Source organism: Flammeovirga agarivorans (assembly GCF_012641475.1).
Classification (GTDB): domain Bacteria; phylum Bacteroidota; class Bacteroidia; order Cytophagales; family Flammeovirgaceae; genus Flammeovirga; species Flammeovirga agarivorans.
This window is the reverse complement of record NZ_JABAIL010000002.1, coordinates 115,344-197,411: the sequence shown is the minus strand read 5'-3', so window position 1 is coordinate 197,411 and position 82,068 is coordinate 115,344. Positions and strand designations below refer to the sequence as shown.

General features: G+C 34.9%; 54 protein-coding genes and 2 tRNA genes (1 of these 56 cut by a window edge). 30 read left to right on the top strand and 26 right to left on the bottom strand.

Going from position 1 to position 82,068, the window contains the following annotated elements; genetic code table 11:
• Positions 1-20 precede the first annotated feature (20 nt).
• The 14 genes from HGP29_RS05570 to HGP29_RS05505 all read left to right on the top strand — a co-directional run bounded on the left by HGP29_RS05570 (position 21) and on the right by HGP29_RS05505 (position 28,315).
• A tRNA-Val gene (locus HGP29_RS05570) sits at positions 21-98 on the top strand.
• 21 nt (positions 99-119) lie between these two features.
• Positions 120-194 (top strand) — tRNA-Val (locus HGP29_RS05565).
• A gap of 175 nt (positions 195-369) precedes the next feature.
• Positions 370-1,845, top strand: a complete 1,476-nt coding sequence (gene guaB / locus HGP29_RS05560; protein WP_168881385.1) for an IMP dehydrogenase — start codon at positions 370-372, stop codon at positions 1,843-1,845.
• A gap of 204 nt (positions 1,846-2,049) precedes the next feature.
• Complete coding sequence (locus HGP29_RS05555) at positions 2,050-3,327, top strand: replication-associated recombination protein A (RefSeq protein ID WP_168881384.1); 1,278 nt, start codon at positions 2,050-2,052, stop codon at positions 3,325-3,327.
• 102 nt (positions 3,328-3,429) lie between these two features.
• Entirely contained in the window at positions 3,430-4,266 is an 837-nt protein-coding gene (locus tag HGP29_RS05550) for an aldo/keto reductase family protein (RefSeq protein ID WP_168881383.1), read from the top strand.
• A 159-nt stretch (positions 4,267-4,425) separates the two neighbouring features.
• On the top strand, positions 4,426-5,778 hold the full coding sequence (locus HGP29_RS05545; RefSeq protein WP_168881382.1) for a hypothetical protein: 1,353 nt from the start codon (positions 4,426-4,428) through the stop codon (positions 5,776-5,778).
• A 45-nt stretch (positions 5,779-5,823) separates the two neighbouring features.
• A complete protein-coding gene (locus HGP29_RS05540; RefSeq protein WP_168881381.1) occupies positions 5,824-8,976 on the top strand; it encodes an nSTAND1 domain-containing NTPase in 3,153 nt (1,050 codons plus the stop codon).
• 23 nt (positions 8,977-8,999) lie between these two features.
• Complete coding sequence (locus tag HGP29_RS05535) at positions 9,000-10,064, top strand: outer membrane beta-barrel protein (RefSeq protein ID WP_168881380.1); 1,065 nt, start codon at positions 9,000-9,002, stop codon at positions 10,062-10,064.
• A 1-nt stretch (position 10,065) separates the two neighbouring features.
• Positions 10,066-11,307 carry a hypothetical protein gene (locus HGP29_RS05530; protein WP_168881379.1) on the top strand — a complete coding sequence of 414 codons (1,242 nt, stop codon included), beginning with the start codon at positions 10,066-10,068 and terminating at the stop codon, positions 11,305-11,307.
• A gap of 270 nt (positions 11,308-11,577) precedes the next feature.
• Positions 11,578-20,295 (top strand): Ig-like domain-containing protein, encoded by an 8,718-nt coding sequence (locus tag HGP29_RS05525; RefSeq protein ID WP_168881378.1) that lies wholly within the window; start codon positions 11,578-11,580, stop codon positions 20,293-20,295.
• Between the two features lie 145 nt (positions 20,296-20,440).
• Positions 20,441-21,247 carry a tRNA 2-thiocytidine(32) synthetase TtcA gene (ttcA, locus tag HGP29_RS05520; RefSeq protein WP_168881377.1) on the top strand — a complete coding sequence of 269 codons (807 nt, stop codon included), beginning with the start codon at positions 20,441-20,443 and terminating at the stop codon, positions 21,245-21,247.
• A 109-nt stretch (positions 21,248-21,356) separates the two neighbouring features.
• A complete protein-coding gene (locus HGP29_RS05515; protein ID WP_168881376.1) occupies positions 21,357-22,034 on the top strand; it encodes a Crp/Fnr family transcriptional regulator in 678 nt (225 codons plus the stop codon).
• 350 nt (positions 22,035-22,384) lie between these two features.
• A complete protein-coding gene (gltB, locus tag HGP29_RS05510; RefSeq protein ID WP_168881375.1) occupies positions 22,385-26,818 on the top strand; it encodes a glutamate synthase large subunit in 4,434 nt (1,477 codons plus the stop codon).
• 78 nt (positions 26,819-26,896) lie between these two features.
• Complete coding sequence (locus tag HGP29_RS05505; RefSeq protein WP_168881374.1) at positions 26,897-28,315, top strand: glutamate synthase subunit beta; 1,419 nt, start codon at positions 26,897-26,899, stop codon at positions 28,313-28,315.
• 62 nt (positions 28,316-28,377) lie between these two features.
• Here the strand turns inward: HGP29_RS05505 and HGP29_RS05500 are convergent, their stop codons facing one another.
• The 18 genes from HGP29_RS05500 to HGP29_RS05415 all read right to left on the bottom strand — a co-directional run bounded on the left by HGP29_RS05500 (position 28,378) and on the right by HGP29_RS05415 (position 47,313).
• Positions 28,378-29,400 (bottom strand): DUF3667 domain-containing protein, encoded by a 1,023-nt coding sequence (locus tag HGP29_RS05500; RefSeq protein WP_168881373.1) that lies wholly within the window; start codon positions 29,398-29,400, stop codon positions 28,378-28,380.
• Positions 29,401-29,452: 52 nt separating this feature from the next.
• Complete coding sequence (locus HGP29_RS05495; RefSeq protein WP_168881372.1) at positions 29,453-30,691, bottom strand: sensor histidine kinase; 1,239 nt, start codon at positions 30,689-30,691, stop codon at positions 29,453-29,455.
• Positions 30,692-30,808: 117 nt separating this feature from the next.
• Positions 30,809-31,888: an iron-containing alcohol dehydrogenase family protein gene (locus HGP29_RS05490; RefSeq protein ID WP_211093208.1), complete on the bottom strand. Its 1,080-nt coding sequence runs from the start codon at positions 31,886-31,888 to the stop codon at positions 30,809-30,811.
• Between the two features lie 4 nt (positions 31,889-31,892).
• Positions 31,893-33,095: a DegT/DnrJ/EryC1/StrS family aminotransferase gene (locus HGP29_RS05485; protein ID WP_168881371.1), complete on the bottom strand. Its 1,203-nt coding sequence runs from the start codon at positions 33,093-33,095 to the stop codon at positions 31,893-31,895.
• Between the two features lie 224 nt (positions 33,096-33,319).
• Positions 33,320-35,293: a LysM peptidoglycan-binding domain-containing protein gene (locus HGP29_RS05480; RefSeq protein ID WP_168881370.1), complete on the bottom strand. Its 1,974-nt coding sequence runs from the start codon at positions 35,291-35,293 to the stop codon at positions 33,320-33,322.
• An 87-nt stretch (positions 35,294-35,380) separates the two neighbouring features.
• On the bottom strand, positions 35,381-36,022 hold the full coding sequence (locus HGP29_RS05475; RefSeq protein ID WP_168881369.1) for an O-methyltransferase: 642 nt from the start codon (positions 36,020-36,022) through the stop codon (positions 35,381-35,383).
• A gap of 3 nt (positions 36,023-36,025) precedes the next feature.
• Entirely contained in the window at positions 36,026-36,511 is a 486-nt protein-coding gene (locus HGP29_RS05470) for a PaaI family thioesterase (RefSeq protein ID WP_168881368.1), read from the bottom strand.
• A gap of 4 nt (positions 36,512-36,515) precedes the next feature.
• On the bottom strand, positions 36,516-37,232 hold the full coding sequence (locus tag HGP29_RS05465) for an RluA family pseudouridine synthase (protein ID WP_168881367.1): 717 nt from the start codon (positions 37,230-37,232) through the stop codon (positions 36,516-36,518).
• Positions 37,213-38,280: a sensor histidine kinase gene (locus HGP29_RS05460; RefSeq protein ID WP_168881366.1), complete on the bottom strand. Its 1,068-nt coding sequence runs from the start codon at positions 38,278-38,280 to the stop codon at positions 37,213-37,215. The genes HGP29_RS05465 and HGP29_RS05460 overlap by 20 nt, the downstream gene beginning before the upstream one ends.
• Positions 38,281-38,358: 78 nt before the next feature.
• On the bottom strand, positions 38,359-39,048 hold the full coding sequence (locus HGP29_RS05455; protein WP_168881365.1) for a response regulator transcription factor: 690 nt from the start codon (positions 39,046-39,048) through the stop codon (positions 38,359-38,361).
• Between the two features lie 150 nt (positions 39,049-39,198).
• Positions 39,199-41,496 (bottom strand): peptidylprolyl isomerase, encoded by a 2,298-nt coding sequence (locus tag HGP29_RS05450; protein WP_168881364.1) that lies wholly within the window; start codon positions 41,494-41,496, stop codon positions 39,199-39,201.
• 118 nt (positions 41,497-41,614) lie between these two features.
• Positions 41,615-42,616, bottom strand: a complete 1,002-nt coding sequence (locus tag HGP29_RS05445) for an outer membrane protein assembly factor BamD (RefSeq protein WP_168881363.1) — start codon at positions 42,614-42,616, stop codon at positions 41,615-41,617.
• A 235-nt stretch (positions 42,617-42,851) separates the two neighbouring features.
• A complete protein-coding gene (locus tag HGP29_RS05440) occupies positions 42,852-43,862 on the bottom strand; it encodes a DUF4097 family beta strand repeat-containing protein (RefSeq protein ID WP_168881362.1) in 1,011 nt (336 codons plus the stop codon).
• The gene (locus tag HGP29_RS05435; protein ID WP_168881361.1) at positions 43,834-44,610 is read right to left on the bottom strand and encodes a hypothetical protein; all 777 of its coding nucleotides are present in this window, start codon (positions 44,608-44,610) and stop codon (positions 43,834-43,836) included. The genes HGP29_RS05440 and HGP29_RS05435 overlap by 29 nt, the downstream gene beginning before the upstream one ends.
• 11 nt (positions 44,611-44,621) lie before the next feature.
• A complete protein-coding gene (locus HGP29_RS05430; protein WP_168881360.1) occupies positions 44,622-45,146 on the bottom strand; it encodes an RNA polymerase sigma factor in 525 nt (174 codons plus the stop codon).
• Positions 45,147-45,214: 68 nt separating this feature from the next.
• Positions 45,215-45,637 carry a Fur family transcriptional regulator gene (locus HGP29_RS05425; protein WP_168881359.1) on the bottom strand — a complete coding sequence of 141 codons (423 nt, stop codon included), beginning with the start codon at positions 45,635-45,637 and terminating at the stop codon, positions 45,215-45,217.
• A gap of 70 nt (positions 45,638-45,707) precedes the next feature.
• Complete coding sequence (locus HGP29_RS05420; RefSeq protein WP_168881358.1) at positions 45,708-46,337, bottom strand: hypothetical protein; 630 nt, start codon at positions 46,335-46,337, stop codon at positions 45,708-45,710.
• Positions 46,338-46,356: 19 nt separating this feature from the next.
• On the bottom strand, positions 46,357-47,313 hold the full coding sequence (locus HGP29_RS05415; protein ID WP_168881357.1) for an MlaD family protein: 957 nt from the start codon (positions 47,311-47,313) through the stop codon (positions 46,357-46,359).
• Positions 47,314-47,536: 223 nt separating this feature from the next.
• Here HGP29_RS05415 and HGP29_RS05410 point away from each other — a divergent pair, with 223 nt between their 5' ends.
• The 3 genes from HGP29_RS05410 (at position 47,537) to HGP29_RS05400 (ending at position 53,607) form a co-directional block, all read left to right on the top strand.
• Positions 47,537-50,578, top strand: a complete 3,042-nt coding sequence (locus HGP29_RS05410) for a putative LPS assembly protein LptD (protein ID WP_168881356.1) — start codon at positions 47,537-47,539, stop codon at positions 50,576-50,578.
• A 9-nt stretch (positions 50,579-50,587) separates the two neighbouring features.
• Positions 50,588-51,100 carry an acyl-CoA thioesterase gene (locus tag HGP29_RS05405; protein ID WP_168881355.1) on the top strand — a complete coding sequence of 171 codons (513 nt, stop codon included), beginning with the start codon at positions 50,588-50,590 and terminating at the stop codon, positions 51,098-51,100.
• A gap of 176 nt (positions 51,101-51,276) precedes the next feature.
• On the top strand, positions 51,277-53,607 hold the full coding sequence (locus HGP29_RS05400) for an arylsulfatase (RefSeq protein WP_168881354.1): 2,331 nt from the start codon (positions 51,277-51,279) through the stop codon (positions 53,605-53,607).
• Between the two features lie 44 nt (positions 53,608-53,651).
• Here the strand turns inward: HGP29_RS05400 and HGP29_RS05395 are convergent, their stop codons facing one another.
• Entirely contained in the window at positions 53,652-56,066 is a 2,415-nt protein-coding gene (locus HGP29_RS05395; protein ID WP_168881353.1) for an ATP-binding protein, read from the bottom strand.
• A 189-nt stretch (positions 56,067-56,255) separates the two neighbouring features.
• Between HGP29_RS05395 and HGP29_RS05390 the strand changes: the two genes are divergently transcribed.
• From HGP29_RS05390 to HGP29_RS05365, 6 genes are all read left to right on the top strand, one after another.
• On the top strand, positions 56,256-56,849 hold the full coding sequence (locus HGP29_RS05390; protein ID WP_168881352.1) for a HupE/UreJ family protein: 594 nt from the start codon (positions 56,256-56,258) through the stop codon (positions 56,847-56,849).
• Position 56,850: 1 nt separating this feature from the next.
• Entirely contained in the window at positions 56,851-57,342 is a 492-nt protein-coding gene (locus tag HGP29_RS05385; RefSeq protein ID WP_168881351.1) for a hypothetical protein, read from the top strand.
• A 50-nt stretch (positions 57,343-57,392) separates the two neighbouring features.
• The gene (locus HGP29_RS05380) at positions 57,393-59,060 is read left to right on the top strand and encodes a sensor histidine kinase (protein WP_168881350.1); all 1,668 of its coding nucleotides are present in this window, start codon (positions 57,393-57,395) and stop codon (positions 59,058-59,060) included.
• A 108-nt stretch (positions 59,061-59,168) separates the two neighbouring features.
• Positions 59,169-60,530 carry an MATE family efflux transporter gene (locus tag HGP29_RS05375; protein ID WP_168881349.1) on the top strand — a complete coding sequence of 454 codons (1,362 nt, stop codon included), beginning with the start codon at positions 59,169-59,171 and terminating at the stop codon, positions 60,528-60,530.
• A complete protein-coding gene (locus HGP29_RS05370; RefSeq protein WP_168881348.1) occupies positions 60,527-61,441 on the top strand; it encodes a hypothetical protein in 915 nt (304 codons plus the stop codon). The genes HGP29_RS05375 and HGP29_RS05370 overlap by 4 nt, the downstream gene beginning before the upstream one ends.
• Positions 61,442-61,567: 126 nt before the next feature.
• Entirely contained in the window at positions 61,568-63,571 is a 2,004-nt protein-coding gene (locus HGP29_RS05365; RefSeq protein WP_168881347.1) for an LruC domain-containing protein, read from the top strand.
• 50 nt (positions 63,572-63,621) lie between these two features.
• On the opposite strand, the gene HGP29_RS05360 is transcribed toward HGP29_RS05365, so the two are convergent.
• Positions 63,622-64,524, bottom strand: coding sequence for a cation diffusion facilitator family transporter (locus HGP29_RS05360; protein ID WP_168881346.1), 903 nt, complete (start codon positions 64,522-64,524; stop codon positions 63,622-63,624).
• 434 nt (positions 64,525-64,958) lie between these two features.
• On the opposite strand from HGP29_RS05360, the gene HGP29_RS05355 reads away from it, so the two are divergent.
• Complete coding sequence (locus HGP29_RS05355; RefSeq protein WP_168881345.1) at positions 64,959-65,789, top strand: formate/nitrite transporter family protein; 831 nt, start codon at positions 64,959-64,961, stop codon at positions 65,787-65,789.
• A gap of 122 nt (positions 65,790-65,911) precedes the next feature.
• A complete protein-coding gene (gene pflB, locus HGP29_RS05350) occupies positions 65,912-68,179 on the top strand; it encodes a formate C-acetyltransferase (protein WP_168881344.1) in 2,268 nt (755 codons plus the stop codon).
• A gap of 149 nt (positions 68,180-68,328) precedes the next feature.
• Here pflB and HGP29_RS05345 read toward each other — a convergent pair whose 3' ends face one another.
• Positions 68,329-68,652: a hypothetical protein gene (locus tag HGP29_RS05345; protein WP_168881343.1), complete on the bottom strand. Its 324-nt coding sequence runs from the start codon at positions 68,650-68,652 to the stop codon at positions 68,329-68,331.
• A 257-nt stretch (positions 68,653-68,909) separates the two neighbouring features.
• Between HGP29_RS05345 and HGP29_RS05340 the strand changes: the two genes are divergently transcribed.
• Together HGP29_RS05340 and HGP29_RS05335 are read left to right on the top strand one after the other, a co-directional pair.
• Positions 68,910-69,965: an FUSC family protein gene (locus tag HGP29_RS05340; protein WP_168881342.1), complete on the top strand. Its 1,056-nt coding sequence runs from the start codon at positions 68,910-68,912 to the stop codon at positions 69,963-69,965.
• Positions 69,966-70,077: 112 nt separating this feature from the next.
• Positions 70,078-71,256 (top strand): acetyl-CoA C-acyltransferase, encoded by a 1,179-nt coding sequence (locus HGP29_RS05335; protein WP_168881341.1) that lies wholly within the window; start codon positions 70,078-70,080, stop codon positions 71,254-71,256.
• A 37-nt stretch (positions 71,257-71,293) separates the two neighbouring features.
• Here the strand turns inward: HGP29_RS05335 and HGP29_RS05330 are convergent, their stop codons facing one another.
• The gene (locus tag HGP29_RS05330) at positions 71,294-71,575 is read right to left on the bottom strand and encodes a hypothetical protein (RefSeq protein ID WP_168881340.1); all 282 of its coding nucleotides are present in this window, start codon (positions 71,573-71,575) and stop codon (positions 71,294-71,296) included.
• A 196-nt stretch (positions 71,576-71,771) separates the two neighbouring features.
• Between HGP29_RS05330 and HGP29_RS05325 the strand changes: the two genes are divergently transcribed.
• The gene (locus HGP29_RS05325) at positions 71,772-73,151 is read left to right on the top strand and encodes an efflux RND transporter periplasmic adaptor subunit (protein ID WP_168881339.1); all 1,380 of its coding nucleotides are present in this window, start codon (positions 71,772-71,774) and stop codon (positions 73,149-73,151) included.
• An 11-nt stretch (positions 73,152-73,162) separates the two neighbouring features.
• Complete coding sequence (locus HGP29_RS05320; protein ID WP_168881338.1) at positions 73,163-73,870, top strand: lysoplasmalogenase; 708 nt, start codon at positions 73,163-73,165, stop codon at positions 73,868-73,870.
• A gap of 36 nt (positions 73,871-73,906) precedes the next feature.
• Here HGP29_RS05320 and HGP29_RS05315 read toward each other — a convergent pair whose 3' ends face one another.
• Positions 73,907-76,096: a glutamine synthetase III family protein gene (locus HGP29_RS05315; protein WP_168881337.1), complete on the bottom strand. Its 2,190-nt coding sequence runs from the start codon at positions 76,094-76,096 to the stop codon at positions 73,907-73,909.
• Positions 76,097-76,380: 284 nt separating this feature from the next.
• Here HGP29_RS05315 and HGP29_RS05310 point away from each other — a divergent pair, with 284 nt between their 5' ends.
• Positions 76,381-79,524, top strand: coding sequence for a hypothetical protein (locus HGP29_RS05310; RefSeq protein WP_168881336.1), 3,144 nt, complete (start codon positions 76,381-76,383; stop codon positions 79,522-79,524).
• 97 nt (positions 79,525-79,621) lie between these two features.
• On the opposite strand, the gene rocF is transcribed toward HGP29_RS05310, so the two are convergent.
• The 3 genes from rocF to HGP29_RS05295 all read right to left on the bottom strand — a co-directional run.
• Positions 79,622-80,581, bottom strand: a complete 960-nt coding sequence (gene rocF, locus HGP29_RS05305) for an arginase (RefSeq protein WP_168881335.1) — start codon at positions 80,579-80,581, stop codon at positions 79,622-79,624.
• 308 nt (positions 80,582-80,889) lie between these two features.
• Positions 80,890-81,798, bottom strand: a complete 909-nt coding sequence (locus HGP29_RS05300) for an N-acetylmuramoyl-L-alanine amidase (RefSeq protein ID WP_168881334.1) — start codon at positions 81,796-81,798, stop codon at positions 80,890-80,892.
• 1 nt (position 81,799) lies between these two features.
• Positions 81,800-82,068 carry the 3' portion of a low molecular weight protein-tyrosine-phosphatase gene (locus HGP29_RS05295; RefSeq protein ID WP_168881333.1) on the bottom strand. The gene runs 232 nt beyond the window's last position, so the window shows 269 of its 501 coding nt (coding positions 233-501); its start codon lies off the right edge, out of view; the stop codon is at positions 81,800-81,802.

Genomic DNA, 82,068 nt, shown 5'->3' with positions numbered 1-82,068 from the left:
CATAAAGACATAATGAAAATGGGATGTTAGCTCAGTTGGTTTAGAGCACCTGCCTTACAAGCAGGGGGTCATTGGTTCGAATCCAATACGTCCCACCATATTACACAGAAGGTGTAAATGGGATGTTAGCTCAGTTGGTTTAGAGCACCTGCCTTACAAGCAGGGGGTCACTGGTTCGAATCCAGTACGTCCCACAAAAAGAGATAAAGGGCATACCTAAAATATAGGTGTGCCCTTTTTTTATTGCCTGAAAATCAATTTTTTGTGTATTAAAGTTAATGTGAAAAAATTTATGTATATTTTAATTGATTTATCAATTTATGTTCTAACTTTGCTCGGCAAATAATCACAGTTAAATTATTTGCTTCAATGGCTATCGATCCAAGTAAAGTTTTGTACGAGGCACTCACATATGATGATGTGCTTTTAAGACCAGGTTTCTCACAAATCCTTCCTAGAGAAACTACTACAAAAACCATGTTAACAAAAAACATTGCGTTGAATATTCCTTTAGTTTCAGCAGCAATGGATACTGTAACAGAAGCTGATTTAGCAATTGCAATGGCATTAGAAGGAGGCTTAGGCTTCATTCATAAAAACATGACAATTCAGCAACAGGCTTCCCAAGTACGAAAAGTCAAGCGTTCGCAATCAGGTATGATTTTGGACCCAGTTACCTTAACTGCGAACAAAACATTGTTTGAAGCAAACGAGTTAATGAGGGAATACAGAATCGGGGGTATTCCTGTAGTTGACGAAGAAGGACTTCTAATTGGTATTCTAACAAACAGAGATCTTCGCTTTCAAAAAGACTTAAACATCGCTGTTAAAGATGTAATGACAAAAGAAAATCTTATAACAGCTGATGATGGTATCACACTAGATGAGGCTCAAGATATTCTTCAAGAGCATAAAATCGAAAAACTTCCAATCGTAAGTAAATCAAACAAACTTGTAGGTTTGGTAACTTACCGCGATATCTTAAAAAACAAGAACAGACCAAATGCTTGTAAAGACCAATATGGTCGTTTAAGAGTGGGTGCAGCTGTAGGTGTTACAGCGGACTTAATGGAAAGAGTTTCTGAATTAAAAGCAGCTGGTGTAGATGTTGTCGGTTTAGATACTGCACATGGTCACTCTAAAGGTGTGATTGATGCTTTAAAGAAAATCAAAAAAGAATTTCCTGACTTAGATGTTATCGTTGGTAATATCGCAACAGCGGAAGCAGCAGAAGCTTTAGCAGATGCTGGTGCTGATGGTATCAAAGTAGGTGTTGGTCCAGGTTCTATCTGTACAACACGTGTTATTGCAGGTGTAGGTGTACCTCAGTTATCAGCTGTTTTTGAAGCTGCATCTGTTTTAAGAGAAAGAGGAATTCCATTTATCGCTGATGGAGGTGTTCGATTCTCTGGAGATTTAGTAAAAGCGGTTGCTGGTGGTGCTGATGTTGTAATGATCGGTTCATTATTAGCGGGTACTGATGAAGCTCCAGGTGATATGATCATCTTTGAAGGTCGTAAATTTAAAGCCTACAGAGGTATGGGATCTGTAGAAGCGATGAATAAAGGTTCTAAGGATCGTTACTTCCAAGATGCAGAAGATGACGTGAAGAAGCTAGTTCCGGAAGGAATCGCAGGTCGTGTTCCTTACAAAGGACGCGTTGAGGAAGTATTATATCAATTAGTTGGTGGATTAAAGGCAGGTATGGGTTACTGTGGTGCCGGATCTATTGAACAACTAAAAGATGCGAAATTTGTAAAAATTACTGGTGCTGGTGTTAAAGAATCTCACCCTCACGATGTAACAATTACAAGAGAAGCTCCTAACTACTCTTCTAAGGGGTAGTTGTAAAGATACATCACAAAACATGGGTTGAATACTATAATGGTATTCAACCCTTTTTTATTTCAAAGGAAAAATATTTTCTATTAAGCTTAATTAATGAGAATTAAATCAACTTTTATAGTCAATTGATGTACATTTGTTGTATATTTAAACAATTCAGTGTTTAAAAAATATACTTTTCTGTTTTGTGATTAATTTAAAAGAATGAAAACAATAGCAACTCCTTTAGCAGAAAGAATGCGTCCACAGACAATTAATCAAGTGGCAGGTCAGAAACACTTATTAGGTGTGGATGGTGTGTTTACGAGAATGGTAGAGAGTAAAACAATACCTTCTATGATTTTATGGGGACCTCCAGGTGTTGGTAAAACAACTTTAGCCAGACTTTTGGCTGAAGCAACTACTAGACCTTTTAAAACTTTAAGTGCTATTAGTGCTGGAGTAAAGGATGTGAGAGAAGTAATTAAGGAAGCAAGCTATGCTTATGGTACCATCTTGTTTATTGATGAGATACATAGGTTCAGTAAATCACAACAAGATGCTTTACTGAATGCTGTTGAGAAAGGTATCATTACATTAATCGGGGCAACTACGGAAAATCCTTCTTTCGAGGTGAATTCTGCTTTAATATCAAGAAGTCAAGTATACGTGCTTGAGCCATTGAAGAAAGAAGATTTAGTATGGTTAATCAATAGAGCATTAAAGGAAGATGTAGTGCTAAAGAAGAAAAACATTGTCATCGATGAAAATGTCGCATTATTAAGATATTCTGGGGGTGATGCTCGCCGATTAATGAACCTTCTGGAGCTTTCAATAGATGCAGCTAAGGAAGATGATAATAGTGAAATACATATCAATGATGAGTTAGTAGCCTTGGTAGCTCAGCAGAAAGCTGTTCATTATGATAAGAAAGGGGATTCACACTATGACATTATTTCAGCATTTATAAAATCGATTCGAGGTTCTGATCCAAATGCAGCTGTTTATTGGTTAGCAAGAATGATTGAAGGGGGTGAAGATCCTAAGTTTATTGCTAGGAGATTAATAATTTCTGCTTCTGAGGATATTGGTAACGCAAATCCAACGGCATTGATTATGGCTAATAATTGTATGCAAGCTATCAATTTTGTCGGCATGCCAGAAGGGCGAATTATTCTATCTCAATGTACAACATATCTTGCATGTTCTCCAAAAAGTAATGCTTCGTATACTGCCATTAAAGATGCTCAGAAAATAGTGCAAAAAACAGGTGACTTACCAGTTCCATTGCATTTGCGAAATGCATCTACATCATTAATGAAAGAACTTGGATATGCTGATGCTTATTTATATCCACACAATGATCCACAAGGTTTTATTCCTCAAGAATACATGCCAGAAAGTATGGAAGGGAATACGATATATCAACCTAAGCAAAATGCAAGAGAACAGGAGATGTTGAAGCGTCTTCAATTAATGTGGAATAAAAAGTATAATTACTGATTAAAGGCTCTATTTTGTGCTGATGTTTATCAATGTTTATTAACAGGGGTTTTATGATATTGTCTTAAAGCACAACTAAACAACCATTAAACACCTGTAATTATGATAAACTCTATAAAAAGAAAGTTTCCTATCTATGATATGCGAGGAACTTTCGCATTAAGAAACACAGTTCGTATTCCATTTCTAGGAATGAATGTATCACAAATTCATGAAGGTAAGCCAATTTTTAACGCAACTAAAAGAGCTTTACAAATTGGGTATAGACATTTTGACTGTGCTACGAAGTATAACAACATAAATGGTGTAGGACAAGCAATCAAAGAATCTCAGATTGATCGTAATGATGTCTTTATCTCACTTAAAATTGGAGATGAATTTCATGGTTTTGAAAATACAATAGAAGTGTATCATCAGCTAATAGCTGAATCAGGTTTAAGGTATATTGACTTATTATTGATCGAACATCCTCTAGAAAATGTAGTAGGAGAAACCTGGAGAGCTTTGGAACAACTTTATGTTGAAAGAAGAGTGAGAGCCATTGGGGTTTGTAATTATACAAAACCTCAGTTACAGGAGTTAGTGATGCAAGCTGATGTATTTCCTGTAGTAAATCAAGTAGAGTTTAATGTTTTAAAGGCGGATCATGAATTGATGGAGTATTGTGTGGATAATGGCATACAACTAGTCTCAATTGGAGCCTTAAAACATGGTGAAATCTTAGATCTTCCGGAAATACAGGAATTGGCCATAAAATATAAAGTAGAACCACCTCAGATTGCATTAAGATGGATTCTGCAAAATGGTGTAGTTTCTATTCCTCAAGCTGAATTAAGAGAACACTTATTAATCAATTCAGCTCTATTTAATTTTGAACTTAGTGATGAAGATATGCTGCTTTTAGATCAGCTATCTCAAAAAGAATTAGTACAATTCTAATATTAATATTGTACTTATAACATTAAACGGTCTGATATTTAGTCAGACCGTTTTTTTTACTTAACTTCTCATTTGTTAATAAACGTAATTGGAATAAAGGTTGCTTGTATTAAACACAATCAACAAACTAGACTTAATAAGACATAATCTATCAACCATATGCGTATACAAGTAATTTGTGTTGCGTCTGATGCTATCGAAGCCGAAAACCACAGAGAGTTAGGGTATTTGATTGCAGATGCTCTTCAGGTTTCTTTTAGAGAAATGAAAAGAACCGATGTAGAAGTATCTGTGACTGTTGATCCCGTACCCAATGCCGAATTTGATATTGTAATTTGGTTACTATTGGGTGAGGTGGAAGAAGATGTGGCATTAAATTATTCGCAAAGAAATTATAAAGTTTTATTGCATGATATTCACCCTGAACAGCAGCCAGCGTCTCTAGTTGGGGTAAGAAGTTATCATCTGTCAAAATTTGAGACTAGAATCGGAAAAACCGTTACGTTAACAGTTCCTTTAATTGAGGGGTACCGTGTTTATTTTTGGTTAGTAATATCGGACATCGCTCATGATATATATGACGACCTGAACCCTTCTGAAGTACCTAAAAGAATGATTTTTCTTGGAGATACTTCAGATGATTTAAGAATGGAGCGTTTACTTCTCAAAAGAGATTTAAAGGCTTTTGGCTTCGACTCACTGCCTAAAAAAGATTATACCTCAGATACAGAACGTATTTCTTTGGAGCAATGGCAAGACCTTGAACGTTCTGAAATTGCAATTCATTTAGCAGGAGGAAGAGAAGGAATAGCGTCAGATAATGAAGTTTATTCCATTCAAGAATGGCAAGAGAAGGTGTCAGAAACCTATATTAAACAAAAAGAAGGAAGCTTGAAAAAGCTGGTTTGGCTTCCTCCGACCATAAGATTTACATCAGATAAACGTAAGTTTTATGTAGAAAAACTATTGAAAAACATTGATGAGCATGAACTAACTTTGACTTTTAAGACAGACTTAGAGAAATTTAAGTCTATACTTCACAATGAATTAAGTGCTAATGAACAAGAAAATTCAATCAGCGACGTTGATGAAGTATATAAAAAGAAGGTTTATGTAATGAGTGATATAATGGATTCCGATAAAGTCAATGGCCTAGTTACTAAACTGGATGCTATGGGTTTTGGAGTACTTACATTGGCTCAAGGACAAGGTGCAAAGTTAATGCGCCGTCAACATCAAAGACATTTGCAGTTGTGTAATAGCACAATTGTTTATGTGGATCAGGCCCCAACGGAATGGATTATGGCCAAATTGCAAGATAATTTAAGAGCCTCTGGGCTTGGAAGGAAGGAGCCTTTAAATATCAAAGCAATTGTTGTATCCAGTTTTACAATGGCTAATGAGTTGACAAAAATGCTGGATGAAAATCATTTATATAAATCAGTTGGAGTTTTTACGGATGATGATGTAATGATTTCAGATGATTTACTTAGTTTTTTATCTGCACTTTAGTAATATTGTTGTAATTTTAAATGTTCTAATTCGCTGACTTTCTCTATGAATTCTTTTTCATCGACAAATACTGATGCACAGAAGTTGATGCTGACAGGGCAATTCAATCCATTCCCAGGATTGAGACCTTTCCGCACGGATGAGACTTTCTTGTTTTTTGGTAGGGATGGTCAAACCGAAGAGGTATTATGGCGATTAGAAAAAAATAGATTTGTTGCCGCACTTGGTGCTTCAGGTTCAGGTAAATCATCTTTGATTTATTGTGGTTTGATTCCAGCGCTTCAAGGTGGTTTTATGGAGAAGCAAGGCTCCAAATGGAATGTGTCAAGTTCTCGCCCGGGAACTGATCCGATAAAAAACCTTGCACTAGCTGTATTACAGTCCACTAAAAATTTCCATACAAAATCAGTAGAAGATCAGGAGTTACTCTTAAACGTAGCTGTCACTATGTTATTAAGTTCATCAAGAGGACTTGTGACATTAGTTGAAAGGCTACGAGAAGATGAAGGAGACAACTTCTTGATTTTAATTGACCAGTTTGAAGAGTTATTCCGATTCTCGAGATTAGAATCTGAAGACCTTTCAATGGGTATGGCTTCTGCCTTTGTGAAATTATTAGTTGAAGCAACTAAGCAAAGTAAAGTGCCAATTTATGTAGTAATGACCATGCGTTCTGACTACATAGGTGACTGTGCTCGCTTTCCTGAATTAACCTATTTGATTAATGAGAGTCATTATTTGATTCCTCAGATGACAAGAGATCAAAAACAGGAGGCGATTTTGGGACCAGCGGCTGTAGGTGGTGCTAATATTAGTTCTAGGTTACTTCAGAGATTACTTAATGATTTAGGCGATACACAAGATCAACTTCCAATTATGCAACACGCTCTAATGCGTACGTGGGAATATTGGAGTGTACATTCAGATTTAAATGAGGAGCTAGATGTTCATCATTATGAAGCAATCGGTGGTATGGCTGAAGCCTTATCACAACATGCTGATGAAGCATTTAGAGAACTTTCTGAAGAGGAAAAGTTGATTTGTGAGAAGATTTTTAAAGCACTTACCGAAAAAGGGGAAGACGGTCGTGGAATCCGCCGTCCAACAAAAGTGAAAAATCTTGCTGAGATTTCAGAATCAGAAGTGGCTGTAGTTATTTCTATTGTTGATAGATTTAGAACATCAGGTAGAACATTATTGACACCTGATCAAAGTATAGATATTGATTTTGATTCCGTAATTGATATTTCCCATGAATCATTGATGCGTGTTTGGATACGTTGTCGTGATTGGGTAGATGAGGAATTTGAAGCAGTAAAAATATATAAACGTCTTTCGGAAGCAGCAACCTTATATCAACAAGGAAAAGCGTCTTTGTGGAGACCACCAGATTTATATATTGCCATACAATGGCGAGAGCGTTTTAAACCCAACTTATCTTGGGCGGTTCAATATGAACCTTCTTATGAGAGAGCAATTACATTCTTAAAAAGCTCTCAAGAGGAATACGAAGAAGAGCAAAGAGTAAAAGAGCGTCTTCAGAAACGTATTGTTAAGCGTACGAAGGTAATTGCATTAATTCTTGCAGCAGCAACTATTGGAGCAATTATGTTGGTGATTTTTGCACAATTGAAGGCAAGAGATGCAGAATTGGCTGCAATTGAAGCAAAAGAGTTTGGTGAAAAAGCAAATAAAAGTGCAAAAGCAGCAGCAGAAGCCTTAGCTAGAGCCGAAGAAGAGCAACGCAAAGCCGAATTAGCGGCAGAAGAAGCTCAGAAGCAAACGGCAATTGCTCAAGCTGCCTTAGATTCTGCAGAGTACCAAAAGAATTTGGCAATAGAACAGACACGTATTGCCTTGCAGGCACAACAAGATGCAGAGCAACAACGTCAAACGGCAGAAAAAGCAAAAGAAAATGCCATTGCCAGTGCTCAGATTGCGGATGATAGATCGAAAGAAGCAGAGATTTCCCGTCAGAATGCTGATAGAGCAAAAGCATCTGCGGATACATTAAGGTTCCTTTCAATTGCTCAAGCTTTAGCCGTTAAGTCTTTACAAATTAAGGACCCAGAGCAGAAAGCATTATTAGCATCACAAGCTTATGCTTTTAATCAACAATACAAAGGATTAAATCCTAACCCCGACGTTTACCAAGGTCTTTATCAATCTGTAAAAAGTTTTAAAGGCGAAGATTTCAATTTGATGAAAGGACATGATGATTATGTGAGAACACTATATTATGATGCTGATCAAAATACATTATTATCTGCAGGCTCAGATGGAAGTATCCGTAAGTGGGATGAAAATTCATTAGAATCTGAAGTTTTATCAGGAGACAATGGCGTCATTAGAGGCTTGATTATCTCTAAGGATAAGGGAAGAGCTGCAATCTATTCTGAAAATGGAATGGTGAAAATCTTTACATATCCTGATTTTAAAACATTGAAGAAAATTAAAGTTACTAAAGGTCAATTGTGGGCAGGAGTTTTTGATCAATATGGCGATCGAATTTTCTTAACAGGACAAAGTAAAAAAATATATACCGTAGATACTGAAACATATTCAACATCTGTTTTGGCAGAATCAGATAAGAGAATCACAAATCTTAAAGTATCTAATTTAGATGGTAGTATATGGGCAATGAAAGAATCGGGAGCGGTAGTGAAATACTGTCCTGATGATAAATGTGCCGAAACAACCATCTATGCTGATAAAGGTATTGCAGGTACTGCAATTGCATTTTCTAAAGATGGGAAAACGGTTGCTCTTGGCTTCGAAGATGGGAAGCTAATTCTATGGGATAGAGTAAAAGGAGCAGAGATCGATAATCTTCAAGGACATGATACTAAGGTGACAAGTTTGAAATTCGATAATGAGACTAAGAGACTAGTAAGTACTAGTTTAGATGGGTCTGCTCGTATTTGGAATGTTATTCCTGGTAGAACTAATGAATCTCCTATCATCTTAAATGACTTAGGTTCATGGGCTTCTGAAGCATCTTTTGCAAATCAAGGAAGTGTATTATATGTAGGTACCTCAGGACACGACTTGAGAAGGTATGAATTAGATATTCCTACACTTTCAAACTCAGTATGTTCATTAATGCCTAGAAAAGAAATGACCGATAAAGAATGGGGACGTTACGTTGGTGAAGGTATTGAAAACCGTAATGTTTGTGATGGAGGAGATGTAGAATAAATTCGCTTTTTATTCAATTATTTATGTTGACAAAACTGATAGACCAAAAATTACTTTTTAGCATCACTCTTATTTTTTTATTATGTAATTCAGTGTTTGCTCAAGAATGTGAAGAGGCTTATAACAGAGCCAACACTCTATACGCGGAAGGTAAGTTATTACAAGTCCCATATGAACTTAATAATTGTATTGAAAGAGGGTTTGAATCTTCTGCAAAACAATTAAATGCTAGGAGACTAGTAATTCTTTCGTATTTATATTCTGATAGAGTAGTCGAAGCAGAAGATGCTATGCTTCAACTTTTAAAAGAAAATGCAGAGTATAAGCCAACTTCATCAGATCCTGCTGAATTAAGAAACCTTTATGAAAAGTTTAGAACTCGTCCAATAATGTCTTTAGGATTAGTTGGAGGGGCAACTTATAATCAGGCAACGGTTTCAAATACTTTTGGTGTAGGAGCCAAAGAGAACTATTCCAATGTAGAATACCAACCTCAAGTAAGCTTCAAAGCAGGTGTTTCCTTCTCTTTCTATTTAAGTCAGGTGATCCAGATTAATATATCACCTACCTATGAGAGTATAGTGTTTGAGACTGTCGAAAGACCTTTAGATTTCTCTACGACTACCATGAGAGAGAATCAAAATTGGTTGCATTTCCCTTTAACAATGAGGTTTGTAATTCTTCCTAAACAAAAAGTAAAACCTTTTATTGGGTTGGGAGGAAGTGCAAGAATGCAGATGAATGCGAGCATAGAAGGTACTCAGGCGTATGATAGTGAAGAAATTGCAGATATAGAAGCCACTACTATTGATATTTCTAAACAACGTCAAGAAATGCTTTATGATGCAATTGTACAATTGGGAATTCAGTTTAAAACACGTTTTTCTCACTGGTCAATTATTGGTTCATACAGTTATGCATTTCAAGATTTTAATAAACCTAATGCTCGATATGATAATAGTGAGCTAATTTTTAGTTACGGTTATATTGATAATGATGTAAAGATGGATGTTATATCATTGACTGTTGGTATAGCATACGACTTTTACAAACCTAAGAAATATAGAAAATACAAAACACTGGACTAACATGATCAAACGATTAGCATATTTTCTGATAATTTTATTGATGGGTTGTGAAACGGTAGATTCATATACATCAGAAGAAACATATATCAAGTTTTATGGAACGGAAGGTGAAGAAATTGGTCGTGATTTACTCGTTCAAGACGATGGTATGTTACTGTTGGGGACTACATCGTCTTCATCGTATTTAACTTCGATTTTATTGATCAAAACAGACCTAGCAGGAAATGAAATGTGGTCCTTGGAATTAGTAGAGGATTCGACACAAACATTTATTATTGATGATGCTGTAGGTTTACTTCAGACATCAGATAACGAAATTGTTGTGCTTGGTAATAGGGCTGTAGATGGAGAAAGATATGGAGTTCTTTTCACTATCAATTTAGAAACACCTTCAATTACTCTTTTCCAAGAAGTAAGAGCAGAAACTAAAGATGTTAACCAAGCTGTATTTAATGATATTGAAAAAATCACAGAAGGTGGATTTATAATAATAGGAGAGGTGAGAAACTTTGAAAACCCTAGTGTTCCGAACTCTGATTGGGATGTGATTAGTATTAAATATGATGAATCTGCAGGTAGACAATTGGAAAGGATCAATGGTTTTCAAGATAACCTAGATGATTACGGAGCTTCTGTAGTAGAAGGAGAAGATGGTAATTTTTATTTATTTGGATCAGTTACCATCAATAAAGTGAATGATCAAGGGGCAACTGTACCTGTTTCTGATATTAGAACAGTTCGAGTGAACTCTTTTTTAGTACCTGTTTGGGATAAATATTACGGGACAGCTAAAAATGAAATAGGTAATGAAATTACAACTTATAACAGTGATAGATATGTAATGGGTTCTCAAGAAAACTCTGAGAATAATATGGATATCATTATTTCGAAATTAGATCAGGATGGAGATCCAACCCTTTTTCAAACGATAGGAGAGGAAGGTATTGATCAAGGTTATCATATGGAAATTCATCCTTCTGGGATATATATTACAGGTAAAACAAACTCAGGTAGAGCAGATTTTAACATTTTCATCATGAAAATTTCTTTCCAAGGCGAATTGATTTGGACAAAGAAATTTGGATTTGAAGGAGATGATGAAGGTAGAAAAATTAATATTTTAGATGATGGTTCAATATTAGTTGTAGGTTCAGCTGTTTTTGGTAATTCAAGAAAGATATGTCTGTTAAAGACTGATTCTGATGGAAATTTATCGAAGATACCTACTAATACTGAGAATTAACTGATATCAGAATAATACAAATACTTACATCTAATTTTGTTAAAATGATAAACATATATCCTGAAACTTACGTAAATTATTAAAAGTTAATAAAGTTTAATAAGTTTAAGGGTTATAGGTAATCATCTATTTGTTCTATCGAATACTTATCATCATTTAAACTAAACACATATTAGGCTTTAACGAATTTCAAAAGTCGCTGATACTATTACTATGAATAAATACTACTCCCAAATATTTAAATTTTCGCTTGTTTTTATTTTTTATTTTTTGAGTGGTTCACTATATGCTCAATCAGTTTCAAGCTTTGATAGAATCATTTCTGGACCTAAAAAAACAAGTTCAGCAGTTCTTGCTTATGAACTTCATGGATCAGGACTTAATCCTACTACATCAGATTTTACTGTAGAAAAAGATGATGGTGGATGGACTGCTATTTCAAATACCAATATTGAAATTTTTCTTGTTCAAGAAACGGTAAATACGGACTATGATGTTTATATCTTCTTAGCAGGAGAATATGAAGATGGTTTAGATTATAGAGTAAATTATTCTGGAGATGGCCTAGATGAGGATTCAGAGGAATATGAAATTGACATTACAGAAGGTGATGAGTCTCCAGTTGTTTCGAACGCATTAAGTCCAACAGCAGATTTAGGTTCATCAAATACAGATAAAATTACAAGCTTAGATCGCTTGGTATTTACTGCAACGGCGACATCAGGAGAAACAATTTATATAAAAAATGGGACTACAACGATTGGTAGTACAGTTGCAACAGGAGGAGTGGATTTAATTGTGACAACCTCTTTAGCAGAAGGGGATCATGATATCTTTGCCTATAGTATTGATACTGATGGAAGATTGTCTTACACATCAACACCAATTGCAGTAACTATCGATCTAACTGACCCTGCTATGCCAGATGAGCCTACCTTTTTAGCAAACTCGACAAATGATACAGGTCCATTATCTAATGATAAGGTAACAAATAATACAACACCAACTATTAATGTAGATAATATAGATCATGTATCAGGTAGTCAAATTGTGATCACGAGTAATATTGATGGTGAAGTTGCAAGAGTATCGACTTCAGGTACTGATCAAGATATTACTTTAAGCGCTCTTAGTGATGGAGAACATGAATTAACAGCACATATCGAAGACTTAGCAGGTAATGAAGGAGATGCGTCAGATCCATTAACCAGAGTAATTATTGATACGGATGCTCCGGAGAAACCAAGCTTGAGTTTAACAACAGACACAGGGTCTAGTGATTCTGATTTAAGAACAAGAGAATCTTCTCCATCATTCTCAACGGATGCCGAGATCAATTCACTAATCACTTTATTGGAAGGGAGTTCAAATGTTGGGACTATTAAAAGTACAGGAACTACAAGTATTACTACAAATACAGCCTTAACATCGGCTAATACATATAATTATACAGTTACCGCAACAGATTCAGCAGGTAATGTTTCTACAGCATCAGATATTGTAGCAGTTGATTTTAATAATTCAGCTTTATCAAATATCACAAGTGTTGCATTAGATGGTGCCTCTGATTCGGGGTTAGGAGGGGATTTTATTACAAATATCAACACCCCTACATTCAATTGTGTGTTCCCAAGTGCAGCAAATACACTTGTCGTGACAAGTAATTTGGATGGAAATGTTGGTGGAGGAAGTATTTCTTCAGCTAACCAATCCTTTATGTTGTCAACCCTTCAAGAAGGCAACCATAGATTAACTTTCTATTTAGAAGATGTTTACGGTAATGTGAGTGGAAACACAACAGTTGATCTTGAAATAGATAGAACAGCTCCTTCTGTACCTACACTTGCTTTTGATCATAGTAGCTCGGACTTGGGAAGGAATAATATGGATTCTAGAACCAGTGATAACACACCAACATTTATAGTTACCGGAGATGTAGGGTCAACAATTAGAATATATGTTTCAGGTTCTCCAGTTGGCAATGTTTTCTGTACAGGAACAAATAGTATAACAACATCAGTAATTGCAAATGGTAATACTTCCTTTACTGCAAAAGCAATTGATGATGCTGGAAATGAATCATCTTCTCCAGCTGCAGTTCTTGTGGATATTAAGAACAACACCTCTATTTCTGCTCCAGCTACTTTTACATTAAAAAGTACTTCAGACAGCGGATCTTCTAATTCAGATAAAATAACTAATAATACAACACCTGAATTTGAATTAACAGGTGTTCCAAATGGTGATACCCCAGAAGTCATTATTTCTAGTAATATTGATGGGGAAGTAGCAAGAGTAGCGACTTCACTGGCAAGTTTAGACATTACATTACTTTCAGCATTAAGTGATAATACACATACACTTTCTGCTTATGTAGAGGATATTTATGGTAACCAAGGTGCAGTAGAAACGGAAAGTATCACTATCGATACTACACCACCTTCATTGTCAGCGGTGTCGATAAGCTCTGATAATGGTATTTCAACGTCATTAGCTGAGAATAATGATGATGTTACTCTTTCATTTACCTCAGATGAAACATTAGTAAGCCCTTTTTCAGCAACCCTAGATGGATCATCGATAGCTGCTTCTGTTTCAGGTCTGAATTATTCAGTGGTAAAAACAATGTCCGTTACTGGAGGTTCATCTTATTCTCCAATCTCGTTCTCAATTGCAGCTCAAGATATTGCCGGTAACACAGCTTCTGCGGTTACGTCAACTAATGATGCTAGTAGCGTGACAGTATTTCCAAACTTATCAAGCACTATTACAGCACCAGCAACTACTAATTATTGTGATGGTGAAAATACAGGGTATACGATTACAGGTACTGCTGTGGGTGGTGGATCTGGATCCTATTCATATGATTGGGAAAGAAGTAAAAATTCTGGTCCATATGCATCATTGACAAGCTCAGGTATTAATTTCACCGAGAATGAAGTGCTAACATCAGGGACATATAATTATAGAAGAAAAGTAACAAGTGAGGGTATCTCAGGTTATTCTAATGTTATTTCAATCACTGTTAATGATGATATAGCCAATAATATTGTTGATACTCCTTCGGATGATGAGTATTGTAACTCGGTGGCTGCGAATGCAATTTCACTTACTGCTCAAACTCCAACTGGAGGTACAGGAACATATTCTTATCAATGGGAAATAAGTTTAAATAATGGATCATCTTGGTCGAACGCAGGTACTTCAGCAGATTTGACGTATGGTTCGGCAATCAATACTTTAGGTACGATTCTTTTTAGAAGAACTGTAACAAGTAGTGGTTGTACATCTGTTTCTAATGAAATTGAAATAAATATTATTCCAAGCATCACCGATAATACATTAACTAATTTGTCTGGTGGAGCAACGATTTGTATCAACGAACCTATAGTTATTATTGGTTCTGCTCCAAATGGAGGTACAGGAGGGTATTCTTATCAGTGGCAGCAAAGAATTGGAATGGGGTCTTTTACCGATATTTCTGGTGAAACGTCTCAGAGTTATTATAATGCTTCTGTTTCAACTTCAGGTAATTACCAAATAAGAAGAGTAGTTACTTCTGGAGAGTGTAGTCATACTTCATCTCCAATTATGATTTCAGTTCCTAGTGAACCATCAGGTTATGCATTAACTCCATCGACAACCAATTATTCCGATCAAACTTCAACTGCAATTGCGTTGAGTGTGACAGGTTTAGTTTCAGGGGAAGGTTTTTACTGTTCTGGACCAGGTGTTATTACTTTAGGAGAAGGTGCGGGTAATAATTCATTTTATCCAAATATTGCAGGAGTGGGTAGCCATACTATTGATTATCATATTACATATGGTGATTGTGAAAAGGTTGTACCTGTATCTTTTACAGTATATGATGGATCAACAGTGATGAACTTAGATCAATTGTATTGTGAGGATGAGTCTGCAATCACATTGGATATTCCTGATGAGTCTTCATTTCCTGGTACATCACCATATACTTTAGTAGATTTTACAGGTCCAGGCGTAGCTCCAAGTGGAGGTGATTATGTCTTTACTCCCGAAGATGCATTAAGTATGGGGGCCGCAGACGGTGTAACAGAAACAGTTACTGTTACTGCAAATTACACAGATGCATTAAGTGTACCTTTCTCTATTACTCAAGATGTATCTATTACCAAAACACATGTAGCTTCAATTAATTTAAGTGATCCTTCATTTTGTGTTACAGATGCTGATGTTACCATTAATGCAAATGTTGACGGAGCGTTACAGACAACAAATGGAGAATTTCAACTTGGAAGCGGGCCTGTTGTAAATAATGAGATTACAATATCGCCATCGTCAATGACTCCCGGGAGTCATGTTTTAACATATACTTATCGTGATGTGAATGGTTGTACTGCAACTGATGATATCACAATCGAAATTAACGAATTACCCGATGTCAGCTTCAGGTATTTAGATCCAACCGATGATGGTAATTTCTGTTTCGACGAAGGATTGATCACTTTGGTGGGTGAGGTAGATGATATGGATGTGACCTCAGGAACTTTCTCAGGGAACCCAGGTATTACAAATATTGGAAATGGTCGAGCAACATTTGATCCTTCTTTAGCAGGAGGTGAATTATATGATGAAGATGAAGATTTTACAATCACTTTTACATATACAGATGGTACAACAAACTGTCAAAATAGTGTTGACTCTACTGTAAATGTATTTGGTTATGATGAAGTATTTATCGCATCAAACAATGCAGATTCTGTATGTTTTTCTGTTGAGGAAGTGATTTTCACTCCAATGGAAGGTTTCTCTCAATATTCAGGATCTGGCTCATTTACGATTGATACGGGTGGATTAACGAGTAATCCAGATGGTACGGCATCATTTGATCCAGAAACTGCTGCTATTGCTGCAGGAGAGACAAGTACTGGAGATTATTCTCGTCACATTCTTACATATACTTATAGCAACTCAAGAGGTTGTGATTTAAGTATAAAGGATACTATTTATGTGAGACCATTACCAGAAAAACCAACATTAGTATCTACAATCCCTTCTTACTGTTCTGATGATACAGACTTAGCCGATATTCAAGTAACAGGGGAGTCAGGTGCACAGTTTACTTGGTATTCTGATTCTGATCTAACTTTAGTTTCTAGTACAAGTAATATCCTTGAACCTAGTGATGCTCCTTCGATCACTTCAGATTCTGTTGTTACATACTATGTGAGACAAACAAATGTGGAGACATGTACCAGTGATACTTTGCAAGTGCATATTATGATTTATGCTAAACCACTTGCACCATCGTTATCAATAGCCAACGATACGGAGTATTGTTCAGGTGAAACAGTAACAGCACTATCTGTTGCTTCAGCAGGACAAAATATTAAATGGTATACTTCAAGTGCATTAGGAACACCTGTAGGTTTAGGAGATACATTTACTCCTGTATTGAATACAAACGTTTCAAATGATTCTACGGTAAGTTATTATGTTACAGAAACTATAAATGGTTGCGAAGGCCCTTATTCAGTTTTAACGATAGATATCAATAAAACACCGGATGCTCCAACTGCTAACTCGGTACCTCAGGTATGTTCAGGAGGGGCTTTACCTCAATTAAGTGTATCCACAGGTAGTGATGTAAATTGGTATGCAAGTGCAGACAAATCAGGTGGAGCATTAGTTACAGGTACTACAACCTATACGCCATCTTTTGATACCAATGTAGTGAATGATTCCACAGTGAGTTTTTATGCTACAAGTACTTCATTAGATGGGTGTGAAAGTGATGTAACTCAAATTGATGTTGTTATTACCGCATTGCCTGCATCTCCAAGTATTAGTGCAATAACTCCTTATTGTGAAGGAGATCCATTGCAATCTATCACAGCAACTGGTGAGGTAGGAGCTACATATACTTGGTATTCAGATGAAAGTTTAGATCCATTATATGTGGAGTCGACATCGCAGGTGTTTGATCCGATGAGAGACGCACCAAGTTTTGCAACTTACGATACATTAAACTTCTGGGTGGTTCAAACTTCAGGAGGTTGTACTTCTTTAGCCACTAAAGTTGATATTCCTGTTTATCCTACTCCAGCAAAACCAACAGTGGATAATATCAATCCGATCTATTGTTCTGGAGAAACGATAAATGCTATTAATGTTACATCTGGATCGAATATTAGATGGTATAACGATCCTTCTTTAACGACGGTCATATCATCTAGCACATCATATACACCAATTGATCCCAATGCATCCAATGATTACACTCAAAAGTATTATGTAACACAAATACAGAATGGTTGTGAGAGTGATACAACTGAGATTACTTTGGTCATTAATAAAAAGCCAGATGAACCTACGGTAATTGGAGATATGAGCTATTGTTCAGGCGAAACCGTTTCGGCTTTAGCAGTTACAGGGTCGGTTGATAATGATGTAAGATGGTATACTGCTGATGATAGAGTGAATCCTGTATCCACAGCGCTAACATATACTCCTTCAATTTCTACAGTAGTTACTACAGAGGAAACACACCTATTTTATGTGACCGATTCACACCTAGGTTGTGAGGGACCTGCAAGAGAAGTGACAATTGTAGTGCATCCACTACCTACCTTAAGTATTGTAGGTTCATTAACTGAAGAAACTACATATTGTAAGAGTGTTGGTAATGTAGGTATGACAGGTACGCCAGCTGGAGGTAACTTTATTTCTCCTACTGGTGCAGTTGTTAACCAATCTGGTAGTACGTTTAATATCGATATGGAAGACTCACCACTAGGTAGTCATACGGTTAGATATATTTATACAAACGATAATAATTGTCAGGATTCAATTGATTATACATTCAATATTGTGGATGTGCCAGAAGTTGATTTCTCATCACAAGTGTTCTGTAATACACAACAAGTAGAGTTTACAGATTTAACAACGATTGGTGATACAACTACTATTGTATCTTGGACTTATAATTTTGGAGTAGATGGGGTAGTAGTTCTTACTGATCCTGATCAGGCAAGTGTTTATACTCATGACTTTGCGACTCCTGGAGATAAAACGGTTACATTAACAGTAGAAACCAGTCAAGGATGTACCAATATTTCTACTACTAAAAATATATTTATAGGTTCACCTCCAACTGTTGAATATGAATGGTTAGTTTCTGAATTTGATGCCAACATGTTGTTTACCGATATGTCAGCACCTGCAGAAAGAGATACTATTGATTCATGGGATTGGGATTTCGGTGATGGTAATTCTGAAATCATAACTTCAGCGAGTGGAGCAACGGATGGTAGTACATCTTATAGATATTCTTCTCCAGGTGTTTACGATGTTACATTAACAGTAAATACAACAAGAGGTTGTTCTAGAGTATTAACTGAAAGCGTATATGTTCTTCCAAGAGTTTTCTTAACATCTGAAGATGATGAATATATCCAAAATTTCAATTTAGATGATGGTGATTGGGTGCCTCGTGGAGATGATTATAGTTGGGAATATGGTATGGCAACAGGTGAAAACCTAACATCAACTTCTAATGCTTGGGTGACAGATTTGACATCAAATTACAATATCAATGAGGAGTCGTATTTACATACACCTTCTTTTGATCTTAGCGGTTTAAGTAGACCAATGATGACATTTGATATGCAATTAGATGCTGAAACAGGAGCCGATGGTGTTGTACTTCAGTATTCATTGGACTCAGGACAAACATGGTTAGTTCTTGGAGCTGTTTCAGATCCTATCAATTGGTATAATAGTAGTAACATTCGATCAAACCCTGGTAACCAATCTTCAACTTCTGAAGCTCCAGATCCAATTGGTTGGACGGGTTCAGCCACTGAAGATGGCGGTATATTTAATAATTCTTTATCTATTCGACATAGTTTAGACCAATTTATTGGTGAGGAACACCTAAGGTTTAGATTTGCCTTTAGATCTAACTCAGATTTGGAAGATGAAGGTGTTATGATCGACAACTTCTATATTGGAAATCGTCATAAATCTGTTGTTATAGAGACCATGACGAATGCAGGAGAAGCATCAATTAATAGTAATATGGTCACATTAGATTCGTTAATGAATCCATTAGCACTTGATGTAATCTCTATTAATTATCATGTGAAACAAGATGGATTGTCTGATTCATTGAACTTGGATAATCCAGAACCGCCATCTGGACGTACTTTCCAATATGGTATTTCAGATGCTCCAACTACTATTGTTGATGGTAACGCATTCTTAGGTTATACTTTTGATTTTGTACAGAACAATAATCATATCAATCCGATCATGTCTAGAATATTATTGGATCCTGAATTCGATATTTCTATCCAATTGCCGGATGTAGGTGGTGAAGATGAGATTGAAGTAAGTGTTACGGCTAACAAGGCCTTCTCTTCTGATGAAGTTGAGATTGTAGTACATTTAATCACTGTTGAAAGAGAGATTAATGGTATCGAAACTTCAGAGGGCTTCTTAACTCATAAAGATGTTATGAAATCTATGAGTCCAGCTCCTGGTTCTGAAGGGACAAGTTTTGTAGGTAGAAGTTGGGAAAATGGAAGTACCGAAACATTTACTGTAGCATGGGATAATCCACAAGTTTATAGTACTGATCAGGCAGAAGTAATCGCACTAGTTCAGGATAATATCTCAAGAGAAATTTATCAGGCTATAAGAGTAAGTGTTTCTGATCTAGTATCAACTGATCCAAAAAATGTTACCTCAATATCAGATGATTTAGAAGGTTGGTCACTGTATCCAAACCCAGCAAGTCAGTCTGTTAAAGTTTCTGCCCCATCATTGTTGCAAAATTGTGAGTGGATTTTATCAGATATAAATGGTAAAAAAGTAGCCGAAGGTGCTTTCTCTGGAAACAATTATTCTATTGATCTAGATCGTTTCCCTACAGGTATATATGTGATTCGACATATTCACGATGGAGATAAAATTGGAAATGCTTTAAAATTGGTAATTACAAAATAGAATTTCCTTTTTACATAAATTCAAAAACACACACTCTTACAGCAGTGTGTGTTTTTTTTATTTGTATGGAAATGTTAGAAGTATAGATTGAAATTATGTTTAATCTCTCAGTGATTCATTCTATCTTTGCACAAATTTTAAATCTATGATAGAGACATTAACAGCAGAACAGGTTAAGCTTCAAAAGCGATTACATAAAAATGTTTGGAAAGCAATTGATGATTATAAGCTTATTGAGGATGGAGATAAGGTGATGGTTTGCTTATCTGGAGGAAAAGATAGTTATACTATGTTGGATATATTATTACATGTTCAGCATACAAAAAAGTATGATTTCGAGATTATTGCTGTTAATCTTGATCAGAAACAGCCGGGTTTTCCAGAGCATATTTTACCCGAGTACTTAGATAAATTAGGTGTTGATTATAAGATTTTGAATAAAGACACGTACTCGATTGTAACTGAAAAGTTGGGTGAAGGGAAGACGATGTGTTCTTTATGCTCTAGATTGAGAAGAGGTACTTTATATACTGCCGCAGAAGAATTAGGTGTGACAAAAATCGCATTAGGTCACCATAGAGATGATATCATTGAGACATTTCTGTTGAATATGTTTTTTAGTGGTAAGTTGGAAGCAATGCCACCAATCTATAAAACAGACGACCAAAAACATGTTGTTATAAGACCTTTGGCATATTGTAAAGAGAAAGATATTGAGGTGTTTTCTGAATTAAAGGAATTCCCTATTATTCCATGTAATTTATGTGGTTCTCAACCAAAACTTCAACGTCAAATGGTTAAAAATATGTTGAAAGAATGGGAGAAAGATTATCCAGATAGATCAGAAGTTATTTTTAATTCATTGAAAAACACTTCTCCATCTCACCTATTAGATAGAGATCTTTATGATTATCAAAACTTCAAAATGATAGAACCACCTATCAAGAGTTAATTGATATTGTATATAAATATGAAAAGAGGCATTTTAAATATTAAAGTGTCTCTTTTTTTGTTTGCTTTTATTCAACTATCTTAATACTAGAATTAGAAGGTAAGGAAATATGGACTCACTCTGGCACATGCATAACTTTGATTTATATTCAATTTTATGCCCAACGAAAATTAACAACTACTTTAAAAATAATGGCTTAATGTTCAAAAAAGGAGAAGTGATCTACTTCCCTGAAGACGAAGAACAGAAAATCTATTTAGTGAGTAAAGGAAAGGTCAAATTATGTAAATACAATCAAGATGGGGAAGAAATAGTAAAACTGATTTTATCTAAAGGTGAAATATTTGGAGAGAAAATTCTTCTAGGTCAGCAGAAAAGAGATGAATATGCAATTGCTGAGGGAGATAATACTGCCCTATGTCTTTTATCTATTGAAAAAATGAGAAACTTAATGAGGGATAACGAACAGTTTGGTTTGTATATCTATAAGCTTATAGGTTTGAGAATAAAAAAAATAGAGAGAAGATTAGAAATTCTTGTATGTAAAGATGCTGATGAACGCTTAATTGAATTTATTAAAGATATTTTTGATGATGAGTTTAGCGATGGAAATACTGTAAAACACCATTATTCACAGAATGATATCTCGAAGTTAATCGGTACATCAAGAGAAACCGTTTCTAAATTAATGAGCAAGTACAAGAAGTTAGATATACTAGATTATACACGATCTTCTATCACTTTAAAAAACAAAACGAATTTGTTACAGATGCTTGACACCGAATAACCTAATATTTTCCATAAAAAGTGATGATTTTACACTAATCAAAAATGTAAAAAATACAATTTATAGTATCTAGATTCTTTGTGTTATAAATAAAACATGCTTTTGATATTTTGTCATAATTCATCTTATAAATACGAAATATTCATTATAATGTGGTATTTATTAATGATTTATTAAAAAATACTCTTATATTTGAAAGTGTTGTGAACGTAAAAGCTTTGTGAGGAAAGAACAAAATACAAATAGATAGTAATTATTATTCTTAGATTCTTAAAAATTAGGATTGCTATATAGCTAACAACAGACCTCCAAAGTCCAACAATTATCGAAAATCGGAAGACGCTTTATTTATGGAACACAGATTAACGGCCTTTAAGGACAATTGTGGTTTTGGTATGATTGCCAACTACAAGAATCAGCCCTCAAGGCAAATGACTTTAGACGCTATAGAAGCCTTATCAAGAATGATTCACCGTGGTGCAATTGCAGCAGATGGTGTGAGTGGTGATGGTAGTGGTTTCTTATTCTCAATGCCAGATAAATTCATGCGAAAAGAAGCTGAACTTAATGGTATTGACCTTCCGCAACGTTATGCTGTTGCAATGATGTTCTTGACAGATGCGGATAAACAAAAAGAATTATTTTCTGAATACTGTGAAAGAAACGATTTAAAGGTATTATTCACTAGAAATGTACCTTTAAATACAGAAGTATTAGGTAAGCAAGCTTTTGAATTGCTACCAGATATCGTTCAAGCATTTGTAGTACCAAATGCTTTGATGTCTACGAAACGTTTCTCAGCTCTCTTATATCTTACAAGAAAAGAAGTAGAGCATGCTTTAAGAGAAGACGAAGGATTCTATATTCCTTCATTCTCAGAAAAAGTAGTTTCGTACAAAGGATTAGTAATGCCAACTCATATCAAAGAGCTTTTTGTTGATTTACAACAAGAAGAATTTGAGGTGTCATTTGCTGTATTCCACCAACGTTTCTCAACGAATACATTGCCTCAGTGGAGATTAGCTCAACCATTTAGAACATTAGCTCATAATGGTGAGATTAACTCAATCCAAGCTAACCGCTTTAATTTCTCAATTAAGCAAGAGGTATTAAAATCAGAGGTATTTACTGAAGAAGAATTAGAAAGAATCTTCCCGATTTTAGTACCGGGTGGATCAGATTCAGCTTCATTAGATAATGCTTTTGAATTCCTAGTAACGGCTGGTATGGATTTCTTCCAAGCAGCTCGTTCAGTAGTGCCTGCACCATGGCAAAACGTACCAAACTTAGATGCTAAACTTAGATCATTCTATGAATATGCAGCAAGTAACTTTGAGGCATGGGATGGTCCAGCAGCATTAAACCTATGTGATGGTCGTCACTTAGGCTGTGTACTAGATAGAAATGGTTTAAGACCTGCAAAATATATCATCACCAACGATAACAGAATTGTTATTAGTTCTGAGTATGGTGTAATTGATCTTGAGGAAGATAATATCAGAGAGCAAGGTAAATTGCAATCTGGCCAAATGATTGGTATTGATCTTCGTTATGGAACAATTTTAAAGCATGATGAAATTAATACATACCTGAAAGAGGCTAGACCTTGGGGTAAATGGATTCATGAAAATAGTGCATATCTAATGGAACATGTGGATAAGAACTTCTTAACCATGGACGATTATAGATATGACGATATTGTAGACAAGCAACGTTACCATAACTACACAAACGAAGTGTTAGAAGGTGTTGTTCGTCCGATGATTGAAACTGGTAAAGAAGATACAGGTTCTATGGGTGATGATACACCATTAGCTTGTTTCTCAAATGTTCAAAGAAACTTTACTGATTTCTTCCGTCAGAAATTCGCTCAAGTAACCAACCCACCGATTGACCCATTACGTGAGAAAATGGTAATGTCAACGGCAGTTACTTTTGGTAGAAATAATAACGTATTAATTGATGGACCAAACAATGCACATCGTTTGAAATCAATGTCTCCAATTCTTTCTTATGAGCACTTTGATGTGTTAAGAAGATTTGGCTTGAATAACGATTCGTTGTATGATCCACATTACACAAATAAAACCTTCAGTACTGCTTTTACTACAGATTTAGAAAAAGCATTACATGATTTAGGTGAAACAGTAGAAAACTCTGTAAGAGACGAGGATACTTCTATTGTGATGTTAGATGATAGATATTTATCTAAATCACAAAAGCTGATCCCAATGCCAATGGCTGTTGGTTATGTAAGTAACCACCTTGCTAAAAAAGGCTTAAGATCTCAAGTGTCTATCGTTGCAATTACAGGTGAGGTGTATGACTCCCACTCAGCAGCCGTTCTATTAGCAACCGGAGCAACAGGTATTTACCCATACCTATTGTTTGGTACAGCACTTCAAGTAGCAGAAAACTTAGGTGCAGACTCGTACATGACTCGTAAGAAATCATTAATTAAAGTTCAAAAAGCTTTAAATGCTGGTTTATTAAAGATCATGTCGAAAATGGGTATTGCAACAATTGAATCTTACCAAAACTCATCTCTATTTGATGTGATTGGTCTTAGCAATTCAATCGTTGATCAGTGTTTCCAAAGAAGTGAAGCTCTAATCCCAGGTCTTGACTTCTCTGATATTGAAGAAAGAATTGAAGCTTATCACAAAGCAGCTTACAAAACAAGATTCATCAAAAAGATGTATCCTCTTGAAGTAGGTTCTTTCTACAAGTACGCTGAAAATGGAGAATATCATGATTTCGCTCCTAAAGTAGCACAAAGTATCAGAAAATTTGCTGTAACAGGTAAATCTGAAGACTATGCTGAATTAAGAGATCAGATTAATAACAGAGGTTTACGTATGATTCGTGACTTCTTTGTATTCAAATCTGATAGAAAGCCGATTGATATTTCTAAGGTTGAACCAATTGAGGCAATTACAAAGAGATTTACATCTGCAGCGATGTCTCTAGGTTCAATTTCACCAGAAGCTCACGAAGCTTTAGCAGAAGCAATGAATACAATTGGTGGTCAATCTAACTCTGGTGAGGGTGGAGAAGATCCTAAGCGTTTCAATACAATCAAAAACTCTAAGATTAAGCAAGTTGCTTCTGGTAGATTCGGTGTAACACCACACTACTTAAGAAATGCTGAAGAAATTCAAATTAAAGTAGCACAAGGTGCCAAACCAGGTGAAGGTGGACAGTTACCAGGTTCAAAAGTAACATCTTTAATTGCAGAATTAAGATGTACAATTCCAGGTGTAACACTAATTTCTCCTCCTCCACACCACGATATCTACTCAATTGAGGACCTTGCTCAATTAATCTATGATTTAAAGCAAGTGAACCCTAAGGCCCGTATCTGTGTTAAGTTGGTATCAACTGCAGGTGTAGGTACTATTGCAGTAGGTGTAGCAAAAGCATATGCAGATAAAATTATTATCTCAGGTGCTGATGGTGGTACTGGTGCAGCTCAATTAGGTTCAATTAAGTTTGCAGGTAACCCTTGGGAACTTGGATTGGCTGAAGCACACAATGCACTAAAAGTGAACTCACTTCGTCACTTTGTAGAAGTACAAACTGATGGTGGCTTGAAAACGGGTCTTGACCTAGTAAAAGCTTCAATCATTGGTGCAGAAAGCTTTGCATTCGGTACATCATTATTGACAACTATTGGTTGTAAGATCTTAAGAGTTTGTCACCTTAATAAGTGTTCAGTAGGTATTGCAACTCAATCAGAGCAATTGAGAGCTTACTACATGGGTACTGTGAAAGGTGTAGTGAACTACTTACAAGCAATGGCTGAAGAGGTTAGAGAAATCTTAGCAGAATTAGGATATACTTCATTAGATGAGATCATTGGTAAAACTCATTTATTAGATGTAATTGACAATGACTTTGCGAAGAAATTTAACTTCAAGGATGTTCTTTACTATGCAGAAGGTAAAGACATTAGAGAAAAAGCTTCTAATGAGCCATTTGATCCAAACGAATTCGAACAAGAGATCTTGTCAGAATTGATGCCAGTGATCAAAGGACCACATTATAGAACAGTTCTTGATAAAGAAATTGTAAACACTAATCGTAGTTTTGGTGCAAGAATTTCAGGTCAAATCGCAGAATTCCACGGAAAGAAAGGTTTACCAAAAGAACTAATTACAATTAATCTTACAGGTACAGCAGGACAATCATTTGGTTGTTTACTAAGCCATGGTATGTTATTATCCTTGAAAGGTACTGGTAACGATTATGTTGGTAAAGGTATGAGTGGTGGACATATTATCATCACTCCAAAAGATGGTATTACTGAAGGACGTAACTTAGCAGGTAACACTTGTTTATATGGTGCAACTGGAGGTAAACTATTTGTTAGAGGTGAAGTAGGTGAACGTTTTGCCGTAAGAAACTCAGGAGCTTTAGCTGTTGTAGAAGGAACGGGTGATCACCCATGTGAATACATGACTGGTGGTACTGTAGTTATCCTTGGAAAAACAGGTAACAACTTCGGAGCAGGTATGACTGGTGGTGTTGCTTTTGTCTATGACAAAACAAACTCATTCATCGACAAGATGAACCAGGAACTTATCAAGGCAAGACGTATTGATACAGATGAAGGAGATGAAGGACGTTTCTACTTACAGAGAATCTTACGTAGCTACTTGTTCCGTACTGGTTCTACAAAGGCGAAACATATCCTTGATCATTTCCGTGAGGAAGTAAGATACTTCTACATGGTAACATCTAAAGATATGAAGTCTCCATTAAACCCAATGGAAGGCAATTAGATTTAAAGATGTGGGTATTTAATTACCCACATTCTTAAAAATTTAAATCCATTCACCTCAACAAAAGAATTTAGAATTATGTATGAATTCACTAAAATAGAACGTATTACACCAACTCTTCGTCCTGCAGATGAAAGAGTAGGGAACTTTGATGAGATCAACGAAGTATATACTACTTCTGAAACGGCCTCACAAGCTTCACGATGCGTACAATGTGGTAACCCTTATTGTTCATCAGTAGGTTGTCCATTAAGTAATTATATTCCTCAATGGTTACGCTTTATTGCTGAAAAAGATTTAGAACAAGCATTTAAAATTTCTAACGAGAGTTCTCCTTTCCCAGAAATTTTAGGTAGAATCTGTCCACAAGACCGTTTGTGTGAAGGAGCTTGTACTCTAAATGATGGTAATGAAGAAGAAACAATTGGAGCCATTACTATCGGTTCAATTGAGGTAGCAATTAGTGAAAAAGGCTTTAAAAAAGGTTTTAAACCTGAATTTGCTGAGAAATTAACGAACAAAAAGGTAGCTATCGTAGGTTCTGGTCCTGCAGGTTTATCTTGTGCTACTTTCTTATTAAGAGCTGGTGTTAAGCCAGTTGTTTTTGAAAAAGCAGATAAAGCTGGTGGATTACTTACTTATGGTATTCCTGGTTTTAAACTTGAAAAACATGCTGTAGAAAGAAGAATCGAATTACTTCTTGAAGCAGGTATGGAACTACATACAGGTGTAGATATCGGAAATGATGTAACATTAGAATCATTAAATAAAGATTACGATGCAGTGTTCTTAGGAGTAGGAGCAATGGCAGGTAGAGCTTTAGGTAATGAAGCTTACAATTCTGATAACATCTACATGGCTGTTCCTTTCTTGACGAATATCCAAAAGAAAATTGAGGAAAAGCAGTATGATAAAAAATATAGTGTTGAAGGAAAACGTGTAGTTGTAATTGGTGGAGGTGATACCGCTATGGACTGTGTAAGAACTTCAATTAGAGAGAAAGCAGCAAAAGTAACATGTTTCTATCGTCGTGACGAAGAGAACATGCCTGGTAGCCGCAAAGAAGTGAGGGCAGCGAAAGACGAAGGTGTAGAATTTAAGTTCTTAACATCTCCAAAAAACTTTGTTGCTGATGATGAAGGTAATGTTTACGGAGCAAAATTCGTAGATATGAAACTTTCTGAACCAGATGCTTCAGGTAGACAGGCTGTTTCTGAGGTTGAAGGATCAGAGGCAATTGTTGAAGCTGATGTATTTATTCTAGCTCTTGGTTTTAGTAATGAAAAATTAAAATGGATTACTGATGCAGGAGTAGAAACAAACGAGTGGGGAGCGATCAAAACTAACGACAAAGGTGAAACATCATTAAAGAATGTATTCGCTGGTGGCGATAGTGTAAGAGGGGCTGATTTAGTTGTTACTGCAGCTCTTGATGGAAGAGAGGCTGCAATGTCCATTTTAGAATCGATTTTCGATGAAGAACCTGTAACTGTTTAATAACGGTAATAGGTTTATATTTTAACCCACTGAGAAAAGCGTCTCTCAGTGGGTTTCTTTTTTTAGAATATATATAGAGAGATGAAAATCTCTAATGAAGCAACTAGGGCAATCACAAAACAGTGAATGTTGATAGCAACAAAAACTTTCAATAATGTCTTTTTCCAACTTTGTTTATAGAATTTCCTGAACATTAGAGTAGATATAATCATCCAATAAATAAGTAATGGAGTGATTAAAACGTTGATACTAGCAAAATGAATTTGACCTAAAATTATACACAAAGTGAAAATGAATAAGGCAAAGGCATGCAAGTGTATTGAGAATATAAAATGTTGTATATACCTGTTCTGAACTTTCTTTTTTCTCACATACAGAACTTTAAGATATAGAGCGAAAATAGGTACTAACAACATGATAGCTATTGATATATTGCTCAGAACGGTTTGAAGAAATAACACGGCATTATCTTCATAGATGTATTTAGCTTGCTTAATTAATTTTACCTTATACCAATCATGTACATGTAGCGTATCTTGAATAAAAGATTCTTCTAAAGTTTCCCTTTCCCGAATAGCATCAAAAATCAAATTGAGCTCCTTTGTGAGTTGGTCACTCAATGAATCATTATCTACATTGACATTAATATACTCTTTAGCGTATTCCGTAGAATCTATATCATAATAATCCTTGTATGAGTCGTTAGTTTCTGTTTTAAACTGCTCCTTAACCGTATCACCTGTTTTAGCTAATAACTCTTTAAAGTCGATTTTGAAACCATGCTTATCAATAAGTAGGTTGTTAAAAGTGAAAATAAAGAGTAACGAACAAAACAAATACAACCTTAATGGAAGAACATAAGTAACCCTTTTACCACTTAAAAATTCTTTTGAGAGGTAAGACGGATTAGTAAGAAATGGAAGAATGGTGTGTTTAATTCTTGAGTCATAACCAAACGCCTCTTCAAGAAAATCTTCTAAAAGAATGCGAAAGTTGATGTTGTAGTTTTTAGTATTCTGACCACATTTATGACAAAATTGATCATCCTCATTTATTGGAGTATTACAGTTTTTGCAGTTTAGCATAAAATAGTAGTTATTCTTTGAATAGAGTGAATTGGAAGAATAACAATATTAGCTATAATTTTTCAGATAGAGGTAGAGTTATTGTAAACTTTGTGCCTTTATTTACCTCAGATTCTAAATCTACTTTCCCATTGAGAGTCATCAGAGTTTCTTTAACAATGTAAAGCCCTAAACCAGTGCCTTGGTTATTATCTGTTGCTCTATAGAACATATCAAAAATTGATTCTTGATCTGTTTTTTTGATGCCAACTCCATTATCCTGAATCACTACAGTTCCAATATTGTCCTTTGAAGTGAATTTAAGGCGGACATAGGACTCTTCTTGGTATACATTGGCATACTTAATACTATTTGATATTAAGTTCGATAGAATCAATTTTAGACGGTATTCATCAGAGTACCATTCAAAGTCTTCATTTACCCATTGAATATCAACTTTATTGAAGTTGGGTAAAAATTGTAATGCATTGACAACTTCAGACATTAATTTATTCAGATTGATTTTATTACTGTTTAAAGCAATATTTTGAATCTTTAATGTATCAATGATTTTTGAAATAAAATGTTCAAGCGTATGAAGGCTTTTACTAATTAATTCAAGGTAATTTTTTTGTTCCTTCTTGTTTTCATTTTCACTAATGAGTTCAAGTAAGCCTAAAGCAGAAACAACAGGTGATTTTAGGTCATGAGAAGCACTATACATAAACCTGTTAATTTCCTCATTAACTCTATGTAATTCTTTGTTCTTCTGATTCAGTTTTACCTTTTCTTTTTTGATTTTCTTGAGTTCTTTTGAATCAGAAATATCTACATGATAGCCGATTAACTTCTGTGGTTGTCCCTCATCAGTCCATGAAATGATCTGCCCTTTACAATATACCCAGATAGTTTTATCATTTTTTCCTTTCCATCTAGCGATATTATGAAAACTACTTTTTCCTTTAGTAGCTACATGTTGTTCAAAGGACCTCATCAGTTCTTCAAGGTCATCAGGATGTATCATTTCTTTCCAAGCTGATTGAATATTTGGAAATTCATGATGTTCAAAGCCAAGCATTTTAGTATAAGAAGGAGTAAGGAACTCTGTATTAGTAGCAAAATCCCATTCCCAATATCCTTGAGCACTTTGATCAAATAGAGATTTAAAGTTATTGGTGTTGTCTTGGGCTTGTGATAGTTCTTCGTACTTTTCCTTCCATAACAATTCTCTCTGATAAGTAGTGTTCAATTCCTCTATAAGTTCGTCTTTGCTTAACCCTCTAATATCTTTCTTATTGATAGTATTCTCCAAAGTAGTTATAGGTCATAATTATTAAGAAATAAACAGTATGCTTTTAATTTAATAAAAAAAGAAAAGCCCTCTAAGTAAATAAAGGGCTTTTCTTCTTTAGATGTATGATTTTAAGGATTATAGACGTCTATAAAGCTTCTTAATATCTTCTTTAGTCCATTTTTCTTTCCAATCAAGGCCAATTGCATGATTCCACATGTGAGGAAGATTGTAAGCTACCTCAGCCATTGCATCAATTGTTTCTTCAGACCACTCTTTAGAAAGTCCTTGAGGAAGATCAATATTGTGCTTTTCAATCATCGATTTGAATTCGTTGACTGCATCGCCATAGAATTCTTCTAAATGATAGAAAGCTAAACAGTTAGCATATCCATGTCTAGTACCTAAGATCTTAGATAAACCATATGATAAAGCATGGCAAGCACCTACTTCAGAATACGTTAAACTTAAGCCACCAAATAATGAGGCAATCATAAGTTTTTCGTCGTTTTCTAAGTTCTGGCCTGCATTATCGCCTAAGTAAATTTCTCTACAAAGTGATAAAGCTTGGTCACCATAAGCTTTAGAGTAAGCATTAAAGTATAGACCACTCTCTGCTTCAATACAGTGAATGTAGCAGTCCATACCAGTGTAGAACCATTGGTTACGTTCTACAGTTGATAATAATTCAGGATCTAATACAGCTTGGTTAAATACTGTCCAATCACATTTTAAACCTAATTTCTTAACAGGTCCAGTTAATACTGCAGTCATTGAACATTCAGCACCTGTACCAGCTACTGTAGGTACACCCATATGGTAAACACCAGCTTTCTTCACAAGGTTAAGACCTTGATATAACTGTGAAGAACCTTCGTTTGTTACCATTAATGATAATGCTTTAGCGATATCCATAATAGAACCACCACCAATACCAATGATACCTGCAGGAATACCTTTTTCTGCTAAGATTTTATCACGAAGGTTGTCAACTTGATCAGTAGTTGGCTCATATTGATCGATATCTTCGAAGAATACTAAATCCTCAGCATGAGCTGGAATACGATCAGCTAATTCTTTACCTTCGAAATATTTATCAACGATAAATACCATGAATTTATCGTTTTCAACACGTTTAGGAGCTAAGATGTCATCAATTTGATTGAAAGACCCTTTACCGTAAACGATTTTGTCTATGTTTTTGAAGTTCTTATGCATAGTCTTAGTTATTAACAGCCACAACAGAGTTTAATGATGCAATTAATTTATCAGCAAATGCATGGATTTCTTCCTCTGTCCATGTAGCTCTAATACCAATTGATAATAATCTACCAATGATATTTTGAGATTTTGGTAACTCAAGGTTATTCCAGTCTTGACGGTGCTCATAATCATGAATAGCCAATTTATATGGAGAATTCAATGATTTTAAGTGGTCCCATTGATTAATGAAGTGGTACATGTTAGTATACCAATAAGCGACACCAACACCATCTTTACCACACTGATCAGCCGCAGCTTTGGCTAATTCAGGAGTTTCCATAAAGAAGTTTAAGAAAGTTGCTGAATCACCTTCTTCGTCTGGTAGACAACGGAAAGTAATGAAAGGCACTTCTTTTAATCTATCTTTAAGAATAGCTTTATTCTTTTTGTTTTGCTCACGGATCATTTCCAATTTACGCATCTGAGCAACAGCTACAGCAGCATTCAACTCACCTAAACGGTAGTTGAAACCTAAAATTGGATGTGGTTCCATACCTCTGTTATCGCCAACGTGAGAGTGGCCATGATCAGAGAATTGAGCCATAATTTCATATTTTTCAGTGTCGTTTGTGAAACAAACACCACCTTCACCAGCTGTAGTAATTTTGAAGAAATCAAAAGATACAGCACCAGCATCACCAAACAAACCTACGTGTTTTCCTTTGTAGAAAGCACCTAAGGCTTGACCTGCATCTTCTAATAATTTAATGTTATGCTTATCACAAACCGCTCTGATACCATCAAGGTCGGCTGCAGCACCACACATATGAATTAATAAAACAGCTTTTGTTCTTGGTGTAATTGCAGCTTCGATAGATGCAGCACTTAAGTTAAGTGTTTCATCAACTTCTGCAAAAACAGGAATACCACCTGCGAATAAAACGGCTTCGATAGGAGCAATGAAAGTAAAAGGAGTACAAATCACCTCATCATTGTGACCGATTCCAGCAGCAGCCATCATACAAGCTACGGCAGCAGAACCACTAGAAACAGCGTGAGCATGTTTTGCACCAGTATAGTTTTGGAATAACTCTTCAAATTCTCTTGCTTTCCAATGACCATTTCTTTGGTCATCATGATTGTATCTAAAAAGCATACCGGACTCTAACACGTCCATTACTTCTTTTCTTTCTTCAGCACCAAAATATTCCGTTCCTGGCATAATTATCTATAATTAATTTTGAATATACTTTGTCAGTTAATTTTGTGTCGCAAATGTACAAAATTATAATGAGTAAATGTTTTTATAAATACATTTCTCAATCAAACACCCGCTTAATAACAATTGAAGAGCGGTTTTTGTCAATTATTCATTGATAATATTTCTTTATAACAAAAAAAGGAGCCCTAAGGCTCCTAGTATTTTTATGATTAGTGATTCAAAAGTTATTTAACTCTTAACTTTTGTCCAACTTTTATCTCGTTGTTACTCATGTTGTTGAGTGATTTTATTTGCGACACATTGACACCATACTTTCTTGAGATGGAATATAATGTATCACCTGAACCAACTACATGAAACTCTTCAATCTGTTGAGGAGAAGCAGAAGCACTCTCTTCAACAATAGCACTTTCGGGAGCAGTTAATTTTAATACCTGACCAGCGTTTAAGGCACCATTTGAAGGAAGGTTATTCCATTCAATTAAGTCTTTATGATATACCCCATATTGTCTAGAGATAGCAAAAAGAGTTTCACCCTGTTGTACTGTATGTGTTGTTGCGTTTGCTGTTGAAGAAGTACTTGCAACTGCAGGTGCCGTAACTGCCGCTTGTTGAGTTACTGTTGCAGGAACTGACTCTTTTTTCGGCTCTGCTTTAACTTGTGCAGGTTGGTTGTATATATCATTTGCTGGCTTTGTGGAGGCATAAGCAACAGGCTCAGCAACAGTATTTGACTGAGTTTGTCGTTGAGGAATCTGTAATAACATTGGAAGACGGTGATAGTCTCCTTGATTCTTCAATACAGCATTATGCTGAATAATCTCCTCTGTAGTTACATCATATTGAGCAGCGATTGATTCTAATGTTTCCCCTTTTTGCACTGGATGTTGAAGAGTATGCGTTGAATAATTTCCAGTACTGTTAATAGAAGGATTAGAAGCTACAGAATTAACTGTATTTGATGCATTTGGGTTTGAAACATAAATTTCATCCCCTGGGTGTAATTCTTTGTTATTGTTCCAAGCCATAAGATCTGTTGCTGCTACACCATGCTTTCTAGCAATGGCATAATAGAACTCGCCTTTTCCTACAGTATATTTCTCAGGAGCAGTTGGCATGGCTTCAGCAGGAGCATCATTGGCAACTGCTAGAATTGTAGTGGTTGCTGCTACAGTAGCTGCTGTATTTGCAGCTGCTGGAGAAGCTTCACCAACGGTAATCGTTTTACCTCTTGCATTTATTTGCGAATTAGGAGCAATATCATAAGCAGCATTGTCAATAGCTGGTTGCTCAGTAATTTCTTCAATAACTGCCGTTTCTTCAGCTACTGGGACTGATACAGCTGCTGCGGTAGTGGCTACACTTGAGCCTTCTTTTCCGACAATTAAAACTTGTCCTTCTTCTAAAGAAAGATTGTCGCCAATGTTATTCCATTCTTTTAGTTCTAACATAGTGACATCATACATATGTGAGATAGTGAAAAGACTTTCTCCATCTTGTACAGTATGTGTTTTAGAAGAAGGGTCTACAGCGTTAGCAGTAGAATCAGCTGGAATTGAAATGACAGCAACACCAGTGGTAATGGCAGCAGCAGAATCAATTTGTGCTAATTCTTCTTCAACAACAGGTTCTTCTGCTGGTGGAAGGTCAATTACTTTAGGAGGAACAGATTTCGGTCTAGTTTTTTGTAAGAATAAAACTCTACCTCTAGCCAAAGGCTCATCAGATTTCATGCGGTTTTTCTTAGCAAGTTTAGATAACTTGATACCATACCTTTGTGAAACCTCCCATAAGTTCTTTTCTTCATCAACTGTATGATTAGCTACAGTTGCTTTACCTTTTTTAGCTTTTAAATAATATACATGCCCTTCTTGAAGATCATCATAGGCATCCATATCATTGTATTTGTATATTTTCTTTACATCTATTCCTAATGCTGTTGCGATAAGCATTAAGTTTTGATTTGGCCCAGCGATAAATGCAGGGATAGCGTTTGCATCAACTAATGTAATTTCTTCACCATTAACTTTTTTAGTATGAACGTTAGTGATGATAGGGTAAGGATTGTCAGTTTGGTGAGGCTGTTGAACAACCATAACATCCTTATTTGGGTTTGAAAGTTTTAATTCAGAACTATTGAAAGAACTAAACAGTGTACCAGCGCTTAAGAGTAGACTTATGGAATATATTTTTTTCATAATAGGCTAAAATCGACCTTGAAAATATGAGAGATGTACAATAAAACTGAGCTCTCACAAAAATAAATTAGTGATTATGCCACTAAATTACAATTTTTGGGCCATTAAAATACCATCTCGTAATGGTAAAATGAAACTTTGTACTCTTTTATCAGAAGTTACTTTTTTATTGAAGTCTTTTATGGCTATCGTCATTTTATCTTTTGCTTCAGGATTAACGACTTTACCTTTCCATAAAACATTGTCAATCAGAATGAAACCTCCCTTTCTTATTTTGGGAAGGCATGCTTCATAGTAAGCATCATTATTCATCTTGTCGGCATCAATAAATACGATGTCGAAAATATCATCTAATTCATCGATAATGTTAAGCGCCTTACCAATGTGTAGTTTGATGACATGATCCAAATTTGCTTTAGTGATATATTCAGAGATGATCTTTTCTTTCTCGTCATCTACTTCGATAGTATGAAGTGTTCCGTTTTCTTGCATTCCTTGAGCAAGTGCTATTGCCGCATAACCTGTAAAAGTACCAATTTCAAGAACTTTAGAAGCGTTCATGCTTTTTGCTAGCATAGTAAGAAATAACCCCTGAGGGTGTCCCGAAACCATGTGAGGCATATTTTCCTGAAGGTGTGTATCTCGATCTAATTCTTTTAGAATAGGGTGTTCTTCAGTAGCTACTTCCTCAATATATTTATCAATCTCTGGATTGGTAATATGCATCATGATTTAATCAATAAAAGGATTTTTATCTTGTTTTTCTTCACTGCTGAATACTCGGATAGCGACCACATCAGCTTCTGCTGTTTTTACATCACCTGACCAGGACTCACATTTCATGACTACTTTTTTACCTTTTCTTTCAGTAACAGTAGCGATGAGTTTAATAGGAATATTGATAGGGGTAGGCTTTAAAAACTTTACGTTTAATGTTCCAGTAGCATAACGATAATGAGGGGCAGTGTCTAATGCTCTACCTTCTTCTCTATACGCATCAGCCATGGCTGTACCCATACAGTGACAATCAATAATTGTAGATAAAATACCACCGCTGAGTAAGTTGGCCCAACCGTGGTATTTCTCTTCTGCATTCCAAATACAAATGGCTTCTTCTCCTTCCCAGTAACTTTTAATATGAAGACCATCATCGTTCTTCATTCCGCAGCCAAAACAAACGTTGCCATGCATATGGTCTTGAAAATAGGGAGAAAGCATAAGTTTATTTGAATTTTCTTAATTGAGTAATCAAAGCTCTCATATCTTTTGGATAATCAGCTTCTATTTTAATTTCAGTACCGTCAACATCCTTGAAAGTAAGCGATCTTGCATGAAGGGCAACCCTAGACATTAATGGTTGTTCTTCAGTTCCGCCTTTCAAGTTGAATTTTCTTCCTTTAATCTCAGATAAGTAAGGAGACTTACCTCCATAAACTTCGTCAGAAATAATAGGAGAGCCCAAATAAGCCATATGAATACGTATTTGGTGCATTCTACCTGTTAATGGCTTACATGCTACTAAAGAGTGAAACTTATATATTTCTTCAGTCTTGACTAAAGTTTGAGAGGGTTTACCTTCAATGTCAATTCTAACGTTTCCTCTTCCTGAAACTAAAATGTTGCGATCAACCATTAAACCATCGAAGTTTTCTACCCCATCAACAACAGCATGATATACCTTTTCAACCTGACGTTTCTCAAATTGGATGGCTAGGTTTCTATAAGCTTCTGGGTTTTTAGCAATAGCCATTACTCCAGAAGTTTCTTTATCCAATCTATGACATAATTGAGTATCACCTGCATATTTCTTTGCTTCCTGATATACCGTTGGTAAGGTCTTATCACGATCTTCTAAAGATGAAATATAAGGTGGTTTATTAACTAGAATGTAATTGTCGTTTTCAAAAATGATCCACTTTTTAAAGTTCGGAATCTTCATATTCTTCTTCTTTCACTAATGTTAAATCAAATGAGAATGTAGAACCTTCCTCTGGTACACTTTCTAGCTGAATTACAGCGTCATGTCTTTCGAGAATGTGTTTGCAAATGGCTAGTCCTAAACCAGAACCGCCCTGCTTCTTAGTTCTACTTTTCTCAACACGGTAAAACCTTTCGAAGATTCTATTTTGATCTTCATGAGGAATACCCATGCCATTATCTTTTACTGCAATAGTAACAGTATCTTCATGAACATCCAAAATTACTTTAACCCATCCATTTTTGTGATTATACTTAATACCATTAACAACTAAATTAATAACTACCTGTTTTAATCGGTTATAATCGGCATTTATGTAAATAGGGTCATCAGATGGAGCCTCTAAACTGACAGTTATATTTTTCTTTTCTGCTTTTTGTTCAATCTGCTCTAAAACATCAACAATCATAATTTGTAGATCAAACTCTTCAAATTCCATGTTGATTTCTCCAGCTTCTATTTTGGATACTGTTAATAGGTCTTCTACTAAAATATTTAAAGCATTTAAAGACTTTGCAGCTTTCTTTAGGAAACGGTCTCTCACACTTTTGTCATCAACGGCGCCATCTAATAGTGTTAGAATAAATCCTTGAGTGGCAAAAATTGGTGTTTTTAACTCGTGAGAAATGTTTGCAAGGAATTCTTTTCTGTATTGCTCCATTTGTTTTAACTGAGCAATCTCGTCTTCCTTCATTTTAGCATAGTTCTTAATCTGAGACTTAATGCCAACAATTGGATTTTTCTCTTTTTTCGAAAGTTCAGGGTGAACATCTTTAGCCGTTTGATTACTTCTTAGCTCATGAATTTGTCTATGAATATTACCAATTTCTTTGAAAAAGATAAACTCTAAAACAAAGTATGTGAGAAGGAAAGTAGAAGAAAACGAGATCATTAAGCCTACTAATGTTCCTGTTTTTGAGACATCAGGAATAATAGAAAGGAAAGCTGCTGTAACACCTCCAACACACAATGCAAGTAGCAATGAAACTGACTTTGCGTTAAAAAACATATGTATAAAATGTTGTTAGAAAGAAAAACCTCATTAACCATTATGGAAATGAGGTTCGTAAATATCGTCAAAAGCTAATTAAGCTTCAAATTTATATCCTACACCTTTTACAGTTTTGATATAGCCATCACCGATTTTTTCTCTTACTCTTCGGATATGTACATCAACTGTTCTGGCTAAGACATAAACATCAGCACCCCAAATATTTCTCAACAGATCATCTCTATTGAAAACTTTATTTGGACTTTCTGCTAGGAAATAAAGAAGTTCAAACTCTTTCTTCGGAAGTGTCTTCGCTTCTCCATCCACATATAGTGTATAGCTTGATTTATCAATTGAAAATTTACCAATATTGATAATATCTTTTTTGGTAGATGATGATTTGCTCTTACGTTTAAAGATAGAACCAATACGCTTCATTAATGCTCTTGGCTTAACAGGCTTAACGATATAATCGTCTGCACCTACATCAAAAGCAGCAACTTCTGAGTATTCTTCAGCTCTTGCTGTTAGGAAAATAATATGTGCTTCAGAAAGCTCAGGATTTTCTTTTATCTGGCGACAAGCTTCTACACCATCCATAACAGGCATCATAATGTCCAGAATAATTAATTCTGGATGGAAATCTTTAGCAATATCTACTGCCTGTTTTCCATCATTTGCTGTTTTTACATTATAGCCTTCTTTTTGGAGGTTATAACTAAGGATCTCTACAATATCTGGCTCGTCGTCTACTACGAGAATTTTACGATCTGCTTCTGTAGCCATTTTGCTGTTAACTTAATTGAAATATTTATGATTACAATTTACACCAATTTATAGATATGATATTACTCTTCAAAGAAATATTAGTATCTGTAATGATATACTTGCAATGAGTTTACAATTAATTAATCTATCTTATTAAATGTTTTGAAATTATAAACTTTCTTGACTTCTGTACAGCGATTGAAGGATTGTACTATCTACAGAAACCTGATGTTTTTGATGTAAAGACTCTAACCAAGTTTTTTCCAAATGTTCTTGATAATCGGCAATGACACTACCTTTAGCCTCTTCAAATAACTTAGGACCTTTTGGTAGGAATTCATTTACGATACAAATGATATATCTTTCTTGATCCTCGAAAATATATCTACCTTCTTTCATCTGAATATGATTGGCAAAAGGAAGTGTTGCTTTAGTATATACACCTTCTTCGAAATTGACAGATAAATTACTTAGCTGATTCTTGGTGTGAACATAATTTGACAAGTCTTTAGAGTAGAAGGAAACTTTTACATGTTGTTTCTTTCCTTCTGTAAACTTGATGTTAAATTGACTCGGGTCTACTTTAGAATCTAACAGATTCTTTGTCATCTTTTCTTTTCTATTGTTTCTTAACTTAGTGCCACTTTTTGGAGGCATTTGTATCTCAATAGAAGCAATAAGGTTATTGTCACTGACTAAGGCATCACTTATTGTCTGTAAATCTTTTAGTGTGCTTTTGTATAGATATGAACTGCCGTCTTTGAAATATAAAGATTGAATCTCAGTAGGGTAAACCATATAACGACCAGAATCTAGCATAAATAGAGTTTCATCTTGAAGTTCTTTGCTGCCAGTATTATAAACACTCATCGAAACTCGATCTTCCCACTGGTACTTATTAATGTTATTATTAAAGTATGCTTTTAATCCTTCTTTATCAGTTGAAGCCTTATTCCATACACAGTCTTCCATTACTCTGAATAGTAACAAACCATCTTCATATTCTTTAGCTAAATGCTTGTATTCAGGATATTTTGAAGGAAGCAATTCTTTTTCGGTAGCGATTAATGTTTCATCAACAAACTTCTCATAATAGTTGTTGGTAACTTCAAGAAGACTGTCGTTTTTTGTCTTCTTTTGATTATCAATGATGTAGTTGTAGAAATCATTGGCAATGACCTTTTTTGAGGTCAGAGTGAATAATACTTTCTTTTGATCTTTTGTAGAAAGCTCCGTTGGAATTGTCCATTTACCTTCTAATAAAGTGGTGTCTATTAGAGAAAAAGCATGTTCTTTATTTTCATCATTCTCAATAAAAGAATTATCCGTTTTTAGTTTATTGATAAACTGCGCTCTACTTGTTGATGATCTGCTGTCTTTTTTCACTTTACGAACTAAACTCGGATACATTTGTTCATATGGTAAAACAGGCTCTTTTTTATATAGCCTAATAATATGCCAACCAAAATCTGTTTGAACAGGTGCAGAGATATCTCCAATTTTGTCTAACTCATTTACACCTTTCATGAATGAAGGGGGGAAGCGAACTTCACTAACCGGTGGTAAAATACCTTTGTTATTAGATGATCTTTTATCGTCAGAAAAATTGAGACATAAAATATCCCAATCTCCACCATTTTGTAAGCTATCATAAATGGCCTTAGCTTTTAATTTACTTTCTTCTTGTTGCTGTTTCGGTTCTCTAGATGAACTTTTGATCATAATATGTTGCACTTGTAAAGTACCGAAACGAGGTCTTTTTTCTTTAACCAACAATAAGTGGTAACCAAAACGAGTGCGAATTGGACCTGCAATATCTCCTGGAGTAGTTGTAAATGCAGCTTCCTCAAAAGGATAAACCATTTGTAGAGAAGTGAAAAAACCTAAATCTCCTTTGTTTTGTTTTGCAGAAGGGTCTTCCGAATATTGAAAAGCTAACTTTCCAAAGTCTTCACCCTGATTAACTTTCTCAAGAAGTTCTAATGTTCTATTGTAAGCTTTTAAAGTATCTTCAGGAGTAGCATTATCTTTGACTTTGATTAAAATATGTGCTGCACTTACTTCTTCTTTTTGACGTTCATAAGCCTGTTTTACAAGGCTATCATTAAATACAGATTCAGTAAGGTAAGGTTCTTCCAATTGTGTCATATACATATTGTATTCGTTTTGGAAGGCCTTTAGAGAATCATAGCCTAAAGCATGTGCTTCAGCAACTTTTAATTTGAAATTGATAAACAGATCAAGATACTCGTCTACATTTTCTTTTTGATAAAAAGCACTATCATTATTGTAGTTTTTCTCATATAAATAAACGAAGTTTTCTTTCGAAATAGGCTCATTATCGATTGATAATAGAGTTTCTTCTTTTTCTATTTTTTGTGAACCACTCATTGGCATTGTACATGAGAATGCTAAGGAAATGGCTGTTAAGCTGATCAGTTGTCGTTTAATATATTTAAAAAGCATGTCTGTCTAAAAAATATTCAAAAAAATAATGCTCGAACAATAAATATGAGTCATTCAAATAAAAAAACAAAAAAAAGACCGATTATCTAAATATAATCGGTCTTTCAAGAGTGAAATTTTATTCTTTCAAGGTTTCTGGTTCTTCATCTTCCCTTTCAGATTCCTGAATCTGTTCTAGGTTTTTAGAACGTTTTCTACGCTCTTTACGAGTCGCCTTAGGTCCTTGTTCAATTTCTTTTTCAGCTTGTTCCTTAGTGATCTTACCAGCAGCAGCTTCAGCTTCAATCTTAGCTCTTTCTTTTTCCCAAGATGCTTTCTTCTGCATGTGCTTCTTTAGATCCTTATCTACACTGCTCTTTAGTTTAGTTGCATCAGTGTAGGCACTGGATTCTGAATATCTTTCTCCAAACTTTTTATAAGTTTCAAGCGATGCTTCATAGCGTTCTTGTTGCTTATTAAAAATCGACATCTTACCTAACTCGTACTCTGCCTCCATTTTTTTATACATGGCTTCAGGTTTGAAATCTGAATCAGGATAATCCTTCATGAAGTTTTCATAAGCAATTGCTGCAGCTTTGTAATATCTTAAATGAGAATACTGTTTTGAGATTTCGAACGCTTTAAGTTCTAATCTTGCTCGTAACTCATTAATTAAATCATCACATTGTTGAGCATATTGACTAGTAGGGTATCTGTTGATGAAGTTTTGAAGTTCTTCAATCGCTTTGTCAGTACCAGACTGGTCAAGATTGTAATCAGGAGTATCTTTATATAAAGAATATCCGTTCATAAATAATGCTTCTTCGGCAAAAGGTGAACGGTTATATGTTTCAAAGAAACTTTTGAAATGGTGTGAAGCAATAAGGTATTGCTTTTGTTCAAATTGACTGTAGGCATAATAGAACTGAATTTTTTCGTATTCAGCTGCACCTACAAATGCTCCCATAATGTCTTCGAAAAGAACTGAAGCTTTGTAATAGTCTTTATTATCGTAATAATTAAGAGCGGCATCATATTTCTCATTGATGTCACGGCTCTTAGATATTCTAGAAAACTTACTACAAGAAAAGGAGAAAGTGCCTAAAATTGCACAAATAAATATAATTCTCTTACTCAACATAACTGCAAATCTAGATTTGAGGAACCGGATAAAAAAAAGTTTTATGATTGATTACTGTTAAAAGTTGATAATAATCTAACAGTAAGCAATTTAAATTTAGCGGAGATTCCTCATTTTTTGCTTCGTCAATAAAATTCTCACAAATATAATAGGATAAAAATACGCTCTAATAAGAAAGACCCCCATTTTTTAGAAAAGGAGGTCTTTGATTGATTTTTTTTTGAACTAATTCAAGTTAGTTGAATTTAATGCTTCCATACGAGGACTTTACACTTACGTTTTTACCCGTATTTTTCTTCAAATGATAACCAGAAAACTCCGATGAAGTATTTTTTTCGATCTGAGTTGTGATGGTGAGTCCATCTATATTAGACTTAAAGCTTCCGTATCTTGTATTGGCATCAAAATTAAAAGGAGCATCATCTTCGAAGGCGATTTTTATTGATCCATAAGATGAAGAAGCGCTAATGTCAGTAAATTCCTTTGTAACACCTTCTACTTTTAGAGTACCATAATCTATATCATAAGATAAGGCATCTTTTAGCTGCCCAATAGATAGGGTAGAGTAATCAGATTCGCCTACGATAGTACCTGCAGTTCCAATTTGGATATTACCATACTTATCATCGATTTCAACATCGTTCGCTTGTCCAATTTGTAAACTTCCTAAATAACGAGTTCTGATTGAACCTTTCTCAATAAAATCGATTTCACCACTTCCGTAAGAGATTTCAATGTGATTATTCTGACTACTTAAATCTTTTGCTGTCAGATTTCCATAGGCCACCTTTAGATGCGAATCTCCTTTTAAATCATCTGTGATAATTCCGCCGTACTTATTGTATAATTCAGTTCTAATGTCTGAAGGAGCCACAACATTATAAGTAATCTTAAATCCTTTCTTACTGTTGTTATTACTAGAAGAAGGTGTAATTGTACTTAAGTTAATATGTCCATCTGAAGAGTTGTCTTCAATACTGATAGACTCTAATGTGGATTGTGCCTTATTTGCAGATGTATTCCATGCCTCCATGGTAACTTTTACATCCACTTGGGAAATACCATCTCTAGTTTCAATGACTACATTTCCGAAAGCATTGCTAATTTCTAATAATGTATTACTATTAACGTTGCTATAACTTCTTTCGAATGTTTTTGATACTAAATTAGGGTGTTGAGCACCAGCGACCTGATGCACCACCATTAAAAAGATCAGATTAAATATTATATTTCTTAACGTCTTCATGATTTTCTTCTTTCTTATTGTGATCAATAATGATCTCCATTTGTTTATTCAGCAATTCAATCTGTAACTCAAGAACAATGACCATTTGCTTTCTGATGAGTTCGGGTTGTTGAGATGAATCGAGCTCTTTTTTCAACCCTTTGTAATTGCGTTGTAATCCTTTTAACTGATTATTGAAATCATTTAGAAGTTTAATGTCTTCAAAATTTAACTGTTTGATCTGCAGTTGTTTTGTTTGTATTACATTCATGTAGTACCCTTCTGCAGTATTCCACTCTTTGTCAGCTTTCGAAGCTTTTACTACATTTTCAGAGCCAGTTTGAAACTTACCAAACCAACCAATTCCTACACCAATGATAATTGCTGCAGCCAATGAAGTAATCCACTGATAATTGATTTTGAACTTTACCTCTTTTGCTGAAGATGTATTATTTTCTTCTTTCTGAGTGTCTTTATCTAGATCATTTGATATTTTATCCCATAAATTGTTTGACGGAGTATATTTATCAAATTCTGTATTTCCTTTTATATTCTCTAGTGATAACTCTTGATCACTTAATTCTTTTTCGATTCTATCCCACACATCACTTGAGGGAGAATGATGATCTAATGATGACTTATTTACAATAATATCACCTTCAAATTGATCATTGAGTAAAGATCTAAACCTTTCATTACATTTATCTGAAGGAGATAAAATGTCTAATGAGGATTTATTTTCTATGATATATCTTTCTAATTTATCCATAAGTCAAAGTTTTAAAGTGAAGCACTTAGGATGTCTTTTAGCTTTTTCTTTGCTCTACTGTATTGTGATTTTGAGGCAGACACACTGATATCTAGAATTTCTGAGATTTCATTATGATCATAACCTTCCAATAGATACAAGGAAAATATAGTACGGTAGCCATTCGGGAGTAATTGGATTGCCTCGCGAATCTTGTCAATATTGTAGATTAACTCATTATCAACAGGAGACTCGTCTTTTACTTGGTCAATTGGGTGAGACTCTGTATCCACAAAATCAAGACGTCTCTTTTTTAAGTGGTTGATTGAGTGATTAACGACAATTCTTTTTAGCCAAGCTCCAAAAGTGGAGGATCCATTAAATTTTTCAATATTTCGAAAGGCATTTAGAAAAGCTTCTTGCAATATATCTTCAGCTTCTTCTAAGCTGTTTACAATTCTCACTGCAACATTGAACATTGCTTTAGAGTATTGTTGATATATTTCAAACTGTGCTTGTCTATCGCCTTGTTTACATCTTTCTAGCGTAGCGGTCATTGTTCTGACGATTGATTCACTTTAAAGACATAATTCATAGTAGAAGGTTGCATGCTTTTCAAAAAAAATTAAGCATTGCAATTTTTACACACACCTAAAATGAGGAAATTTGTTTCAGAAGCAGTATAGCCATCGGGTAATTGAACAGATTGAATCGGTAAATCATCCATACATTCTGTATCACCACATTTCTGACATTTGAAATGAACATGTTCATGACTGTGTTCATGTCCTGAACAGTGTTCAGCGTTACACATAGCAAATTTCACAACGCTATTTTCATCAATTACACGGTGTAAAATCCCTTTGTCAATAAAGGTTTTGAGAGTTCTATAAATTGTTGCACGGTCACAAATACCAGCCAAGCGTTCTTCGAGAATATTTTCACTCAAAGCTACATTGGTATCCATAAATATTTTTAGAATACTAATTCTACTGGCAGTCCTTCTTAAGTCTGCACCGTTTAAAATATTGATTTCGTTTGTGCTCATAATGCAAAAATACAAAAAGCGAGTAATTGTTATTTACTCGCTTTTAAAAATATTCTTAATTCTTGTAATCTTATTCAACTACATCACCAGATCTGATGACAAATGAATCGCAGAACTCCTGGAAAATTGGCACATTGTCGATTTCTAATTCAACACCAATTTGTCTAATCTTAGCAAGTTCTACTTCAGTGATAGCTCTTTCATTTAACAAATCATCGTCTTCTTCCATAAATAAGAAAGAAAGGAATTTTACAAAAATGAACGGAGCGTTTAGGATATCTCTTTTTAAATCACCTGTTAAAGCCTGAGGGTTCTTTAGTGTATCAAGTACTACATTGTTGGCTTTAAGAGAAGAGTGCATCGTAATTTTGATTAACTCATAAAAACGATTTTCCCACTCTGAAAAATTGTAGGCTAAATATCTTAATGCAGGAGCAAGAGGATCATTTTTTTGGAAGAAACTTCTTCTTGATAGTTTTCTTGCTTTTCTTCTTAATGTAATCTCTTCGTAGTGGCTTACGCTACCATTTGCAAGAGCAATACCAATTGAAGGAGAAATTAAAGTGATTGAAATAAAATCGTCATCACTTAAATCCATAAAAGCGGGATCAACTTTTAAGAAGTCTTTCTTCAATGCAGTCATTGCATTATAAAGGTCAACATCACGTACTAAAGTGATTAATTCGCTACCTGTGATCATATTTATTTATTAGTTATTACTATTTCTTGTCTTTCTTTTTTTCTTCTTTCGGAGCCTTGTCCTTCTTACCAAATACGGAAAAATGAACATAACGTTTAGGATGCGCCTTAAAATCAATGAATAATGAATCAAGATCACTCATTGTGCGTACCATTTGGTCATGCATTTCTCTCTCAGTTAATAAAGCACCAACCGTTCCTTCTGGGTTGTTGATTTGCTCAAGAGTTTTATTTGTATTCGCTAATAACATTTCTGCCTCTTTCACTGTCTGAGTAAGTGGAGCGTTGTTTATAGAGTCAGCAATATGACTCATTTTAGCTAACAGTGGTTGTAATTCTTGAGATGCACTTTTAAACTCTTCAGATATGTCTCTGAAGTTATGTAATGTTTGGTCTAGTCCGCTAGAATTGACAGTATGAACCGTTTCTGTAGTTTCAGCGAGTAAGCCATCTAATTTAGCACCAGTACCTTTAAAGCCATTTAATACGATTCTTGCCGTATCTAACGTTGCTTCTAGTGACGCTAACAAAGGGTCAACTTTTTCGGATAATTGGGCAAACATTCCATTCTCAACATCTCCATCTAAGATACTACCGGACTTGGCAAGAGCATTATTTTTTTGATAGATGAGTTTTACCTGTTTATCACCCAACATACCTTTATCGGCAATAACAGCTTTTGTGTCTCTATATAATGAAACGCCTTCCTGAATATCTAAAGTAACTCTAACCTTGTTATTTTGGTCTTGTAAAAGCTCCATATTTGAAACTCTTCCAACGATATATCCATTTACTGTGACATTATTAGAGACTTGTAGGTCTGGAGTTTTATCATAAATAACGTAATAAGTATTTTGGTTAGAAAAAACATCTATTCCTTTTAAGAATTTATAGCCTACATAAAGGGTTAAACCACAGATGATTGCAAATAATCCGACCTTTACTTCGTTAGATAACTCAACTTTTATAGTGGACACGATATTAAATTTTGATTTGAAATCTAAAAGTTCTAATTGTAGCTTGCAGTCTTGTTACGACTTCTCAAATTTATCAAAGAATATCATTTATTCTACATTTCTTTCAAAATTTGATCTTGAAGACTCAAAATATTACTGTAAATTTGTGAGAAGTCGATAGAAAAAAAGATCTACTGACTTTATGTTTAAGATTTTTAGTTGTCATTCATATATACTTAATTTTTTGCAAAACCTATTGTATGGACTTGCCTGTTTCATCTGTTTTATAACTCTAACTACAAATGAAGCTAAGGCCAGTGATAAGATGGAGGAAATGCCCGCTTTTTATCGAGTAGAAAGCGATACAGCAAAAAGTAGACAAGCTGTTAGAGAATTGTCTCGTACGATCAACTCGTTGAACGCTACTTCTAATAATGAAACTATGAGGAAGTACGCTCAGGTTTTGCATGCCTTTTCGGATTCTGTGCTTTTCCGTGGAGATAGAGAGCTTCAGCAAGTAAGAAAGGATATGAGTGATCCTGATATTGTAGAACAAATCATAAAATTAAATAATGCATTGATCTCAGAAGATGATGCAGAATGGGAAGAAGCTTCAGATTCTGGTGTCTTTGATGAGTTGGATAACATTATGTTGGAGTTTAGTAGTGACGAAAACTATGTTGGTCCTGAAGAAATTTATGATGTATTAAATCTCTTTAAAACAGAAGGAGCTGACGCCATTACTACTCCAGATGAAGCTTTTGATTCGCCCGTTGAATATACTTCGGAATGGTCCAATTTTGAGATGAGGACGCAAACCATGTATATGAAAGATCAAGCAGAAGTGACATTTGGTGAGCAGAAATTAAATGCGGGTGATATTCAGATGAACTTCGTAACCCACATTGTAAAAGCACAAGGTATTCCTGATTCTACTGGTAAGATAGTTCAAAAACCTATATTCAAGGACGGTCAGTCTACCTTTAATGCCAACCAGATGATCTATAACTATGAAACTGGTAAAGGTTTAATTAAAGGTATTGTTACTGAAGAAAGTGATGGTATTATTACTTCTCAAGTAGTGAAAAAAACGGCAGGGCCTGAAATGTATATGTCGGACAACGTTTATACAACTTGTCGATTAGAACACCCTCACTTTGGATTTAGAACAAAAAAATTAAAGGTAGTTCCTGAAAAAAATATCGTATCAGGACCCTTCTTGGTGGAGCTAAATGAGAGCCCGTTACCATTAGGATTTTTCTTTGGATTATTTCCTGCCACTTCTGATAATACATCAGGATTTATTATGCCTTCTTATGGTGAGTCTACCGATAGAGGTTTCTTCTTGAGAGATGGTGGTGTATTCTTAGCATTAACAGATTACTTCAACTTAACAGTGTTAGGTACTGCTTATACATTGGGTGGTTGGGGTGTAAATGTATCATCACAATACCGAAAAAGGTACTCATTCAGTGGTAATACAAGGTTCTCATATGTCAACAACCTTTTTCAGGAAAACGATGGTTCTGTTTCAAGTAGAACAGATTATCAAATCCAATGGTCACACTCACAAGAAAGTAAGAAAAGTTCAAGGTTCTCGGCCAATGTAAATATTGCCAACTCTGACTATAATAGAAATAACTCGCAAGATGCCAATGATTACTTACAATCATCAATGAACTCATCAGTTAGTTATTCTAATAGTTTTGCTATTGGTAATGTAAACCTCTCAACAACAGCTCAAACGCGTTATCAACAAAACGTTCAAACGGGTGAGGCTACTTTAGCACCAGAAGCCAGTTTAAACATGGCGAGAGCGAGACCATTTAAAAGTCTATTCAAAAAGTCTAATCCAATTTCAGAAATTGGTATTACATATAATATGAGTGCAAGAGGTGAGATGACGAACAAGCCTGGTGTTGGTAGTCTTCCTTTTGACGTAGTTGGTGCAGAAGAGTCTACAGGTGATGGTACCGGAGAAGACGGTAAATATCCTGACCTTCTATCTAACTTCGGAGATTATACAGACAGCTTTCGTTGGGGTGTTACTCATGATATCCCGATGAGTACTCAGATGAAAGTATTAAAATACTTTACATTATCTCCAAGTTTCAATTATAAAGAATATTGGCATCCAGTATCATACGATTATACCTATATCGAATCAGAAAATGCGGTACAGGTAGATACAACACAAGGATTAACAAGATATAATGAATATAGTACTGCAGTAGGTTTTAACACCAACATGTTTATGTTCTATAACATGAAAGGTGGTTCTATTATTAGACATACTATTCAGCCTTCAGTTTCAATGAGCTTTAGACCTGATTTTGGCGATCCTAATTATGATTATTACCAATGGGTTCAAACATCTTCTACAGATTCAAAAGGTAGACAAGTTTTTAGATCAGAAGGTGGTTTAGTAGGAAAACCTTCAACAGGTAGAAGTAATAACTTAAGTTTCTCTGTGAATAATATCTTGGAACTCAAATCGGGTAGAAAAGATGAAGATGGAAAAGCGAAAAAGACCATGCTCTTGAATAACTTTAATATATCTTCGGGTTATGACTTTGAACGGGATTCATTGAACTGGTCAGATATTAATGCCGGTTTCCGTACTACATTACTGAAAAAAGTAGATGTTAGTGTCAATTCTCGTTGGGATCCATATCAATATATTGTCACAGATACAAAGTACGATGAGACACTAGGTAAAGAAGTTGTTACTTCTCAATACAAATCACAATATACTTTAGCTAGTACTGGTAACGGACTTGCAGCATTGAGTAATATGACAATTGCTGTGGGTACTCGTTTATCACCAAAAGGAGCCAAGGAGAAAAAAGAAAAGAAACTTGATGCCATGGAGCCAAGGAATGAGATGGAGAGACAGATGCTTGAAGAAATGCGTCGTAATCCAGATCTTTATATGGACTTTGACGTCCCTTGGTCATTAAGTGTTAACTATAGTTTGAACTACAGTAAAACAGGTTATGCTGAGCCAACTGTGACCCAAACACTGACATTTAGTGGAGATGTGTCATTAACTCCTAAGTGGAAATTTGCATTCCGTTCAGGGTATGACTTTAAAGAAGGATCATTCTCTTACACATCTTTTGATATTACTAGAGACTTACACTGTTGGCAACTTACAGCTAATTGGATTCCATTTGGCCCAAGACAATCATATAACATTACTATCGCAGTAAAAGCAGCAATGCTTCAGGACTTGAAATGGGAGAGACGTAACTCATGGATTGACCGTAACGATAGATTCCAATAGAATAAATAAATGCCTTTTTATCACGATAATAATAAAAGCTATCCTAAGGAAACTGAATCAAGAGTAATCATTCGTTTTCAGGATTGTGACCCATTTCGTCACCTAAATAATGCAAAGTATTTTGATTACTTCTTTAATGCTAGGGAGGATAGAGTTCCTCAATTGTATGGATATAATATAGCCGATGTCTTTAAAGAATTTGGTACTGGCTGGGTAATTTATAATCATCAGATTTCATATTTACGACCTGCGGCAGTAGGTGAGTGGGTAAGAATCAAATCAAGTATTATCCATGTTGATGTCAACACTATTGTAGTAGAGTATTATATGATGGACGATGCAAAATCTTCATTAAAGACAGTTTTATGGTCGACTATGAAATACATAGATCCTCGATCAGGAAAAAGTACTGATCATCAACCTGAAGTATTGGATTACTTGAATACGATTAAAAATCCTGATGTGAAATATGGAGAGATCACTTTTGATGAAAGGATTAAAGAAATAAAAGATAAGATTTAAGCGAAAAGCCTCACTTGATATATTCAAGTGAGGCTTTTTTCTTAAAATAAAGTAAGCTAAATTATTACGAATAGAATTTAATAAACCAAAAACAAAATTTAATGTTTTAGAGTAAGTAGCAAGCGTTATAATAACTGTTGTCAATCTAAAATAAAGTTATGAATTACAATAAAATAATGAACACACTTTTGTTGATGTTCCTCATGACAGGCATCACAAAAGCACAGGAAAATCTAAATAGAGAGGTATTACCTGTACTTCCTCCTCCAACAAAAAAATACCAAGAACTAGATGCAAGAAATACGACACCTCCAGAAAGATTTGAAGTAAAAGCTCCAAAAGAAGCACCCAATGTTGTAGTGATATTAATTGATGATTTAGGCCTTGGAGCAACTTCTGCTTTTGGTGGTCCTATTAATACTCCAACGATGGAGTCGCTTGCCCAGGGTGGTCTGAGGTATAATAATTTTAATACAACCTCTCTTTGTTCTCCAACAAGGATGGCTATAAAAACAGGACGTAATCATCATACTTGTAATACGGGGTCGATTATGGAGACTTCTACAGCTTATCCTGGTAACACAGGTGCTCTAACTCCAGATGTAGCTCCAATTGCTGAAACACTTAGATTAAATGGTTACAGTACGGCTGCTTTTGGTAAATGGCATGAAACTGCTGCATGGGAAACTAGTATCTCTGGACCATATGATCGTTGGCCAACAAGACAAGGTTTTGATAAATTCTATGGATTTATTGGTGGCGAAACGGATCAATATGCACCTTTGATTTTCGATGGAACAAAAAAAGTGAATCCTCCAAAAACAGATGATTACCACTTTACTACAGATATGACGGACCAGGCGATCAATTGGATGAAAGCACAGCAATCATTAACCCCAGATAAACCATTCTTCGTTTATTTCTCTACTGGTGCAGTACATGCTCCTCACCATGTGAAAAAGGAATGGTCTGATAAGTACAAAGGGAAGTTTGATAAAGGATGGGATGCTGTACGAGATCAATCCATGAAAGACATGAAAGCTGAAGGTGTGATTCCTGAAAACACCAAGCTTGGTCCTAAACCTGAAGATATTAAAGACTGGAAAGCTTTATCTGACGATGAAAGAAAGTTATTTGCAAGACAAGCAGAAGTATTTGCCGGTTTTGTGGAGATGACAGACTACGAAATTGGTCGACTTGTAGACGCTATTGAAGAAATAGGCGAATTAGAAAATACGTTGATCGTATTTGTTGCAGGCGATAACGGTACAAGTGCTGAAGGCGGAATGGTTGGTATGTATAATGAAATGACTTACTTCAATTTCGTTGAAGAAAAAGTAGAAGACTTGCTGCCTCTTATTGATGATTGGGGTATGCCAAATACATTCCCTCATATGGCAGCCGGTTGGGCGGTAGCTTTCGACACTCCTTTTACTTGGACAAAGCAGATTGCTTCTGATTTTGGTGGTACTCGTACAGGTATGATTGTACACTATCCAGAAAAAGTAAAAGATAAAAATGGTATCCGTTCTCAATTTACTTATGCGACAGATATTGCTCCAACCATATTGGAGTTAGCAGATCTGCCAGAGCCTAAAGTAGTAAATGGAGTGCCACAGACACCTATTGAAGGGACTAGTTTTGCCTATACTTTCGATCATCCTGATGCAGCTGAGCGTCATAATACTCAATATTTCGAGTTGTTTGGTAATAGAGCAATATACCACGATGGATGGTTTGCAAGAACAATTCATAGAGCACCATGGGAAATGAATGGATTTCCTCCGTTAGAAGACGATAAATGGGACTTGTATTATGTAAAAGATGATTTTAGTTTAACGAATAACCTAGCTAAAAAACATCCTGAAAAACTTAAAGAGTTGCAAGATCTATTTATGGCAGAAGCAGAAAAGTACAATGTGTTACCAATCGATGATAGAGTGGTAGAAAGAACAAACGCTGCGATCGCTGGTAGACCTGATCTTATGGGAGATAGAACAGAGCTGAAGTTATATGAAGGCATGGAAGGTATGATGGAGAATACGTTCATCAATATTAAAAACCGTTCATTCAGTATCGAAGCAAAGATCGATGTGCCAAAAGATGGTGCAAATGGTGTAATCTTAAGTCAAGGTGGACGATTTGGTGGTTGGTCACTTTACATGAAAGATGGAGTTCCAATGTTTACATACAACTTCCTTGGGTTAGAAAAATATGTGATCAAAGGAAAGAAACCTCTCAAAGAAGGGGAGGCAACCATAAATTTCCAATTTGATTATGATGGTGGTGGTAATGGAAAAGGCGGCGATGCTACATTATCAGTATCAGATGGAACAAAATCAAAAGGAAGAATCGATAGAACACAACCGAATATGTTCTCTGCCGATGAGACAGCAGATGTTGGTTTAGATAATCAAACGCCTGTTGCTGAAGGAATAGGGTATGGACCTTATGAAACGAAATTTACTGGTAAAATCGACCAAGTTGTAGTGAAGATTAGCAAGTAAAAAAAAGAATCCCAACTCATCAGTAAATGAGTTGGGATTCTTTTTTATAAATATGGAATGTTGATGATAAATGAGGTGCCTTTGCCAAGTTCTGATTTACAGGAAATCTTGCCCTCCATTTCATCAATATACTTCTTAACAATAGAAAGCCCCAAGCCTGTAGATTTTTCTCCACCTGTCGGTTTTGCTGAGAGTTTCTGATATTTCTTAAATAACTTTTTCTGATCTTCTTCCGAGATACCAGGACCTTGATCTGTGATATCAATGATGATATGATCTTTAGTTTTTTCTAAAGTGGTGATCACTTGAGTACCATTAGGAGAAAACTTAATTGCGTTGGATATAAGGTTTTCTACAATCTGAATACAGTGTTGTTGATTTGCTTCAACAAGGCCATCAGATAATAGGTTAAACTTTAAGGCAATGTTTTTTCTATCAGCGGTACTACTAAAATCGTTAACGACTTGATCAATCACTTCGGAAATCGAGAAGATATCCTTTTCTGCTTCTTGTGTAGCTTGTTCCTTTTTGTTTGCAGAGACTCTTGCATCAAGGATTTCTTCAATCATATTATTCATACGATGCATTGCCTTAAGCGATCCATCAATACACATTTTCTCATCTTCATCTAAATTGGCTTCTGTAGCATTTAGCATTGATAATAATGTAATTGAACTCGCCAGCGGATTCCTTAAATCATGAGCTACAATGCCTAATAAATGGTTTTTATCAGCATTAGCAGATTGTAATTCATGGTTTTTCTCCTCAATCAATTCCTTTTGCTCAATGATATGGAAGTTGGCTTCCTTAAGTTTTTGTTGTTTCTCATTGAGATTACTAAATGAATTGGCATTCTGAAGAGCAATACGGATATATATAGCAAGGTTTCTTACAAGATTCAGTTTGTAACTATCAAAAGCATTAGGATCAAAAGATTGAACCGTAAATACACCTATTGGTTTTTTGTGTTTAGCCACTAGAGGAATATAAATAATGGACTCTGCATTTTTACCTACAATTGGTTTTAGGACTTCTTTTACATAGTTACGGTGGTCAGAACTAAACTTTTGAATGAAAAATTCTTTTTTCTGATCATAGCACATTACTGCTAGTCTCATCTTATCATTCATATCATAAGCTTGTTCTTCAAGTACCTGGTTTCCTTCAAAAATGTAGGGGAACTTGAGCTGATTCGTCTTTTCATCAAATATGCCAATACCAAAAATAGGGGTTCCGATCAGCTCATTGATGCTTTCATAAGAAGTTCTAATAATCTCAGAAATATGTAGCTTAGATGTGATTTCTCGACCAATTCCACTAAGCTTTTCTAAATCGGTGTAGGCAGTTTTTAGAGACTTCGTTTGTTGATCAATCTCTTGGTTTTGTTGCTCCAGTTTATGATTAGATCTTTTCACGAGATTATTAAAGTGGAAAAGCATCACTAAAAGTAATAAAGTGACGGATAGCCCGACAACAAGAATATTTCGAATAGTATTCTGTTGGGAGATTTCCAATTCTTTTTGAGTCAATCGTAATAACCTGATCTCAGACTCTACAGTTAAAAGCCCGATTTCTCGCTGTTGGTTTCTTAATGTATCAATAAGGCTATTATCTTCCGCAGATATATCCCAAATTAGATCAGTGATTTTATCCCCTAAATACTTTCGGATAAGGTTATTAATGTATGGCTTAAAAGTAGGAGAGGCATAAAATTCAGATAAAGGATCTTTCCAAGTGGAATTTAATGGAAGGATAACCGCCAAACCACTATTCTCAGTTTGGTAGAACAATTGTCTGTGTAAACGAAGTCCTTTAGATAATGCATAGGCATAGTTCGACAGTTGAGTATAACCCCATAAATCATTTGCTCTTGCTATTTTATTAATCATATCTTCTGCATTATTGACATAGGAATATTCTAATGCAGGAAGGTGCTCGTTTTTTAGTTTGACAATGTTACGTTCAAAAGTTGAGTTTTTTATAGTCACTGCGTGAAGAGACTGCATGGCAGAATTAAAGTTTTCTACTTTTTGAAAGAGTGGAACTTCTTCCGAAGAAACTATAATTTCTATATCAGGCATATATCTTGGAAGAAAGTCGAAATCTTTCTTCCTGTTCTCTGTGATAGTAATACCTGACATGCCAAAAACACCATCACCTCCGTCCGAGATAATGTCATATAATTCGTCCCATGAAGCGACTGATTCCCATTTAATATCAATTACAGCTTTCAGTTCTTTTCGTTTCTGATTAATCATCTCAGAAAACATTTCATACTCTATACCGCCCATAGAGCCATTGGCCAATGAATAGACAAAAGGTTTGTTCTGTATATAGTATACAGTGACACTTCCTTTTCTTTTTTCCTTGATCTTTTCCCAAGAGTCCTGTGCGTACAATGTGGAGATGCTAGTTAATAAAAAGAGCATCGACAGAGATAATTTTCTCAGAAACTGCATGATTAACTTGAATTGATATGAGCTATCAAAATTATTATATTCCTTTTTAATATAATACAATTAGGAGAGATTATTGTATGAATACCTCTAAAGAATATCAATCCGCCCTTATTTGTAAATATTGGGAGCACTAGGAATGAAACTGAATTATATTTGTAACAATTAATAATTAACAAGCACAACAGCATTATGTCAGAATTTTGGCTTTACTTACAGTTAGGGTTAGAGCACATTACAGACGTTAAAGGGTACGACCATATATTATTTATTTTAGCCTTAGTAGCGACTTTCAGCACAAGAGATCTTAAAAAAGTAATTTGGTTAGTCACAGCATTTACATTAGGGCATTCTATTACTTTGGCTTTGTCTACTTTAGATATAGTAAATATTGATGCCGATCTAATTGAAACACTTATCCCGGTGACCATCATTATTGTTTGTATTTCTAATCTATTTAATTCTGTAGATCACAAAAACAGACCACATTATCTTGATAAAAGAATTCCATTTAGAAGATATTATATTGAAGCATCAGTATTTGGACTGATTCATGGTTTAGGATTTTCAAATTACCTAAAATCTCTTTTAGGTTCTGGTGAAAATATTGTCGAACCGTTATTAGCCTTCAATTTAGGTTTGGAACTAGGTCAGATTGTTATTGTGTTAATTATTATGCTGATAAACCTGATTGTGATGAGAATGACAATGTGGTCTCAAAGAGATTGGAATTTCTTTGTTACAGGTGGAGCAATGGTATCAGCAATTTTGATTTTAGTAGGTTAACATGAGTAAGAAATCAAATAGAACAGGAAACACGAAAGCAATAAATTTATACCCGAAGACTCCTGCTTTTTTTGCATTAGGGATATTCGTTTTTCTAATGGTAATGTTATCTGTAGGTACTGTTAGGTGGATGGATCTAGGAGGATTTGCATGGTATAAACTAGTATTATTACTTTCTTTTGTACTCCTTACGATCATGATGTTAGTGAGGATTATGTTTGCTTATAAAAAGGTGACCTTTAAGACAATGTCTGTGACGGAAAGTTATCCTTTGCGTATTGGAGCAAAGGAAACGATTAATTTGTCAAAATATATTTTGTTTTGGGAAGTGACAAAAAAGAAAGTAGGTAAACAGGAATTTGATGTATTAAGCATCTATACAAAGATTTCGACACCTATTGTGGTATCAGATAGAGAAATGACAAATTTTAAATCAGCAGTAAAATTTATGGAAGTAAAGTTTCCAAAATTTCATCGCTCAAAAGTGAAATAAGTCGTTGATCTTTCATAACTTACAGTAAATCATTCTATTGATTTACGAATATGACCAAAAAACTATCAATTACTACCCCATTTTCTCTTGTTGCTTTAATTGTTTTTCTCTGCATATGCCTTTTCACCAAGAGTGCTTTTATCACTGTAGCTCTTGGATGTATGTTTGTCATCACTTTTTATATTGAAAAAGAAAAAGGCGAAAAAGACGATAGAATCAATATATTTCAAAAACAACGACACAATATTATTGAGTTGATGTGTGATTTTGTGCTTATCATTGACCGACATAATCAAGTAGTAGAATTACATGTACCAAAAGAAATTAATTTCCCGCCAGATATCAATGTAGGAGATCGACTGTCTTTTCCTCTTCCATCTCCATTACCTATAGACTTTTTCGAAATCATAGAAAGAGCTAGATTGAGTAAAGAGATTTTCCAACATGATTATACTCGAGACGAACGATTTTATGAGCTCAAAATAATCAGTGAACCCTCAGGGATTAGCAACTGTATCATCAAAGAGATTACTCATATAAAAATTACAGAGAAATCTTTGACAAACTTAAATTCAGAGTTAGAAGAGATGCTTTCTATCAAAAGAAAGGAATTAAAGATCAAACAGGAGAAATTTAAAACAATGTTTGATAAATCTTCTGATGCTTATTTTTTATTAGATGATCGGTTTAGGATCTCTATCTATAATGAAAAGGTGGAGCAGTTTTTTGGAGAGGTCAATGAAGTATTGTTTTTCCATTGGTTGGATAAAGTTTCACCAGAGGAACAGCCTAAAGGAGGAAGCTCCATTGAACTTTTTCAAGCAATGAAAGAAAGCTGTGACGGTCAAGGGGAACTTCGTTTTGAATGGATGTTTATTCAGAAAAATGGAGAAGACTTTCCCACAGAAATAAGTTTGACATTACTCCCTGTTGCTAATCAGAACCTCTATTTTATCATTATTAGAAATGTGATTAGCCAAAAGAAAATAGAAATGGAGTTGCGTAAGAATTTAGAGCGGGAGAAAGAACTGAATGAAATGCGATCTAAATTTATTTCAATGGCTTCACATGAGTTCAAAACCCCATTAGCAACTGTAACCACTAATTTAGAGTTGATGGAACTTACACTCGAAAAGAAAGGGTTTAATTTAGAAGAACTGAACCTTACCAAGTTTGTAGATAGAATGAGAAATGAGTCGAGAAGACTGAATATCTTAATGGAAGAGGTTTTACAGTTAGGAAAGATCGAGGCAGGAAAAACTCCATTTAGCCCTATTAAAGTTGAGGTAGAAAAGTTTATTCGAGAATACTTAGATGAATATATTGATAGAACTGCTTTGACAAGAGAAATTCGAATAGATATAAAGGCAGAATTAAAGGAGTTTTATCTTGATGTTGAGTTGATGGAACATGTCTTGGATAATTTACTTTCTAATGCCATCAAATATTCTGATCAACTGATAACAATTAATGTGCAGGTAGATGATACTGCCTTTGTATTTGAAATCATAGATACAGGAATAGGAATACCATTAACTGAATTCTCTCAATTATTCGATTCTTTTTTTAGAGCAAGTAATACTAATCATATTCAAGGAACAGGTCTAGGTTTGGTGATTGCCAAAGAATTTGTCGAAATGCATGGAGGAGTGATAGTTTGTGAATCGGAAGAGAATGTAGGTTCAACTTTTAGAGTTGCCATACCAACAGTAAAGTAAAAATGTTACATTTTTAGTTTTCTTTTGTGTTTTTTTCTAAATATGAATTGACTTACAAAATACTTTACTCATCTTTGCTCATTCATTTATTATGTCTATCGTTAGAATATGTCAGCAAAATCTCATCCTGATTTAGGTGTTGAACCCATTAAAAACTTATTGATAAAAATGTCTGTACCTGCAGCTGCAGGTATGTTGGTAATGGTTATTTATCAAATGGCAGATACATTTTTTATTGGAAGGTGGGTAGGTACCTTAGGTTTGGCAGGGATTTCTGTAGTGTCTCCACTGATTTTAATTATTCAATCTATCGGTATGGCTATTGGTATCGGAGGATCGTCTCTTATATCTAGGGCTTTAGGAGCAAAAAATAGATTAGTAGCTAATCAGATATTAGGCAATCAAATTCTAATCGTATCCACATTAACGATTCTTGCAGTAGTCCTAGGTAAAATCTATGAAGAACCCTTATTAATCTTCTTTGGAGCGAATGGAGAAATCTACAGTTTTGCCCAAGAATATTATGCTATTGTTCTTTGGGGAATCCCGTTTCTTACATGGTCAATTGTAGCAAATAATGCTGTGAGATCAGAGGGGAATGCAAAGACTGCCATGTTTGCTATGGTAGTTCCTAGCGTTATTAATATTATTCTTGACCCAATATTAATTGTAGGATTAGATTGGGGAATGAAAGGAGCCGCTGTTGCTACATTTATCTCATATATTATAGGTTCAGTATTTCTATTTATCTTTTTTAAATTCGGTAAGACTGAGTTGAGTATATCCTTAAAGTACTTGAAGTTAAAACAGAAATACTTAAAAGAAATTTTAGGATTAAGTAGTGCTTCATTTACAAGACAAGCAGCATCTAGTGTTATCGCTATTATCTTAAACCATATTTTATATGATCATGGTGGTGAAGTTAGTGTCGCTGTTTATGGTGTAATTAGTAGGCTATATTTATTAGCGTCCTTCCCAATGATCGGACTAGGACAAGGATTCTTAACGATTTCTAGCTTTAATTATGGGGCAAAAAAATACCAGAGAGTAAAAGATGTCATTGTTAAATCTATAAAATACGGTGTCGTCATCAATCTAGTGATCATCATAATCATCTTTATATTTGATGAGAAGCTTACTTCTTTGTTTACTAACGACCAACAATTAATCGAAGAAAGTATACCTGCAATTTATGGTGTTATGACCTGTCTACCTATTGTAACTATTGGCATAATGGCCTCTATGTATGCTCAATCTTTAGGGAAAGCAAAAGATGCACTATTACTTACTTTAAATAGACAAGTACTCTTTAGAATTCCTTTTGTATACATCTTTTCTTATTACTGGGGGATCAGTGGAACATGGCTATCGTTTTTTTTCTCTGATATTGCTTCTATATTAGTAGCCTCAATCTATATGAGAAGAAAAGTACTCAAACTGACAAAATATATTAAGCAAAAAGAAATATGAGTAACCTAAAGGAAACTATCATACATGAAGTGAAAAAGACATTTTTAGTCACTACTTACTTTGCCGTAGGGCTTAATCTCTTAGTGATTATAGCTGTTCTTATTTCGGATAAAATTGATTTTAAGATTGGATATATTGGTGCTGCTACTTTTTCTGCTGCATTAACCGGTAAAGTGGTAGTTATTTTAGAATCTGTTGGGATAGATTTAAAATTAAAAAGGACCAAACTACTTAATGTTGTATTATTAAAATCACTTCTGTATACTTTTGTGATATTCTTTGCTATTGTAATTGAAGACGTATTAAAAGGTATGCTTTCTGATGATATGTCATTTTCTGAAGTGATTCATCATTTAATAGCATCTTTCAATTCAAATTTCTTTTTGGGCAGGGCAATATATATGATGGTCCTTTTTGGCTTATACCATTTTATTTTTGAAGTCGATAAGTTCTTAGGAGCAACAGAGTTATTTGATACCGTATTTTCTAGGTTTTATCACCCAAAGGAAAAAGAATTTGTGGTGATGCATTTACGATGGAATTACCGTACGGAGGATATCAACCAAAAGTTAGAATCAGCACAAGAATTTTTGCATCGATTAAATCAAATATTACCAAAACACAAAGGGTGTATCGAAAGGTATGATTTAGATGGGGTATATTGTACTTGGGAAAATTCAGCTTCTGAGAAATTTGAAGACAAGGCGGAATCGTTTTTTAAAGCTGTAGAGAAGCTTGAAGGAAAGTATGGAGTACAAAATATTAGGGCGGCATATAAAACAGATAAAGTAACTTCTGCTGAAATTGGAGGTTTCCTAAAGAAAGAAATTATTAGAATTGGTATCGCTTTTGAAGAAGTATCAACCCAATCCATCCCAGAATCAGGTTTGCCTTTAAGAAAAGTAGGATAAGGGAAGACTTTAAAATTAGACAATTTAAAGTTTATCATATAAAAATTTATAGAATAGGTAACGCAAGGAACTAGTTTGAATTAGGGTGTGTTTTTAACGTAAGTTAAACCCAGGACCACCCCAATCATGAAAAACTATTTTCTTGCTTTTTTTTTATTAACAACTATCGTCTTCTCTTGTAAAAAGGAGACTGAAGATAATCCAACAACTAGTTCGGGATTTGAAGAACTCACCGTAGATAATTCTTTTAATTTCTCAACCACTGAAAACTATGATCTGAATATCATGCAAGAATACATCTCAACTAATTTGCCTGTTGAATTATATTCAAGCAGTACATTTAATGATGATTCTTTTTTAGGGAGAGTTGTATTAAAAGGTTCAGATGCATTTTTATCCTCTTATAATTTAGAAAGAGGTACCAACAAGTTGTATATCAAAACTCTTAAAGCGGGAGTACCACAATTCTTTGAATATCCAATTACAACGGGTATGAACTATCTCTCTCTTAGCGATAGTTATATTTATGATAATGTGGAAGAAGTTGAAAACACATCTAGTTCAAGGGTTAGTTATTCAGGAACACTTCATAATTATTATGGGGGTTGGGATTCTGATGGACTTCCTGATTATTTAACCACACCTGATACAGTTTCACAAGATCTATTAGATGATATTGACGCATCATTACCAGAAAGAAGACCAGTACCAACTTACAATCCCGATTACCTTCAAGATATCAATTATGATACACGAATCTTACAAGAAGCAGATGTTTGGATTACTTTTGTTCATGAAGGAGCAGGGTACAGAAATACTTTAGGGTATTATACTTATACTACAGGGAATCCACCGCAAACAACCAATGATATCGATAGTATTAAAATCATATTCCCGAATGTATCGTACAAATATTCAGGTGGTCAATTACAAACGGGGTATAAAGTTCATTTAGGAAGGTTTGATGCAAATACTTCTTTGGGGTGGGTATTAATACCTAATGGTTGGAATCCAAGTATTGATAATCCTCAATACCGCAATAGTGTAAAGTATAGCAACTATTTATTGAATAATGACTCTCCTGAAGGGTTTAAACAGCATGTAGTAGCTTTAAATGATGACTCAAGAGATTTAGTGGTATTAGGTTTTGAAGATATTAGCCGTCCAGGTGGTGATAATGACTTTAACGATTGTATGTTCTACTTAACAGCCAGTCCTTTTACCATCGATACAGGAGACTTTAATGATATATCAGATGCGGTAGATACTGATGGCGATGGATTATTTGATCATGAAGAAGATTACCCTGAAGATGCTGAACGCGCTTTTGATATATATATAAATAATAAATCGAACTATTCTACTTATGGTTTTGAAGATTTATGGCCAGCAAAAGGTGATTATGATTTTAATGACCTTGTTATTGGGGTTAAATATAAAAAGGTAGTGGATGCTAACTATTTTGTGAGAGATATTATTATGGACTCTAAACTCTATGCAATTGGAGGTTATTATCGTAATGGTTTTGGAATTGAGTTCCCTTTTAATGCATCGCTTGTCAATAGTGTATCTGGGCAGACTTTAGATCAAGGTGTAGTTTCAAACGCCTCCAATGGTACAGAAAATGGCAATACAAAAGCTTCTGTGATTTTCTTTGAGAATGCATACTCATTAATGTCTTCAGATGAGATTTTGGTCAATGTGAAACCGTCAAGTCCATATGTGACTCCTCATGAGTTTACTGTAACAATAAATTTTGATGCGAATAAATTGGCAAACTCTGCATTTACCAATTATCCTAATCCATTTATTTTTGTAAATCAAGAAAGAGGCAGGGAGGTACACTTACCAAATCATGCACCAACAGAATTGGCAGAGGATGACTATTTCAAAACGAATGATGATAATACCGATTCAGGAACAAATACTTATTATAAAACAACTTTGAATCATCCGTGGGCAATTAATGTTGTTGCTAATGAGTTCAAGTACCCATACGAGAATGTAGAAATTACTACAGCTTACAATCATTTTAGAACATGGGCAGAAGCTAGTGGAGAAAGTTATTCTGATTGGTATAAAAGCAAGTCGGGTTATAAAAATGATGATAAAATATATGAAAGACCATAAATAATTAAAAAGCCTCAGATAAAACTCTGAGGCTTTTTATTTATCTAGGTTTATTGCCGATGATTCATTTCACAATCTTCATCATCACATTCGATCTCAATAGTGATGTGTTTGATATGGTCTTTGTCTATAATTTCTCTTACTTTTTGTTTAATGAGTGAAGCTTCTTTCATATCAACATTTTTATCTACAGTTAGATGTAAACTCATAACATTAAATTCCCCATCTAAAGACCATATATGTAGGTCATGAGCTCCTGTTACATGGTTAATTTCCTTTAGTTCGTTGATAATCTCTTCCTGGTTAACTGTTTTCGGTGCCGCCTGAAGAAATATAGGTAAAATACTAAAGAGGTTTCTAATGGCATTATATAAGATAAATACAGCGATACATATTGAAAGGATAGGATCGATAATTGGGATGTCATAAAAGTGCATCACAATAGCACCAATGAGGACAGCTACCCATCCTAATGTATCTTCCATAAGGTGTAGCATCATTACTCTTTGATTTGCGGAGTCTTTATTTCCAAAAAGTTTAAAAACTGCCGCTCCGTTAACTATTACCCCTAAAATACCCATGTATACCATTCCTTCAGAATTGACCTCTTGTGGCTCGATGAGCCTAGGGATTGTTTTAAAGAGAATCAATATAGAACCAACCGTGAGTACAATTACATTGACAATAGCTGCTAAAGTTGAATACCTTCTGTATCCATAAGTATATTTAGTATTTTCTTCTTTATTGGAGTATTTCTCAAAAAAATAACCCATACCTATAGCTAATGTATCGCCTAAATCGTGAATGGCATCTGATAAAATAGCGACAGAATTGGTCATTGCCCCTCCGATAAACTCTATTATGGTGAAAACTAAGTTGAGTATAAATGCAAATCCAATATTTTTTGTGCTATCAGAATGTTGTCCATGCGAATGGTGATGATGATGTCCCATAATATATCATTTCTTATTAGTAATAGATTTTGTATCTAAAATACTTAAAAAGTATGGTTTTGTTGAGGTGAAATCATCTTGAAAACTATTAAAATCTATTTTTCTATGCGGTTATTTTTATTCAAAAAAACTCAGTTAAATGTATATGTAATTCCGTTAGACTGAAAGCGAATTTTCGCTTTTTTTTCGTTTACGCTAAAAGAGAATTTTCATTACCAAAATCACCTTTTTGTGTATATAGTACAATTGATAATAAGTGTTTCTATAGCGGTTTTTTGATTGAAAAATCAGCTTTAAATAGCTGATTTTGAGCGGTGAATGAATATTTGTATGCAATCATTTTCTTTTAGTGATGGCTATCACCAAAATAGATTTTAGAGAATGACATCTTTGTATTGTTCACGAGAGATCAATCTCAAAAAAACTTTCACAACATGGGTTATTCATCACCAAAAGATATTTTAAGTAACATCAGAAATGGTGCTTTACAAAAAGGAAATATGTCCATCCAACAATTGTTAGTCTTCGGATTCTTAGGAGGTGCTTACGTTGCTTTTGGATTCCTTTTAGCAATTATTGTCGGAGGAGGTATGCCGGGTATCGCTGCTGAAAATCCTGGTTTAGCAAAATTTGCAATGGGTGCTGTGTTCCCAGTAGGACTAATCTTAGTGATTATTGCTGGAGCTGAACTTTTTACATCATCTACTGCTATGATGACTGTATCAGTACTTGCAAAAGATCAGAAATTTTCAAAGTTGGGTAAAGTTTGGACATTTGGTTATTTAGGTAATTTCGTAGGTTCTCTATTTGTAGCCTATTTTATTACAACATTAACTGGTGTCGTTGATGCTGAAGTATTTCACAATTCTCTAATCAGTGTAGCAGAACACAAAGTAGGGAATCCTTTTTATAAGACCTTTTTCAAGGCAGTTGGAGCCAACTGGCTTGTATGTTTAGCTGCGTGGCAAGCTTATGCCGCAAAAGATGTAATGGGCAAAGTAATTGGGATATGGTTCCCGGTAATGACATTCGTAACATTTGGATTTGAACACTGTATTGCAAATATGTATGTCATCCCTGCAGCAATGTTTAATGGAGCTGCAATTACTTGGTCAGATTTCATCGTGACTAACTTAATCCCTGCAACACTAGGAAATATTGTAGGAGGAGCGTTCTTCGTTGGTACGGTTTACTGGTGGATGTTTGTGAAGCCTGAATCTGAAAAAGAGGTAAAACAGATCAAAGAAGAATTGATAAAACAATAATTAACTCCTGTTGAGTTATTTAACCTGAATTAATTAAATAAAACTTAACCGTTGCATCGAAGTGTGAAAAACACCGTTAATGTAATGTGTAGATTGTAAAGAAAAACTAAAAAATGGAAAACATGGAAAACGCTGTATTAAACTCTCAGTTCGTTGGTACAAAATGGAAAAATGAAATCGATGTTTATGATTTTGTTATCAATAATGTTACACCATATTACGGAGATTCATCTTTCTTAGCAGAAGCTACTGAAGCTACAAAAAAACTTTGGGATATCTGCTTAGCAGGAATGAAAGAAGAGCGTGACAATAATGGTTGTCGTGATATAGATACAGATACAATTTCTACAGTAACTTCTCACAAAGCAGGTTACATCAATAAAGATTTGGAAACAATTGTTGGTTTACAAACTGACGAGCTTCTTAAGCGTGCTATGAAACCTTTCGGTGGTTATAGAGTAGTTAAAAACGCTGTTGAAGAAAAAGGTAAAACAGTTAACCCATCAGTTGAAAACGTATTCAAATATGCTAAAGATCATAACAATCAAGTGTTCGCAGCATATGATAAAGAAATCCGTACTTACCGTTCATTAGGTGTACTTACAGGTCTTCCTGATAACTATGCTCGTGGTCGTGTAATCGGTGACTACCGTCGTTTAGCACTTTATGGTACTGAACAATTGATCGCAGCTAAGCAAGCTGACTTCAATAAAATTGAAAACGGTTTAATCGTTGGTTCAGGAGCGGATATCGCTATGAACATTCAATTACGTGAAGAGATTACTTCTCAAATTCAAGCATTAAAAGACATCGCTGAGATGGCTGCAATGTACGGTTTAGATGTAACACGTCCAGCTGAGACTGCAAAAGAGGCAGTACAAGCAGTATACTTTGCTTACTTAGCAGCAGTAAAAGAACAAGATGGTGCAGCAATGTCATTAGGTAACGTATCTTCTTTCTTGGATATCTATATTCAAAGAGACTTAGAAGCTGGTACAATCAATGAGGTTGAAGCGCAAGAATATATCGACCACTTCGTAATGAAATTACGTATGGTTCGTCACTTACGTCCAGGTGCTTATGACGAAATCTTCGGTGGTGACCCAACTTGGGTAACTGAAGCAATCGGTGGTCAGTTCCATGATGGTCGTACTAAAGTGACTAAGACTTCATTCAGATTCTTACAAACTCTTTATAATTTAGGTGCATCTCCAGAGCCAAACTTAACTGTACTTTGGTCTAAAGATCTTCCTGAAGGTTTCAAAGAATTCTGTTCTCAAGTATCAATTGATACTTCATCTATCCAATACGAAAATGACGATTTAATGCGTCCTAACCGTGGATCAGATGACTATGGTATCGCTTGTTGTGTATCTTACCAAGAAATCGGTAAAAGAATCCAATTCTTTGGTGCACGTACAAACTTACCAAAAGCATTATTGATGGCAATCAACGCTGGTCATGACGAAAACAAAAACGTATTGACAGTGAATGACATCGATTCAATGGCTAACGATGAGTACTTGGATTACGACAAAGTAATGACGCAATTCAAGAAAACAATGAAAGAAGTAGCTCGTGTTTATGTGAAAACGATGAACATCATTCACTATATGCATGACAAGCACTACTACGAAAAAGCTCAATTCGCATTCTTGGATACTAATCCAGGTATCGATATGGCTTATGGTGCTGCAGGTATTTCAATTATTGCCGATTCATTATCAGCGATTAAAAATGCAAAAGTAAAACCTATCCGTGATGAAAATGGATTAGCAGTTGATTTCCAAATCGAAGGTGACTTCCCTAAATATGGTAACGACATCGACGAAGTAGATAACATCGCTAAAGAAATCACTCATATCTTCTTCACTGAGTTAGCAAAACATAAAACGTACCGTGAAGCTGTACCTACAATGTCATTATTGACAATTACTTCAAACGTAATGTACGGTAAGAAAACAGGTGCTACACCTGACGGTCGTAAAGCTGGTGAGCCATTCGCTCCAGGTGCTAACCCAATGCACGGCCGTGATACTAATGGTGCTGTAGCTTCATTGAACTCTGTAGCTAAATTAGACTACAATGATGCTCAAGATGGTATCTCAAATACATTCTCAATCGTTCCTAAATCTTTAGGTTCTGATCGTGAAACTCAAGTAAGAAACCTTGTAACTATGATGGATGGTTACTTCGCTGAAGAAGGCGGTATGGCTCATCACTTGAACGTGAACGTATTGAACAGAGATACTTTAATGGATGCTTACGAAAACCCTGAGAAATATCCACAGTTAACAATCCGTGTTTCTGGATACGCTGTGAACTTTATCAGATTATCAAGAGCTCACCAATTAGAAGTGATTCAAAGAACTTTCCATGAGTCTATGTAATTTATAGTATTGGAATTGAATTTAGACATAGAAGGCTGCTCCTTATGGAGTGGCCTTTTTTTGTATAAAAAATAAGCCCCCTTTCGAAAAAGGGAGCCTAAAAGCTCATTGAGTAATTTAATCGGGTAAACGAATCAAAGTTATAAGTGTCACTTATTTTCTGTCACATTAAATTCTAAATGAATCAGTTTTGATACCCCAAGTTTTGATGAGTAATCAAAATAGATATCATGATTGTTGCCGTCTGGGTCAATGCATTTTATTTCTACAGAATAGTATTCCTCTCCATTTAATATCTTGTCTTGTTGCAATACCTTTAGATGATTATTTAGTATTATCTGTTTTACTTTATTTTTACCTTCGGTTAGGTTTTGGGGTTTTGTAACATAAACATATGGGTCATCTTTAGCCTGTAATGTATATGTAACCGAAATAGTAAGAGATAATAGAATAAACAGTAGTCTTGTTTTCATTATAAATAAATTTTTTAGTAGCTGATGATTCAAAATTGGCTACATTTTTAGGTTGAAAAATTGATCTATGTTAATCTTAAAATCTTAAATATTTAATGAAACCGAATTTATATAACGATAATTAATCAGTCTCTGATGTAGATCAGAAATAGTGATGTTTGTTACTGGTAGAGAGTGATGATTGTTAATTAAAATTACAATTGTAAAGAAAGAAATAACTTAGTGATCTAGGTATAAGAGTGTAGTTAAAGAATTGAATGGATATTAATAAACAAAAGATCGAGCTGTGGATTTATTCTAACTTAGAGTTAGTACACTTATTAAAATTGATGGTATTGGTAGTGTCTACCTTTATAGGTGCCAAATTATTAGAAATACCCCATGGATCATGGATAAGTGGTACATGCCTTGTATTAAATAGGCCTGTTGTAGAATTGGGAGGGGTAATAAACAGGGTGTCACAAAGAGTATCAGGAACTATCTTCGGGGCAGGAATGTCTTTGATTACTTTGTTTTGGTTCCCAGATAATCTTTTGATCCATAGCTTAGCATTAGGTGTCGCTTTCCCATTGTTTTCAATATTTATTTTTAAGAGTAATAAATATGCTTATCAAGTAGCAATTTTGACCATGCTTATTGTCTTAAGTATTGGTGATGGATGGTCTTATGAAGCAGCTTATTGGAGATCAATTAATATTGCTGTTGGTGGAGTGATAAGTGTTATCTTCATTTTTTTATTGCCGATACATGCTAAGAAGGAGTGGAGGTTTGAATTATCAAAGTGCCTGTTATTGATCAGTAATTTGTATGAAGAAACATTAAAAGGAGATCAGGAGGACCGTCAGAAGCTGTTTGAAGACAATACCGATATTATTACTTCTGTTCGTAAGCAGAGAAAAATTTTCCCTTTTGTAGTTAAAGAATCTAGCCATTTTAAATCACATAAAAATGAAATGGAAGATGTCGCTTTACGTTTGAGAAAGCTATCAGGCATTCTAGAACTTTTAGCATCATCAGTTTTCCATTCTGATAAAGGGAACCATCTAATTACTCAATTGTCCTCTATACATGATAAGAAGGAAATAATACAATCACACCTTCATAAAATGTCTGATGAATTATTACATGGATATAAAGTGACTGAGAATACTGAAAAGCTGGTTTGGAGATCTTCTAAGTTGGAATTATTGAAATTAAATGAACAAAATCTTCATCAAGAAGCACCGTTAAGTCCTTATTCTTACATCTGGCTGAATAATAAATTTGGGGAAGAAGTGATGAAACTAGAAGAGAATTTATATATTTTATTTTAAATCAATCTCTTAAATTATTTATTGTAATAATTACACCTTTAATTCTTTTCTCATATATTGCAATGAATTAATATTCACCAATTACCAATAAACAAACATAAGTATAAACACTATGAACGAAGTCTATATTGTATCTGCAGTAAGAACTCCGATAGGGAGCTTCGGTGGAGTATTATCTTCACTTTCGGCCACAGACCTTGGTGCTACAGCAATAAAAGGAGCTTTGGAGAAAGCTTCGGTAGACGCCTCAGAAGTAAATGAAGTTTTCATGGGGAATGTTATTTCTTCAAATTTAGGACAAGCACCCGCAAAACAAGCGGCATTAGGTGCAGGTATTGGAAATGATGTACCTTGTACTTTAGTGAATAAAGTGTGCTCATCTGGGATGAAAACAGTCATGTTAGGAGCACAATCCATTATGTTGGGTGACAACGATATTGTTGTTGCTGGTGGAATGGAATCTATGTCGAATATTCCATATTATATCCCTAAAGGAAGATATGGCTATGGTTATGGACATGGACAAATGCTTGATGGATTGGTAAGAGATGGTCTTACTGATGTCTACAATGGAAATGCCATGGGAGTGTGTGCTGATGCTACAGCAGAAAAATGTGGAATTAGTAGAGAAGAACAAGATGAGTTTGCTATAAACTCTTACAAGAGGACTGCTATGAGTACTGATGATGGACTATTTGAAAATGAAATAGTTCCTGTTAGTGTTCCTCAAAGAAAAGGAGATCCAATTGTAGTGGTAAAAGATGAGGAATTTACAAAAGTGAAATTTGAGAAAATCCCATCATTAAGAGCTGTCTTTACTAAAGAAGGGACAGTTACAGCAGCAAACGCATCAACAATAAATGATGGAGCAGCTGCATTAGTTTTAGCAAGTAAATCTGCAGTAGAAAGATTAGGCTTAAAACCAATGGCTAAGATTGTATCTTATGCAGATGCTTCGAAGGAACCTGAATGGTTTACAATTGCACCTCCGGATGCAGCCAGAAAAGCATTAGATAAAGCTTCTTTATCAAAAGAGGATATTGACTTTTTTGAGGTGAATGAAGCATTCTCGGTGGTGACTTTGGCATTTGCAAAAGAACTGGGTTTAGATCTTGATAAAGTCAATGTACACGGTGGAGCAGTTTCTATGGGACATCCTCTAGGTGCGTCTGGTGCAAGAATCTTAGTTACTTTGGCTGGAGTATTAAATGCCAGAAAAGGAACGAAAGGTCTTGCAGCAATTTGTAATGGCGGCGGCGGTGCTTCGGCAATGATTATTGAGAAAGTCTAGCCAACGATAAGAATAGATAAATAGCGACGATCTTTTATTAAGTTAAGAGATCGTCGTTATTGATTTTAGTCGATAAATAATCGCGTACTTCAGTCTCATTATCGAAGAAAACTCCTAAGCTACCTCTAAGGAGCTGGATATAATAATCTTCTGAGTTGTTCTCAAGGTCAATTCTAATTACAGTAGAACTTTTATTAAATAATTGTACCCTGATTTGTAACTGGTATGTTTTTAAATAGTTCGCCCAAACAATAGTGATTTCTTTAATTTTTCCAGTAGGTAAGTCAGTATTATTAAACACGATCCATTTGTCGACCATGAGGCTAAGAATTGTGGGATATGTAGGCATTAATAAAATGTTATTTTTGTCAATAACGTAAAAGTGTCAAAACTATTCTATATTTACTAAATCATTATTCAGATTACAAAAAATATTGATCTGAAACTGATTTAAATACAAAATTTAACTTCAATAGATCGAAAACATTCTTTCAAAAACTTCAACAAAAGTTCAAATGGCAAATAAGAAAAAGAAACAATCTAATACTCTACTATATGTAGCACTTGTTGTATTGGTTATTTGTGTTGCAGCTGGTGGGTATTACATGAAACAATCAAATGAAAAGGCAATAAAAGTTGAATTTAGTACGGTTACCAAAGGAGTTATTACAGAAAAAGTGAGTGCTTCTGGTAGAGTACAACCCATTAATGAAGTTACATTGTCATCGGAAGTTTCTGGTGAAATTAGAGAATTATATATAAAAGAAGGTGATTCGGTAAGACAGCGTCAGTTGTTGGCTCAGATCAGACCGGATAACTTTCAATCTGCATTGGATCAAGCAAGAGCATCATTAAATGCACAGAAGGCTCAATTGGCAAGGTCAAGAGCTGATGTTGCTCAGAACCAAGCAAGGTTAAGTCAGGCAGAACTTACTTTCAATAGAAATAAAAATTTGTGGGAAGATAAAGTAATTTCTGATCAGGACTTTGAAAATAGTAGAGCAGAATTTGAAATTGCACAAGCGAATCTTAAAGCGGCAGAAGAAAATGTTAGGGCATCAGAATATACAGTGAAAAGTGCAGTAGCACAGGTAGATGATGCAAAAGAGAGTTTAGAGCTTACTAAAATTTACGCACCAATGTCTGGTGTTATTTCAAAGCTTTCTGTTGAAAAAGGTGAGATGATAGTCGGTGCCCGTCAGATGTCTGCAACAGAAATGATGCGTATTGCCAATTTAGCAGAGATGGAAGCATTAGTTGATGTTAATGAAAACGATATTATTAGAGTACATAAAGGAGATACAGCAGTAATTGATGTAGATGCGTACTCTTACCGAGATTTAAAGTTTGCAGGTATGGTTACTGCTATTGCCAATTCTGCAAAAGATGCAGCAACTTCTGATGTTGTTACTGAATTTGAAGTAAAAATTAGAGTGTTACCTGAATCATATGCCAACCTTATGGCAGAAGGAATGGGAGCTGAATCACCATTTAGACCAGGTATGACAGCTAGTGTTGATATTATTACTCAACGTAAGTCTGATATTCTTGTAGTACCATTAACTTCGGTAACGACAAGAAAGAGATATGAGGTAGAAAATAAAGAAGCTGATGAGGATAATGACAACGAAAACATGGTGAAGAAGCCGTCGAACAAAAAAGACAGTGAGCTGGTTGAAGTTGTTTTTGTTTTCAATAAAGAAACATCAAAAGCTGATGCAAGAATTGTAAAAACTGGAATCAGTGATTTTGATAATATTGAAATTTTAGAAGGCTTAGAAGATGGTGAAGTAATAATTAAAGGTCCATTTAGAGTAATCTCAGAAACTCTAAAGAATGGAGATTTAGTTGAAGAAATGACTTCTGAAGAGAAGAATAAAAAGCCTTGGGAATAAATATAGATTGAATGACTACGCAAAGTAAAGTTGTAAAAGAACCATTAAATACACAGCAAAGAAAGATCTTTTGGGGAATGTTTTCAATAATATTTCTTGTAAATGTTATTAGTAATTTTATGGACAACAGGTTACTGATAATTTTTTCAAAACCTTTGTTGATGCCTTTTATCGCTATATATTTTTCTGCGACTTGGAAAGAAACATCAGAGAATTCTATTATTTATAAATCATTAATGATAGGCTTCTTCTTTGCTTGGATAGGTGATATTTACATGATGTTTAGGCAAGAAGAAGAGATAATGCTTTTAGGGTTATCTAGTTTCTTTATTTGTCATGTTTTATATATCGTAGCCTTTTTCTTTTCTGGAGTGAAAGATAAGCCTGCTTGGTTCTTATTATCCTTTGTGTTGTCTCTATTTGGAGGATTCATTGGAGAACATATAGTTTCTCACAACTCAATGATGTTCGCACCTGTATTGGCTTATAGTATTATCATTTCTGTGATGTTCTCATTTGCTTTCACAAGGATCTTTATAAGAAAAGATAAATGGGCAGCTTTTACCGCAGTTGGAGCATTATTGTTTATTATTTCTGATATCATGATTGGGTTGTCACATTTTCAAGGAATGGAAATTTCCCATGCATATATTATGATCACTTATATTATCGCTCAGCTCTTAATAAGTAGGGGTATGATGGTAGAAGGAGTGAAATAAAAAAAAGCTGTCTCAGTAAACGAGACAGCTTTTTTTTTATCTTAAGAATAACAATTCTCTATATTTTGGTAGAGGCCACATTTCATCATCAATCATGGTCTCAAGTTTGTCGACATGCCAACGTAACTCTTCAAAATATTTCTCTTTCACATCGTCACAATAAGCAATTGCTTTTTCTTCGACGTTTTCAATATTATTGATTCGTTTTCTCTCTTGTGTCATATCATTAGCTAGCTTTTTGACCTGATTTAGGTGCTTTGCTACCTTTTGAATTGTGATCATCGTTTCTTCTGTCTGATCTTCAAGTCCGATATCTTTTAATCCTCGAACATTTTCAATCAGCATAGTTTGATATCTGATCGCAGTAGGTGCAATGTGATTTAAGGCCAAATCTGCCATTACTCTAGACTCAATCTGCATCTTCATGATATAGTTTTGAAGTCTTATTTCATGTCTTGCATCCACCTCAGCCTGAGTCATGATTTTCATTCTTTTGAATAATCTTGATGTGGCAGGCTTTTTCAATACGGAAAGAGCTCTAGGAGTATCCATTAGATTCGATAGACCTCTTCTTTTTGCTTCTTTTACCCATTCATCACCATATCCATTTCCTTCAAAAATGATTTTCTTAACTGATGGGATATAAGAGCGAAGGATATCAATAATAGCTACTTCCTTCTTTTCATCTTGTTCGATAAGTTTATCAACTTCCTTCTTGAACAAGTCTAATTGGTTAGCAACAGCAGTGTTTAGTACAGTCATTGCTCTTGCGTTGTTTGAATTAGAACCTACTGCTCTGAACTCAAACTTATTACCTGTAAAAGCGAAAGGAGAAGTTCTATTACGGTCAGTATTGTCTAATAGAATTGGAGGTATTTTACTAATACCCAACTTCATATAGATGTTGTCACCTTTCTTTACTTTGATATCACCATTGTGTTCCAACTCTGTAAGGATGTCGTACAATTGTGTTCCAATAAAAGCAGAAATAATAGCTGGAGGTGCTTCATTTGCACCTAACCTGAAATCGTTACTTGCTGAAGCGATAGAAGCTCGTAACAAGTCTGCATTATCGTATACAGCCTTCAAAATATTGATAAAGAATGTGATAAAGATAAGGTTCTCTTTAGCCTTTGTAGAAGGCTGTAATAAATTGCGACCTTTATCAGTAATCAAAGACCAGTTGTTGTGCTTTCCACTACCATTCATTCCTTGGAACGGTTTCTCATGGAATAACACTCTAAAATTATGTCTAGATGCTACTTTTTTCATAAGGTCCATCAATAGAACATTATGATCATTGGCAACATTAACTTCTTCAAATATTGGAGCGACCTCGAATTGACTAGGAGCTACTTCATTATGACGTGTTTTAATAGGAATTCCTAGCTTATAAGATTCTATTTCTAGTTCTTGTAAAAAGCGAGTAACTCTTGATGGGATGGATCCAAAATAGTGATCATCAAGTTGTTGTCCTTTAGGGGGTGTCCGTCCAAATAAAGTTCTACCTGTTAATAGAATATCTGGTCTTGCATCTGCTAAAGCTCTGTCGATCAAGAAAAATTCCTGCTCACAGCCTAAGGATGCTTGTACCTTTTCAATACTTCTATCAAAAATCTGACATACAGAAGTAGCCGCTTTATCAACTTGTTCTAAAGCTTTTAATAAAGGTGCTTTATTATCTAAAGACTCTCCAGTATAAGATACAAAGATAGTTGGGATACATAACGTTTTTCCAGAGCCACTTTCGATAATGAAAGCAGGAGAAGTAGGGTCCCATGCCGTATAACCTCTAGCTTCAAAAGTCTGTCGTAGACCTCCACTAGGAAATGATGAAGCATCTGGTTCTTGCCTAACTAATGCACTACCTTTAAAACGTTCGATCGCTAAACCATCGCTGCTTAATTCAAAGAATGCATCATGCTTTTCTGCAGTTGAACCAGTTAAAGGTTGGAACCAGTGTGTGTAGTGTGTTACTCCCTTGGAAATAGCCCATGCCTTGAGTGAAGTAGCTACCGCGTCAGCTACATTTTCATCTATTCTTTCGCCTCTATGTATAGCGTTTTGTAGTCGATTGAAAATGTCCGATGATAGTTGTTCCTTCATGATAGAAGGACCAAAAGTATTCTCTCCAAAATAATCAGATACTTTTGAACTAGGAGGAGTGATATTGACGGGTTTTCTTTCTTCAACTAAACGTAAGGCATCAAAACGTTGTCTTGCCATTAAATTTACTTTATAGCGTTTTATTTTCTCATTTATTTAAAAATATAAATCTACAATTTTTTATGTGAAATGATAGTTTTTTTTGTATTTCTGAAATGAGTTAAATTAATATTATCATACAAAATATGATTTACAAAGTAGGGTTAACATACTTGGTATGTAATTTGATTAATCAATCATAATAACTCAATATTTCACCTAAAAGGTCGTTACCTATAGTGAATATTGTGCTTAACATGATAATTGGCACAGCATATATTATTATTATGCTTAATAAAACTTCTATGAAGATTTTTTTACTTGGTTTTATAATTCTTTTTACTACAAATTTTGGGTGGGCTCAGTCAGTTTCAGGATCTATTTCTGTTGACGGGGATCGTATTGTCACGAATAATCCAGAAGGAAAAGTAACATTAAGAATTAAAGCTTCTTCAGCTGTAACACATATGAAAATCTCTCGCGATGAGAGTTTTAGAGGTGTTGTTTGGGAGAGAGTGAATTGGGAAAAATCAAATTTTCCAATTATACGTAGAGGAGAAGGAGATGGGTTAAAAACTATTTATGCCGTATTTAAAAATGAAGATACCGGAGATGTATCTGAGGTGAGTTCTTTAATGATAGAATTAGATAGAACTCCTCCTGAAAATCCTGAAATCCTAATCAATGGAGGCCTTCCTTACACTAATAATAAGTCAAGAATGGTAACCCTATTTTTGTCTGCAGAAGGAGCGGAGGCGATGAGAATTTCACAAAGACCTGACTTTTATGGTGTGGAATGGATGCCTTATAGAGCAAAATATGAAAAATATAAGCTTTTAGGTATCGATGGCGAAAAAGAAATTTTTATTCAATACAAAGATGCTGCTGGTAACGCTACTAAAATAATCAGCTCTAAGATTACTATTGATATTACGCCACCTGTTAATTGTAAAATGAAAATCAACGAAGGGGAGAAGTTTATTAAAGACTCTCTTGTGACATTGAATTTCTTTGCAGAAGGTGCGTCACATATCCAAATTAGAGGTGGTGATGGTTGGATCGATTATGCTGAAAAAGTGCCTTGGAAGCTGTCTCCTGGTGATGGAGAGAAAGTTGTTTATGCTCGTTTCAGAGATGAAGTAGGTAACTATTCTAGAATTGTATCTGGCCGTGTGATTGTGGATACAACTCCTCCAAGATTTGGTAGAGTAATTATTGATGACGGTAGAAAGTTTATTGATAATCACGCAAAACATAAACTTCAATTAATCATTCAAGGTGCAACTGAAATGATGATTTCAAATGATGAATCATTTAGCGGAGCATCTTGGATTACATATCAGCCTGTTTTTCCTGTTTGGAACTTTACTATTGGAGATGGTAAGAAAACGGTTTATGTGAAGTTTAGAGATTTGGCAAAGAATGAATCAGAAGTGTATTCATCTTCTGTGATATTAGATGCAACTCCTCCTCAAAAACCAAAAATTGATATTGTAGCTGAGGGCATTGTGTTAGATACAGCAAAAAAGGTCAAGCTATTAAAGGACGATCAAAGAATTGTTGATCTAAAGCTAAGTGCTGAAGATGCTCGTTTTATGATGATTTCTAACCAACAAACTTTCTTTGGTGCCCGTTGGATGGTGTACAAAGAGAATGTTGAAAAATGGAAATTATTAGCCGGTGAAGACGGGACAAGAACTGTTTATGTAAGATACATGGACAGAGCGAAAAATGTTTCTGAACCAGCTTTTGATCGAGTAGTTATAGATACAGAGCCACCACTAGGAGGTAAAATTGTTATCGATAACAATGCAGAATTCTCTATCGATAAAGAACATTATGTGACGTTAAAGCTTTTTGCTCGTAAGGCAGACTTTATGCAAGTTTCTAATGATCCAACTTTTATGGATACCAAATGGGAGACTTATAAAACGATCAAAAAATGGAAATTGGATGATAAGGATGGTGTGAAAACTGTTTTTGTAAGGTATAAAGACCTTGCTGGTAACGTTTCTGAGCCAACTTCAGATAATATTATCTTAGATACAAAGCCTCCGTTTAGTTGTTCTATTATTGTGAAGAACCACAAAGATGGAGTAGTGAACCATCCAGATGCTATTGCACTTATCCGCGTAAATGCTGAGGATGCGATTAAAATGCAAATTAGTAACCACCCTAACTTTGAGAAGATTAGATGGATAGGTTACTCAGAATATAATATTCCTTGGAGACTTCCAGGTGAGGATGGAGTTAAAGAAATCTATACAAGATTTATGGATGAGGCTGGGAATATCTCAGATACTTATTCTGTAAATGTAACTCTTGATAGAACTCCACCAGTTCAAGGATCAGTAGAAATTGCTGAGGCGAAAGATAAGTTGACAAACCTTACTGATGTGAATCTGAATATTTCAGCTAAAGGAGCCTACCAAATGAAGCTCTCAAGTAGATCTGATTTCAAAGGGGCAGAATGGGAGAAGTATACAACTGCTAGAAAATGGAAGTTCCCTGAAGGTGATGGACTTAAGTTTGTTTATGTCATCTTTAGAGATGAAGTAGGTAACTTGTCTAGACCAACATATGCTTCTGTAGGTGTCGATACTGATGCACCAAGAGAGGGTAGTATTCTAATTAGCAATGGGGCAAAGTATTGTACAGATCCAGATGCTGTTGTGAAGTTGAAACTTAATGCTAGAGGTGCTACTAAGATGATGATCTCTAACGATAAGGACTTTACAGATGATCAATGGGTGAAGTTTAAATACTATGTATACGATCATTATTTATCCGCTGCGGAAGATGGTGAGAAAACAGTCTATGTGAGATTTAAAGATGACGCAGAAAACGTTACAGATGCTGTTTCTGCAAGTATTTTACTAGACCGTCAAGAACCAGTCAACGAGAGATTGATTATCAATAATGGTGAAGAATATACGAATGATAAATCGGGTAGAGTATCGCTAGAGATATTTGCTGAAGGAGCTACTGAGATGAAAGTTTCAAATGATAGATACTTCAAACAAAATATTAAGTGGGAACCTTATGCAACTTCAAAGGATTGGTTAATTAAGCATTCTACAGATGGTGAGAAATTCGTTTATGTGAAATTTAGAGATGAAGCAGGAAACGAATCATTAATCACAGAAGGTAGAATTACTTTAGATACTACTCCACCGATTCCACAGTTTGTGAAAATCAATAGCGGAGCAACTGCTGTAGATTCTCCAACTGTTACCATCTCCACTAAGGCAAGAGATGCAGCATTTATGATGGTTTCTAATAAACAATCATTTGTTGGAGCTGTTTGGAGACCTTACACTGATAACTTTACTTGGAGTTTAGAGCCAGGTGCGGGTATTAAAAGGGTGTTCATCAAGTTTAAAGATAACTCTCAAAATGAGTCAGACTTTAAATATGCAGAGACAACTCTTTACGAAGGGAATAAGTAAATCAAGATATTAATAAAAATAAGAGAGGCTTTCTACATGATGTGGAAAGCCTCTTCTGTTTATAAAATGGTTAGTGTATGTGTATATAAGTGCGGTATTATGCGAGTTCTGTGTGGCTAGTTTTAATGGAATCAACAGTGTCTGTTAAGATGTTGAATGCATTATTAGCCATAATATTATTTTGATCTAATGTTGGATTAACTTCTACCATTTCCCAACAAACTACTTTTGGATCCTTTACTAATGTAGTATTTATGATCCTTGCTTCTTCAACTGATAACCCATTGGCAACAGGTGTACCTGTACCTTTAGAGATAGACGGGTCCATGCTGTCTACATCAAAAGAGATGTATATCATATCACATTCCGATAATTGATCAAGTGCTTTTTGAGCCGTGTTTAAAGCTCCTAGCTCTCTCACTTCTTTTACTGTAATGTTTGTGATATTATGTCTATTTAGAATAGAGTTTTCTGGTTGTTCAGTGTCTCTTACACCGATAAATACAACATCAGAAGGCTCAATTTTTTTGTCTTCTGTTCCTACGTTTTTAATATCCTCCCAAAGCTCTAGTGTTTCATCTGAAGGTGTATTGACAGCTTCTTCTTTATTGTCTATGTGTGAAACCATAGCTAACGGCATACCATGCATGTTGCCAGAAGGAGTAGTGAAAGGAGAGTGGAAGTCTGCATGGGCATCGATCCATATCACACCTAACCTTTTATTCGGGTGTGCTTTTTTTATCCCAGAGATTGTACCTGCAGCTGTTGAGTGATCGCCAGCTAATACAATAGGAGTAATATTTTTTTCAAGAGTTGAAGCTGTAGCATTACAAACTCTTCTCAACATCGTTAACACTCCATCGATATGCTTTGCTGATGGAAAGTTGTTATTGGTGAAAAGGATGTTATTTACATCATCAATGTTTTGTACTTGATGGTCTCTAAAAAATGTAGATTTCTGATCTAGACTAGCAACAATTAGGGCATCAATACCCATACCTGCTCCTCTCGTCCCTGCAGCGATTTCAGAGCGGACAGTAAGTAGTTTAATATCCATTTTAAAATGATTATGTTATATGATAGCCTCTTGATAATAGAATATAGGGTACAACGATTCAATCCCAAAAATGAGAGAATTGTATATCAAGAGAAGATGGAAGTATGTCTAAAATAAGATTATGAGAATGCCAACAATTGGGATGTGTCAAAGAATTGACCAACCAAAACATACTGGGAATATGTAGTTGTTTTTTGTGACATTGTTTAGACAGTTTAATAATGTGTACCGCAATTATATCTTAAACTTGGATATTCTGCAAATAAAAAAGGAGAAATTTCTTTCTCCTTTTAATATTTTTATCGGTATTAATTGACGCTATTCACAACGAATGCATCCTGAAATCCCATTCGTCGCACTTTTAATTTAAGGTTTTGTGCTGCACTTGGTGAGACTACCGTACCTACCGTATATTTATAAATAGGTTTATTATTTCTTACAATTTTATGCTCTTTGATGATTAATCCAGCTCTTGAAAGAACTTGAAATTTATCATTGGTAGCAGGAACTTTTCGATTAGTAGCTAATATCTGAATACTATACATTCCTTGCTGAACATTCTTCTTTTCATGGAACTCTTTAAAGCCTTTGTAAATAGCATTTGCTACTTGCTTCTGACCATTGACAGAGTTTAAGTATTGTCTTTCGTAGGGATTAGATAAGAAACCACATTCAATAAGTACAGAAGGCATAGTCGTATTTTTTAATACAAACAAATTGTAGCCTCTATCTGCTTTATTCATAATACCTCTAGATTGTAATAAGGTATTACGCTCAATGCTATTTAATATTTTATTGGCCAATGCCACACTTACTTGGTCAGCATTAGTATCAACATGTGCTTTAGCACCAACGATCCATTTATTAGGATTACTGTTACTGTGAATACTAATGAAGTAATCAGCATTAGCAACTTCTGCAAATTCTACCCTATCCTCAAGACTTACATAAGTATCTGAGGTTCTTGTATAGTAAATCTGTACATCAGGCATTGATGATCTAATCATTAATCCTAATCGTTGAGCAATGATTAGATTAAGATCTTTTTCATGTTTATGGTGCTTACTTCCTCTTGGTTTGCCAGGGTCTTTCCCTCCATGTCCAGGATCAATGACAACGACAAATTTAGATTGTGCTGATGATTCATTATGACAAATTAGGGTAAAGCAAAACAATAAAAGTAGAGTAGTAAATAGTGTATTATTCTTGAATAACATTTTACTTGTTAAGTTGGGGAAGGTTGTAATTGTTAATTAAATTCTCTAAAAGATTGTTGACACTTTCTAAAACTACTTGATAACAATTTTCAAACCCTTCGATACCTCCATAATAAGGATCATCGACATCAGAGTTAGACTTATTATTATCATAACTTCTTAGTTTGAAAACCATTTCTTTTTCTTCATCACTTTTTGCAAGTCTAATAACATTTTGATAGTTACTGTCATCCATTACTACAATATGATTAAATATGTCGAAATCTTCTG

Coding starts and splice junctions, on each gene's coding strand:
- HGP29_RS05335 (WP_168881341.1), top strand. CDS start 70,078: ATGAACGAAGTCTATATTGTATCTGCAGTAAGAACTCCGATAGGGAGC.
- HGP29_RS05485 (WP_168881371.1), bottom strand. CDS start 33,095: ATGCCAGGAACGGAATATTTTGGTGCTGAAGAAAGAAAAGAAGTAATG.
- HGP29_RS05375 (WP_168881349.1), top strand. CDS start 59,169: ATGTCAGCAAAATCTCATCCTGATTTAGGTGTTGAACCCATTAAAAAC.
- HGP29_RS05540 (WP_168881381.1), top strand. CDS start 5,824: ATGAATTCTTTTTCATCGACAAATACTGATGCACAGAAGTTGATGCTG.
- HGP29_RS05440 (WP_168881362.1), bottom strand. CDS start 43,862: ATGAAGACGTTAAGAAATATAATATTTAATCTGATCTTTTTAATGGTG.
- HGP29_RS05435 (WP_168881361.1), bottom strand. CDS start 44,610: ATGGATAAATTAGAAAGATATATCATAGAAAATAAATCCTCATTAGAC.
- HGP29_RS05550 (WP_168881383.1), top strand. CDS start 3,430: ATGATAAACTCTATAAAAAGAAAGTTTCCTATCTATGATATGCGAGGA.
- HGP29_RS05465 (WP_168881367.1), bottom strand. CDS start 37,232: ATGAAGATTCCGAACTTTAAAAAGTGGATCATTTTTGAAAACGACAAT.
- HGP29_RS05330 (WP_168881340.1), bottom strand. CDS start 71,575: ATGGTCGACAAATGGATCGTGTTTAATAATACTGACTTACCTACTGGA.
- HGP29_RS05460 (WP_168881366.1), bottom strand. CDS start 38,280: ATGTTTTTTAACGCAAAGTCAGTTTCATTGCTACTTGCATTGTGTGTT.
- HGP29_RS05490 (WP_211093208.1), bottom strand. CDS start 31,888: ATGCATAAGAACTTCAAAAACATAGACAAAATCGTTTACGGTAAAGGG.
- HGP29_RS05310 (WP_168881336.1), top strand. CDS start 76,381: ATGAAGATTTTTTTACTTGGTTTTATAATTCTTTTTACTACAAATTTT.
- HGP29_RS05450 (WP_168881364.1), bottom strand. CDS start 41,496: ATGCTTTTTAAATATATTAAACGACAACTGATCAGCTTAACAGCCATT.
- HGP29_RS05380 (WP_168881350.1), top strand. CDS start 57,393: ATGACCAAAAAACTATCAATTACTACCCCATTTTCTCTTGTTGCTTTA.
- HGP29_RS05455 (WP_168881365.1), bottom strand. CDS start 39,048: ATGGCTACAGAAGCAGATCGTAAAATTCTCGTAGTAGACGACGAGCCA.
- HGP29_RS05325 (WP_168881339.1), top strand. CDS start 71,772: ATGGCAAATAAGAAAAAGAAACAATCTAATACTCTACTATATGTAGCA.
- HGP29_RS05530 (WP_168881379.1), top strand. CDS start 10,066: ATGATCAAACGATTAGCATATTTTCTGATAATTTTATTGATGGGTTGT.
- HGP29_RS05470 (WP_168881368.1), bottom strand. CDS start 36,511: ATGCTTTCTCCCTATTTTCAAGACCATATGCATGGCAACGTTTGTTTT.
- HGP29_RS05545 (WP_168881382.1), top strand. CDS start 4,426: ATGCGTATACAAGTAATTTGTGTTGCGTCTGATGCTATCGAAGCCGAA.
- HGP29_RS05360 (WP_168881346.1), bottom strand. CDS start 64,524: ATGGGACATCATCATCACCATTCGCATGGACAACATTCTGATAGCACA.
- HGP29_RS05320 (WP_168881338.1), top strand. CDS start 73,163: ATGACTACGCAAAGTAAAGTTGTAAAAGAACCATTAAATACACAGCAA.
- rocF (WP_168881335.1), bottom strand. CDS start 80,581: ATGGATATTAAACTACTTACTGTCCGCTCTGAAATCGCTGCAGGGACG.
- HGP29_RS05425 (WP_168881359.1), bottom strand. CDS start 45,637: ATGAGCACAAACGAAATCAATATTTTAAACGGTGCAGACTTAAGAAGG.
- HGP29_RS05500 (WP_168881373.1), bottom strand. CDS start 29,400: ATGCTAAACTGCAAAAACTGTAATACTCCAATAAATGAGGATGATCAA.
- gltB (WP_168881375.1), top strand. CDS start 22,385: ATGGAACACAGATTAACGGCCTTTAAGGACAATTGTGGTTTTGGTATG.
- HGP29_RS05535 (WP_168881380.1), top strand. CDS start 9,000: ATGTTGACAAAACTGATAGACCAAAAATTACTTTTTAGCATCACTCTT.
- ttcA (WP_168881377.1), top strand. CDS start 20,441: ATGATAGAGACATTAACAGCAGAACAGGTTAAGCTTCAAAAGCGATTA.
- HGP29_RS05445 (WP_168881363.1), bottom strand. CDS start 42,616: ATGTTGAGTAAGAGAATTATATTTATTTGTGCAATTTTAGGCACTTTC.
- HGP29_RS05475 (WP_168881369.1), bottom strand. CDS start 36,022: ATGATGCATATTACCAATCCAGAGATTGATAAATATATTGAGGAAGTA.
- HGP29_RS05395 (WP_168881353.1), bottom strand. CDS start 56,066: ATGCAGTTTCTGAGAAAATTATCTCTGTCGATGCTCTTTTTATTAACT.
- HGP29_RS05430 (WP_168881360.1), bottom strand. CDS start 45,146: ATGACCGCTACGCTAGAAAGATGTAAACAAGGCGATAGACAAGCACAG.
- HGP29_RS05400 (WP_168881354.1), top strand. CDS start 51,277: ATGAACACACTTTTGTTGATGTTCCTCATGACAGGCATCACAAAAGCA.
- HGP29_RS05420 (WP_168881358.1), bottom strand. CDS start 46,337: ATGATCACAGGTAGCGAATTAATCACTTTAGTACGTGATGTTGACCTT.
- HGP29_RS05555 (WP_168881384.1), top strand. CDS start 2,050: ATGAAAACAATAGCAACTCCTTTAGCAGAAAGAATGCGTCCACAGACA.
- HGP29_RS05355 (WP_168881345.1), top strand. CDS start 64,959: ATGGGTTATTCATCACCAAAAGATATTTTAAGTAACATCAGAAATGGT.
- HGP29_RS05365 (WP_168881347.1), top strand. CDS start 61,568: ATGAAAAACTATTTTCTTGCTTTTTTTTTATTAACAACTATCGTCTTC.
- HGP29_RS05505 (WP_168881374.1), top strand. CDS start 26,897: ATGTATGAATTCACTAAAATAGAACGTATTACACCAACTCTTCGTCCT.
- pflB (WP_168881344.1), top strand. CDS start 65,912: ATGGAAAACGCTGTATTAAACTCTCAGTTCGTTGGTACAAAATGGAAA.
- guaB (WP_168881385.1), top strand. CDS start 370: ATGGCTATCGATCCAAGTAAAGTTTTGTACGAGGCACTCACATATGAT.
- HGP29_RS05390 (WP_168881352.1), top strand. CDS start 56,256: ATGTCAGAATTTTGGCTTTACTTACAGTTAGGGTTAGAGCACATTACA.
- HGP29_RS05480 (WP_168881370.1), bottom strand. CDS start 35,293: ATGAAAAAAATATATTCCATAAGTCTACTCTTAAGCGCTGGTACACTG.
- HGP29_RS05405 (WP_168881355.1), top strand. CDS start 50,588: ATGCCTTTTTATCACGATAATAATAAAAGCTATCCTAAGGAAACTGAA.
- HGP29_RS05385 (WP_168881351.1), top strand. CDS start 56,851: ATGAGTAAGAAATCAAATAGAACAGGAAACACGAAAGCAATAAATTTA.
- HGP29_RS05315 (WP_168881337.1), bottom strand. CDS start 76,096: ATGGCAAGACAACGTTTTGATGCCTTACGTTTAGTTGAAGAAAGAAAA.
- HGP29_RS05340 (WP_168881342.1), top strand. CDS start 68,910: ATGGATATTAATAAACAAAAGATCGAGCTGTGGATTTATTCTAACTTA.
- HGP29_RS05370 (WP_168881348.1), top strand. CDS start 60,527: ATGAGTAACCTAAAGGAAACTATCATACATGAAGTGAAAAAGACATTT.
- HGP29_RS05345 (WP_168881343.1), bottom strand. CDS start 68,652: ATGAAAACAAGACTACTGTTTATTCTATTATCTCTTACTATTTCGGTT.
- HGP29_RS05515 (WP_168881376.1), top strand. CDS start 21,357: ATGGACTCACTCTGGCACATGCATAACTTTGATTTATATTCAATTTTA.
- HGP29_RS05300 (WP_168881334.1), bottom strand. CDS start 81,798: ATGTTATTCAAGAATAATACACTATTTACTACTCTACTTTTATTGTTT.